General features: G+C 67.3%; 96 protein-coding genes and 1 riboswitch (1 of these 97 running past the window's edge). Of the genes, 56 read left to right on the top strand and 40 right to left on the bottom strand.

Translation table 11 applies throughout. The annotated features are described in order from the left end of the window. On the bottom strand, nt 1-1,360 hold the 5' portion of the coding sequence (locus C7I84_RS06635) for a heavy metal translocating P-type ATPase (RefSeq protein WP_106771372.1). Its footprint begins 902 nt before the window's first position; the window shows 1,360 of its 2,262 coding nt (coding positions 1-1,360); the start codon lies at nt 1,358-1,360; its stop codon lies beyond the left edge, outside the window. A 143-nt stretch (nt 1,361-1,503) separates the two neighbouring features. On the opposite strand from C7I84_RS06635, the gene C7I84_RS06630 reads away from it, so the two are divergent. The 5 genes from C7I84_RS06630 to C7I84_RS06610 all read left to right on the top strand — a co-directional run bounded on the left by C7I84_RS06630 (nt 1,504) and on the right by C7I84_RS06610 (nt 17,693). Further along, nucleotides 1,504-2,307: a carbon-nitrogen hydrolase family protein gene (locus C7I84_RS06630; protein WP_207770974.1), complete on the top strand. Its 804-nt coding sequence runs from the start codon at nt 1,504-1,506 to the stop codon at nt 2,305-2,307. Nucleotides 2,308-2,511: 204 nt separating this feature from the next. After that, entirely contained in the window at nt 2,512-4,929 is a 2,418-nt protein-coding gene (locus C7I84_RS06625; protein ID WP_106771370.1) for an OmpA family protein, read from the top strand. Beyond that, a complete protein-coding gene (locus tag C7I84_RS06620; protein WP_106771369.1) occupies nt 4,923-14,801 on the top strand; it encodes a hypothetical protein in 9,879 nt (3,292 codons plus the stop codon). The genes C7I84_RS06625 and C7I84_RS06620 overlap by 7 nt, the downstream gene beginning before the upstream one ends. Nucleotides 14,802-14,813: 12 nt before the next feature. Next, complete coding sequence (locus tag C7I84_RS06615) at nt 14,814-16,934, top strand: S8 family serine peptidase (RefSeq protein WP_106771368.1); 2,121 nt, start codon at nt 14,814-14,816, stop codon at nt 16,932-16,934. Between the two features lie 48 nt (nt 16,935-16,982). After that, on the top strand, nt 16,983-17,693 hold the full coding sequence (locus C7I84_RS06610; protein WP_106771367.1) for a hypothetical protein: 711 nt from the start codon (nt 16,983-16,985) through the stop codon (nt 17,691-17,693). 51 nt (nt 17,694-17,744) lie between these two features. Here C7I84_RS06610 and C7I84_RS06605 read toward each other — a convergent pair whose 3' ends face one another. Further along, nucleotides 17,745-18,416, bottom strand: coding sequence for a FadR/GntR family transcriptional regulator (locus C7I84_RS06605; protein WP_106771530.1), 672 nt, complete (start codon nt 18,414-18,416; stop codon nt 17,745-17,747). A gap of 228 nt (nt 18,417-18,644) precedes the next feature. Between C7I84_RS06605 and C7I84_RS06600 the strand changes: the two genes are divergently transcribed. From C7I84_RS06600 to C7I84_RS06560, 9 genes are all read left to right on the top strand, one after another. Continuing rightward, a complete protein-coding gene (locus C7I84_RS06600) occupies nt 18,645-20,258 on the top strand; it encodes a GMC family oxidoreductase (protein WP_106771366.1) in 1,614 nt (537 codons plus the stop codon). 264 nt (nt 20,259-20,522) lie between these two features. Continuing rightward, nucleotides 20,523-21,674, top strand: a complete 1,152-nt coding sequence (locus C7I84_RS06595) for a cupin domain-containing protein (RefSeq protein WP_106771365.1) — start codon at nt 20,523-20,525, stop codon at nt 21,672-21,674. Nucleotides 21,675-21,749: 75 nt separating this feature from the next. After that, nucleotides 21,750-22,877: an LVIVD repeat-containing protein gene (locus tag C7I84_RS06590; protein WP_106771364.1), complete on the top strand. Its 1,128-nt coding sequence runs from the start codon at nt 21,750-21,752 to the stop codon at nt 22,875-22,877. Nucleotides 22,878-22,888: 11 nt separating this feature from the next. Then, nucleotides 22,889-23,299 (top strand): RidA family protein, encoded by a 411-nt coding sequence (locus C7I84_RS06585; RefSeq protein ID WP_106771363.1) that lies wholly within the window; start codon nt 22,889-22,891, stop codon nt 23,297-23,299. A 33-nt stretch (nt 23,300-23,332) separates the two neighbouring features. Then, nucleotides 23,333-23,959, top strand: coding sequence for a glutathione S-transferase family protein (locus C7I84_RS06580; protein WP_106771362.1), 627 nt, complete (start codon nt 23,333-23,335; stop codon nt 23,957-23,959). 2 nt (nt 23,960-23,961) lie between these two features. Then, the gene (gene fhmpcd1, locus C7I84_RS06575; RefSeq protein ID WP_106771361.1) at nt 23,962-24,891 is read left to right on the top strand and encodes a 5-formyl-3-hydroxy-2-methylpyridine 4-carboxylate 5-dehydrogenase; all 930 of its coding nucleotides are present in this window, start codon (nt 23,962-23,964) and stop codon (nt 24,889-24,891) included. 3 nt (nt 24,892-24,894) lie between these two features. After that, nucleotides 24,895-25,443 carry a TRAP transporter small permease gene (locus C7I84_RS06570; RefSeq protein ID WP_106771360.1) on the top strand — a complete coding sequence of 183 codons (549 nt, stop codon included), beginning with the start codon at nt 24,895-24,897 and terminating at the stop codon, nt 25,441-25,443. Continuing rightward, nucleotides 25,440-26,711, top strand: coding sequence for a TRAP transporter large permease (locus C7I84_RS06565; RefSeq protein ID WP_106771359.1), 1,272 nt, complete (start codon nt 25,440-25,442; stop codon nt 26,709-26,711). The genes C7I84_RS06570 and C7I84_RS06565 overlap by 4 nt, the downstream gene beginning before the upstream one ends. A gap of 20 nt (nt 26,712-26,731) precedes the next feature. After that, entirely contained in the window at nt 26,732-27,745 is a 1,014-nt protein-coding gene (locus C7I84_RS06560; RefSeq protein ID WP_106771529.1) for a TRAP transporter substrate-binding protein, read from the top strand. A gap of 13 nt (nt 27,746-27,758) precedes the next feature. Here C7I84_RS06560 and C7I84_RS06555 read toward each other — a convergent pair whose 3' ends face one another. Further along, nucleotides 27,759-28,172, bottom strand: a complete 414-nt coding sequence (locus C7I84_RS06555) for a hypothetical protein (protein ID WP_106771358.1) — start codon at nt 28,170-28,172, stop codon at nt 27,759-27,761. A gap of 99 nt (nt 28,173-28,271) precedes the next feature. Between C7I84_RS06555 and C7I84_RS06550 the strand changes: the two genes are divergently transcribed. From C7I84_RS06550 to C7I84_RS06500, 11 genes are all read left to right on the top strand, one after another. Next, the gene (locus C7I84_RS06550; protein ID WP_106771357.1) at nt 28,272-29,297 is read left to right on the top strand and encodes a putative B6 ABC transporter substrate-binding protein; all 1,026 of its coding nucleotides are present in this window, start codon (nt 28,272-28,274) and stop codon (nt 29,295-29,297) included. A gap of 70 nt (nt 29,298-29,367) precedes the next feature. After that, entirely contained in the window at nt 29,368-30,942 is a 1,575-nt protein-coding gene (locus C7I84_RS06545) for a putative B6 ABC transporter ATP-binding protein (protein ID WP_106771356.1), read from the top strand. After that, nucleotides 30,939-32,036, top strand: a complete 1,098-nt coding sequence (locus C7I84_RS06540) for a putative B6 ABC transporter permease subunit 2 (RefSeq protein WP_106771355.1) — start codon at nt 30,939-30,941, stop codon at nt 32,034-32,036. Before C7I84_RS06545 ends, C7I84_RS06540 begins: the two co-directional genes overlap by 4 nt. A gap of 4 nt (nt 32,037-32,040) precedes the next feature. Beyond that, nucleotides 32,041-32,976, top strand: coding sequence for a putative B6 ABC transporter permease subunit 1 (locus tag C7I84_RS06535; RefSeq protein ID WP_106771354.1), 936 nt, complete (start codon nt 32,041-32,043; stop codon nt 32,974-32,976). A 54-nt stretch (nt 32,977-33,030) separates the two neighbouring features. Next, the gene (gene pldA / locus C7I84_RS06530; RefSeq protein ID WP_106771353.1) at nt 33,031-33,837 is read left to right on the top strand and encodes a 4-pyridoxolactonase; all 807 of its coding nucleotides are present in this window, start codon (nt 33,031-33,033) and stop codon (nt 33,835-33,837) included. A gap of 24 nt (nt 33,838-33,861) precedes the next feature. Beyond that, a complete protein-coding gene (gene ppaT, locus C7I84_RS06525; RefSeq protein WP_106771352.1) occupies nt 33,862-35,046 on the top strand; it encodes a pyridoxamine--pyruvate transaminase in 1,185 nt (394 codons plus the stop codon). A gap of 22 nt (nt 35,047-35,068) precedes the next feature. Next, on the top strand, nt 35,069-35,812 hold the full coding sequence (gene pldH / locus C7I84_RS06520; RefSeq protein ID WP_106771351.1) for a pyridoxal 4-dehydrogenase, SDR-type: 744 nt from the start codon (nt 35,069-35,071) through the stop codon (nt 35,810-35,812). A 299-nt stretch (nt 35,813-36,111) separates the two neighbouring features. Then, a complete protein-coding gene (locus tag C7I84_RS06515) occupies nt 36,112-36,948 on the top strand; it encodes a sulfite exporter TauE/SafE family protein (RefSeq protein WP_106771350.1) in 837 nt (278 codons plus the stop codon). 230 nt (nt 36,949-37,178) lie between these two features. Continuing rightward, on the top strand, nt 37,179-37,544 hold the full coding sequence (locus C7I84_RS06510; RefSeq protein ID WP_106771349.1) for a hypothetical protein: 366 nt from the start codon (nt 37,179-37,181) through the stop codon (nt 37,542-37,544). Nucleotides 37,545-37,945: 401 nt separating this feature from the next. Then, a complete protein-coding gene (locus C7I84_RS06505) occupies nt 37,946-39,697 on the top strand; it encodes a peroxidase family protein (RefSeq protein ID WP_120785112.1) in 1,752 nt (583 codons plus the stop codon). Nucleotides 39,698-39,714: 17 nt separating this feature from the next. Further along, nucleotides 39,715-40,119, top strand: a complete 405-nt coding sequence (locus C7I84_RS06500; RefSeq protein ID WP_106771347.1) for a hypothetical protein — start codon at nt 39,715-39,717, stop codon at nt 40,117-40,119. Nucleotides 40,120-40,200: 81 nt separating this feature from the next. Here C7I84_RS06500 and C7I84_RS06495 read toward each other — a convergent pair whose 3' ends face one another. Beyond that, complete coding sequence (locus tag C7I84_RS06495) at nt 40,201-42,237, bottom strand: AfsR/SARP family transcriptional regulator (RefSeq protein ID WP_106771346.1); 2,037 nt, start codon at nt 42,235-42,237, stop codon at nt 40,201-40,203. Between the two features lie 268 nt (nt 42,238-42,505). Here C7I84_RS06495 and C7I84_RS06490 point away from each other — a divergent pair, with 268 nt between their 5' ends. Both C7I84_RS06490 and C7I84_RS06485 read left to right on the top strand, forming a co-directional pair. Beyond that, nucleotides 42,506-43,699, top strand: coding sequence for a YcaO-like family protein (locus C7I84_RS06490; RefSeq protein ID WP_106771345.1), 1,194 nt, complete (start codon nt 42,506-42,508; stop codon nt 43,697-43,699). 542 nt (nt 43,700-44,241) lie between these two features. Further along, nucleotides 44,242-47,025 (top strand): S8 family serine peptidase, encoded by a 2,784-nt coding sequence (locus C7I84_RS06485; RefSeq protein ID WP_165816007.1) that lies wholly within the window; start codon nt 44,242-44,244, stop codon nt 47,023-47,025. A gap of 224 nt (nt 47,026-47,249) precedes the next feature. Here C7I84_RS06485 and C7I84_RS06480 read toward each other — a convergent pair whose 3' ends face one another. Further along, nucleotides 47,250-47,468 carry a hypothetical protein gene (locus C7I84_RS06480; protein ID WP_106771343.1) on the bottom strand — a complete coding sequence of 73 codons (219 nt, stop codon included), beginning with the start codon at nt 47,466-47,468 and terminating at the stop codon, nt 47,250-47,252. Between the two features lie 123 nt (nt 47,469-47,591). On the opposite strand from C7I84_RS06480, the gene C7I84_RS06475 reads away from it, so the two are divergent. The 7 genes from C7I84_RS06475 (at nt 47,592) to C7I84_RS06445 (ending at nt 54,069) form a co-directional block, all read left to right on the top strand. Continuing rightward, a complete protein-coding gene (locus C7I84_RS06475) occupies nt 47,592-47,924 on the top strand; it encodes a hypothetical protein (protein WP_245428334.1) in 333 nt (110 codons plus the stop codon). A gap of 101 nt (nt 47,925-48,025) precedes the next feature. Next, a complete protein-coding gene (locus tag C7I84_RS06470; protein WP_106771342.1) occupies nt 48,026-48,661 on the top strand; it encodes a DUF6766 family protein in 636 nt (211 codons plus the stop codon). 366 nt (nt 48,662-49,027) lie between these two features. After that, a complete protein-coding gene (locus tag C7I84_RS06465) occupies nt 49,028-49,465 on the top strand; it encodes a CBS domain-containing protein (protein ID WP_106771341.1) in 438 nt (145 codons plus the stop codon). Nucleotides 49,466-49,636: 171 nt separating this feature from the next. Next, entirely contained in the window at nt 49,637-50,707 is a 1,071-nt protein-coding gene (locus tag C7I84_RS06460) for an ABC transporter ATP-binding protein (protein WP_106771340.1), read from the top strand. 30 nt (nt 50,708-50,737) lie between these two features. Continuing rightward, a complete protein-coding gene (locus C7I84_RS06455) occupies nt 50,738-52,063 on the top strand; it encodes an ABC transporter substrate-binding protein (RefSeq protein WP_106771339.1) in 1,326 nt (441 codons plus the stop codon). 258 nt (nt 52,064-52,321) lie between these two features. Beyond that, nucleotides 52,322-53,173: a carbohydrate ABC transporter permease gene (locus C7I84_RS06450; RefSeq protein WP_425351307.1), complete on the top strand. Its 852-nt coding sequence runs from the start codon at nt 52,322-52,324 to the stop codon at nt 53,171-53,173. 2 nt (nt 53,174-53,175) lie between these two features. After that, nucleotides 53,176-54,069, top strand: a complete 894-nt coding sequence (locus C7I84_RS06445; protein WP_106771337.1) for a carbohydrate ABC transporter permease — start codon at nt 53,176-53,178, stop codon at nt 54,067-54,069. A gap of 74 nt (nt 54,070-54,143) precedes the next feature. Here C7I84_RS06445 and C7I84_RS06440 read toward each other — a convergent pair whose 3' ends face one another. The 8 genes from C7I84_RS06440 to C7I84_RS06405 form a co-directional block, all read right to left on the bottom strand. Further along, nucleotides 54,144-54,914, bottom strand: a complete 771-nt coding sequence (locus tag C7I84_RS06440) for a hydroxymethylpyrimidine/phosphomethylpyrimidine kinase (protein WP_106771336.1) — start codon at nt 54,912-54,914, stop codon at nt 54,144-54,146. Beyond that, nucleotides 54,884-55,489: a thiamine phosphate synthase gene (locus tag C7I84_RS06435; protein ID WP_106771335.1), complete on the bottom strand. Its 606-nt coding sequence runs from the start codon at nt 55,487-55,489 to the stop codon at nt 54,884-54,886. The genes C7I84_RS06440 and C7I84_RS06435 overlap by 31 nt, the downstream gene beginning before the upstream one ends. Further along, on the bottom strand, nt 55,486-56,259 hold the full coding sequence (locus C7I84_RS06430; RefSeq protein ID WP_106771334.1) for a thiazole synthase: 774 nt from the start codon (nt 56,257-56,259) through the stop codon (nt 55,486-55,488). Before C7I84_RS06430 ends, C7I84_RS06435 begins: the two co-directional genes overlap by 4 nt. Nucleotides 56,260-56,262: 3 nt before the next feature. Further along, entirely contained in the window at nt 56,263-56,460 is a 198-nt protein-coding gene (thiS, locus tag C7I84_RS06425; RefSeq protein ID WP_106771333.1) for a sulfur carrier protein ThiS, read from the bottom strand. After that, complete coding sequence (thiO, locus tag C7I84_RS06420; protein WP_106771332.1) at nt 56,457-57,440, bottom strand: glycine oxidase ThiO; 984 nt, start codon at nt 57,438-57,440, stop codon at nt 56,457-56,459. The genes thiS and thiO overlap by 4 nt, the downstream gene beginning before the upstream one ends. Further along, nucleotides 57,437-59,263 carry a phosphomethylpyrimidine synthase ThiC gene (gene thiC, locus C7I84_RS06415; RefSeq protein ID WP_106771331.1) on the bottom strand — a complete coding sequence of 609 codons (1,827 nt, stop codon included), beginning with the start codon at nt 59,261-59,263 and terminating at the stop codon, nt 57,437-57,439. Before thiC ends, thiO begins: the two co-directional genes overlap by 4 nt. A 117-nt stretch (nt 59,264-59,380) precedes the next feature. Continuing rightward, a riboswitch (TPP riboswitch) is annotated at nt 59,381-59,497 on the bottom strand. A gap of 290 nt (nt 59,498-59,787) precedes the next feature. Beyond that, a complete protein-coding gene (locus C7I84_RS06410) occupies nt 59,788-60,756 on the bottom strand; it encodes a pyridoxal-phosphate dependent enzyme (protein WP_106771330.1) in 969 nt (322 codons plus the stop codon). Continuing rightward, nucleotides 60,753-61,529 carry a GntR family transcriptional regulator gene (locus C7I84_RS06405; RefSeq protein ID WP_106771329.1) on the bottom strand — a complete coding sequence of 259 codons (777 nt, stop codon included), beginning with the start codon at nt 61,527-61,529 and terminating at the stop codon, nt 60,753-60,755. Before C7I84_RS06405 ends, C7I84_RS06410 begins: the two co-directional genes overlap by 4 nt. A 153-nt stretch (nt 61,530-61,682) precedes the next feature. On the opposite strand from C7I84_RS06405, the gene C7I84_RS06400 reads away from it, so the two are divergent. The 5 genes from C7I84_RS06400 (at nt 61,683) to C7I84_RS06375 (ending at nt 68,123) form a co-directional block, all read left to right on the top strand. Further along, the gene (locus tag C7I84_RS06400; RefSeq protein WP_106771328.1) at nt 61,683-62,669 is read left to right on the top strand and encodes an ABC transporter substrate-binding protein; all 987 of its coding nucleotides are present in this window, start codon (nt 61,683-61,685) and stop codon (nt 62,667-62,669) included. Nucleotides 62,670-62,735: 66 nt separating this feature from the next. Then, on the top strand, nt 62,736-63,515 hold the full coding sequence (locus C7I84_RS06395; RefSeq protein WP_106771327.1) for an ABC transporter ATP-binding protein: 780 nt from the start codon (nt 62,736-62,738) through the stop codon (nt 63,513-63,515). A 5-nt stretch (nt 63,516-63,520) separates the two neighbouring features. Beyond that, nucleotides 63,521-64,441: an ABC transporter permease gene (locus C7I84_RS06390; RefSeq protein ID WP_106771326.1), complete on the top strand. Its 921-nt coding sequence runs from the start codon at nt 63,521-63,523 to the stop codon at nt 64,439-64,441. 14 nt (nt 64,442-64,455) lie between these two features. Then, nucleotides 64,456-65,703 carry a kynureninase gene (gene kynU, locus C7I84_RS06385; RefSeq protein ID WP_106771527.1) on the top strand — a complete coding sequence of 416 codons (1,248 nt, stop codon included), beginning with the start codon at nt 64,456-64,458 and terminating at the stop codon, nt 65,701-65,703. A gap of 242 nt (nt 65,704-65,945) precedes the next feature. Then, the gene (locus tag C7I84_RS06375; protein ID WP_207770973.1) at nt 65,946-68,123 is read left to right on the top strand and encodes an ATP-binding protein; all 2,178 of its coding nucleotides are present in this window, start codon (nt 65,946-65,948) and stop codon (nt 68,121-68,123) included. Between the two features lie 210 nt (nt 68,124-68,333). Here C7I84_RS06375 and C7I84_RS06370 read toward each other — a convergent pair whose 3' ends face one another. The 7 genes from C7I84_RS06370 to C7I84_RS06340 all read right to left on the bottom strand — a co-directional run bounded on the left by C7I84_RS06370 (nt 68,334) and on the right by C7I84_RS06340 (nt 75,530). Continuing rightward, the gene (locus C7I84_RS06370; RefSeq protein WP_106771323.1) at nt 68,334-69,020 is read right to left on the bottom strand and encodes an ABC transporter ATP-binding protein; all 687 of its coding nucleotides are present in this window, start codon (nt 69,018-69,020) and stop codon (nt 68,334-68,336) included. Continuing rightward, nucleotides 69,017-69,766, bottom strand: a complete 750-nt coding sequence (locus C7I84_RS06365; RefSeq protein ID WP_106771322.1) for an ABC transporter ATP-binding protein — start codon at nt 69,764-69,766, stop codon at nt 69,017-69,019. Before C7I84_RS06365 ends, C7I84_RS06370 begins: the two co-directional genes overlap by 4 nt. Continuing rightward, nucleotides 69,759-70,742 carry a branched-chain amino acid ABC transporter permease gene (locus C7I84_RS06360; RefSeq protein ID WP_245428333.1) on the bottom strand — a complete coding sequence of 328 codons (984 nt, stop codon included), beginning with the start codon at nt 70,740-70,742 and terminating at the stop codon, nt 69,759-69,761. The genes C7I84_RS06365 and C7I84_RS06360 overlap by 8 nt, the downstream gene beginning before the upstream one ends. Then, nucleotides 70,739-71,659: a branched-chain amino acid ABC transporter permease gene (locus C7I84_RS06355; RefSeq protein WP_106771321.1), complete on the bottom strand. Its 921-nt coding sequence runs from the start codon at nt 71,657-71,659 to the stop codon at nt 70,739-70,741. The genes C7I84_RS06360 and C7I84_RS06355 overlap by 4 nt, the downstream gene beginning before the upstream one ends. Before the next feature lie 238 nt (nt 71,660-71,897). Next, nucleotides 71,898-73,034, bottom strand: coding sequence for an ABC transporter substrate-binding protein (locus C7I84_RS06350; RefSeq protein ID WP_106771320.1), 1,137 nt, complete (start codon nt 73,032-73,034; stop codon nt 71,898-71,900). Nucleotides 73,035-73,071: 37 nt separating this feature from the next. Further along, nucleotides 73,072-73,908: a tryptophan 2,3-dioxygenase gene (gene kynA, locus C7I84_RS06345; protein ID WP_106771319.1), complete on the bottom strand. Its 837-nt coding sequence runs from the start codon at nt 73,906-73,908 to the stop codon at nt 73,072-73,074. Further along, nucleotides 73,905-75,530, bottom strand: coding sequence for a benzoate-CoA ligase family protein (locus C7I84_RS06340; RefSeq protein WP_106771318.1), 1,626 nt, complete (start codon nt 75,528-75,530; stop codon nt 73,905-73,907). Before C7I84_RS06340 ends, kynA begins: the two co-directional genes overlap by 4 nt. A gap of 399 nt (nt 75,531-75,929) precedes the next feature. On the opposite strand from C7I84_RS06340, the gene C7I84_RS06335 reads away from it, so the two are divergent. The 3 genes from C7I84_RS06335 (at nt 75,930) to C7I84_RS06325 (ending at nt 78,685) form a co-directional block, all read left to right on the top strand. Next, nucleotides 75,930-76,766: an alpha/beta hydrolase gene (locus C7I84_RS06335; protein WP_106771317.1), complete on the top strand. Its 837-nt coding sequence runs from the start codon at nt 75,930-75,932 to the stop codon at nt 76,764-76,766. An 87-nt stretch (nt 76,767-76,853) separates the two neighbouring features. Next, the gene (locus C7I84_RS06330; protein WP_106771316.1) at nt 76,854-77,453 is read left to right on the top strand and encodes an ANTAR domain-containing response regulator; all 600 of its coding nucleotides are present in this window, start codon (nt 76,854-76,856) and stop codon (nt 77,451-77,453) included. 2 nt (nt 77,454-77,455) lie between these two features. Next, nucleotides 77,456-78,685, top strand: coding sequence for a CmpA/NrtA family ABC transporter substrate-binding protein (locus C7I84_RS06325; RefSeq protein WP_165816006.1), 1,230 nt, complete (start codon nt 77,456-77,458; stop codon nt 78,683-78,685). Between the two features lie 11 nt (nt 78,686-78,696). On the opposite strand, the gene C7I84_RS06320 is transcribed toward C7I84_RS06325, so the two are convergent. Both C7I84_RS06320 and C7I84_RS06315 read right to left on the bottom strand, forming a co-directional pair. Further along, nucleotides 78,697-79,176: an RES family NAD+ phosphorylase gene (locus C7I84_RS06320; RefSeq protein WP_106771314.1), complete on the bottom strand. Its 480-nt coding sequence runs from the start codon at nt 79,174-79,176 to the stop codon at nt 78,697-78,699. Beyond that, nucleotides 79,173-79,604 carry an antitoxin Xre-like helix-turn-helix domain-containing protein gene (locus C7I84_RS06315; RefSeq protein ID WP_106771313.1) on the bottom strand — a complete coding sequence of 144 codons (432 nt, stop codon included), beginning with the start codon at nt 79,602-79,604 and terminating at the stop codon, nt 79,173-79,175. Before C7I84_RS06315 ends, C7I84_RS06320 begins: the two co-directional genes overlap by 4 nt. A 471-nt stretch (nt 79,605-80,075) precedes the next feature. On the opposite strand from C7I84_RS06315, the gene C7I84_RS06310 reads away from it, so the two are divergent. Genes C7I84_RS06310 through nirD form a run of 3 tightly spaced genes read left to right on the top strand, consistent with a single transcriptional unit; the run spans nt 80,076 to nt 84,176 of the window. Next, nucleotides 80,076-81,368, top strand: coding sequence for an MFS transporter (locus tag C7I84_RS06310; RefSeq protein WP_106771312.1), 1,293 nt, complete (start codon nt 80,076-80,078; stop codon nt 81,366-81,368). 19 nt (nt 81,369-81,387) lie between these two features. After that, on the top strand, nt 81,388-83,838 hold the full coding sequence (gene nirB, locus C7I84_RS06305; RefSeq protein WP_106771311.1) for a nitrite reductase large subunit NirB: 2,451 nt from the start codon (nt 81,388-81,390) through the stop codon (nt 83,836-83,838). 8 nt (nt 83,839-83,846) lie between these two features. Continuing rightward, nucleotides 83,847-84,176: a nitrite reductase small subunit NirD gene (gene nirD / locus C7I84_RS06300; protein ID WP_106771525.1), complete on the top strand. Its 330-nt coding sequence runs from the start codon at nt 83,847-83,849 to the stop codon at nt 84,174-84,176. Nucleotides 84,177-84,193: 17 nt separating this feature from the next. Here nirD and C7I84_RS06295 read toward each other — a convergent pair whose 3' ends face one another. Together C7I84_RS06295 and C7I84_RS06290 are read right to left on the bottom strand one after the other, a co-directional pair. Then, complete coding sequence (locus tag C7I84_RS06295) at nt 84,194-84,592, bottom strand: type II toxin-antitoxin system HicB family antitoxin (protein ID WP_106771310.1); 399 nt, start codon at nt 84,590-84,592, stop codon at nt 84,194-84,196. An 8-nt stretch (nt 84,593-84,600) separates the two neighbouring features. Beyond that, on the bottom strand, nt 84,601-84,786 hold the full coding sequence (locus C7I84_RS06290; RefSeq protein ID WP_106771309.1) for a type II toxin-antitoxin system HicA family toxin: 186 nt from the start codon (nt 84,784-84,786) through the stop codon (nt 84,601-84,603). A 63-nt stretch (nt 84,787-84,849) separates the two neighbouring features. Here C7I84_RS06290 and C7I84_RS06285 point away from each other — a divergent pair, with 63 nt between their 5' ends. Then, nucleotides 84,850-87,516 carry a nitrate reductase gene (locus tag C7I84_RS06285; RefSeq protein ID WP_106771308.1) on the top strand — a complete coding sequence of 889 codons (2,667 nt, stop codon included), beginning with the start codon at nt 84,850-84,852 and terminating at the stop codon, nt 87,514-87,516. A gap of 13 nt (nt 87,517-87,529) precedes the next feature. On the opposite strand, the gene C7I84_RS06280 is transcribed toward C7I84_RS06285, so the two are convergent. The 11 genes from C7I84_RS06280 to C7I84_RS06230 all read right to left on the bottom strand — a co-directional run bounded on the left by C7I84_RS06280 (nt 87,530) and on the right by C7I84_RS06230 (nt 102,425). Continuing rightward, nucleotides 87,530-88,483, bottom strand: a complete 954-nt coding sequence (locus C7I84_RS06280; protein ID WP_106771307.1) for an ABC transporter permease — start codon at nt 88,481-88,483, stop codon at nt 87,530-87,532. Further along, a complete protein-coding gene (locus C7I84_RS06275) occupies nt 88,476-90,947 on the bottom strand; it encodes an ATP-binding cassette domain-containing protein (protein ID WP_106771306.1) in 2,472 nt (823 codons plus the stop codon). Before C7I84_RS06275 ends, C7I84_RS06280 begins: the two co-directional genes overlap by 8 nt. A gap of 64 nt (nt 90,948-91,011) precedes the next feature. Next, entirely contained in the window at nt 91,012-92,049 is a 1,038-nt protein-coding gene (locus tag C7I84_RS06270; protein WP_106771305.1) for an ABC transporter substrate-binding protein, read from the bottom strand. A 103-nt stretch (nt 92,050-92,152) separates the two neighbouring features. After that, entirely contained in the window at nt 92,153-93,445 is a 1,293-nt protein-coding gene (locus tag C7I84_RS06265) for a four-carbon acid sugar kinase family protein (protein ID WP_280954214.1), read from the bottom strand. Then, nucleotides 93,442-95,340 (bottom strand): D-apionate lactonase, encoded by a 1,899-nt coding sequence (gene apnL, locus C7I84_RS06260; protein WP_106771523.1) that lies wholly within the window; start codon nt 95,338-95,340, stop codon nt 93,442-93,444. The genes C7I84_RS06265 and apnL overlap by 4 nt, the downstream gene beginning before the upstream one ends. Before the next feature lie 316 nt (nt 95,341-95,656). Then, nucleotides 95,657-96,691 carry a Gfo/Idh/MocA family protein gene (locus C7I84_RS06255; protein WP_106771304.1) on the bottom strand — a complete coding sequence of 345 codons (1,035 nt, stop codon included), beginning with the start codon at nt 96,689-96,691 and terminating at the stop codon, nt 95,657-95,659. A gap of 12 nt (nt 96,692-96,703) precedes the next feature. After that, nucleotides 96,704-97,531, bottom strand: coding sequence for a phosphogluconate dehydrogenase C-terminal domain-containing protein (locus C7I84_RS06250; RefSeq protein WP_106771303.1), 828 nt, complete (start codon nt 97,529-97,531; stop codon nt 96,704-96,706). Between the two features lie 21 nt (nt 97,532-97,552). After that, the gene (locus tag C7I84_RS06245) at nt 97,553-98,533 is read right to left on the bottom strand and encodes an ABC transporter permease (RefSeq protein ID WP_106771302.1); all 981 of its coding nucleotides are present in this window, start codon (nt 98,531-98,533) and stop codon (nt 97,553-97,555) included. Then, a complete protein-coding gene (locus C7I84_RS06240; RefSeq protein WP_245428332.1) occupies nt 98,530-100,065 on the bottom strand; it encodes a sugar ABC transporter ATP-binding protein in 1,536 nt (511 codons plus the stop codon). Before C7I84_RS06240 ends, C7I84_RS06245 begins: the two co-directional genes overlap by 4 nt. 2 nt (nt 100,066-100,067) lie before the next feature. Then, on the bottom strand, nt 100,068-101,051 hold the full coding sequence (locus C7I84_RS06235; protein ID WP_165816005.1) for an ABC transporter permease: 984 nt from the start codon (nt 101,049-101,051) through the stop codon (nt 100,068-100,070). A 366-nt stretch (nt 101,052-101,417) separates the two neighbouring features. Further along, nucleotides 101,418-102,425: a sugar ABC transporter substrate-binding protein gene (locus C7I84_RS06230; protein ID WP_165816004.1), complete on the bottom strand. Its 1,008-nt coding sequence runs from the start codon at nt 102,423-102,425 to the stop codon at nt 101,418-101,420. 200 nt (nt 102,426-102,625) lie between these two features. Here C7I84_RS06230 and nanR point away from each other — a divergent pair, with 200 nt between their 5' ends. The 8 genes from nanR (at nt 102,626) to C7I84_RS06190 (ending at nt 110,624) form a co-directional block, all read left to right on the top strand. Next, complete coding sequence (nanR, locus tag C7I84_RS06225; protein WP_106771299.1) at nt 102,626-103,351, top strand: transcriptional regulator NanR; 726 nt, start codon at nt 102,626-102,628, stop codon at nt 103,349-103,351. 91 nt (nt 103,352-103,442) lie between these two features. Then, nucleotides 103,443-104,708, top strand: coding sequence for a ribulose-bisphosphate carboxylase large subunit family protein (locus C7I84_RS06220; protein ID WP_106771298.1), 1,266 nt, complete (start codon nt 103,443-103,445; stop codon nt 104,706-104,708). A gap of 47 nt (nt 104,709-104,755) precedes the next feature. Continuing rightward, nucleotides 104,756-105,601, top strand: coding sequence for a phosphogluconate dehydrogenase C-terminal domain-containing protein (locus C7I84_RS06215; RefSeq protein WP_106771297.1), 846 nt, complete (start codon nt 104,756-104,758; stop codon nt 105,599-105,601). A gap of 304 nt (nt 105,602-105,905) precedes the next feature. Next, nucleotides 105,906-106,730, top strand: a complete 825-nt coding sequence (locus tag C7I84_RS06210) for a sugar phosphate isomerase/epimerase family protein (protein WP_245428331.1) — start codon at nt 105,906-105,908, stop codon at nt 106,728-106,730. A gap of 96 nt (nt 106,731-106,826) precedes the next feature. Then, a complete protein-coding gene (locus C7I84_RS06205) occupies nt 106,827-107,333 on the top strand; it encodes a hypothetical protein (RefSeq protein WP_106771296.1) in 507 nt (168 codons plus the stop codon). Beyond that, on the top strand, nt 107,330-108,865 hold the full coding sequence (locus tag C7I84_RS06200) for an FAD-dependent oxidoreductase (RefSeq protein WP_106771295.1): 1,536 nt from the start codon (nt 107,330-107,332) through the stop codon (nt 108,863-108,865). The genes C7I84_RS06205 and C7I84_RS06200 overlap by 4 nt, the downstream gene beginning before the upstream one ends. Beyond that, the gene (locus C7I84_RS06195; protein WP_106771294.1) at nt 108,862-110,148 is read left to right on the top strand and encodes an SDR family oxidoreductase; all 1,287 of its coding nucleotides are present in this window, start codon (nt 108,862-108,864) and stop codon (nt 110,146-110,148) included. Before C7I84_RS06200 ends, C7I84_RS06195 begins: the two co-directional genes overlap by 4 nt. After that, nucleotides 110,148-110,624 (top strand): DUF2269 family protein, encoded by a 477-nt coding sequence (locus C7I84_RS06190; RefSeq protein ID WP_106771293.1) that lies wholly within the window; start codon nt 110,148-110,150, stop codon nt 110,622-110,624. Before C7I84_RS06195 ends, C7I84_RS06190 begins: the two co-directional genes overlap by 1 nt. 13 nt (nt 110,625-110,637) lie before the next feature. Here C7I84_RS06190 and C7I84_RS06185 read toward each other — a convergent pair whose 3' ends face one another. After that, entirely contained in the window at nt 110,638-111,033 is a 396-nt protein-coding gene (locus tag C7I84_RS06185; RefSeq protein WP_106771292.1) for a GFA family protein, read from the bottom strand. A gap of 5 nt (nt 111,034-111,038) precedes the next feature. Further along, entirely contained in the window at nt 111,039-111,293 is a 255-nt protein-coding gene (locus C7I84_RS29960; protein ID WP_165816003.1) for a hypothetical protein, read from the bottom strand. Between the two features lie 164 nt (nt 111,294-111,457). On the opposite strand from C7I84_RS29960, the gene C7I84_RS29955 reads away from it, so the two are divergent. Beyond that, nucleotides 111,458-112,021 (top strand): ATP-dependent Clp protease proteolytic subunit, encoded by a 564-nt coding sequence (locus tag C7I84_RS29955; protein ID WP_165816002.1) that lies wholly within the window; start codon nt 111,458-111,460, stop codon nt 112,019-112,021. 150 nt (nt 112,022-112,171) lie between these two features. Further along, nucleotides 112,172-112,366: a hypothetical protein gene (locus tag C7I84_RS06175; protein WP_245428330.1), complete on the top strand. Its 195-nt coding sequence runs from the start codon at nt 112,172-112,174 to the stop codon at nt 112,364-112,366. A gap of 22 nt (nt 112,367-112,388) precedes the next feature. Here C7I84_RS06175 and C7I84_RS06170 read toward each other — a convergent pair whose 3' ends face one another. The 3 genes from C7I84_RS06170 to C7I84_RS06160 all read right to left on the bottom strand — a co-directional run. After that, the gene (locus C7I84_RS06170; RefSeq protein ID WP_106771290.1) at nt 112,389-113,276 is read right to left on the bottom strand and encodes an amidohydrolase family protein; all 888 of its coding nucleotides are present in this window, start codon (nt 113,274-113,276) and stop codon (nt 112,389-112,391) included. Nucleotides 113,277-113,403: 127 nt separating this feature from the next. Continuing rightward, nucleotides 113,404-114,543, bottom strand: coding sequence for a VWA domain-containing protein (locus C7I84_RS06165; RefSeq protein ID WP_245428329.1), 1,140 nt, complete (start codon nt 114,541-114,543; stop codon nt 113,404-113,406). 162 nt (nt 114,544-114,705) lie between these two features. Further along, nucleotides 114,706-115,343 (bottom strand): integrase core domain-containing protein (locus C7I84_RS06160; protein WP_133170066.1); only part of this gene is annotated, 638 nt, incomplete at its 5' end.

The raw sequence follows: 115,343 nt of genomic DNA, 5'->3' as shown, positions 1-115,343 counted from the left end.
GGGTACCGGTCTTGTCGAAGGCGACCCTGGTGATCTTTCCCAGCGTCTCCAGCACGGCGCCGCCCTTCATCAGCAGGCCTCGGCGGGCTCCGGCGGACAGGCCCGCGGCGATCGCCGCCGGGGTCGAGATGACCAGCGCGCAGGGGCAGCCGATCAGCAGCACCGCGAGACCCTTGTAGATCCATTCCGCCCAGTCCTGACCGAAGCCCAGCGGCGGCACGATGGCGACAAGTGCTGCGACCACCATGACGCCCGGCGTGTACCAGGCCGAGAACCGGTCGATGAAGCGCTCGGTCGGCGCCTTCGATTCCTGCGCCTCCTCGACCAGGCGGATGATGCGGGCGATGGTGTTGTCGGCGGCGGCCGCTGTCACCTCCACGCGGATCGCCGCATCCAGGTTGATGGTGCCGGCAAAGACCGGGTCGCCCGGCGCCTTGCGCACCGGCACCGACTCGCCGGTGACGGGCGACTCGTCGAGCGCGCCCTGGCCGGTGAGGATCGTGCCGTCGGCCGGCATGCGGTCGCCGGGGCGCACCAGGATGGTGGCGCCGACCTCGAGGGTTTCCGCCGGCACCTCCGCCGTCCGGCCGCCGGTTTCCAGCAGCGCGGTCCTGGGGACCAGCCTTGCGAGCGCCTTGATGCCGGCGCGGGCACGGCTGGCGGCGACGCCTTCCAGCAGCTCGCCGACGAGGAAGAGGAACACGACGGCCGCCGCCTCTTCCGTCGCGCCGATGACGACGGCGCCGGCGGCGGCGATGGTCATCAGCGCCTCGATAGTGAAGGGAGAGCCGTTGACGGCAGCCATGACGGCGCGCCGGGCGATCGGCGCCAATCCCACCGCCATGGCGGCGACGAAGGCCCAGGATGCCGTCTCCGGCACGAGTTTTGCGAGCAGGAAGGCGGCGGCGAGCGCCAGCCCGCACAGGATCGTCAGCCGCGCCTTGGCGCTCCTCCACCACGGGTTTTCCTCGGTGCCGTGCACATGCGGCGCGGCCTTGGCGCCGGGCGCTCGGTCCGCTGCATGATTGTGCTGTGCGTCCTTCCCGTGCTGGGGCTGGTGACCATGATGGCTATGGTCATGGCCGCAGCAGGCGCCATGCGCTTCTTCCGCCTGAGCGGGCGCGGGGAGCGGCGGGAGGGAAAGGGCCGAGACCTTGTAGCCCAGCCCTTCGATGCGTCTGGCCAGCCCCGGCAGGTCGATGTCGGGACGGTGTTCGACCGTCATGGTGCCCGCGGTCACCGAGACCGAGACGTCGGTGACGCCGTCGACGCGCCGGGCCGCCGTGTCGATCTTTTTGGCGCAGCCGGCGCAGTCCATGCCCGCGACCTTGAATCGGCTCCGTTCAACCGCTTCAGTCATTTTGTGCCTTCCAGATTCATCATTCGGAGGCAGGATAATTCCTCTAGCAACTAGAGGAACAAGCGGATTCTTGCCGTGGTTTGCGATTGCCTTTCCGCCGGCCGCGGCCAACAGTGCTACGGCTTTTCATGCGGGACACCACCATGCGCATTGCCTGCTTCCAGGGACCTGCACGAGCCGACACGCCGCAGGGCAACCTCGCGCTGCTGGCACGCACAGCCGGCGAGGCGCGCGCCGGCGGGGCGGAACTGCTGGTCGCGCCGGAACTCTTCCTCACCGGCTACGCCATCGGTGCCGAAGCCGTCGGCCGGCTGGCCGAGCCGGTCGGCGGCGCCTCGATTGGCGAGGCCCGGAGGATTGCAGCGGAGACCGGCATCGCGCTCGTCTTCGGGTTCCCCGAGCGCGATGGGGCCCAGGTCTACAACGCGGCGGTGGCGATCGGGGCCGATGGCGCCGTGCTCGCCAGCTACCGCAAGACGCATCTGTTCGGCGACGTCGACCGCGCCCAGTTTTTCGCCGGGGATGCCGCGCCCGGAGTCTTCGAGATCGGCGGGCTGAAGGCAGGGCTGCTGATCTGCTACGACGTCGAATTCCCGGAAGCGGTGCGGACGCTCGCGCTGCGGGGCGCCGACCTGGCGATCGTGCCGACGGCGCTGATGCAGCCTTTCGACGTGGTGGCGCGTACCATCGTGCCGGCGCGCGCCTATGAGAACCAGATGTTCGTCGCCTATGCGAACCGCTGCGGCCGCGAGGCGCCGTTCGACTATTGCGGGCTGAGCTGCGTCGTCGGACCCGACGGCTCGGAGCTGGCGCGCGCCGGCCGGGGCGAAGAGCTCGTCTTCGCCGATCTCGATCGCGCGGCACTCGAGCGCTCGCGGCAGCTCAACCCCTATCTCCGCGACCGGCGGCCAGACCTCTACGGCACGCTGGCCTCAGTCCAGCCATAGCCGGCCGCAGCCGCGGCTGCATCGTCGTCGACAAAGCGGGCTGGATACTCCTCCCGTGGGTTTGTCCGGCCGGCCGATCTCTTGCGCAAAGTATATCTCTTTAAAGTTGTAGATTTTATTGTTGCAACTTTTGCGAGAGTTCGTTAACGTCTCTGCAAGCAAGCAAAGATGGGTGGGGGTGTTTCCGTGCGCTGCTTGGTGCGAATGCTGTTCGCGCTGGCGTTTTGCTTTGCTGGATCCGAGGCGCCCGCCGCATCCAGCGCGAAAGAGCTTTGTCCCGCCACCGTCCGTCTGGCGGCGGAACTCGGGAACCCGGCACCGGAAGCCGGCAAGGGCGGGGCAGCTCAGAAGGACGAACGGTTCGACTTCAGCTCCGTCGATTCCTTCTTTGTCTCGCTCGCAGAGCTCAACGGCTATTTCTCCGGCGACCCGAAGCTGACCTTTCCGGTCGGGGAAGAACGACTGGCGACGCATGAGACGACCTGCCTGCGGCTGCTTGCCGACCTCTTCGCCGCGGCCGCCAGCACCTCCCGGTCGAGCGGGACGGCCGCCGCGAGCGCCGGATTCCGCTTCATCGGCCATGCCGACGCGACCGGCAATGCGGAGCGCAATTACCGGCTGTCCTACGAGCGCGGCCATGCCGCCGCCCAGGCGTTCTCGCGCCTGGTCAAGGCCAGGCTCGGCTGGGCTCCCGCCATCGCCGTAGAGGGACGCGGCGGCGCCGATCCCTGGTGGTGCGGCGTCGAGGATGTCGCGGGTGCGGCACCTGCCCCGGGCGGAGCTTCGACATGCGGGGCTCTTGCCGCAGGCAAGGGCGAAATCGCCAGGGACAAGGTCGTGCGTGTGCGCAACGACCGGCGGCTGGAGATCCGCTTTTCAGGTACGAGCATGGCCGGCCCGCGTATCGACCTGATCGCGAAAGCGATGGCGCTCGGCCCTGCGGCGGACATGGACTTCGCCCGGCTGCTCAGGTTCGAGCCGCGCATGCGCTACTTCCCCGCCGGCAACGCACCGCTGCAGCCGGTGCGGATCGTGCTCCACGACAGCGGCGAGGCGGCCTGCCTGGCGCTCGCCGGCGCCTTTCCGGAAACGGCGTGGTCGCAATATGCCGGGAAATCGGCATCGGCGCTGGAGCCGAGTGCCGCCTGGCCGCCGAAGCCGGGCTCCGCGTCGAACCCAAAGCGCTTCGACGAAGCCAACCTCGCCATCCGCCTGCGCGTCGTGCCTGCGGTCACCCGCAACCAGGGCAGGCCGAACCGGGCTCGCCTGCTGCTGGAACTGGCGACGGGCACGGTCGGGCCGGTGCTCGTCGTCTCTTCCGCCGGAACACCGCCGCCTGCCGAAACGCTGGCGGTCATCGAGGGCACGGACGGCGAAGGATCGGCGAAGGCCGGTGCCGGAAAGACACCCGCGGAAATCAGGCGGCGGGCGGCGGGCTACGGGGTTCCGGAATACTGGCGCGTCCGCCTCCGCATCGACGAGCTTCTGTCCGGGCTGCTGCTCACCGAAACGGGGACCACCGATTTCTGGTCCGCGCTGGCGAAATGCCTGCCGCAGCAGGCCGGTAAGAACGCGGAGTCCGGTGTCGAGGCCGAGAGGAGCAAGGCGGCGGCTTTCGTTCGAGGCGCCGGCGAAACCGCGCTCGAAAACCTGCCGCGCGATTTCGACGGACTGCTGGCGCATGCGCACGACTTCAACCGGCCGACGCGCATGTTCGGGCTGCGGCCGGGGCTCAAGCTGAGAATCGATGCGGGGCGGTTGGGCCTGCAACGAGAGGCACCTTCCGAACAACTGTACACGATGGCCCTGGCCGGCACCTCGGCGGTATACGACCTCTACGCCGCACCTCTCGCCGTGTGGCGCAACATCGCGGACCAGAGCGGTCCTTCCTGGCCTGCCTCGGGACACCAGGGTTATCTCGCAGTGTCGCTCAACCCGACCGTGCAGGGCATGTCGGTCGGAGGGTCAAAGGTCGAGGACGAGAACGAGCTTCCGGTTCCGCCGGACGAGAAGAACGGCCTCTACAATCTCGCAAGCCCCTATGCGCTGGAGCGGTTTCTTCGTGGCCGCCTCGTAAACGTCTTTTTGCCGGGGGCCCGGCCCGGCCGGAAAACGCTGGATATGAAGGAGATCGACTTCATCGATCGCAAGGACGACGCGGCGAATTCCGAGAAAGACGCGATCTTGCTGGCGGCCGAAAACGCGGGCCTCCTTGTCGATTTTTACAAGAACTATGTGCCCGACGCACAGCTCGCAGGGCCGGTTGATCATCCTCGGCCGGCTTGCGAGGGCGCAAGGTCGCAGGTCGGGGTGCTTTGCGGCTTCATGCGGCAGAACGTTGTCCCCACGCTCCTCCTGCCGGTGCGGAGCAAGCGGCAGGATCGGCACGTGCCGATCGACACGCGTGTCGGTGCACTCATGCTGTCCGGCGATCTGGAACCTTGCTTTGCGAACGATGCGGCCGGTTCGGGTCTTCCTTCCTTTCCTGATACGAGCCGCCTCGCAAATCCCGTTCTCATAAGAGCTTTGGGGGCTTCGCTGCCAGTTCCAGCGCTCGTTGATGGCCGTGACTGCCGGCTTCTCGGATTGCCAGCCCTTGCCGGGAGCGAATTCGAATGGTGACGCTCGCGAAGCATGCCTCCTTTGCCCTCTACCTCCCCGATCCCACAAATCCAGGAGCGGCCGGACTGGCCTTCCTGCCGGAACAAGAGGATGCCGCGCCGCCCCTGGAACTGGATGCGGCGTCGGCCCGTATGGGCTTCTTCGTCGTCTGGACCGGCGGTATCCCAACCGATATCGATCTCGCCCGCTACGAAAGCGCCCTTCAAGCCGCCAGGGAGGAAGCCTCCTCCGACAGGCGTGTCGTCTTTCAGTTCTTTCACTCCGCCCGTTCCGACTTCGTCGCCGAAACGATCGTGGCGGAGGGGGAGATACCAATCCTGCTCGGAAAATATCTGGAGCCATCCAGCCTAGGCGTGACGTTGAAGGCGGCCTTCACGCTGTCGCTGGCCAATTGCGGGCTCGAGGTCGCCGGCGACAATCTCGTTTTCGTGCCTTCGAACCCGGCCGGTGGTCATACGCTCGTCCATGGCAGCGGCGATCTCGTGCTGGACGGCTTGCGCATGCCGATCCTGGGGCCGCTGGCCGGCGCCTTTGTCGGAGGAACCGGCGTCAGCCCGGAAAACCTGGTCGGCAACGACTTCGTCTCGGACTTCACCAAGCGCGGCAAGCTCAAGGCCGACGGGACGGGGAAGAAGTTCTACCAGTTCCGCAGCGAGCGCAGGCCGCTCATCCTCGGCGCGGGGCCTGGCGGCGCGGCTGCGGTGGCGCTGGACGTGGCCTTCGATCCGCTGGACGCGCTCAACCCCGAGCGCACTTTCTTCCGTCCGGCAGCGGGCCAGACGCTGGTGTCGGGATTCCGGACCACGCACGGCCACAAGGTGCTGCTGACGTCCAGTACGGCCGAAGCCGCCATGCCGCCGCGGTTCGCCTATGTCCGGCGCCGCGCACGCGAAACGGAAGCGGGCGCCGTCCAGTTCTCCAGGATCAACCTGCTGCTGGAAGGCGACTTCGACGTCGCGCTGGCGGACGACGACGACCAGGCCGCGGCGTTTCCGGACGACGGCTTCGGCATCGTCGTCGCCGACACGCAGCACGAATATCTCGAAGCGCCGCGCTCGGAAGCCGCCGGCGATGCGCCGCTGATGATGTCGTTCCGCCGCGGCGCCGCACATTTCAAGGAGATCGCGGGCGATGCGGCGGCGACCACCGACGAGGACATCCTGATTGCCGAAAATGGCACGTCGGACCAGACCTCGTGGGCGAAGCTGTCGCGACGGAACACGGCGGGGGCCGTAGTCTCCGAGGCGCGCGACCTCCGCCGCCTCGTCGCCGGCGAGGCAGCCGACGCCAGCGCCGCTGAGCTCAGACACGATCCCTTCCGCCTGGAGCGGAGGCAGGCAGGTCTTTCGAACAAGCCCGACGGTTATGTACCGGTACTGCCGAGACCTACGAGCGACGACACGCTGTCGGACAAGACGGACGCACCGGCCGAAGCCTCGCTGTCTGCGCTGCTGTCGGGCCAGCGCCGCAGGCTGCTGGACCTCGCTTCGCGGTCCGACGCCGCGGCCGCTCCTGCACCGAGCACGACCCCGCTCGGCTTCGAAGTGGTCGAAGACGCGGATGGTATAACCAAGATCGTCCTGGCGCGAACGACGGGAGGGGTCGAGGCGGCGGAACTGACGATCACCGATCGGGAAGGTGGCCCGATCGCCGGCCCGATCGTCAACGCGCTGATCCGCAACCAGCTTTTTCTCGTCGTCAACTGCCCGGGCGGGGGAGCGGAGCCGTCGCCGGAACGGGATTTTCTGATCAAGGGCACGCTGCGGCTGTCCGACTGGGGATTCCGCTTCGATTTTCGCGATCTCTGGAAGTCCGCTCAGGAAGCAAAGGACGGCACGCCCGTGCTGCCCCTGCTGATTGTCAAGGGGTTCGAGGGGCTTTCGATCAAGGACCTGATCGGCAAGCCGCAGCTCTGGTCGGGCACGGCCTATCTGCGCTCTCTGACTGGTGACAGCCCGGCAGAATATGCCGAAAAGGAGTTCATCGCCGCGCTGGAGTCTGCGGAAAAGAGCGGCGACCCGATCTACCGACCGTTCCTGGCGGCGATCGCCGACCCGTCATGGACCGGCGTGCTGGTGCTGGACGTGCCGCTGTCGCTGGGCGTGCTGCCGACGCAGGTCAAGGGGCTGCTCGGCGGCATCGACACGGCACGGCTGAAGGCCCATCACTTCGCCGTGCCGGTGCGCCGGCTTGAGGGCGCCGGCAATCTGAGCAAGCCCTTCGCGGCGATCGACTACAGCGCGGGCGAGAAGGCGGTCGACTACGACACGACGTTGAAGCCCGACGACTTCGACGGCCCCAAACAGGCGCCGAACGGATCGGACGACGGCTCGTTCGGCATGAAGGTAGACCAGCTTCGCGTCGGCTTCGACAACGGCGCGCTGCAGAGCTTCTTCTGCCAGCTGAAACTGACGGTCGGCGCCTTTTTCCACGACACCGGGATCACGCTGCGCGATCCCGCGACCAACGAGGAAAAGGCCGACAAGACGATCCTGCTCAAGGGCCGCTGGCAGCGGCGCATGGTCGACGGCAACACTTTCGAGACCTACGATTTCTTCACCGACACGATCTTCGCGATCGAGATGCCGCAGCGTTTTCCGCTGATCGACAAGGCGACGATCACGCGGGTCTCCTATGTCAGCGAGGTCGCCAAGCTAGGCACCGAGGATCTGGTCACCTCGAAATTCCTGATCGACGGGTCGATGGAATTCAAGAAACTCGCCGGCGGGACCGGTGCCTTCGATTTCCTCGACATCAAGCGCAGCACGTTCTCCGGCCTGTCGCTCGACCTGCGCTTCCTGGTTCCGGAGTCCGGCAGGGTCGGCCTGCCGAAATTCCGCTTCTCGCCCGGCGCGCTGATCTTCGACTTCGACATGTCGGAGCTGAAGGACGGCGTGCGCGGCTTCTTCGGGTCGCTGCCGATCAAGTTCAGCGGCTTCGGCTGGCTGGGAGACGCCGTGTCGCTGCCCAAGCTCGGCTATTTCGGGCTGGGCAAGGGCACCGGCGGCGCCTCGCCCTTCTTCCTCAAGTTCGATCTCGATCTCGGCTCGCTGGGCTCCTTCGCCTCGGCGCTGTCCAAGTTCAAGATGGAGCTCGCCTTCGCTTTCGGCCTGGACGGTGCCAACAACGTCAACTGGGATCTCGGCTTCCGCTTCGCCGGCGGCAACGGCAAGGATCTCGACATCGGCCTGGAGGGCTTTCTCCAGTTCACCTGCGAACGCTACGAGGTGGTGACGCTCAAGTCGGAGAAGACCGGCGGGACCTATTACGGCTTCCGCGGCGTCAACGCCCGCCTGGTGGTGCTCGGCCACCCGCTGCCGCCGGAGGAGGACAACGCCAACATCTTCCTGTTCGTCGATCCGGAGAAGCTGGGCGGCTCGGACGGCGTCGGCTGGTTCCTCGCCTATCAGCGGGAACCGGGCGACGCGATAATCGACCTCAGGGTGCTGACGCTCGGGCAGCGGGTCGATCCGCTGCGAAAGCTGCCCGGGACGATGCTGAAGACGCGCGACGTGGTCGCGGAGCTCGCCCGGCTGGCCGGCGGGGTGACGGAGGAGGAGGGCAAACCCTTCAAGATCCCCGAGGTCACGTTCGATCCCGATCGCGGCTGGACCATCGGCTTCCATGCCATGATCTACCGCTTCATCGAGCTCGGCTTCGCGCTGCGCGATCCCGACCTCGCCGGCGTCCTGCTCGACGTGAAGCTGAGCGAAGGCTCGGAGCAGAGCCTGTTCTCGGTCGACATCCTCTACCGCAAGCTCACCGAAAACCTCGGCGTCTATTCAGCCGAGATCGTGCTGCCGCCGGAGCTGCGGAACTGGCAGTTCGGCGCGGCCGGCATCACGCTGCCCTATATCGGCGTCGAGATCTTCACCGACGGCAATTGGGGAATCGACCTCGGCTATCCCGCCAACAAGGATTTTTCGCGGTCGTTCGCGCTGTCGATCTTTCCCTTTGTCGGGGCGGGCGGCATCTACTACCGCCGTGTCTCGGGCGCGGCCGCCAGGCTGCTGCCGTCCCGGCCCACCTATCTCCGGGATGATGGGAACCTTGAAGGCAACCCCGATTCCGAGATCTTCCGCTACGATCCGGTCACCGAGATCGGCATGGGCATGCGGGTCGGCCTCGGCGTCACCCTGGCGCAGGGCATCCTCAACGCCGGGCTGTCGCTCACCGTCTACGGCTATCTCGAGGGCGGCTTCGGGCGGCTCTACAATCCCGACAACAAGCCGACGAAGGCGAAGGGCACCTATATCGTCGTCCACGGCGCGGTCGGCGTCATGGGCGAGCTCTACGGCTATGTCGATTTCGGCATCGTCAAGGCGGGCGTTTTCGTCCAGCTCTATGTCGAGGTCGGCTTCGAGCTGGAGACCGACAAGGCGACCGAACTCTATTACGAGGTCGGCGTGCGCGTGTCGGTGCGGGTGGTCGTCGGCCGGATCAAGATATTCGGCTCGAGCATCGAGATCGCCATCTCCTTCAGCTTCGACACCACGGTGCGCTTCTCGCAGCGGCTCGGACGGACGGAGAACCAGGAATATTACCGGGTCGCCGAGGGCCTTGCGATTGCCGGGGAGCCGGGTGCGCTGCGCGAGGTTTTGGACTGGAGCCTCATCCCCTCGCCGCAACAGTGGGCGGAGCTGCCCGGCAGGATCGCACTGGAAGTGGCCATCCAGCCGGACGTGACGGTCGCGCCCGGCGCGGCGGGGCATGAGGCGCATGCGGTATTCCTGATGGCGGCGGAACTCGGCGAGGGCGCGGCGCCGTCGCCGGTCGAGCGGCTGGTCGAGGGGCTGACGGCCTGGGCGCTGTGCGCCGGCATCGACGACCTGCGGCCGGCGACGCTGCGGACGGGCACGGTGACGGCGGAGCAGCTGCGCGGCCTCGCCCGCCGGCTGGCCGATCCGCGAGCCGGCAAGCCTGGCTATGCCGAGATCGCCGCCTTCCTGCGGGCCGGCTTCGCCGGTGCGGTTCTAGCCTTGAAGCCGGGCGACGAGCCGCAGGAAGGCGCACCGGTCAAGGGCGTCGTCCTGCCGATGCCGGACGCGATGCTGATCCGCCGCATCCGGCCGGGTGAGGGCGGCGACGAGGAGCAGATCGAGGACATCCGGCTCGCCGACTACCGTTTCGTCGACGACCGCTATCGCCAGGAGCTCGCGGCGGCGTTCGAGCGCTTCATGCTCAGCCGGTCGCAGGCGACGGCCGGCAAGGACATGCTTGCGGCAGAGGGCCAGTCGCTGGTGTCGGCGCTGTTCGAGGAATGGGCGGCGATGATCATGCGCGCCGCCGTGCAGCGGCTGGCGGCGCTGGCCGAGGCCAAGGGCGCGCAAACGCAGCCGGTGGCCGATCTGCTTGCCGCGCTGGTGGCGCGCAAGGATGCGGCGAGCGACCGCGACCTGCCGAGCGTCGCGGCGGAGGTGGCCGTCTCCACCGGCCGCTTCTTTACCTACGGCCAGCGGCTGCCGCATCCCGCCCATGCGGACGCCGCCACATTGCCTGCCTGGCTCGAGCCGCTCGGCCGCGACAGCGGACCGGCGGTCGATCCCGACAAGCGCTTCTTCCATGCGATGCTGCGGCTCGCCGGCCAGCAGGTGCCGGTCGGCGACGCCTTGCGCTTCGAGGTGCCGGCCGGAACCTATGACGGCTGGCTGGAAGCGCCGGAGGACATCGCCGTCGAGGTCCTGGACGGCACCGCCGAAACCGTCCTCGCCACCGCCGCGTCCCTCGCGCTGCCCGGCAGCGTCGAGCTTGGCGCGCTGTCGAAAAGGCGCCGCCGCTACGTCGCGCTCGGCAGCCATGCGGCGGCGAGCAGGCTGAACCATGAGGCGGACGAACTCCGGCTCTGGGCGTTCGGAAACGAAGCCCGCACCGTGGTTTCGACAGCGGCCGCGCCGCTGCTGTTCGGGGCCGATCCGGCGGACCCGCAAAAGCGCGACTTCGCCGCGCTGACGCAGGAAGAGCGCGATCGCCTGCGCCCGGCGATCGTCATCGATGTCGGCCTGCGCCGGCCCCCGGAGCGGACCGACGTCGCGGCAGCGCCCGAGGCCGTCGCCGATGCCTTCGAGATCAGGGCGATACCCGAGCCGCTGCGCAATCTCATCGACCCCTTCGCTCCGGCCATCGACGGCGGCATGAGCGCACCGCCCGGCATCGAATGGATCGGCCTCTACCGGCACGACCCGGAAACCGGAGAACTCGTCGCGGTAGGGGTGCAGGACGGCGCGATCCCGACCGTCGTGCAGTCCAACCTCTCGGTCGAGCCAAAGCCGGACAGCGAGGCGGCCGCGGCGGAGGAGCGCATCGAGCCGGTCGCGGACACCAGCGATCCGCTTGCGTTCGTGCAGTTGCTGCGGCAGGCGGCGATCGTCAACACCGGCGGCTATCATCTGACCTACAAGGGGGCTGCCGCGGAGCTGCGTCCGTTGTTCGAGCCGGCGGCGGGCGGGCAGAAGCCGCTGTCCGGCGGTGGCTGGCTGCGCGTGGTGATCGCGCTTGCCGATCTCGACAGCGGTCTGCCTTTCGCCAATGCCCTGCTGTCGCCGGCCGATTTCCGCCCCGGATCGGTGCTCGCGACCGGAGCCGGCGATACGGCCGACCCGCTGCACGAGCCCGGCGTGGTGCCGCTGGTGATCCGCCGTACCGACAAGGCGGCATCGGACAGCGTCGAGGACGAGCTCGGCCAGCGCTTCTCCAACCTGGCGCTGGAGATCGAGGTCCGCGACGCCGCGGGAAAACCCTTTGGAACGCCGCAATATCTCGACCAGTCCGTCCCGACCGGTCCGGACTTTCCCGAGCTGGACGACGCGGGAAAGCCGATCGCCGTCGCCGAGGGCGACTACGTCTATCGCGTCTCGGTGCCGGTTCGGAAGATCGCCGGGCTGGAAGCGACCGAGGTCTACGACCTGGTCGGCGGCAGCATGCGGGTCAAGGCCGCCTGGCGCGACATCTACGGCAATGGCTGGCGCGAGCCGTTCGCCGATACCGGCATCGACCTGGTCTACAACGACCGGCTGCTCGGCCTGACCGGCTTGCCTTATGTGAAGATGGCCTACTGGCCGGATACCAAGCCGCGCGGCCTGAAGCTCGGCCTGCGCAGCGACTACGAACCGCTTCTCCGCCTCGACGGCCTCGATCTTCCCGACGGGGAGCCGGTGCCGGCGCAATGGGCGACGGCGATGCGCGACGAACTCGGCCGCTGCGTCGCGATGCTGCGGCGCGCGGCGGCGCAGCTCGGCGATGCGCGGGTTGCCGTCAGCCTGAACTCGACGCTGGGCAATGCCGTGCCGTTGGACAAAACACCTGTCCGGCGCCATCTCGACGGGACCGCGGACAACCTCGACAAGCTCGCAGCGGATATCGGCGCCGCCAGCGGCGAAAAAACACGACGCGAGCTGCGCGAGAGCCTGAAGGCCTGGATCGACGGCCAGGACCATGGCCTCGTGATCCCGGTTGTCTTCGATGGCGCGTCGTCCGGTCTGGACTTCGCAGAGTTCCAGGTGAGCGTGGCGATCGAGCGGCCGGTGCCCGCCGACAATCCCGGGCTCTATCCGAAGGAACTCACCGATGACGGGGCCGAAGCCGCGGCGAATGCCGGGCTCTCGGACATCTGCAAGGTGGTCGAGGCCGTCTCGCCGAACCTGCGCGGGAAGGCCCTCAAGGCCGAAGAGCTGAAGCCGACGGAGCGGGATCTCGGCCATGGCGATGCGGAGGATCTGATCAAGGCGCTGGCGGCCATCGCGACCGACCATCGTATTGCGAGCGGTTACGGCGAAACGGCGGGCGTGACGGAAAAGGCCTTGTGGCTGATCCGGAGCGGCTATTTCGACGGGCTTGCCGACGGATCGCTCTATGGCGAGGAACCGCCGGTCGCGCTCGCTTTGCCGCCGCTCAAGACCGAGGCCTACAGCCGTTCGTTCACCGATCTGAAGGCACCCGACGGCAGCGAGCGCCGGCGCGAGATCCGTGATGCCGATGCCGACGCCTATGGCCGCGAGGCGCTTGCGCTGCTCGAACGGCTGCTCTCGCCGGCCATCACCGTGCCGCTGCTCAACGCCGCCGACGCAGGCAAACGGACGCAGACGCGCGAGGCCATCAAGCAGCTTCTGGATGCCAAGGAGGGGCTGGCCGGGAGTCTTGCCGAAAGGCTCGCGGTCGCGTTCGACCGGGATGTCGCGCGCTACGAGGGGATGGCCAAGGAACGGCGCGATCGGATCGTCGAAGCCGTTGCCGATGCGCTGAAGCGCGACCTGCGCAGCCACTACAAGATCACCAGCCTGCTCGCCTATTTCGACCGGCGGGCCCATGAGGTTCCGCTGGCCAACCGGGTGGGGCACGGCGTCGCCGTCCATTCGGAGAAAGGCATCCGGATCGCCGTCTATAATCTTCCGCTTCCCCCGGACGGCGGGCAGGTGTCCCGCGATCTCGTCCTGCTGTGCGAAGCCATGCCGGAGCCGGGACAAGGCAATCCGCGGGACCACTATGCCCCGCCCGAACGTCTCGACCTGACGCATGTGCAGCGGCTGCCGAATCCCGAGGCCTCGAAGGGCATCGTCCACTATCGCAAGACCGCATGGCTGCGGCTGCATGACCCGGATGCCGTGGCGGGAGCGCCGTCTTGGGCGTCGATCCCCCTGCCGCGCGACGGCGCGACCATCCCCAGTCCGCTGCGCAGCCTTCCGCGCCTGCCGATCCTGGAGAACGAGGGTTTCGGTCGGGACGCGTATGCCGACACCGATGATCCCGCGACGAACCTCGCGGCGGCGCGCAAGTGGACGTCGCGGCGCGACTTTGCCTGGGAGGGCAAGGCGACCGACCGCCTGACCGTCGAGGTGCACTACGCGACACGCGGCGAAAGCCAGGCGCTCGACGCGGAGACGGAAGATCTGGCGACGCGGCTTGTCCGTTTCGTGCTCGAGAGCGAGAACGAGATCGCAAAAATCGCGGCCGGCGACCACGACGCCTATGCCTGGGTCGCCCGCCGCGCCTGGGACAGGCTGTTGCAGCCGCTTGCCGGGCCGGAGAAACTGGACGCCCCTGCGGGCGGCCCGCACGACCGGATCACGCTGCGCGAGATCGAGCATGACGGTGCGGTCAAGGTCGAAGGCAGCGACATCAAACTGGTCAGCGGCGCCGTCGCCTATGGGGTGCGCGACGACGATGCCGCTCCCCTGGTTTTCATCAAGGACTCGAGCGCCGCCCCCAGGCCCTTGGTTGGCGCCGAGATCGGCAAGGAGCCGAAGTTCAGGCGGCTGGAGACACGCGGGCTCGACATCATCGACCTTGCCTCGGCGAGGACGGAGCTCAGCCTGACCCGCAACGCGCGGATCGATTTCAAGGACGGTGACGGAACCGGACATTCGGAGCCGCTGCAGAAGCGCTTCGTCTACCGGCTGCCGACCATCGGCTCGGGCGAGCCGACGGTGCCGGCGTTGGACGTCGCGACCACCGTGACGGGAGGGAAATTCGACCCGATCGGTGGCATCGAGAGCATTCAGAAAGCGCTGGAAACTTTCTTCGACGGCCTGCTGAAGCCGAGCGGCGGTTCCGCGCCGGCGTGCAGCGCCGATGTGCTGTTCGAATACGAGACCGGGCTTTTCACGGCAGGCGGCGCGCCGGATGCCTCGGGCGAGGAGGGCGGTCCGGTGATCGCGGTGCGCAGCGGGATCACGCACGCCGATACCGTCAGCGTGGCCAAAGACCTCGCAGGGGCGATCCACGACTGGTTCCTGAAGCAGCATCCCGCCAAGCGCGGCGGTCGGCCGATCGGCTGCGTCATCGCCGACGCGCGCGTCTTCGCGACCGGCGACGGGGAGGGCGGACACAAGGATCGCCGCATCCTGAGGTTGCGGCGCTGCCGGTTCGATTTCCAGTAGGGGAGAAGGCAGATGAAGAACAGGACCGCCGACGAGAAGGAATTCTTCTACACCGACAAGACCTCCGGCAAGCAGGTCAGCTTCGAGCCTGTGCCCAACCGGTATGTCTACAGCTTTACCGAGAAGGACACCGCATCCATCCTGAAGGAGAAGGCGCATAGCCCGCGGGTCGACGCATCCCGCGGCTACCGCGTGGTCGAGGTTGCCGATCCCAAGGATACGTTGGAAGTCGCCACGGCGGCGGGCGGCGCGGCGCCTCTCAACACGCTTCCCGCGCTGAAGGACGGCGACGGCAACGAACGGCTCGTCGTGCCCGACGAATTCGCGGTGCAGTTCGCGCCCGGCGTCGCGCCGGCCAAGGCGGAAGCCGTGCTGGCCAAGATGGACCTTGCGATCAACCAGCGGTTTCGGACGCCCGGCTTCTATATGGTCGCGGTGCCGGAGGGTTATGCCCTGTTCCAGACCATGCGCATGGTGTCCGGTCGCGACGACGTGGAGTTTGTCGAACCCAGCGAGTTCTCGACCGACGACCGTCTCCAGAGCGGCGGCGGCGCCGATCTGGTCGAACTGCAATATCTTTGGGGTCTGCACAACACAGGCCAGACGGTCGATGGCGTCGCCGGGACAAAGGAGATCGACGTCAAGGCGTTGGCCGCCTGGAAGATCACCAGGGGAAGCCCGGACGTCGTCATCTGCGTCCTCGACACCGGCTGCGACATGACCCATGCCGACATCGCGCCCAGCCTGCTCGCCCGGCCCGCCGGGGAAAGCTGGAATTTCGTCTATCCGGCGGCAGGCGATACAACCGATCCCGACGGGCACGGCACGCATGTCTGCGGCACCGCGGCGGCGGCGGAAAACGGCGGCGGCATGATCGGTCTCGCCCCCGGCTGCCGGCTGATGCCGCTGCAGGTGGAGCTGATGGGCAGCACCGCCGACTACCAGCGGCGCGCCGACGCCATCAATTTCGTCGCGCAGGCGGCGCGGACCAATCCGGGCAAGCGCTACGTGCTCAATATGAGCTGGAAAACCGCCGGCGACGTGACCAGCATCCGGAAGGCGATCGCCGACGCCATCAAGGCCGGCGTGGTGGTTGTCGCTGCCGCGGGCAACGACGACAGCGACATGGACAAGAACAGCCACTATCCGGCGAGCTATCCCGGTCTCATCGCCGTCGCCGCGCTCGATTCCAGTGGCCGGCGGGCCAGCTTTTCCAACTACGGCTCGCGCGTCGACATCGCGGCGCCGGGCGTCGGCATCTATTCGACCGTGCCCGGCCAATCCTATGCCTATCTGCAGGGGACCTCGATGGCGGCCCCGCATGTGACGGCTGCCGCCGCGCTGATCTGCTCGGCCCGCCCCAAGACGACGGTGGCGGAAGTGGTCCGGCTGTTGCGCGACAATGCGACCCCGGTCGAAAAGCTCAACCCGGTCTATGCAGGCAAGCTTGGTGGTGGCCTGCTCAACATCGCAGCAGCGCTCTCCAAGGCGGAGACGGCGGCCTATGCGGCAAAGCCGACGGGCAATACGCTTCCGGCGGGCCACAGCGAAGCGGCGAGTAGCGGCAGGGCAGCGAAGAACCGCAAATCGTCGAAACCGCTGCAAGCGCCTCCACGGCTGTCCGGCAGCGACGTGGTGATCGCCGATCCGGTCGACCGCGACGGCAACGGCTCGCAGGTGCTCGGCGGCGACCGGCTCACCTTCGACGGCTATAAGCTGACCTGGCACGGCGCCAAGAGCAAGAGCTACACATGCTTCTCCGGGCCGGCCGACGAGAGTGCCAGGGAGTCGGAGAAGGATCTCGGACCGACGCCGCAGGGCAAATACGCCATCGATCCCGCCAACATCGAAAAGCTCGCGTCATCGGATGCCTGGGGCTCCTTCCGCGTGCGCATCGAACCGTACCAGGCGACGGTGGACCGGATGAAGACCTGCTTCAAGGTCATCCGCAGCGGCATGTATGTGCATGGCGGCAGCGCTACCGGTTCGGCCGGCTGCATCGAGATCAACGACGATGCGGAAGAAACGGACTTCTTCGAGCGCCTGGCGAAATACGGACAGAAGCTGGAGCTCGAGGTCCGCTACGCCGGGGCGCGGGAGACGAAATACGAGGACAAGTCCTGCCCGTATTGAAGGCGGGTTCGGAGCCGTCCCGTTCAGTCACAAAAAAGGGGGAGCACCATGAAAGACCTGGTTTGGTACTGGCTGGTCATTCTCGCCATATACCTCTTCTTCATTGCCATGCTCGGATACAAGACGAGCTCCAGGCGGTGGTGGGGCATTCTCATCGACAGCCGCAACAAGGCCAGCCTGTCGCAATTCCAGCTGGTTCTGTGGACGACGCTGATCGTGCCGCTGTTCGCCGCCGTCGGTATCAAGAACGGCACCATGAACATCGTGCTGACGAACGAGATCCTTGCCCTGCTCGGCATCAGCCTGGCTTCAGCCGGCGGAGCCCTGATTATCAAGAGCAACAAGGCCGCAACCGAGCCGGATCCGGCGAAGTCCAAGGAGACTCTGACGGGGATACCCCGCCGCGGACTGCTGCAGGTCAATCCGGTTGCCGCCCAGGACAAGGCGGCCGGACAGGCCGGCACGCCGCAAGGGCCGAAATTCTCCGACATCTTCCTCGGCGAGGAGGTTGTCGACTACACCTATGTCGACATCTCCAAGGTACAGATGTTCGTCTTCACCCTGGCGGCGGCGGTCGGCTATGGCTTCGTCCTGTGGGCTTGGAACTTCGCGCCACAGCCGCCGCCGGCCGGGGCCGCGCCGGGAACGGAGGCGCTCATTTCCTTTCCGCTGCTGTCGACGTCGCTGGTTACCCTCATCGGCATCAGCCATGCCGGCTATCTCGCGATGAAGGCGCCCAACAAGACGCCGGCGAAATAGCTGCGCAATGACGTCATCGGCAGCCGAGCGTTCCGCTGCCGGGCCACGGCCTCACGCCGCGAAGGCGCCGGCGTTCCAGCGTTCGTTGATGCGCTCCTGCACGGCCAGCAGATGCGCGCGCATGGCCGCCTCCGCCGCCTCCGGATCGCGCCGGGCGATCGCCTCGGCGATCAGCCGGTGCTCGGTGTCGCGCTTGGCGATGCGCTTCGGGCAGGTCGGCGCCGAGACCTGGACGATGCTGACGCGGGCGTCGACGCCGACCTGGCGCAGCATCCGGTAGAACTCCACCGCGAGGTGGTTGCGCGCCGCGCCGGCGACGGCGAGGTGGAACGACAGGTCGACCTCGCCGGACGATGCGTCGGCGGGCGTCGTCGCCGTCTCGGTGATGCGGGCGATCTCCAGCGGCGAGGCGCGCAGCGACGCCAGCCGGGCGAGCCCCGGCTCCATCACCAGCCGCATCTCCAGCACTTCCAGCGGGTTGGTCAGCCGCACCAGCTCCTCGCTGTAGCGCGGCGACGCCGTCGGCGCGCGGCGCACGCGCGTCTGCTGCAGGTCGCCGGAGCGGCGCAGGATGTCCAGTGCCTTGCGCAGCTGGTGGCGCTTGACGTTGAGGATCTCGGCGAGGTCCCGCTCGGAAGGCAGCTTCTCGCCGTCCTTGCGGTACTCCCGGACGGCGTCGACGATCTCCTCGACACTGCCGAGCGCCGTGCGTGTGGCCAACATGGTCAATCGAAAACCCTCGGTTGATTTGCGCCGGATTGCCGACCCGAAACTCTACCCGGCCGAACCATACAACCATCGCCTGCGATCGTGAATGATCAACCAGTTCAACCAAAATACAAGATTCCCTGCCGGTTGACAACTTCGGTTGGGCAGTGGTTGAGTGTCGTGGTTGGCCTGCTTCGCGCCGTCATGTCGGTTGCCGCGACGGCTTTTCAAGGATGGGGCGGTATGAGCGAAGCCTACGACTACGTCATCGTCGGCGCCGGCTCGGCGGGCTGCGTGCTGGCCGCCCGGCTGAGCGAGGATCCCGGCGTCAGCGTGCTGCTGCTCGAGGCCGGCGACTGGGACCGCGACCCGATGATCCACGTTCCGCTCGGCTGGGGCAAGATCCTGACCGAGCGCCGCCACGACTGGATGTATTTCTGCGAGCCGGAGGCCAATGTCGGCGGCCGCAAGGTCGAATGCGCGCGCGGAAAGGTGATCGGCGGCTCCTCCTCGACCAACGCCATGGCCTATGTGCGCGGCAACCGCGGCGACTACGACCGCTGGGCGGCCGGCGGGCTCGCCGACTGGTCGTTCGACAAGGTGCTGCCCTATTTCCGCAAGCAGGAAAGCTGGGAGAGGGGCGGCGGCGCGTTGCGGGGCGGCGACGGGCCGCTGACGACGCAGTTCTGCAAATACAGGGACGAGCTCATCGAGGCCTTCGCCGGGGCCAGCCGCGAGGCGGGCTATCCGCAGACGGAGGATTACAACGGCGAGGTCCAGGAGGGCTTTGGCCGGCTGCAGATGACGATCCGGCAGGGCCGCCGCTGCTCGGCCGCCACGGCCTATCTGCGGCCGGCGCTCAGCCGCAAGAACCTCACCGTGCTGACCGGGGCGATGGCGTCGAAAGTCCTGCTTGGCGAGGGGCGCGCGACCGGCGTCCGCTACAGCCGGGGCGGTACGACGCACGAGGTTCTGGCGCGGCGCGAGGTGCTGCTCGCGGGCGGGGTGATCAACTCGCCGCAGCTGCTGATGCTGTCGGGCATCGGCGACGGCGGTGAGCTTGCGGCGCACGGGATCGAGCAGAAAATCGACGCGCCGGAGGTCGGCAAGAACCTGCAGGACCACGTCTCGGTCATCCTGATGTACCGCCGCCGCGTGCCCGGGCCGTTCTTCCGCATGATGCGGGCCGACAGGATCGGGCTGGATTTTGCCAGGACCTATCTCACCGGAAAGGGTTTTGCCGCCGACGTGCCGGGCGGCGTCGTGGCGTTCCTCAGGAGCGGGCCCGACCGGCCGCTGCCGGACGTGCAGCTGCTGTTCACCGCCGCGCCGCTGGCCGCCTGGCCGTATTTCCCGCCGTTCAAAAAACCCTTCGCCGACGGCTTCGCCACACGCATCGTCGCCGTCCAGCCGGAAAGCCGCGGGCATGTGGCGCTCGCGTCCGCCGATCCGGAGGCCGCGCCGCTCATCCACCAGAACTTCCTGTCGTCGCCGCGCGATTGGGAATCGCTGCGCGCCGGTTTCCGCATCGCCAGGAACCTCGCCGCGCAGCCGGCCATGCAGCCCTTCGTGGCTGCGGAATTCTTCCCGGGCAACGCGTGCGAGAGCGATGAGGAGATCGACGAGCACATCCGCCGCACCTCCATCACCGTGCATCACCCGGCCGGCACCTGCCGGATGGGAGCGGACGCCGGCTCGGTGGTCGATCCGCAGCTGCGGCTACGCGGCGTCGCGGGCCTGCGCGTGGTCGACGCCTCGGTCATGCCGGACCTCCCCGGCGGCAACATCAATGCCGCGGTGATCATGATCGCCGAGAAGGCGTCCGACCTGATCCGCCAGGGCGCGGGACGCGGCTGACGGGGCGCGACGGCCGGCGTCTCAACCAAATACCACTGGTTTCATGGGCTTGGTCGGGCCGGAAAGCCGGGCGCGCTCCATGTCGCTTTTTGCAACAAACAAAAATCCATTGATAATCAGATGCATAGCAATTGTGCATGGAGGATCGGCGCGGGCCGATCACAATTTTCCGATTGCCAACCGAAAGGCCGATTCAGCGCTTGACGGTTGCAACCATGGTGTTACGGTTGAGTTGGTTGAACGATAAAAATGGGAGACCTCGACATGAGCGCCATGCCTCCGGCTAGCCAGATCGTCAGCAACAAGCAGGCGGCGCTGAAGTCGCTCTACGACGACCTCTATTCCAGGAACATGTTCCCGTTCTGGGCGCAGTCCGACAACATCGACCACGACGAGATCAAGCAGCTGATGGGGTCGGCGAAGGCCGTCCCGTTCGTGTGGGCCTACAAGGACATAGAGCCGCTGCTGCAGCGCGCCGCCGAGCTCGTCACCATGGACGACAGCGAGCGCCGCTCGCTCATCCTGGTCAATCCGGGGCTGGCGCCGAAGCGCGCCTCTGTCAGCACCATGTACACGGCCTACCGTCTGAACGATCCCGACGAGATCATGCCGCCGCACAAGCATTCGCCGAGCGCCATCCGCTTCGGCCTGACCGGGCAGGGCAACTTCACCGGCGTCGAGGGCGAGGACGTGGTGTTCGGCCCCGGCGACATGGTGCTTACCCCGAACGACGCCTGGCACAACCACGGTACCGTCGGCGGCGAGCAGGCGGTCAACCTGTCGGTGCTCGACCTGCCGCTGGTCGAGACGCTGCATGCCGTGCATTTCGACCACAAATACACCGAGATCGAGAACGGCAAGGAAGTCGCCAAGAAAGTCCAGACGGCGCGCTATCCCGGCGACTATTCGCAGCGCATCTACGGCGAGGGCGGGCTGATGCCGCGCTTCGTCGACCACAAGCGCGGCGGCGGGCTGTCGTCTCCCATGTATGTCTATCGCTGGGAGAAGATGCAGGAGGTGCTCGACCGCCACAAGGACTGGGACGGCGACCCGCATGAGGGCATCGTCGTCGACTATGTCGACCCGACCACCGGCGGCCCGGTGTTCCGCACCATCAATTTCTACGTGCAGATGCTGCGCCCGGGCGAGAAGACCCTGCCGCAGCGCGAGACGGCCAGCCTGCTGCTGGCGCCGTTCCGCGGCAGCGGCCATTCGATCATCGACGGCAAGCGCTACGACTGGAACCAGTTCGACACGCTCGCCGTGCCCGGCGGCTGCTGGGTCGAGCACGTCAACGGCTCCTCGACCGAGCCGGTGATCTTCTTCGGCGCCACCGACGCGCCCACCCAAAAGGCGCTGCTTCTCTACAAGCGCTGGGGCCGCAACGCCGCCGGCGACCTGCTGCGCTTCGCCTGACCGCCAAAAACCTGCGCGCGCCGCCCGCCCGGCGCGCAGGCTTTTCGTTCGAGTCCGGGCAGCAGGGGTGTCGTTTTGGTTTCCGCAGTCAACACCAAGCATATCGGCCATATCGACTGCCCCGGCGGCGGGCAGGTCTGGGTGGACGGCAACATCCTCTATATCGGCCACATGCGTCCGCCTAGCGGCACGACGCTGGTCGACATTTCCGATCCGCGCAATCCGCGGAAGATCACGACGATCGACGTCCCACCGGGCTGGCACTCGCACAAGGTGCGCGCCAAGGACGGGCTGATGATCATCAACCACGAGCGCTTCGGCAGCGAAGGCCCCGCCGATTTCGGCGGCGGCCTCGCCATCTACGACACGTCGCGGCCGGAAGAGCCGAGGCTGATCTCGAAATGGCTGACCGGCGGCAAGGGCGTGCACCGCTACGACTATGACGGCCGCTACGCCTACATCTCGCCGACGGCGGACGGCTATGTCGGCAATATCGTCATGATCCTCGACCTCGTCGATCCAGCGAACCCGGTCGAAGTGGGGCGCTGGTGGATCCCCGGCCAGTGGACCGGCGGCGGCGAGGAATATCCCTGGCACGACTACGTCACGCCGCGCTGCCACCATCCGCTGCGCATGGGCGACCGGCTCTATGTCAGCTACTGGCACCACGGCCTGTTCATCCTCGACATCTCGGACATGAGCCGGCCGAAGCTGGTCGGTCATCTGAATTCCAGCCCGGCCTTCCCGCACCCGACGCACACCTGCCTGCCGATCCCGCAGCCGCTGAAGGGCCGCAACATCATGGTGGTGGCCGACGAGGACGTGGCCAAGCTGCGCCCGCACGCGCCGGCCTTCACCTGGATCTACGACATCACCGACGAAACCAACCCGCTGCCGATCTCGACCTTCCAGGTTCCGGGCATCGACCCGGACGGCGCGCCGCAGCCGCCGATGACCGGCTGCCACCAGCCGTCGGAGCGCTTCAGCGGTACGATCATCCCGTTCGCCTGGTTCGCGCAGGGGCTGCGCCTGGTCGACATCGCCGACCCGTTCGCGCCGAAGGAGGTGGGCCACTTCCTTCCCGACGCGCCGGCCGGCGCCGAGCGCGCCTCGTCCAACGACGTCACCATCGACGAGCGCGGCATCCTCTATCTGATCGACCGCATCCGCGGCGTCGACATCATCGAAACCAGCGTGTTCTGAGGGAGGGCCGCGTGTCGGACAGCGCCAGGAAATCGGCAACGCATTACGCGATCGGCAACAAGAACCCGAACCTGCCCTTCCACCCAGCGGTGCGCGCTGGCGACTACATCTTCGTCTCCGGCCAGGTGCCGAAGGACGAGAACAACGACATGATCGACGGCACCATCGAGGAAGAGACGGTGGCGACGCTGAAGACCATCGAGCGTATCATCGCGCATGAGGGCGCGACGCTCTCCGATGTCGTGCGCATCACCACCTACCTCCAGGATGTGCGCGACTTCGGCCGCTACAACAAGGCCTTCACCGCGGCGATCGGCGATGCGGTGCTCGCCCGCACCACCGTCGAGGCGCGCGCCGTCATCAACACCAAGATCGAGATGGACGCGATCGTCTACAAGCCGCTGCCGGCGGCGAAATCCTGATCGAACCGCAACGCATTCGAGGAGACGCAAGGCATGTACAAGCTTCTGGGGCGCCAGACCTCCGGCAACGTCCAAAAGGTCATCTTCATGCTGGAAGAGCTGGGTGCCGGCTACGACCGGCAGGACTACGGCCGCCAGTTCGAGAACACGCAGACGGCCGAATACAAGGCGCTCAACCCGACCTCCAAGGTGCCGACGCTGGTCGACGGCGACACGGTGATCTGGGAATCCAACACCATCCTGCGCTACCTGGCGAACACCGAGGGCGCGCATCTGACGGGCGCGACCGCGGCGGAAAAGACCGAGGTCGAGCGCTGGATGGATTTCCTGCTCGCCGCCGTGAACCCGGGCTATCTCGCCGCCTTCAAGGGCGCGAAGCTCACCCCGGAGGAGCAGACCGCCGACTACAAGGAGCAGGTCAAGGACCTCGTCGCCCAACTCAAGATCGTCGACGGGCACCTTGCCGGCAAGGATTTCCTGGCGCTCGGCAAGCTCACCATCGCCGACATCGCCTGCGCCCCGATCCTGAAGCGTTGCATCGACTTCAAGATCGAGCGGCCCGCTTTGCCGAATCTTGAGCGCTGGGTAGCGGCGATCGCCGGGCGGCCGGCCTTCAAGGTCGCCACCGGCGCCGCGCCGGCAGCGCCCAAGGCGGCCTGACGATGATTCGGCGCGTCGCTCTGATCGGCCTGGGGACGATGGGACCGGGCATCGCCGCGCGGCTGTCGCGCGGCGGGCTGTCGGTCTGCGCCTATGACGTCTCCGAGGCGGCGGTCGAGCGCGCCAGGGGAATGCTGCCGGTCGCGGGCGACGTGCTCGACCGGCTGGGCATCGCTGTCCCTTCCTCGGGCGAGGGCGGCGTGCGTTTCGCCGCCTCGATCGCCGAGGCGGTGAAGGGCGCCGATCTGGTGATCGAGAACGTGCCGGAAAACATCGACGTCAAGGCCGAGACCTACCGCGCCATCGATCCGCTGGTGGGGCCGGAGGTGATCGTGGCCTCCGACACGTCGGGAATCCCGATCACGAAGTTGCAGGCGCATATCTCCCACCCCGAGCGCATGGTCGGCATGCACTGGTCCAACCCGCCGCACATCATCCCGATGATCGAGGTGATCGGCGGCGAACGGACCGCGCCGGAGACGGTCGCCGCCATACGCGACCTGATCCGCTCGATCGGCCTGCTGCCGGTGGTGGTGAAGAAGGACGTGCCGGGCTTCGTCGAGAACCGCGTGCTCTATGCGCTACTGCGCGAGGCGGTCGATCTCGTCGAGCGCGGCGTCATCGACGCCGAGGACCTCGACACCTGCGTCTCCTGGGGCATCGGATACAAGATCGCCGCCATCGGGCCGATGGCGCTGCTCGATATGGCCGGCCTCGACATCTACAAGTCCGTCTCCTCCTTCCTCAACGCGGATCTCTCCAACCGCGCCGACATCTCGCCGCTGGTGCTGGAGAAGGCGGCGGCGGGCAAGCTCGGCATCAAGTCGGGCGAGGGAATGTTCAGCTACACGCCCGAAAGGATAGCCGCGCTGCAGAAGGAGCGCGCCGGCAAGCTCGTCGCCATCCGCCGAATTCTAGAAGGCCGGGAGTGAGCGATGCGACCGGCTGTGAGGGAGGCACGTCGGACTGATCATCGGGAGGCTTGGCAGGTTGCACGCGCCGCCGGCGGTGCCCTGCACACCGTCCTCGGCATCGCGCTGCTGTTCGTCGTCGCCGTCAATGTCTTCAACGCGACCGGCCGCTACCTCTTCGGCATGTCGATGACCGGAGCCGACGAGCTCATGGTCTATACCGTCGTGTGGATGGTGATGGCCGGCGCGGTGCTGGCGCTGGCCAGGCGCGAGCACATCAGCGTCAACCTGCTGCCGTCCTATGCCACCGGCCGCTGGCGGCACCTGCTCAACGCCATCCACGACGCAGCCGCGCTGTTCGCCTGCGCCTACGCGACCTATGCGTCCTACCTGTTCCTTGTCAGGATCGCGAGGCTCGGCACGACAAGCATGGGCCTGGGCATCCCTATGACCGTGCCGCATGCGGCGCTGGTCGCGGGTTTTGCCGGGCTCGCTATCGTCGCTGGGGTCCTGCTCGTCCGCGACCTCGATGCGCTCGCCCGCAACGGACCTGAAGGGGAGCGTGCATCATGATCGCCTCCCTCGCGGCTCTGCCCATCGTCCTGCTGGCGCTCGGCACGCCGGTCTTCCTGGTGTTCCTCGCCGCCGTCGCGGTGACCTTCCTGTTCGTGCTGCCGACGCCGCCGCTGGCGCTGCACCAGGTGATGTTCGGCGGGCTCGACAATTATGCGCTGCTCGCCATCCCGTTCTTCATCTTCGCCGGCGAGCTGATGGGCACCAGCGGCATCGCCGCGCGGCTGATCACCTGGGTGCTGACGCTGGTCGGCCGGCTGCCGGGCAGTCTCGGCGTCTCGACGGTCGGCGCCTCGGCCGTCATAGGCGCCATCTCCGGCTCCAGCGTTGCGGCGGTGGCCGCGCTCGGCAAGACGCTCTATCCGAAGCTCGAAAGCGCCGGCTACGGCAAGGAGCGCTCGGCCGGGCTGCTCGCCTCCAGCGGCGCCATCGACATCGTCATCCCGCCCTCGATCGCCATGATCCTGTACGGGCTGGCGGCCGAGCAGTCGATCCCGCGGCTGTTCATCGCGGGCATCCTGCCCGGCCTGCTGATCGCCGCGCTGATGTCGATCTTCATCGTCATCGTGGCGATCGTGCTGAAGATCCCGGTGGTCGGCCGCTTCGATCCGGCGGTCGCCTGGCGGGCGACCAATGACGCCTTCGCGGCGCTGCTGATGCCCGTCTTCGTGCTCGGCGGCATCTATAATGGCTGGTTCTCGCCGACCGAGGCCGGCGGCTTCGCCTGCCTGTACGCCATCCTGGTGGCGCGCTTCGTCTACCGGACGATGGGCTGGGCCGACATCGTGCGCGCCGCCGGCAATTCGGCGCTGCTGTCGGCGCAGATCCTGGTGATCGTGGCGACCGCCGGCGTCGTCACCTGGGTGCTCACCACGCAGGGCGTGCCGCAGGCGATCGTCGCCTGGATCGAGGCGCTGGAGATGTCGACCTTCAGCTTCCTGCTCGCCGTCAACCTGGTGCTGCTGGTCATAGGCTGCTTCCTCGACCCGACCTCGGCGATCCTGGTGTTCGCGCCGCTGCTGGCGCCGATCGCCATTTCGCTCGGCATCGACCCGATCCATTTCGGCATCGTCATGACGGTCAATCTGGCGATCGGCATGTTCACGCCGCCCTTCGGGCTCAACATCTTCGTGGCGCAGTCGGTCACCGGCCTGCCCGCCCATTCGCTCTATCGCGGCGTGCTGCCCTTCGTGGCGGTGCAAATCGCCGCGCTCGTCATCATCACCTATGTGCCGGCGATCTCGCTGGCGCTCGGGCGATCGCTGTGAACAAGAACAAGGGGAACCCGATGCTGCGCACACTCCTGAAAGCCGCCGCCCTCGGCACCGCGATCGGCCTGGCCTGCATGGCATCGCTGCCGGCGGCGGCGCAGAGCACGATGAAGCTCGCCTCCGCCACCATCAACGACGTCCAGCACGAATGGCAGAAGGTTTTCGCCGAGGAGCTGAAGAGCCGGGTCGGCGATGCGGTGAAGACCGAGATCTATCCGGCGAGCCAGCTCGGCTCGATCCCGCGCATGGCGGAAGGCGTGCTGCTCGGCACGATCGAGGCCTTCACCACGCCGACCTCCTTCATGACCAACGTCGATCCGCGCTTCCAGGCCTTCGACGTGCCGGGCCTGTTCAAGACGCCGCAGGACGTCGACAACGCCGTCCACGACCCCGAGTACCGCGCGCATCTGGAGGAGATGTTCCTGGACAAGGGGCTGCGTGTCGTCGGCGCGATCTACAACAGCCCGACGGTGGTCTTCACCATGAAGCCGGTGACGACGCTGGACGGGCTGAAGGGCCTGAAGATCCGCACCTTCGCCTCGCCGATGCAGATCAAGCCGATGGAGCTGGTGGGGGCGACGCCGCTGCCGCTGGCGCTGACCGAGGTCATCCCTCAGCTCGAATCCGGCGGGCTAGACGGCATGCTGGTCGGCATGCCGATCCTCACCGCGTTCAAGTATTACGACGTCGGCAAGAACATCACCGACCTGCGCTTCGCCGAGATCGTCTCCGTCACCGTCGTCAACGAGGACTGGTTCCAGGCGCAGAGCGAGGAGGTCCGGAAGGCGATCGTCGAGGCCGGCCGGGCCGCCGAGACGTCGGTCTTCCAATGGGGCGTCGACAACGTCCAGAGGACCTACAAGGTCTGGGCCGACAATGGCGGCGTGGTCAACGAGCTGTCGGCCGAGGACCAGGCCAGGATGGAGAGCGAGTTCCAGGGGCTGGCCGCGACGCTGGTCGAGGCCGATCCGAGCGTGAAGGCCGAGTACGAGCGGCTGAAGGCGCTCGTCGACGCGAAGGCGGCACAGTGAGCGCCGCCCGACCTCAGTCGCAGACGATGCGCTCGCTGCCGGCGCGGCAGGCGACGTGCGGCTCGGCGGCGGCCGTGTCCAGCACGATCTGCGCCCGCGTCATATATGCGCGCCCGACCTCGCCGCACCACAGCCGCTCGACCGGCAGGTTCTCGCGCTTGTCGTTGAGGGCCGCGAGCGTTCCGGTGGCCGGATCGCGCCACAGCTCGATCTCGGCCGACGCGCCGGGCGCCACCGTGGCGAGCTCCAGCGAATACCAGTGGGCGACCTCGGCGTGGCAGGCGATCGCCTCCCGGTCGGCATTGGTCACCGTCAGCGGCAGCCGCGTCAGGCCCTCCGTGCCGGTCCTGACCGCGATCGGCCGCAGTTCGACGGCGGAGGCGGACGAGGCGAGGGCGACGGAAACTGCGAGGGCGAGGCGGAACATGGATTTCCTGAACTTGGAGTAGAAAGTCGGACAACTCTAAATCGCTTCGGCGCAAAAACAATAACAAAGTGGGATCATCAAACAATAGGAGGACTACAAATGAAATCGTTGAAGGCAAGTGTAAGTGCAATACTGTTGAGCGGCCTGCTGATGGGCGGGGCGTTCGCCGGCGAGGTGAAATCCATCGCCATCCTCACGCCCGAGGAGGGCACCGACTACGGCTGGAACCAGCAGGGCGTGGCGGCGGCGAAGGCTGCGGCGGAAGCCGCCGGCATCGAGGTCATCGTCGCGCAGGGCCTCGGCTACGGCGACGTGCGCCCGACGCTGCGCGAACTGGCCGAGGAGGGCGCCAGCCTGCTGATCGCCCATGCCAGCGGCTACAATACCTCGGCGCCGGAGATCGCCAACGAGCTCAAGGTGCCGGTGGCGATCGTCGATACGCCGGATGCGCTGAAGAAGGGCCTCGTCGCCGACTACACGCTGAGCGGCCACGAGGGCGCCTACCTCGCCGGCCGGCTCGCCGCCAAGATGAGCCGTTCCAAGACGGTCGGCATCGTCGTCTCCGGCGAGCCGCCGTCCTGGAACTCGCAGTCGGCGGCGTTCGCCCAGGGCGTCAAGGCCGAGAACCCGGAGGTGAAGGTCACCTATGCGGTGATCGGCCCGGCCGCCTACAGCGACGCGGCCGGCGGCAAGCGCGTCACCGAAAGCGTGATCGCGGCCGGCGCCGACATCATCTTCGGCCAGGGCAACGGCTCCAGCTTCGGCATGCTGCAGGCGGTCGAGACCACCAAGGCGGCCGACGGCGGCAAGGTCCATTTCATCGACGTGATCGGCGACAAGACGGCGATCGACAAGGGTTTCCTGCTCACCTCGGTGATCTGGGACATCACGCCGGTCTATGCCGCGATGATCGCCGACCTGAAGGCCGATACATTCGGCACCAAGCGCTATGCGATCGGCCTGAAGGACGACTCTGTCAAGCTGCTGAAGACGGGAGAAATCCCGGACGACGTGTGGTCGCAGGTCCAGGCGCTGCGCGAGGATGTCCTCTCCGGCAAGATCAAGGTCGAGCCGGTCTTCGAGGCCAGTGCCGTGCGCGCCTTGATGACCAACGTCACCGAGTGACCGCAAGAACTGCCGGAGGGGCGTCTCGCGCGCCCCTCCGGCACCGGTTGCGGCGAACTCCGCGGATTCCATGACCAGCGCATCTCCACCCCGGCCGGCCGGCAAGCCGGATCTCGTCACGCTCGAGCGGGTGACCAAAAGGTTCCCCGGCATCGTCGCCAACAACGCCGTCGACCTGTCGATTCGCGCCGGCGAGGTGCATGTGCTGCTCGGCGAAAACGGCGCCGGCAAGTCGACGCTGATCGGCATGCTGTCGGGGCTGCAGCAGCCGACGGAAGGCCGCATCCTGGTGGGCGGGACCCCGACGCCGATCACCTCGCCGCGCCATGCGCTGGCGCTGGGCATAGGCACGGTGTTCCAGCACATGATGCTGGTGCCGACGCTGACGGTGGCGGAGAACCTGCTGCTCGGCGGCTCGTGGTGGCGCCGGCCGAAGGCCGGGGAGCTGCAGGCGCGCGCCGCCGAGATCGGCCGCACCCTCGGCATTTCCGTCGACCTGGGCGCACGGGTCGAGGACCTGTCGCTGGGCGAGCAGCAGCAGGTCGAGATCCTGCGGGCGCTCTTGCGCGACAGCCGGCTGCTCATCCTCGACGAATCCACCTCCATGCTGACGCCGAAGGGCATCGACGACCTCGGTGCGCTGATGCGGCGCCTGGCGGAAAACGGGTTGGCGATCGTCTTCATCACCCACAAGCTCAAGGAGGCGGCCGCCTTCGGCGACCGCATCTCGGTGCTGAAACTCGGCCGCAAGGTCGGCGAGATCACCCCCGAGCGGCTGCGCAGCCTGGGCGAGGACGAGATCGTCGCCGAGATCGTCGAGATGATGTTCGGCGCGAGGGCCGGCGGCGACCCCGAAGAGGCGCAGCGGACCGCACGCGCCTTCCCGGAGGCCGTCGCGCCGCTGCTGGAGGTGCGCGACCTCGCGGTGCCGGCCGGTTCGGGCACGCCGGGTCTCTCCGGCGTCTCCTTCGCCGTCCGGCCGGGCGAGATTCTTGGCATCGCCGGCATCGACGGCAACGGCCAGAAGCAGCTCGCCGAAGCATTGGCCGGGCAGCTTGCAGCGAGCGGCGGCACGATCCGGCTGGCTGGCGAGGCCATGGACGGGCTCGGCGTCGGCGAGCGCCACCGCAAGGGACTGCGCTATCTCACCGACGACCGGCTGGGCGAGGGCACCGTCGGCAGCTTCCCGGTGTCGATCAACTTCTTCCTCAAGCAGATCGGCACGCCGCCATTCTGGCGCAACGGCATCGAGCAGACTGCGGCGATCGACAAGCGCGCCGGCGAGCTGGTGCGCGCCTATGATGTCAGGACGCCAAGCCTGGAGACGCCGATCGGCAGGCTGTCCGGCGGCAACATCCAGAAAATCCTGATCGCGCGCGAGTTCGCCGACGGCGCCCGGGCCGTCATCTTCAACAAGCCGACCTACGGGCTCGACCTGGCGAATACGCTGGCGACCCGCCAGCGCATCCGCGACATCGCGACGGGTGGCGCAGCCGTGCTGCTGATCTCCACCGATCTCGAGGAACTGCTCGGCATGTGCGACCGCATTTCGGTGATGGCGTCCGGCGCGCTGGTCGGTACGGTCGACAATGCCGCCGACGCCCGTACCCGTGTGGGACGGCTGATGATCGGGCTGGCCGCATGAGCATCGACACGACACGAGCCTCCGACATGGCGACGATCGAGCAGTCCGCCGCCGCGGCAGGTCGCGGCCACCTGCAGCGGCGCGTGCTGATGACGCTGGGTCCGATCCTGGCGGCGCTGGTGCTCGCCGGCTGCATCCTGCTTGCCGTCGGCGTCAATCCGCTCGCCTATTACGGCTTCGTCGTCGAGCGCGGCCTTCTGTCTCCGACCGGGATCCAGCAGACGCTGACCCGCATGGCGCCGCTGCTGTTCATCGCCGCCGGGCTGATCGTCGCCTTCCGGGCCGGCATGTGGAATCTCGGCGGCGACGGGCAGTTCCTGCTTGGCGCCGTCATCGCGGCGGCGTCGGCGCCGGTGCTGGTGCAGGTGCTGCCGGCCTGGCTGGCGCTCGCCTGCGCCTTTCTCATGGCGACGGCCGTGGCCGTGTCGTGGTCGCTGGTGCCGGCGCTGCTGCGCGCCTATCAGGGCGTCAACGAGATCATCACCACGCTGATGATGACCTTCCTCGGCACCTCCTTCGCCAACGTGCTGGTCAAGCTCGCCTTCCTCGATCCGGCTACGACCGTGCCGCAGACGCGCACGCTGCCGGTCGAGGACCGGCTGCCGCGGCTGTTCGACACCACCATCACCAGCGGGCTGCTGTTCGGGCTCGTCGCCATCGTGGCGGTCCATCTGGTCATGACGCGGACCGCCTTCGGGCTGAAGCTGCGGGTGGTCGGCGCCAATCCGAAGGCGGCCATCCATGTCGGGCTCGGCGTGCCGGGGCTGACCGTCGCCGTCTTCGCCATCTCGGCTGGCCTGGCCGGGCTCGGCGGCGCCATCGACGTGATCGGCGTGCAGGGCAATGTGCGGGCCGACTGGAACCCGGGCTACGCCATGGCGGTGATCCCGGCGGTGTTCCTCGCCCGCATGAACGGTTTTGCCGCCATCGGCTTCGTGTTTCTGCTGTCTGTCCTGTCGATCGGCGGCGAGAGCGCGGCGCGCCGGCTCGGCGTGCCGCACCATTTCACGCTGGTGCTGGTGGCGATCGTGCTGATCATGCTGGCGCTCGCCGAATATATCGACCACCGCTTCACCAGGGCGCGGAGGGCCTGACGCGATGACCGGGCTGTTCAGCGAAGTTTTTCTCGGCGCGCTGCTGTTCGGCGCCATCACCGCGGCCATTCCGCTGCTGCTGGCGGGACTCGGCGAGCAGATGTCGGAAAAGGCCGGCGTGCTCAACATCGGCATCGAGGGCATGATGATCGGCGGCGCCTATCTCGGCTTCGTCGCCGCATTCTATTCCGGGTCGCTGTGGCTGGGTTTCCTCTTCGGCGCCTGCGCCGGCATCGCCGTGGCGGCTCTCATGGCGCTGCTGTGCGTGAGGCTGGGCCTCAACCAGATCGTCATCGGCATCGGGCTGACGCTCGGGCTGGAGGGGCTGACCGCGCTGCTCCACCACTTCCAGTTCTCGCGCAGCTATCCGCGCCTGCCGGCGGCGGAGCGCACCGAGATCCCGCTGCTCGCCGACATCCCGGTGCTCGGGCCGGCGCTGTTCCGCCACCACCTCATCGTCTATCTGGCGATCGCGCTGGTCTTCGTGATGATCTACGTCTACCGCCGCACCCAGCTCGGGCTCAATTTGCAGGCGGCCGGCGACAAGCCGGCGGCGCTCGACGTCGCCGGCGTCGACGTCATCCGGACGCGCACCGTCGCCGTGCTGTTCACGGGCGCGATGGCCGGGTTGGGTGGTGCCTATCTCGCCAATGTCGGCGCCGGCATCTTCATTCCCTTCATCACCAACGGCGCCGGCTTCCTCGGCATCGTGCTGGCGATGCTGGCGCGCGGGCGGCCGGTGTGGGTGCTGCTCGGCGCGCTCTTGTTCGGGCTCTGCCTGTCGCTGACCACGGCCATGCAGGTCGCCGGCATCAACATTCCGACCGACGTCATCCAGATGCTGCCGTTCCTGGCTGTCATGGTGATGCTGGTGGCGTTCGGCCGCCGCGGCAGCCTGCCGGCGGCGCTGGGCATACCCTATGAGCGCGGGGCGCGCTGAGGACGATCAACCGACCCGGCGCGCAGGGAACCGCGCCGCAACAAGGAGGCGACGATGTCAGACACGAAGGTCTATCTGCTGGACGGCGGTTCGCTGGTTCTCGACGGCTACCATGTCTACTGGAACCGCGGGCCGGGGGGCGAGGTGCGCTTTCCCGTCTATTCGATCCTCATCGAGCACGCCGAGGGGCGGTTCCTCATCGACACCGGCTACGACTACGACCATGTCATGAAGGTGCTGCCCTTCGAGAAGCCGATCCAGAGCAGGGACCAGACGATTCCGGGCGCGCTGGCCCTGCTCGGGCTGGAGCCGAAAGACATCGACGTGGTCGTCAATTCGCACTTTCATTTCGACCATTGCGGCGGCAACAAGTATTTTCCGCATGCCAAGAAGATCTGCCACAAAAGCGAGGTGCCGCAGGCCTGCAACCCGCTGCCTTTCGAGCATCTCGGCTATTCCGACCTGAGCTTTTCCGCCGAGGCTGCGGAGGCGCGCGGCGCCACCCAGCAGCTCCTGGAAGGTACGACCCGCGCCAACTCGACCTTCGAGGGCATCGAGGGCGACGTCGACCTCGCCAAGGGTGTCAAGCTGATCGCCACGCCCGGCCATTCGATCGGCCACTACAGCCTGATGGTGCATTTCCCCAAGCGTAAGCCCATCCTGTTCACCATCGACGCCGCCTATACGCAGAAGAGCCTGGAGACGCTGTGCCAGGCGTCCTTCCACATCGATCCGGTCGCCGGCGTGGACTCGATGCGCCGCGTGCGCAAGCTTGCCGAGGACAATGAGGCCGAGCTGCTCTATTCGCACGATATGGAGAACTTCAAGACCTACCGCACCGGCACCCAGTTCTACGGCTGAGGCCGGTCAATCCGGAGAGCGACAATGCGATATCCCGACCACGCCGAGCCGGTCGTCACCCTCACGTCAGGGCCGGTCAATGCCTATGCCGCCGTGCTGCAGGGGTTGGGGCGGACCGTGCTCTACGACTACGACCCGGCGTTCCAGCGCTTCTATGAAAGCGTGGTCGGCAAGGCGCAGGAGGCGATGCGGCTGTCGAACCGGCCGGTGATCCTGCATGGCGAGCCGGTGCTGGGGCTGGAGGCCGCGGCCGCGTCGCTGATCGCGGCGGACGACGTGGTGCTCAACCTCGCCTCCGGCGTCTACGGCAAGGGTTTTGGCTACTGGGCCAAGCGTTATTCGCCCCATCTGCTGGAGATCGAGACGCCGTACAACGAGGCGATCGATCCGCAGTCGGTCGCCGACATGCTGAAAAGGCATCCGGAGATCACCATCGTCTCGGTCTGCCATCACGACACGCCGTCCGGCACGATCAATCCGATCGACGAGATCGGCGCGCTTGTTGCGGCGCACGGCGCCTACCTGATCGTCGACGCCGTCTCGTCCTTCGGCGGCATGAAGACCCACCCGGAGGACTGCAAGGCCGACATCTACGTCACCGGGCCGAACAAGTGCCTCGGCGCGCCTCCCGGCCTGACGCTGATGGGTGTCAGCGACCGCGCCTGGGCCAAGATGAAGGCCAATCCCGCTGCGCCGCGCGCCTCCATGCTCAGCATCGTCGACTGGGAGAACGCCTGGTCGAGGGAGAAGCCGTTCCCGTTCACGCCCTCGGTCGCCGAGGTCAACGGGCTTGACGTGGCGCTCGACCTCTATCTCAACGAGGGGCCGGAAGCGGTGTGGGCGCGCCATGCGCTGACGGCCAAGGCGACGCGCGCCGGCGCCTTGGCCATGGGCCTGTCGCTGTGGGCCGCGAACGAAAAGATTGCCTCGCCGACGACGACGGCGATCCGCACCCCCGAGGGGATCGACGAGAAGGCGCTGCGCCAGGCTGCGCGCGAGCGCTACGGCGTCGTCTTCTCCTCAGGGCGCGGCGAGACGCTGGGGAAACTCACGCGCATCGGCCACATGGGCCCGACGGCGCAGCCGATCTACGCCGTGGTGGCGCTGACGGCGCTGGGCGGCGCGCTCAGCGCGGCCGGAATGAAGCTTCCCGTCGGCAGGGGGATCGACGCCGCGCTGGCGGTGATCGACGCCGACGGCACGAACTGAACGGGACAAGGAGACGGGTCACATGAGCGACAGGCTTGCAGGAAAGATTGCCCTGGTCACCGGGGCAGCGCAGGGCATCGGCAAGGCCATCGCGGCAAAGCTTGCCGCCGAAGGCGCCACCGTGGTGATCAGCGACGTCAATGCCGAGGGCGGCAAGGCTGCAGCCGCCGCGATCGGCGGCCGGACACAGGCGATCGCCGCCGATGTCTCCGACGCCTCGTCGGTGAAGGCGCTGTTTTCGGAGATCCAGACGCTCGGCGGCATCGACATCGTCGTCAACAATGCCAGCATCGTGCCCTTCGTCGCCTGGGACGAGGTCGACCTCGCCCATTGGCAGAAGATCATCGACGTCAACCTGACCGGCACTTTCATCGTCACCCGCGCCGCGACCGACCAGATGCGCGCCGGCGGCAAGGCCGGGCGGGTCATCAACATCTCGTCCAACACCTTCTTCGCCGGCACGCCCAACATGGCGGCCTATGTGGCGGCCAAGGGCGGCGTCATCGGCTTCACCCGGGCGTTGGCGACCGAACTCGGCAAATACAACATCACCGCCAATGCGGTGACGCCGGGCCTGATCGAGAGCGAGGGCGTCAAGGCGAGCCCGCACAACGAGGCCTTCGGCTTCGTCGAGATGCTGCAGGCGATGAAGGGCAAGGGCCAGCCGGAGCACATCGCCGACGTGGTCGCCTTCCTCGCCTCCGACGACGCGCGCTGGATCACCGGCCAGACCATCAATGTCGATGCCGGCATGGTGCGCCACTAGGGCGGTTCGGTTTCGTCGGTCGGCGGGACGAATTCATGTCCTGTATTTTTTCGCAAGATCCCGGCGAAAAGCTGCACGGTTTCACTGGAATTTCGCTAAGGTCCGTCGGAATTTCAGGCCAGGACGGCCTGAAAAACAGTGCTTTCGGAGCCCTTCCGACGGCCTTGATCGATGCCTGCGCATGGCGGGCGAGGCAAGTGGGGCGGCTCTCCGCCCGACCTGTACCAGCCTCGCTTGCCACTCGCCGCCGCGCCCTTTACGCGAGGCGCGCGGTGAATCACGTTTGAGGGGATACCGAGTTGGAAGCAGGATTTGACGCGTCGATGCTCGACCGGGAGACCGTTGCCGCCCTGATCGCCGGTCTGCTGTTCACGGGCGTCGTCTCCGGAACGCTGGCCGGCCTGCTCGGGGTCGGCGGCGGCATCGTCATCGTTCCGGTGCTGTTCTGGGTGCTGACGCTGCTCGACTTTCCGGACGAGGTGATCAGCCACCTGGCCGTGGCGACGTCGCTTGCCGTCATCATCCCGACCTCGATCTCGTCGATGCGGGCGCACAACAAGCGCGGCAATGTCGACCGGTCGCTGCTCAAGCTGTGGGGGCCGGCGATGTTCGTCGGCGCGCTGATCGGCGGCATCCTGTCGAAATACATCCCCGGCGGCGGGCTGCGCCTGGTCTTCGGCGTGGTCGGCGTTCTGGTCGCCGTCAACATGGCGCTGCCCAAGGCGCTGGTCCTGGCCGAGCACCTGCCGAAGAGCGGGCTCGTCAACCGGGTGATCGCCACCGTCATCGGCTTCATCTCGTCGCTGATGGGCATCGGCGGCGGCACGCTTTCGGTGCCGACGCTCGCCGCCTTCTCCTTTCCCGTCCACCGCGCCGTCGGCTCCTCGGCCGCGCTCGGCCTGCTGATCGCCGTACCGGCGGTCGCCGGCTTCATCTGGGCAGGGCTCGACGTCGCCGACCGGCCGCCATTCAGTCTCGGCTATGTCAGCCTGCCGGCGGCGGTGATCATCGCGCCGACCAGCTTCCTGCTGGCGCCGCTCGGCGCGCGCATCGCCCATGCGCTCAACGCCCGCTATCTGAAGCTCGCCTTCGCCGTCTTCCTGGCGCTGACGTCGGCCCGCATGCTGCTGTCCTGAGAAAGACGCGCGATCCGCGCTCGGCGTCAGGCTGAAATCGCAGGGGTGGGCGGCGAGCGGCCGGATCGGTCCGCCGGTCCGACGAATGTCGCCGCCCGGCCATCCGTCATGCCGTTCGGCCGACGGAAACGGAAAATCGTCGGGTTTTTTCCGCCCGCCCCGCCCAATTCACGCTGATTTCACGCTGGCCCTGCGAAACATGCTCCATCAACACCGCGCAGGAGGGGAGCATGCCAGATCATCTCACGCATCGGTTCGATTTATCGATCCCGGACGAGCTGGACCCGACGGCCAAAGTGCGTATTCCCGGCATTCAGGCGCCGGCCCGCCAGCGACCTTCGGTCCGCATCTGGACGGAAGGAAAATGGGCGCCCGCCGAATATCCGGTGCCGCGGGGACCGGGGCGGCCCGAACGGCCTTCGGCCCGCTGGGCCAGGCTGGCGATCCGTCGGAACATGCGTCGCTCGGACACTCCGGAGCAGTCGCCGCGCATGATCCTGCAGGTCGCCAACCAGAAGGATAGAAATGTCGAAGTTGTCATCACCCGGGAGCGCGGCGGGCTTGCGCGCATCTCGGCGCGTCATGCCCGCGATTGACGAGGCTGGCTGGAAATCGGCGGGTCTCTGGCGCCACGGCGCATTGCGCTGTGGCGAGGACGGGTATGCCGCCGGGCTCGCATTGCCAAGGTGCTCCTTGCAACACAGCACCGGTCGGCGGGGGCCGGCTGCAGGGACGGATCGTGGCCTCCCACACGATCCGTCCCGTCTTCCGGCAGGCGGACCCGGCCGGATATACCGTCGTTTTTCCTTGCTTTGATCCGTGGCCGCGACCACGGTCCCGCCGTATGCCGGCGACAGCGATTGCTGCGAAGCAGGGGTGGAGGGCTGCCCGCCGCCGGTCGTACTGACAGGCCGGCGTCGGGTCGAATTTCAGGCGGAGCAGGCGCGCAGCACCCGCTCCCTGGTCGGACTGGCATGACAGAAGAGGGCGATTGACCATGCGACACGGGGAAGACACCAACTACGAAGCGTTGGTCAATCACCGGCGGAACTACGGGGCGCAGCGGCAGACCGAGGGCTGTCCCGTTATGGAGAAGAAAAGCGCCATCGAGAAGAAGAGCGCCTCCGGGGCTGCGTTGCGCGAGCGTCTTCTCTTTCCCGACCTCGCCGACAGGCCGATAAGCCTGATGGAGGCGGAGAACGGCAGCGCGGCGGTCGAGCGCACCCAGGAAGCATTGTCGGCCATTACGAGCCGCATGCTCGGCCCGATCGATCCCACCGATCTCAGCGACAATCCGGCGGCGTTCACCTATTTCGGCCAGTTCGTCTTCCACGACATCGTCTTCAGCCGCATCTTCGGCGCTCCCGTCAGCGACGTCAGCGAGCGGGCGCTGCGCAATGCCTCCTCGGGCAGCATCGATCTTTCGGGCCTCTACGGGCGCGGTCCCGTCGTCGACCCGCATCTCTACGACTGGGCATCGGCCAATGACACGGCGCTCTGCCGTTTTCCGCTCGGCCTGCCCGGCGTCAGCGACCGCAACGTCAAGCTGCCGGTGGACGGCTCCGTGGAGCGGGCGCGCGACCTGCCGCGCGTCGACGGGTCAAGCGGCTTCATGAGCCTGCAGGGGCGCAAGGGGCCATATCGCCCGCTCGTCGCCGATCCGCGCAACGACGACAACCTGGTCCTGTCGCAACTCCATTGTGCGCTGATGCAGGTGCACAACCGTCTCGTCGACGTGCAGATCGCACACCGCGGCGCCACCGCCCAGATCGCCTTCGAGCAGGCGCGCGCCTATCTGACCAGCGTCTATCGGCGCGTCGTGGTCGACGACTACATGCGCCGGATGCTGTCGCGCGAGGTATGGGACCATTTCTTCGGCGGCGAAGGCTTCCGCGGGCCGGGCGCGGACACGCTGGCGCCGCTCGCCGATCTGCCGATGGAGTTTTCCTTCGGCGCCTCGCGTTTCGCCCACGGCATGGTTCGCGAGCGCTATTCCGTCAACCAGGCCTTCGACGACATCCCCGGCACGCTGCGGGAGATGCTGTCCTTCTCCAGCCAGCGCCCGCACGGCGACGTGCCGGTGCGCGTCAACTGGGCGATCGACTGGAGCCGCTTCGCCGAACTGGGCGATCCGGCCAGGATGATGCGGGCGCGCCGGATCAGCCCGTTCCTTGCCTTCGAGCTGGCCTCGGTGAAGCACGCGGCCGATCTCGACGGAACGCCTCGCTCCATCGCCTTCATGGACTGCTGGCGCTGCTACCACCTGGGGCTGCCTTCGGGGCAGGCGGTCGCGGAAGCCGTCGGGGCGGCGCTTGCCGACGGCCCGGCCCATGTGCGGGTGCTGTCCGGCGCCGACATGCTCCCGACGGAGTGGTGCAAGGAGCGCTACCCCTTCCATGCGGCGGAACTGGAGCGGACACTGAATGCCTACCCGCAGTTCCTGACGGAGACGCCGCTTTCCTATTACGTGCTGCAGGAAGCCTCGGTGCTCGGCGACGACGGGAACCGGCTCGGCCCGGTCGGCTCGTATATCGTCGGCGCGACGGTCGCCGCCGCACTCTTCAATACCAGCGACAGCGAAATCCACGTACCGCTGCCCTGGACGGTCCATCCGCATACACTGGCCGGCCTGCTGAGGCTTGCCGACGACAGGCTGGTGTCGGATGACGAACTCGTCGGATTGCTGGAAAGGACGGTCCGTCCCGACCTTTCCGCAAGGGGTCATCGAAGGACGGGCAACGCAGTGTGAAAGAAAAGGAGGGCATTATGGCCAAATTCGAGAACGTGCAGTTCGAGGCGCTCGGGGAGTTCATCCAGCGGATGATCAAGGATCCCGCGGCGATCGAGACCTTCAAGACGGGATCCCAGGATGAGATCAAGAATCTCCTGAGGGGATTCATGTCGCCGCGCGGCAAGACCTGGGACGAGATCACCATCGTCCCGCATTTCGACGAGGAGAATGTCGTCAACATCTCCTTCCCGTTCACGGGCGACGTCGAGGAAACCGTGCGTGAAATCGCGCCGGAGGTGGGCGAGGGCGTGGATTACCCGTTCCCCGACCACTACAAATTCGACCCGAACACCGGCGCCACGCCGGAGGAGAAGAAGGCCAACCGGCTGCGCGGCTATCGCAGCCGCATCGGCGACTATGTGATGTCGCGCTGCAAATAGGCGCGACATGCAGCATGAACCCGAGAAGTTGCAGACTTTTCGGACAAGATCATGCGGCAAAACAGAGAGAGCTCGACCGCGTCACGCCAGCCGCGCGGCGCGGTCGATGCCTTGCGCAAGCCGTTCCCGATCGGCCTCGATCCGGATCGGAAACACATTCTTGAACCAGTCGATCGCAGCGCGGCGCGACGGGCGCTCGTTGTTGTACCAGGCCGCGGAGATGCTGCGCAGGAAGACGCGGAAATCGGCGCCCGCTGCCGCGTCGTTGCCGGAAAGCGCATGGGCCGCCGCCGACCAGCCGCGGATGTCGGGAAAAAGGCCGTCGCTCTTTTCCACCGCCTGGATGCAGCCGGGAAGGTCGCCCGCAAGAAACGAGATCGTCGCCAGGTAACCGTAATAGTGCGGGTCGTGCAGCGGATTGAGCTCGAAGGAACGCCGCGCCAGGTCGACGGCGCGCTCCGGGCTGCCGACGAAGGCGCTCGCCAGCGCATAGGCGATGAGCGTCGCCGGATTGGCGGCATTGAGGTCGTGGGCGAGGCCGAAATGGAAGTCCGCCAGCTCCCAGCGGCGGGCGAGCAGATGGCTCCACGCCAGGTTGACCTGATTGCGGTGGTCGAGCGGGTCGAGCATCACCGCCTGCTTGGCGAGATCGAAAGCGCGCTCCAGGTCGGCGCTGTCCAGCGGATAGCCCGGCAGCACGATCCAGCGCGAGTTCAGGATCGCGGCCAGGCTCGAATAGGCGCAGGCCAGCTTGGGATCGAGGCGGATCGCGTCCTCGTAGCGGGCAATCGCGGCGGCCTCGGTGTCGTTGCGCCACAAGATGGACAGTCGCTGCCCGTCGAGCCAGTGATCGTAGGCCGAGATGTAGTTCGGCGACAGCGTGTCTATGCGGTGCAGCCGCGTGCTCGATATGGCAAGCTGCAGCCGCGAGGCCACCTGCGCGCAGATTTCGTTGAACACGGTTCGCCAGCCGGACGGCGCGTGCGGCGCGGTGGTGGTGAAATGCAGCTCGCCATGGGTGAGCGAAACGCACGAGATCTCGAAGAGACGCTCGGTTCCCCGTTCTGCCGTGTTGATCACCACCGCCACGTCGGCAATGTCCTTCAGGGCGCTGAGCAGGCCGTCGATCGAGCGCGAGCGGATGATCTCCGGATCGAGCTCGGCCTGGATCGCGGTCCAGTGCCGGAAGCGCGACAGCGAGGCGGACAGCTCGCTCACCAGGGCGAACTGGATGTGGGCATCGCTCGCCCGATATTTTTCCGTGACCAGAACGATCGTCGGCTTCTCGACGACGTTGGGCAGCATGTCGGGTTCGATGCGGCCTTGCGGCGCCGCGCCCGCGACATCGCTGCGTTCGCCGGTCTTGAACTCCTCGAGCTGCCGGACCATGTCGCGCGGCGGCGCGATGTCGAGCTCGGCGCGAAGGTCGTTGGAGTAACGCTCGAAAAAGCCGTGCGCGCTGGCGAAGCCGCCTTCGCGGTAGAGCGCGCGCAGCATTTCCATCGCCGCCGCTTCGTGCAAGGGGTCGACATGCAATATGCAGCTCGCGATCGCCTTGCGCTCGGCGACCGTCGAGTTCGGCGCATCGAGGGCCTTCGACAGCTGCTGGACCAGGCTGTCCGACCAATGCGTGGCGGTCATCCTCAGCCAGTTGTCGAAAACCGGGTCGCAGTCCTGGAGGCCGGCGCACAGCGAATCGCTCCGCTGCGCCAGTATGCCGTCGGCGATCGCGAAATCCCGCTGCTTGAGGGCGAGATGGACGGTTGCAATATCGGTCTTGAACAGGGTGCGGTCGATGCCGACGGAGAGCTTGTCCACGGCCAGAAAGTTGACGCCGGTCTGGACCTCGATCTGCCGGAGATCGCGGATCGATTGCCGCAGCGAGGCGCGCGCATGTTCCTCGTCGCGGTCGCTCCACAAGAGCGCCGAAAGGCGGCCGCGCGTCTCCCGGTACTGTCCGCTCAGCAGCAGATAGGCGAGGATCGCGCACGCCTTGCGCTTGTCGAAGACATGCACCTGGCCGGCGCTGTGAATCTCGAAGCCGCCCAGAAGCTTGACTTCCAGCCGTGCCTCGACGACGCCGTCCTCGGTATGCCTTGCAACTGTCGCTACCGACATGAGAATCCTGCACCTTTGGTAAGCATCGTAATACCGTACAGGACCCTGCGTTAAGTGGTGAAAGAACGTGCGGCTTGAAAAGCGCCATTGGGAACTTCTTTGCGCCAGTTCGGTAGCGCAATGCAACCCGCTTGAAACTGCTGCAACCGCGTCGTCGGCCCGCGATAGCGCGGATCTGTCGGCCGCCGGGCTATGGCCCGCCTTACGCGACGGAACGGCTCACGCCGAGGACCGGTCGAACCTGTGCCGCTTTGCCGCCCGCCACGGCATGGTCGTCGACCTGTTCGAGGTGCCGGGCGGAGTGCTTGCCGCGAGCAATCTCCATATCGGCGGGCCGTCCGGCTCAGGTCCGACCACAGTCAACGGCAAGGGTTTTTCCGCGCCGCAGGCCGTGCTCAGCTGCCTCGGCGAGGCGGTGGAATTCGCAAGCTGGTTGTACCGGCCGCAGGATCGTCGGCGCCTGGCAGGGCTCGATGCTGCCGGAGAACAGCCTGGGCGGATTTCAGCACGGCATGTGCTCGGCTTTTCCGAACGTCAGGTCGGCGACCGCGAAAAGCTCAATCGGACGTGGGGGGGATGGGATGTCGTCCCGACGGCGGGGGACATGGAAGAGCCGGAGCACTGGGCGACCGTGCACGATCTCTCCGGCGCGCGATCGGCCCTTTGCCCGGCCTTTCTCTGCTACGGCCGCTTCGGCGACAGGGAGCGCGGCGATCCCGGCCTCAATGCCGATTCGAACGGCTCAGCCGCCGGGCGGACGCCGGAGGAGGCGCGGCGACGCGCGGTGCTCGAACTGGTCGAGCGCGACGCGACCGGCATCTGGTGGTGGCGGGGCTGCCGGCGCGCCCGCATCGCGGCCGAAACTCTGGAAGATGCCGAACTGGCGGCGGCGCTGGCGCGGCATCGCGACGACACCGGGCGAAAACTCTGGTTTCTCGATATTTCGACCTTCCGCAGTGCGTCCGTCGTGGCGGCGGTTTCCTGCGCGCCGAGCGGCCGGCAATTGGCAGCGGGCTTCGCCGCCGCGCTGTCGCGGCGTGACGCCGTGCGCTCGGCATTCCTCGAAATGCTGCAGACAGAGCTGTCCATGGACGCCCACGAGATCCGCATGGAGGATGGCGTGCCGGGGTCGGCTAGCGACGGTAGGATATCGCGCTGGCTGGACGAGGCGGATCTTGCCGCGCTGGATTTCCTGACGGGCTCGGATCCGTCGGGGACGCTGCCCGAGCGGGCCGCGGCGCTGCCGGAACTGGTGGACGAGATGGCGGCGGCCGGCCACGAGGTCTGGTTCAGCGACCTGTCGCGGCCCGACATCGGTGTGCCCGTGGTCAAGGCGATCGCCGCCGGACTTGCCCACTACAAGCCGCGCTTCGGCTGCCCCCGGCTCGGCCATCTGCCCGGGCAGCGGGGCTGGGAAACGGCGTATTCCGATCGCCTGAATCCGATCGCGCTGGTGATCTGACAAAAAGTTTTCCGCGGCGTCAGCCGCTTCACGCTGACTTCACGCTGCCCCGGGCTATCTGCCGATGTGAGGTCTGGCAGCTGAGGGCAGCCATGAGGAACGTCGAACATAGGTCGGCCGGCCATCGGTCGGATGCAGGGAGGTTCGAGGCGACGGGGGTCCGCTTTGCGGGCAAGGGGCGCTTCGATGGCGGTATGGGCGATGTGCTGCCGTTTGCCGTGCGCCGCCCCGGGGCGGCGACGCTTTCCGCTCCGGTCCATCCGGGATCCGGGCACTCACATCGGCTGGAGGCATTTGCCTCTCCAGTCCCGCATGACCAACCGACATATCCGCTCGCCGATGGCCTGGCCATAGCGGGCGCTTCCCGCGCCATCCTCCCATCGGCGCGGGTCGCCATTCCCGAGCAAGCAGACAATCGCGATCCCGATATCGAGCGGGACGGGCCGCAACCGGTCCGTCTTCCTCGCTGGCCGATGCACGGCCGGTCTTGGGATCGGGCCCGGCCGGCCGAAGCGCCCGGCCGCCGCAGAGGAAGAGACACAATGTATCGCCCATTCCTGAAGGCCGCTGCGGAAGCCTGCAGCGATCCGGAGTCGCAGACGCTGACGCCGGGCATCGTCCGATTCACCCTGGAATACCGCGAGGCGCCCGATCCGAAGACCGAGCGCGACAAGCTGAGCAGGATCATAGGCGGCGACCGGTTCGCCTTCTTCCCGCTTCCACCCGGCGAGGACCCGCTCATCCATGTCCTGCAATTTCCGGGGGTCATCCGCCAGCAGTCCGCCGGCTTCCTGTTCGACGTGGCGCAGGGCCTGGTCGGCGATTGCGGCCTGGTCTCGTGCGTGCCCGACGTCGATCCGGGATGGATAACCGATGACGAACTCGGCCATCAGGCGCCCGAATCGGTCGGCGGCATCGTCTGGACGCTGTGCCGGTCGCATGCGCCGGCACCGCAGGCGCCGCGCTGGGCGGTCTCGGCGGTGCGGGCCGACCGCGCCTGGGAGGCCTTCGGCACGACCGGGCAGGGCATCGTCATCGGCCAGCCGGACACCGGCGTCGCCGACCATCGCGAGCTCGACGGCGCCATCGACATCCGCAGGGGCACCGACACACTGGCGGGCGGCGGCCTTCCCATCGATCCGCTGTCGCCGACCATGGCCTCGCCGGGCCACGGCACCGCCACATCGAGCGCGGCCGTCAGCCGCCCGTCCATGGCGATCGTCGGAGCGGCGCCGGGAGCGACACTGGTGCCGATCCGCTGCACCAATTCCGTCATCATCGGCAGCGGCGCCGCCGTCGCCGCGGCGATCGACCATGCCCGGCTGGCCGGCTGCCATATCGTCACGATGAGCCTGGGCGGCCCGATCGAAGGCGCGGATCTGCGGCGCGCCATCGATCGCGCCGTCAAGGCCGGCATGATCGTGCTAGCGGCGGCCGGCAACTGCGTGCATGCCGTGCTCTATCCCGCCTGGGACGCCAACGTGATCGCCGTGGCCGCCGTCGATGCCGACGACCGGGCGTGGCGGGGAACCTCGCACGGCCCCAAGGTGGACATCTCGGCGCCGGGCGAGAACGTCTATGTCGCGCGCCGGCATTGGCCGGCGGATGCCGACAAGTCGCTGGTCGAGCCGGGCCAGGGCACGTCCTTTGCGGTGGCGATCGCCGCGGGCTGCGCGGCGCTGTGGCTGTCCAGGCACTCGCCGGACGCCGTGCAGGCGGAAGCGGAGAAGCGCGGCGTCAGCGTCCAGGAACTGTTCCGCGCCGCGATCAAGGCGACTGCCCGCCGGCCGGAGAATTGGCCGTCGCAGTCCCTCGGCGCCGGCGTCGTCGATGCCGAGCAACTGCTCGGCCTGCCACTCGCGCGGGTTTCACGGCCCGTGCCTTCCACGGACGCAAATCCCGGGCGGTCGATGCTGGAAGGCGTGGCCGATGCCGAACGCTTCCTGGCGGAGGCGGGATTCCTGGCACTGGACCGGCGGCAGCGGACGGACCCGACACGCGTCGGAGCGCTGGAAAGCGCCGCCGCGCCGCGGCCCAGCCAGGCGCTGGAAGCCGCCATCCGCCGGTCGGGTGGCGGCGAGTTGCCGGCGGAGCGCAGCGCGCGCTCGGCGGCGGTCGCACCGCTCACGCCCTATATCGGACCGCGCAAGCCGTCGGCGAAGATCCTGGCGCAAGGCGCGGTGGCAACCGGGGCGTCTTCCGCCAGCCGTGCCGCATCGGTCCGGGAAGGCAAAAAGGCGCTGCTGGACCGGATCGAAAGCGTGCTGAAGAGCCAGGTCGCGCAAAAGCGCCGGCGTGCCGACGCGGACAGGATCCGTCACGAAATCATGTCGCAGGCGGAACGCGTCATCGATTCCTGGGCGCACGGCACGGCGATTCCGGCGGATGTGCTCGGCGCGGCCCGGTCCACGGCCGAGATGATCGTGCGCATCACCGACCGTCCGGCCGTGCCGGTCGTCGAAGGTTCCATCGATCTCGATCGACCCGAGCTGGCGCTGTGGGCGGGAGAGCTCGAGCCGGCACACAAGCTCCTGAAGCCGCTGATCGACGCCGTCGGCCGCATCGACATCGGCAGGCCGGACGGCCATGTCCATGTCGGAACGGGCACGGTGATCGGCGACGGCCTGATCATGACCAACCGTCATGTCATCGAAGCCTTCTGCGAGCCGATTCCGTCGTCGGACGGAACGCAGAAGTTCCTGCTCAACGCTCCGGTCTCCATCTGCTTCGACGAAGCGGCGCTGGACGAGAGCCGGCGCTTCGTGGTCAAGGACGTGTTGACGGCGGGCCCCTGGAGGATCGGCGAGGTCGCGGACGTCGGCAAGCTCGACATCGCGGTTCTCGAGGTCGAGACGACCAATGCTGCCGGCGCCCGTCTGCCTGCGCCGGCGCCCTCGGGCCGGTTGCCCGTGGAAGCCGGCAACCGGTCCGGACTGGTCGTCGTCGGCTATCCGGCCAGGCCGGTCCTGTCGGCCGACACGGCCACCGGCGAGACCGCGGACCCGTGGGCGCAGGTCCAGGATGTGTTCGACGACGCCTACGGGACGAAACATCTCAGCGTCGGGCGCATCGTCAACAAGCCGGGCGAGATCGTCGGCGACGAGCGCGGCTGGGCGTTCACCCACGACGCAACGACGCTTGCCGGCAATTCCGGCGCCGCGGTCATCAGCCTGCGGCGGCCCTATCGGATAGGCGGGCTGCATTTCGGAGGGCAGGCGCTGCGGCAGAATTTCGCGCATGACCTGTCGGCCATCCGGACGGTGGTGCGGGACGAGCGGCAGATGCTGGACCTCGCGGCCTTTGGCGGGTTCCTGGATATTCCGTGAGGCGGACCGACCGCGACTCCCGGCGACAATCGTCGGGGAGGGGCCCGCCGCGTGAGGGATCGCGGCGGGCCGTCGTGTCGGCGGGGGTGACCTCACGACGTCGCAGGGATGCGTTGTCTGCGACCCGGCCGCCGAACGGAGATGATGGGAAAAAGTTCCCCGACAGGGTCTCGTCGGGTGCGACGCCGTCGCACCTGATTGTCCCCGACGGACGGAGATGCCGGTCAATCCCGCGGGAGCCGGTTGCCGGCGTGGTCCTGATACTGCTCGTTGCGGATTTCCTTGCCGTCCAGGCCGCGTTCCTTTGTATGTTGCGCCTTGTCGCGGTTGGACAAGACGGCATTCTCCTCGATCTTGTCCTTCGGCATGTCGGTCATGCCGCCCTGGCCGCTGCCTTTCCCCTGGGTCCCGCGGCCCATATGCTTCTTGCCGCCATTCGCCATGGTCTGCTCCTTCCGATCGCATGTCCTTGCTGGCCGAACAGTCGGTGCCGGCGAAGGTTCCGCCGGCTCCGGAACGAATTCCGACGGCGCCGGTTCGGTCTTGTCAAAGAAGGAGACGAGGCTGTGATCAGCAAAGCGACCAACCACGGAAAACCCAACCGGCGGACGCACGGACATGAGGAGGGCGGCAGCCCGGTCCACGAAGCGCAGCAGGACAACGGCGGCTCCGAAGGGGCGAACCCCCAGGCCGCCGATGCCGACCGGGTGGCGCCGGAGCCCGGGCTGCCGGATACGGAAAGCCCATTGCGGCGCCAGCCTGAACCTGCCGGGGCCTTGCCCGAGGAGGACGACGACAATCCTTATCAAGGGAGCGACGAGGCGCTGCCGGACGACACCGAGGAACGGGTCATCTCGCGCAACCCAGGCAAGGAGGGAGGCCGTTTCGACGAGGTCTGAGCACCCAGCAGGCCCGATGGCCGGGCCTGCCGTCCGGGAACAAAGATGCACATGCGCGGATTGAACCGGTGAACGGCCTGCTTACCGAGGAGTGCTGCCGGATGCGGATACTGCGCAACAATGGCCTCACCATCGCACTGATGGTGGCCTTCCTGTTCAGCATAGGCGGCATGGGCCTGTCCGGCTGGAACGCCCACAACGAGAACCTGGTCGACCACGGGCAAGCCGCCATCGGCTTCCTGGCGTATCTCGCCAGCGGCGACTTCATCTCCGCGGTTTTCGAGAACTGGGAAAGCGAGTTCCTGCAGATGGCCGCCTATGTGATGCTGACGGCCTTCCTGTTCCAGCGCGGCTCAGCCGAGTCGCGCGATCCGGACGAGCCCGAAGGCAAACTGCCGTCGATCCCGCCGAAGCTTCGGTCCTGGCATCCGTTCAAGCGCTTCCTCTATTCCTATTCCCTGGGGATAGCGATGGCGCTGCTGTTCGCGCTGTCCTTCGTCGCTCATGTCAGCGGCAGCCTCGCCGCCGCCAACGAGGAGGCCCTGCTGCACGGGGGAGAACTCGATACGCTGGGCTCGCATCTCGTCAGCGCGCGGTTCTGGTTCGAATCCTTCCAGAACTGGCAGTCGGAGTTCCTGTCGACAGCGGTCCTGGTCGTCCTGTCGATCTTCCTGCGCTTCCACGGTTCGCCGGAATCCAAGCCCGTCGACGCGCCCGACGAGAGCACGGGCGCGTAGCCGACGATCTCGTTGCGGGGACGGGAACCCCTCGCACGCCTGCGTGTTGGGCCGGACCACAAGGAGAGAACGATGATACGCTTGCTGTTCGTCGTCGCGGCCGGCTACGCGGCATACAGGCTTCTCGGCCATCGGCCGCCTCGTCAGCCCATGGCGCTGCTGCCTCCGCCGGATGGCCGCCGCACGGCGGAAAAGGAGAGGGCATCGGCGGACGTTCCAAGCGAAGCGGGCTGAGACCGCTTCGGGCCAACGACAAGTCCGCGATGCAATGCTTGCGGTGAGCCGCATGGGCGGAACGATCGGGCCGGCGATCCATTCTGCAAGCAGCACCGACGGGCGGCGGGCGCCAGAAAAGGGAGCTGGAAAATGCGAGTAAGCCATTGCATGACCAACGACGTCGAAATCGCCAATCCGGAACAATCGATCCGCGAGGCCGCCGAAATCATGGCCCGCCTCGACGCCGGCGTCATGCCGGTCGGCGAGAACGATCGCCTGGTCGGCATCATCACGGATCGCGACATCGCGGTGCGCGGCGTGGCAAAGGGCAGGGGCCCCGACGCGAAAATCCGCGACGTCATGAGCACGGACGTCAAATACTGCTACGAGGACGAGGAGATCGAGGACGTGCTGCGCAACATGGGAGACCTTCAGGTCAGGCGCCTTCCGGTGCTGAGCCGCGACAAGCGGCTGATCGGCATCGTCTCCCTCGGCGACCTCGCGACCAACGGCCAGGCGGCCGACGCCGGCGAAGCGCTGAGCGGAATCTCCAAGCCCGGCGGAGAGCATTCGCAAAGCATGCACTGACCCCCGGCGAGCCAGGGGCAGCGGACGAAGGACCGGATGCTGCTACCCGGGTTTACATGCGCGTCTGGTAGCGCTACCAATTCATCGCGTGGCGGCGGGAGGAGACTGCCGTCACGCGATGCGGTCGTCCTTCCTTCGGAGGGCGCGCGAACTACACGCTCGGGAGGGTAGATGGCGTCCGTCGGGATTCGGAATGTACACAAATCCTTCGGAGCCGTGGAAATCCTGCACGGCGTCAGCATAGACATCGACGACGGCGAGTTCGTTACCCTGGTCGGGCCGTCCGGCTGCGGGAAATCGACCCTGCTGCGCATGATCGCCGGCCTGGAAGGCATCTCGCGCGGCGAGATCGCGATCGGCGAGCGGGTCGTCAACACGGTCGCGCCGAAAGAGCGCGACATCGCCATGGTCTTCCAGAACTATGCGCTCTACCCGCATATGACGGTCGCCGAGAACATGGCGTTCTCGCTGATGCTGAAGAACGCGCCGAAGACCGAACGCGACCAGCGGGTCCAGCGCGCGGCGGAGATCCTAGGGCTGGTGCCGCTGCTGTCGCGCTATCCGCGCCAGCTCTCCGGCGGCCAGCGCCAGCGTGTCGCCATGGGCCGCGCCATCGTACGCGACCCGCAGGTCTTCCTGTTCGACGAGCCGCTCAGCAACCTCGACGCCAAGCTGCGCGTCGCCATGCGCGCCGAGATCAAGGAGCTGCACCAGCGGCTGAAGACGACCACGGTCTACGTCACCCACGACCAGATCGAGGCCATGACCATGGCCGACAAGATCGTGGTCATGCATGACGGCAATGTCGAGCAGATCGGCCGGCCGCTCGACCTCTACGACCGGCCGGGCAACCTTTTCGTCGCCTCCTTCATCGGCTCGCCCGCCATGAACCTGCTGCGCGGCGAGGTCGCGGTGCAGAGCGCGCCGACCTTCGTCGGCGCCGGCGGTGTCGCGATACCGCTGCCGGCCGGATCCGGCGTGCAGCACGGCCAGCCGGTGGTGCTCGGCATCCGGCCCGAGCATCTGAAGCTGTCCGACCAGGGCTTTCCGGTGACGGTGGTCGTCGTCGAGCCGACCGGGTCGGAGATCCAGATCATCGGCAAGACGGAAGGCGGCGAGGAGATCGTCGCCAACTTCCGCGAGCGGCACGCCTTCGAGCCGGGCGAGACCGTCCGCATGTCGGTCGAGCCGAACCTCATCCACCTCTTTCACGGCGAAACGGGACAGCGACTGAGCAGTTAGACGAATACCAACCATCGGGAGGAGAAGACGATGCAATTCACCAGACGCGACGTGATCCGCACGGGCGCGGGCGCCGCCGCCGGCATTCTGGGCGGCGGGCTGCTCGGCCGGCCTGCCTTTGCCCAGGAGGCACCGACATACACGCCCGAGCCGGGCGCGACGCTGCGCCTGCTGCGCTGGTCGCCTTTCGTGCAGGGCGACGAGGATTCCTGGCTGGCCAACACCAAGAAGTTCACCGACGCCACCGGCGTGCAGGTGCGCGTCGACAAGGAAAGCTGGGAGGACATCCGCCCGAAGGCCGCGGTGGCCGCGAATGTCGGCTCCGGCCCGGACCTGATGCTGGTCTGGTTCGACGATGCGCATCAGTATCCCGACAAGCTGCTCGACGTCACCGATCTCGGCGATTATCTCGGCAACAAATATGGCGGCTGGTACGACGGCCCGAAGGGCTACGCGACGCGCGAGGGTAAGTTCATCGGGCTGCCGGTGGCCTGCATCGGCAACGCCATCGTCTACCGTGACTCGTGGGTCAAGGAAGCTGGCTTCTCCGAGTTCCCGAAGGACACGGCGGGCTTCCTGGAGCTCTGCAAGGCCTTGCAGAAGATCGGCCATCCGGCCGGCTTCACCCACGGCCATGGCGTCGGCGACGGCAACAACTATGCCCACTGGCTGCTCTGGAGCCATGGCGGCAGGATGGTCGACGAAGGCGGCAAGGTCGTCATCAACAGCCCGGAGACGGCGAAGTCGATCGAATATGCGATGGAGCTCTACAAGACCTTCATCCCCGGCACCGAGAGCTGGCTCGACGTCAACAACAACCGCGCCTTCCTGGCCGGCGAGCTCGGCGTCATCGCCAACGGCATCTCGGCCTACCGGACCGCGCAGATCAACAAGGACAACGATCCGAAGCTTGCCGAGATCGCCAAGGATATCCGCACCACCAACCTGCCGATCGGTCCGGTCGGCCAGTCGGTGGAGCTGCACCAGACCACGGTGGCGGTGGTCTTCAATTACACGCCCTATCCGAATGCGGCGAAAGCCTATCTGCAGTTCATGTTCGAGCAGGAGCAGATGGCCAACTGGATCGAGAAGTCGCTCGGCTATTGCTGCCAAACGCTCAAGGGCTTTGCCGACAATCCGGTGTGGACGTCCGACCCGAACGCCGCCGCCTATTCCAGGGCGTCGGAGACGCTGCGCCCGAACGGCTTTGCCGGCCCTCTCGGCTATGCGTCCGCCGCCACCATGGCCGACTACGTGCTGGTCGACATGTACGCCAAGGCGGTGACCGGGCAGGCGACGCCGCAGGAGGCCATGGAAGAGGCCGAGAAGCGGGCGAACCGGTACTACCGCGTGTAGGACGACGATCTCACGCCCCCTCCACCGCCTTCGGCGGTCCCCCTCCCCCGCTTCGCAGGGGAGGATCTACGCAGCGGCCGGCCGCGACCTTTGATCCTCCCCCGTTTACGGGGGAGGGGGACCACGCGAAGCGTGGTGGAGGGGGCGATGCGAACACCAAGGAAAAGCTGAATGGCCTCCGTCACCACCGCCGCGCCGCCACAATCCGCGACCCGCTCCCGCCTGACCGAGAGCAAGGGCTTTCTCAGCGCATGGTTCATGCTGCCGGCGGCGGTGCTGCTGCTGGTGTTCCTGACCTATCCGCTGGGGCTGGGCGTCTGGCTCGGCTTCACCGACACGCGCGTCGGCCGGCCCGGCATCTTCATCGGGCTGGAGAATTACGAATATCTCTGGGACGACGCCATCTTCTGGCTCTCGGTGTTCAACACGCTGCTCTACACGGTATCGGCCTCGATCCTGAAATTCGTGCTCGGCCTGTGGCTGGCGCTGCTGCTCAACGAGAACCTGCCGCTCAAATCCTTCTTCCGCGCGATCGTGCTCTTACCCTGGGTGGTGCCGACGGTGCTGTCGGCCATCGCCTTCTGGTGGATCTACGATTCGCAGTTCTCGATCATCTCCTGGGCGCTGATGGAGCTCGGCCTGATCGACCACCGCATCAACTTCCTCGGCGATCCGACCAATGCGCGCGCCTCCGTCATCGCCGCCAATGTCTGGCGCGGCATCCCGTTCGTGGCGATCACGCTGCTCGCCGGGCTGCAGACCATCCCGCAGTCGCTCTACGAGGCGGCGACGCTGGACGGCGCGTCGCGCTGGCAGCTGTTCCGCTACGTGACGCTGCCGCTGCTCACGCCGATCATCGCCATCACCATGACCTTCTCGGTGCTGTTCACCTTCACCGATTTCCAGCTGATCTACGTGCTGACGCGCGGCGGGCCGGTGAACGCCACGCATCTGATGGCGACGCTGTCGTTCCAGCGCGGCATTTCCGGCGGGCAGCTCGGCGAGGGCGCGGCGATCGCCGTCGCGATGATCCCGTTCCTGCTGGCGGCGATCCTGTTCAGCTATTTCGGCCTGCAACGGCGCAAATGGCAGCAGGGCGGAGGAGATTGACGATGGCGGTCACCGAAACCCGGAACACCGCCGCCGGCGACGAAGGCGGCATGGGTTACCTGCAGAGCGTGCCGCGGCGCGTGGTCACGATCTATCTGCCGCTGCTCGTCTTCGTCGTCGTGCTTCTGTTCCCGTTCTACTGGATGGCGATCACGGCGGTGAAGCCCAACAACGAGATGACCAACTTCAACGACTTCAGCCCATTCTGGGTGGTGCAGCCGACGCTCGAGCACATCGACTACCTGCTGTTCCAGACCTCCTATCCGGGCTGGCTGCTCAACACGGTGATCATCTCGGTCGCCGCGACCTTCCTGTCGCTGCTCGCCGCCGTGTTCGCCGCCTATGCGATCGAGCGGCTGCGCTTTTCCGGCTCGCGGCAGGTCGGGCTCGCCATCTTCCTCGCCTATCTGGTGCCGCCGTCGATCCTGTTCATCCCGCTGTCGGTGATGGTGTTCAACCTCGGCCTCTACGACACGCCGTTCGCGCTGATCCTCACCTATCCGACCTTCCTTGTGCCGTTCTGCACCTGGCTGCTGATGGGCTATTTCCGCTCCATCCCGTTCGAGCTGGAGGAATGCGCGCTGATCGACGGCGCCAGCCGCTGGCAGATTCTCACCAAGATCGTGCTGCCGCTGTCGGTGCCGGGCCTGATCTCGGCCGGCATCTTCGCCTTCACGCTGTCGTGGAACGAGTTCATCTACGCGCTGACCTTCATCCAGTCGTCGGAGAACAAGACCGTGCCGGTCGGTGTGCTGACCGAACTGGTGCGCTCCGACGTCTATGAATGGGGGGCGCTGATGGCCGGCGCGCTGATCGGCTCGCTGCCGGTGGTGATCCTGTACTCGTTCTTCGTCGAGCACTATGTGTCGTCGATGACCGGGGCGGTGAAGGAGTAGGGCGCTCGGTGCCCTTCTCCGGAGTGGTGGCGAGCACGCCTCGAAGGACGTCTTAACCGTTTGGCTCAGGCACGTCAGCCGGCGCTGCCAAGCTTGTCGAATACGAAGGACTTCGCGCGCCACACACTCTCCTCCAAATCTTCCCCCAAAGCCAGATGCGCCGCGATGGCGCTGGAGAGCATGCAGCCGGTGCCGCGCATCGTGGCGTGCAGGCGCGGGGCGTCGAAGCGCAGCGGCGGCAGGTCGAGGCGGAGCAGCAGGTCGGTCGCGCGGTTCTCCGCCGCGTGTCCGCCCTTGACCAGCAGCGCCGGCATGCCGGCGGCGAGCAGCATCCCGCCCTGGCAGATGAGATCGGCCTCGTCCTTGGCCGGCGCGGAGCCAGTGAGGGCGGCCAGCTCGGGAATGTTGGGCGTGACCAGCAGGCAGAGCGGCATCAGGCTCTCCCTCAGGGCGGCCAGTGCATCGTCCGCCAGCAGCGATCCTCCCGATGTAGCGGCCAGCACCGGATCGAGCACGGCCGGCAATGCCGGATGGTCGGCGAGCACGCCGGCGACCGCCTCGACGGTCGCCGCTACGCCGAGCATGCCGATCTTCACCGCCGCGACGGGATTGGCGGACAGCGCCGCCCGCATCTGCCGGGCGACCAGCGCCGCCGGCATGGGCTCGACCTGCTTCACCGCCTCATGCGTCTGGACGGTGACGGCGGTCACCGCCAGGCAGGTTCTGGCGCCGATTTCAGCTATCGTCTCGACGTCGCGGACGATGCCGGCGCCGCCGGAGGAATCCGAGCCGGCGACGATCAGCACATGTGCTGTCATCGCCAGCGTGCCGTCGCCGCGATCCATTCGCGGGTGCGGGCGTCCGGATCGGCGTTACGAGTGATGTCGGTGACGACGGCGGCGCCGTCGGCGCCGTGCTCGAACACCCCGGCAAGTCGCTCCGGCGTCAGCCCGCCTATGGCGACGAGCGGCAGGGGGTCGACGAGACGCTTCCATTCGGCAATGCGGTCAAGACCTTGCGGCGCCCATTTCATCTTCTTGAGGATGGTCGGATAGACGGGGCCGAGCGCCACATAGTCGGGCTGCGCGGCAAGCGCGGTCCTGAGTTCGGCGTGGTCGTGGGTGCTGAGGCCGAGCTTCAGCCCGGCGCGGCGGATCGCGCCGACATCGGCGGCGGCAAGGTCCTCCTGGCCGAGATGGACGAAGTCGCAGCCCTCCTCGATGGCGATCCGCCAATAATCGTTGACGACGAGCTGGCAGCCGTGGCGGGCGCAGGTGGCCTTCGCGGCGCGGATTTCGGCGCGCAGCGCAGCCTCGTCCATGTCCTTGATGCGCAATTGCACCAGCCTGACGCCGAGCGGCACCAGCCGCTCGATCCAGGCGGCGGAATCGACGATCAGATAGAACGGGTCGAGCCTCACGAGAACACCGCCTGGCCGATCACCGGCGTCGAGGGGACGGCCATGTCGCGCGGCTCCAACATGCCGGCGAGCCAGGCGGCGCGACCGGCGTCGATCGCCCCGGCGAAGGCGGCGGCCATGGCGGCGGGATCGCCGGCCTTCGCCACCGCCGTGTTGAGCAGCACGGCGTCGTAGCCCAGCTCCATCACCGCCGCCGCGTGGGAGGGACGGCCGATGCCGGCGTCGACGATGAGCGGCAGGTCGGGGAAATGGGCACGCAGGCTGCGCAGCGCGTCGATGTTCTGCGGGCCGCGTGCCGAGCCGATCGGTGCGCACCAGGGCATCAGCAGCCTGCAGCCGGCGTCAACCAGGCGCTCGGCGACGACGAGGTCGTCGGTCGTGTAGGGAAACACCTGGAATCCCTCGGCGGCGAGGATGCGGGCCGCCTCGACCAGGCCGAACACGTCGGGCTGCAGCGTGTCGTGGTTGCCGATGACCTCCAGCTTGATCCAGTCGGTGGCGAACACCTCGCGCGCCATGCGGGCCGTGGTCACCGCCTCCTTGACCGAATGGCAGCCGGCCGTGTTGGGCAGCACGCGCACGCCGAGCGAGCGGATCAGCGACCAGAACTCGCCGCCGCTCCGGCCGCCCGCCGTCTCGCGGCGCAGCGACACGGTAACGATCTCCGTCCCGGATCGCCTCACAGCCTCCGCCATGACCGCCGGCGATGGGTAGAGCGCGGTGCCGAGCAGCAGCCGCGAGGAAACCTCCGTTCCGTAGAGCGTGAGCATGGTTCAGCCTCCTTTCATGGGGGAGAGGATTTCGATGCGGTCGCCGTCGGACAGGCGGCAGGCGGGGCGGGCGGCTCTTGGCACGACCTCGCCGTTGACGGCGGTTGCCAGCCAGTTGCCGTCGTAATCGAGCTCGGCGAGCAGCGCGGCGAGCGTCTCGGCCTGCGCCTCGCGGCTCTCGCCGTTGACGATGAGTTTCATGAAAGCGCTCCTTCGACTGGCTTCGGGCAGTGCGCGAAGATGAGGTCGGCGGCCTGCCGCACCATCGCCGGCGCCAGCAGAAAACCGTGGCGGTAGAGTCCGTTGACGGAAAATCTTCGTCCTTCATGCTCAACGCGAGGAAGGTTGTCGGGGTAGGCCGGGCGCAGGCCGACGCCTGCTTCGACGATCTCGGCCTCGCCGAAGGCGGGGTGCAGTGCATAGGCGGCGTTGAGCAGCTCCATGACCGAGCGTGCGGTGACCGGCCCCGTCGCCGCGCTCTCGACCATGGTGGCGCCGACCATGAACAGGTTGTCGGCGCGCGGCACGACATAGACCGGGAAACGCGGGTGCAGCAGCCGCACTGGCCGCGCCAGCGAGACGTCGCGGCAGCGCAGCAAAAGCATCTCGCCGCGCACGGCGCGCAGGCCAGGCCGGCGCGCGGCGGTGCCGGTGCAGTCGGCCTCGGCATCGGCGTCCTGCGGCCCGTATACCGCGCCGTAGCCGAAGGCGAAGCGCACGCCCAGGACCGCGAGCTTGGCCTGCAGCGCCCTGAGGGCAAGGCGCGGATCGAGATGCGCCTCGCCGGCGAAGAACAGGGCGCGGCCGAAGCGGCCGGCAAGGTCCGGCTCGAGCGCCTCGATGGCGGCGGCGTCGACGATCCGATGACCGCCGGTGCGGCGGGCGAAGCGGTCGAGCTCGCCCCGGTCGCGCGGCGGCGCCAGCACCAGCGTGCCGTTGCGGATGACATGGCCGGGAAGGGCGGCGTCCCACCAGCCGGCGGCGGTGCGTCCCATCGTGAGCACGGCCTCCTCGGCGCTCTCGCGCTCGCACCAGGGGGCGAGCATGCCGCCGGCGGCCCAGGAGGCGCTGCCGGCGAGACCTTGCCGCCGCTCGACCACGGTGACGCCGGCGCCGCGCGCCGCCAACTCGTGGGCAAGCGTCAGCCCGGCGACGCCCGCCCCGCGGATCAGCACCTTCATGGCCGGTCGGCTGCCTGCTCCTCGGCTGGCCCGGCGACTTCCATGTAGAGGTCGCCGCCCTGCCGGTATTTCTCCGCCATCGCCGCCATGCCCTCCTTCTGTGCCTCGGCGCGGATGTCGTGGGAGATGCGCATGGAGCAGAATTTCGGACCGCACATGGAGCAGAAATGCGCCAGCTTGTGCGCCTCCTTGGGCAGCGTCTCGTCGTGGAAGGCGCGCGCCGTCTCCGGGTCGAGCGACAGGTTGAACTGGTCCTCCCAGCGGAACTCGAAGCGGGCGCGGCTGAGCGCGTCGTCCCTGATCTTCGCCGCCGGATGGCCCTTGGCGAGGTCGGCGGCGTGGGCGGCGATCTTGTAGGTGATGACGCCGGTCTTGACGTCGTCGCGGTCGGGCAGGCCGAGATGCTCCTTGGGCGTCACGTAGCAGAGCATGGCGGTGCCGAACCAGCCGATCATCGCGGCGCCGATGCCCGAGGTGATGTGGTCGTAGCCCGGCGCGATGTCGGTGGTGAGCGGCCCGAGCGTGTAGAACGGCGCCTCGCCGCAGACGGCGAGCTGCTTGTCCATGTTCTGCTTGATCTTGTGCATCGGCACATGGCCGGGGCCCTCGATCATCACCTGGCAATCCTTCGCCCAGGCGATCTTCGTCAGCTCGCCCAAGGTTTCCAGCTCGGCGAACTGGGCGGCGTCGTTGGCATCGGCGATCGAGCCGGGGCGCAGGCCGTCGCCCAGCGAGAACGACACGTCGTAGGCGCGGCAGATGTCGCAGATTTCCTCGAAACGCTCGTAGAGAAAGCTTTCCTTGTGGTGATGAAGGCACCATTTGGCCATGATCGAGCCGCCGCGCGAGACGATGCCGGTGACGCGGTCGACGGTGAGCGGGATGTAGGGAAGCCGCACGCCGGCATGGATGGTGAAATAGTCGACGCCCTGCTCGGCCTGCTCGATGAGCGTGTCGCGAAAAACCTCCCAGGTGAGCGCCTCGGCGACGCCGCCGACCTTTTCCAGCGCCTGGTAGATCGGCACCGTGCCGATCGGGACGGGCGAATTGCGGAGAATCCAGTCGCGGATGTTGTGGATGTTGCGGCCGGTGGAGAGGTCCATCACCGTGTCGGCGCCCCAGCGGATCGCCCACACCATCTTCTCCACTTCCTCGGCCATGGACGAGGTGACGGCGGAGTTGCCGATATTGGCGTTGATCTTCACCAGGAAGTTGCGGCCGATGATCATCGGCTCGGCTTCCGGGTGGTTGATGTTGGCGGGGATGATGGCGCGGCCGCGCGCCACCTCGTCGCGCACGAATTCCGGCGTGACGAAGTCGGGGATGGCCGCGCCGAAACTCTCGCCGTCGCGGGCAAGCGCTTCCCTCGCAGCCTGGCGCCCGAGATTCTCGCGGATGGCGACGAACTCCATCTCCGGCGTGACGATGCCGGCGCGGGCATAGGCGAGCTGGGTGACGGCGCGGCCGCCGGTGGCGCGCAGCGGCTGATTGCGGATCGGGAATGCGGGGGTCAGCCGCTCGGCCGAGACAAAACCGTTGTCCTCCGGCCGGACGGTGCGGCCGTCATAGTGCTCGACGCCGCCGCGCGTGACGATCCAGTCTTCGCGCAGGCGCGGCAAGCCCTTGTCGATGTCGGTGCGCGCATCCGGATCGGTGTAGGGGCCGGAGGAATCGTAGACGGTGACCGGCGGCTCGCCGGCGGTGGGGTGCACGGCGATCTCGCGCATCGGCACGCGCAGGCCGGTATGGATCGAGCCCGGTTTGTAGACTTTTCGCGAGGCGGGGAGGGGACCGGTGGAGACGGTCGGGGTGAGGGCATTCATCGTGAGGCTCCTTTGCTCGTTGCAATGGAGACCCAGTTCGGTGAGAGGAGGAGAAAGGACGCTCCGCTGCTGAAGGACAGGCTGACCGCCTGAAATTTCCGCGCCGGCAGGCCGGCATGCAAAGCGCTTGCACCATCCCTACGCCAGTATGAACTGGATCAGGTTCAACGGGTCACTGCGCTGCGAATGCCAGCAGTATCTCAGCCCCTTGTCGGGACCCCCCAGGTAACGCGCCTAGGTTGGATGATGTCATGCCGGGATGTCAACCGCGTTTCTCGGGGAAGCTGGGTGCCGCCGGGTAATCGCATATGACAGCCGGCAAGGATTGGTGGCTTCGCACCCCCACCCCTAACCCCTCCCCACAAGGGGGAGGGGGACTGGACGGCATCCTCGCAAGATGTCAATCGCCGCTGGTTTCGCACGGCATGGCGGCCACAAAGTCCCCCTCCCCCTTGTGGGGAGGGGTTAGGGGTGGGGGTTGTTTCATATGCGACTGCCCCCCGTGTGCCGGGTGGCGGGGACGTTCAGCCTCTCGGGATTCCGCCCGCCAGCACCTGTGCATAGGTTTCGGCGTCGATATTGCCGCCCGATACGATGCAGACGACGTTGCCGGTCGCCCGAGGGCTGGAGAGTGCCGCTGCCAGCGACGCCGCGCCGGCGCCTTCGGCGACGACCTTGGCCTTCGAGAAGAGCAGCCGCATGGCCGCGGTCACCTCGACAAGGCTGACGGTCAGCGCTCCGTCGATGAGGTCGCGCGCGACCGGCCAGAGCTGCGGCACCAGCGACGGACCGCCAATGCTCTTGATGAAGGACGGGCGCGTCTCGATCTCGACGATATGGCCGGCAGCGAGGGCGGCGGAAACCGGCGCCGCATTCTCGTCCTCGACCGCAAAGACCTTTGCCCGGGGCCGCAACGCCTTGACGGCACTTGCCATGCCCGTCGTCATGCCGCCGCCGCCATAAGGCGACAGAACGCAATCGACGTCCGGCAGGTCCTCGACGATCTCCACGCCGATCGAGCCGTTGCCGGCAAGCACCGCCTGGTCGGTCACCGGGTTGATCAGAAGCTCGGCGATGTCGGGCCGTTCGGCGCCGACGATGTATCGCCACCAGGTTTCCAGCGAGATGAACCGCACGTCGCCGCCAAGATTGCGCACGCCGTCGATCTTGGTCCGCGGCGCACCGGAATACATGTAGGCGGCCATGGGAACCCCGAGCGCCTTGGCCGCCCAAGCCATGCCATACGCCATGTTGCCGGAACTGACGGTCGCGACGCCGTTGCGCAACGCGTCGGGGTCGCGCGACAGCAGGGCGTTGAGCGCGGGTCTCAGCTTGAAGGCGCCGATGGGCGAAAAGGTCTCGAGCTTGAGGAAGATCTGCCGGTCGGGCAGGCCGAGGTCGAGACGCAGCAGCGGCGTGCGCGGCACGTAGGGCGCAAGCCGGGTACGGGCGGCAGCGATCTCGTCCAGTGTCGGGCGGCGCGGGGCGCTCATTCCGCAGCCGACCTCATGCGCGGGCTGCCGGTGCGCGCAGCATGCTTGCCGCCGTGGTCCTCGCTGTGGATGTAGACGTGCAGCGTATAGCCGATGTGGTCGATCATCAGCGCCCTGGCGCGCTCGGCGTCGCGGTCGAGCGCGGCTTCCATGATGGCCGTGTGGTGCTCGATCGCCATCGCCTCGCGCAGCGCCGCGACCGCCGCCTCGTAGCCGTGCTTCATGCCGGCGGCGGCGCGCAATGTCGGCGACAGGCCGAGGAAGCGATGATGCCGGCGCAACTGGTCGGTGATCGTGGATCGGAAGCGCAGCAGCCAGGCGGACGTCGATGCGCCGAGCAGCGCCGCGTGAAATGCCTCGTGCTTCTCGTCCCACTCGTCGACCGCCGCGTCGGACGGGTCGTCGGGGGCGATCTTGCAGCGCGACAGGCGGTAATGCGCGGTGACGACGGCGGCCTCCCAGTCGCTGCCGCCCTTGTCCATGGATTCCAGCAGCAGCGGCACCTCGACCACCATGCGGGCGCGGGCAAGGTCCTCCAGCTCGGCGCGCGAGACGGGGGCGACGGCGAAGCCGCGGTTGCTGATGGCCGTGACCAGCCGCTCCGCTTCAAGCCGCGACAGCGCCTCGCGCAGCGGCGTCCAGCCGACCCCGTAGGTGTCGCGCAGCTTGCCGAGCTTCAGCGGAGCGCCGGGCAGCAGGCGGGTCGTCAGGATATCGCGGCGCAGCAGCCGGTAGGCCGCCTCGGTCTTGGTGGAGTGCTGCTCCTCACGCATCTCCGTCCTCCGCACAATGCGTGGGTAAATTATATATGATGAAGGCTGCTCGCAAGAATTATATATAATGTTGACAGTCGTCCCGGGAGTGGGCAATGATCCCGGCAGGCCGCCGCCAGAACGCGGCGCGCAAGCAAATTCCGGGAGGAACAGATGAGAAAACTGAAATCCGGCCTGCTGTCGGGCCTCGTCGTGGCGGGTGCGCTAATCGCCGGCCTGGGCGGGGCGGCCGCCGAGCAGATCCGCATCGGCATCGCCAATTTCGGCGAGCATCCGCAGCTCGCCGCCTCGATCGCCGGCTTCAAGAAGGCGCTGGCCGAGAACGGCTTCGTCGAGGGCACCGACGTCGTCTACACCGAGAGCCACACCAATTTCGACGCCTCGCTGGTGCCGCAGATGATCGCCAAGCTGCAGGCCGAGCAGCCGAAGCTGATCTATACCGTGACCACCCCGGTCTCGCAGATCGCCAAGAAGGCGCTGGCCGGCTCGGGCATTCCGGTCGTGTTCACCGCGGTCACCGACCCGGTCGCGGCAAAGCTCGTGCCGTCCTGGGAGTCCGGGGACGAGGGCATGACCGGTGCCACCGACCTGCAGGACGTGGCGGCCGTCATGGAGTTCACCAAGAAGCTGCTGCCCAACGCCAAGCGTTTCGGCGTGCCCTACAATCCGGGCGAGGCGAATGACGTGGCGCTGCTCGAGAAGATCAAGGAGGCCGCCCCGGCCGCCGGCTTCGAGGTGGTCGCTGTCGGCGTCGACAACGTCAACGAGATCCAGCAGCGCATCGCCTCCTTCGCCGGCAAGGCGGACGTGATCTACACGCCTGCCTCGAACCTGCTGCAGCCGGCGGTCGCAGCCGTCTCTGCCGCCGCGCGCCAGGCCGGCATCCCGATCGTCAATTCCGACGACGGCGCGGTGCGCAACGGCGTCGTGCCGGCGAGCTTCGCGGTGAATTACGACCAGGTCGGCATGAACGCCGGCAAGATCGCCGCCGAGGTTCTCAAGGGCAAGGATCCCAAGACGATCCCGCCGTCGCGCCCGGCCTATGCCGACCACGCCCCGCTGATCTCCAAGAAGGCGATGGCGGCGTTCGGGGTCGAGATCCCGGAATCGATGGCCGATTGCGGCTGCATCGTCGACTAACCGTCACCTACTAAGTCGAAACGGCTGGCGGCGCCCCGCGTGCCGCCATCCTGCCGGGAGAGACGGATGCTCGAGATCCGATCCGCGCGTAAGGTTTTCTACAAGGGACGCCCCGACGAGAAGAAGGCGCTCGACGGCCTCGACCTGTCGCTCGCCACCGGCGAGTTCGGTGTCGTCATCGGCTCCAACGGCGCCGGCAAGTCGAGCATGCTCAACGCCATATCCGGCGCCATGGTGCTGGATTCCGGGCAGGTCCTGATCAATGGCGACGACGTGACCGGCATGCCGGTGCACAGGCGCGCGGCGCGGCTGGCCCGGGTGTTCCAGGATCCGATGAAGGGCACCGCCGCGTCGATGACGGTGGCCGAGAACATGCTGCTCGCCGATTTGCGCAGCAGGAAGCGCACCTTGCGCCTGGGCCTCAACGCCAAACGTCTGGCCGACTACAGGGAGCGGCTGGCGCTGCTCGGCCTCGGCCTGGAGAACCGGCTGGACACGCGCGTCGAGCTCTTGTCGGGCGGCCAGCGCCAGTCGCTGTCGCTGATCATGGCGGTCGGCGGCTCGCCGGAGCTGCTGCTGCTCGACGAGCACACGGCGGCGCTCGATCCGCGCACCGCCGACATCGTCATGCAGGCGACCGTGCGCGCCGTCGAGGCGCTGAAGCTGACCACGCTGATGGTGACCCACAACATGCAGCACGCCGTCGACTACGGGCACAGCGTCATCATGCTCGACGCCGGAAAAGTCCGGCTGGAGATTTCCGGCGAGGAGAAGAAGCGGATCACGGTCGCCGACCTGATCGGCCACTTCTCCGTCAAGACCGACCGCATGCTGCTGGCGAGCTGATCATCATGGACATCCAGACCATCTTCACCAGCTTCGTCGCGCTGGTCCCGGTCACGCTGGCGCAGAGCCTGATCCTCGCCTTCGTCGTGCTCGGCATCATGATCCCGTTCCGGACGCTCAATTTCCCGGACCTCACCAGCGAGGGCGCCTTCCCTCTGGGCGGCTGCGTCTGCGGCGTGCTGCTGGCGGCCGGCGCCTCGCCGCTGACGGCGATCGCGGTGGCGCTGGTCGCCGGCTTCCTCGCCGGCTGCTGCACGGCCTTCATCCATCTGCGCTTCCGCATCCACACGCTGCTCGCCGGCATTTTGATGATGACGATGCTCTACAGCATCAATTTGCGCATCATGGGCCGGTCGAACCTGTCGGTGTTCGGCTCGCCCACCGTGTTCGACTGGGCGCCGTTCACGCAACCCGGCTTCCCGGCCTCGAAGATCGTCGTCGCCGGCATCATCGGCATCGTCGTCTTCATCCTGCTCGACCTGTTCTTCAAGACCGAGAAGGGCACCGCCATCCGTGCCGTCGGCGCCAATCCCGACATGGCCGAGGCGCAGGGCATCAATGTCTGGGTCGCAACCATCGGCGGAGTCGGGCTGGCCAGCGCCTTCTCGGCGACCGGCGGCGCGCTGATGGTGCAGTCGCAGGGTTTCGCCGACGTCAATATGGGTCTCGGCATCCTCATCAACGGCCTGGCGGCGCTGATGATCGGCGAGGCGATCGTCGGCAAGCAGACCGTGGCGCGCCAGCTCGCCGCGCCCTTCGTCGGGGCGATCGTCTATTACCAGCTCGTCTCGTTCTGCCTGGCCGCCGGCATGCCGCCGCCCGACCTGAAACTCGCCACCGGCCTGTTCGTGCTCGCCATGCTGGCGCTGCCCAGCCTGCGGCGCGGCCGCGGGCCCGCTCCGGCGCGCGAAGCCGTCCGCGAATAAGGATGTCCGAAACCATGGATGGAATTCCCGATCTCGCGGCCGTCGAGGCGATGGACGCGGCCGATTTGCTTCGTCCGTTCCGCGACCGCTTCGTCATGCCCGACGGCGTGATCTATCTCGACGGCAACTCGCTCGGGCCGGCCTCGCCCACGGTGCTGGCCGAGCTGGAGAAGGCGGCCCGCCAGGAATGGGGCGAGGGGCTGATCCGCAGCTGGAACACCGCCGGCTGGTTCGACATGCCGGTCGTGCTTGGCGACCGCATCGGCCGCCTGGTCGGCGCGGCCGCCGGCCAGACGGTGGTCGCCGACACCACTTCGATCAACATCTACAAGGCGCTGCATGCGGCGATGGGGCTGCGTCCCGGCCGCTCGGTCATCGTCGCCGAAGGCGGCAGCTTTCCGACCGACCTCTACATGGCCGAGGGCGTCGCCTCGACGCGGCCGGGTGCCGTACTGCGGCTGGAAGGCGTCGACGCCCCGGCGATCGAGGAACTCATCGACGGTAGCGTCGCCGTGGTGCTGATCAACCACGTCAACTACAAGACCGGCGAGCTGCGCGACATGGCGGCGCTGACCCGCAGGGCACACGACGCCGGCGCGCTGGTGGTCTGGGACCTCTGTCACAGCGCCGGCGCGCTGCCGGTCGATCTCGACGGCGCGCATGCCGATTTCGCCGTCGGCTGCACCTACAAATACCTCAATGGCGGCCCGGGCTCGCCGGCCTTCATCTATGTCGCGCATCGCCACCAGGCCGAGGCGCGGCAGCCGCTCAGCGGCTGGTGGGGCCACGCGCGTCCCTTCGCCTTCGAGCAGGGTTTTGCCGCCGACGCCGGCATCCGCCGCTTCCAGTGCGGCACCCAGCCGATGCTGTCGCTGCGCGCGCTGAAGGGCGCGCTCGACATCTGGGACGAGGTCGACATGGCCGCGATGAGGCTGAAGAGCATCGCGCTCGCCGACCTGTTCATAAAGCTGGTCGAGGCGAAATGCGACGGCTTCGGCCTGACGCTGGAGACCCCGCGCGAGGGTGCGCGGCGCGGCAGCCAGGTGTCGTTCGGCCACGAGCATGCCTATGAGATCATGCAGGCGCTGATCGCCCGCGGCGTCATCGGCGACTTCCGCGCGCCCTCCACCCTGCGCTTCGGCTTCACGCCGCTCTACCTGAGCTACGGCGATGTCTGGAGCGCGGTCGAGATTTTGCAGGACATTCTTCGTACCGGCGCATGGAAGGATGCGCGGTTTGCTGTGAGGGCGGCGGTGACTTGAAATACGGCTGAACGAGCCAGTTCGTCTCGGGGTCCAAGTCCGCTTACGCCACTCTTCGGGCATCAAGCGCTGTTGGCGAACGCTGCTGGTCATGAAATTCCAAGGGTTGGTCCACGAAGTGAGCGACGAGCCGTTCAGGGCCCTTATCTCGGGGCATACAGAATTTATTGCGATTTCCGGAAAGCTTCCGTTCGTGAAGCTACTGACCTCCGGCACTAGGGGACGGAAAGCGGAAGAGCGGCTTGGCTTCTCTGGTCGAAAGGCTGCGGCTGACCTGCCCTGCGCTCTGCCTGCAATTGCCCGCATCACGGAGAGCGACTACGCTCACCTCGTATGAATGGCTGAGTGGTGGGGGCAAGATGGCGATCAAGAAGGATGCACTGCACGCGTTTTTTCAGGCTCGACCCGAACAGGAGGCACTCGCGGCTGCGCTCGACGAAGTGTTCGACGTAACATACGGCTCCTACCAGTTCGGGCAGGCGTTCTGGCTTTGCCAGCCGAAGCCGTTGGCGGTCGAAAGGTTTGGTCTTCAGCGCGAAGTTATTGCGTTGTATTCGCCCCATGGACGGGCTGACGTACGGCTGCTGACGGCACTTGAAAACATCTCCCGGGCACCGGAGTTTCGGCACCGGGTCGAAAACGTCGTGGCGTTTGTCATCTACGAGGGCGACAAGGCGTCGATAGAGAGCTTGGCGGGCCAGAGCAAGGACTGGGTGATCGTTGCCCTTTCGGCAAACGAACTGAAGGACAAAGGTGGGCAAATTTTCCTTATACGATCGAGGATGGCCGCAACAATTGGCCGCTTCGATCTTTTTGGGATGTCTTCGCCGATCAAACACGATAAATATTTCTATGGGCGTGACATGATCGTCCAGGAATTGGTTCAGAGGGCACTAATCCGGAAAGAACAGTCTGGGCTGTTTGGGCTACGCAAGACTGGAAAGACGTCCGTGTTGTTTGCGATCCAGCGACGGCTTTCCGAAAAGGGGGCCATCGCTGAATACGTGGACTGCCAAAGTCCTGGTATCTATGGCAGTCGTTGGTGGGCAGTGCTTGAGGAACTCTCGCGCCGAATGCTGGAGTTCGCAGCCAAGGCCGGGTGTCCTGCTCCAGCGGAATTCTCGTTCGACATGGCTGGCGCAGCCAACTCATTCATTCGGACGGTCAAGTGGATCCACGATAAATCTGAAGTGGGGCAGATCGTGCTCCTCTTAGACGAGGTCGAGTTCATCACGCCAGGCATCACCAACCATCTCGGTCAGCATTGGGACGACGACCACCTGCCGTTGTGGCAGACGATTAGGTCTGCGTCGCAAGAGACAAAGGGGTTTCTTACTTTCTGCGTGGCTGGGGTAAACCCATCTAGCGTGGAGCAGTCGCACTTCAACCAGGTCCCCAATCCGATTTTCCAGTTGGCGGTACCGTTCTATCTGGACCAACTCACGCGTCCCAACGTGCGGGAGATGGTTCGGGCAATCGCCAAATATGCCGGTGCAGCGCTCGATGAGGACTGTTTCGATCTACTAAGCGAAGAATATGGTGGACATCCCTATTTGATCCGGCTCGCGTGCAGCGAAGTACTGAGGTCGCTTGGCGAGCTTCCGGTCGACAAAAAGGCAAAGATTTCAAAGGCAAACTTCGAGTCGGTCAAGGACAAGATTGCTACCCGCCTAGCTCAGCCGATCAAGGACATCATGCTGTCCCTAGTGTGGTGGTATCCAGACGAGTATGACCTTCTGTGCCTTTTGGCGGACGGAGATACTGCGTTCGTCAAAGAGTTTCTAGCTTCGGAGCCCGAGAAGGCATCTCGGTTTGCGCGCTACGGCTTGCTGAAAGCCGACAACGGTTCTTTTGCGATCAAGGAGCTGCGAACCTTTCTTGCCAGGTCTGGACTGGAATACAAGAAGGCGATTTCGCCATTCACCCGGGGCGATCTTCCCTTAGAATACCTGCCGATAGAGCCGAACATTGCCGATCTGGCCGCGCTGTTCGAACGCAGGACAGAGGTCGAGTATGCGCTACGGAAGCTACTGATAACTGTGTTGGAGTATCGTTTCGCATTCGATGGAGCAAAGGTCGCAAACGCGATCAGCGAGGCGTTGCCGAAGAAAAACGGCGACAGGGCGCAGCTTTTCATCGGAAGATTGCCAAAAGATGCTGTCAACGAATTGTATTTGAGCGACCTGAAGCCTGTATTCGTCAAGAATTGGGACAACTTCTCTGCCTATTTTGGATCGAAATCCGACAGGTTCGAGATGAATCTTGATACAATTAACATCGCCCGGAGGTATGAAGCGCACACCAAGCCCGTCAGCGCAAAAGATCTCGACGATTTTCAGAACAGCTATTCCTGGCTGACAACACGGCTATCTAAGGTTCCAGGGCTTATCTCGGGGTCGATGTCGGCCAAACCATCGTGATTGACGCGACACTCAGGTCCCAAGCAGCATGGGAATCGGGTGGCGTTGCTATCGTCCGCAATCCCGTTCAGGCGGGGGGTACCTTAACGTAGCTATCGGCCTGCGTCTGCTTTCGGGAGGCGTCGTAATCGTTTAACGGCAGACTTGCGGCGCAAGGCTGATGCTTGGAATGAATATCTGCTTCCCTCACACAGGCGGCTCAGGCGCCATTCACACCCCAAGATAACGATCCTGCAGCTCCGGCGTCAGCATCGCCGGCGTTCCCGCGAACACCGTGGCGCCCTTCTCCAGCACGAAGCAGCGGTCGGCGACCGGCAGCAGTTCGGCGAGCGTCTTGTCGACCACCAGGATCGACTGGCCCTCTGCCTTCAGCCGGCGGATCGCCGTCCAGATGTCGGCGCGGATCACCGGCGCGAGACCCTCGGTCGCCTCGTCGAGGATGAGCAGGGCGGGATTGGTCATCAGCGCGCGGCCGATCGCCAGCATCTGCTGCTCGCCGCCCGACAGGGTGCGGGCATACTGGGCGCGGCGCTCGCCGAGGCGCGGGAACAATTCGACCACCTTGTCCAGCGTCCATGCGCCGCGGCGGGCGGCGGCGAGGAGATTCTCCAGCACCGTCAGGTTGGGGAAGCAGCGGCGGCCCTCCGGCACCAGCCCGACGCCCAGCCGGGCGATGCGATGCGGCCGCATGCCGGCGATCTCACGCCCGGCGAAACGAACCGTGCCGGCGCGCGGCCGGTTGAGCCCGAGGATGGAGCGGATCGTCGTCGTCTTGCCCATGCCGTTGCGGCCCATCAGCGCCACGACTTCGCCCTGGCGCACGTCGAGCGACACCCCGAACAGCGCCTGCGAGGCGCCGTAGAAGGTCTGCACGCCTTTGACCTCGAGCAGGCTCACGCGGCTTCTCCCAGATAGGCGCGCCGCACTTCGGGATCGTTGCGGATCTCGTCGACCGTGCCGGTGGCGACGATGCGGCCGTAGACCAGAACCGAGATGCGGTCGGCGAGCGCGAAGACCGCGTCCATATCGTGCTCGACCAGCAGGATCGGCGCCTGGCGGCGCAGGCCGTCGAGGAATTTGGTCAGGCTCTTCGAGCCCTCCGGTCCCATGCCGGCCATAGGCTCGTCGAGCAGGAAGGCCTTCGGGCCTAGCGCCAGCGCGATGGCGATCTCGAGCTGGCGGCGCTCGCCATGCGACAGCTCGGCGGCGGGTGTGTTCGCCCGGGCCGCCAAGCCGACGCGCTCCAGCATGGCGAGAGCCGGCCCGGCCAGGCTGCGGTCGCCCTTCACCGGCCGGAAGAAACGGAAGCTGGAACCCTGCCTGGCCTGCACCGCCAGCATGACGTTGCGCAATGCGGAAAACTCCGGCGCCAGCGACGAGATCTGGAAGCTGCGGCCGAGCCCCAGTTTTGCGCGCGCCGCCATGTCGAGCCCGGCCATGTCGCGGCCGAGGAAGCGGATGGTGCCGCTGTCGGGCGGGATCGAACCGGAGATCTGGTGGATCAGCGTCGACTTGCCGGCGCCGTTGGGGCCGATCAGCGCATGAATCTCGCCCGGCATCAAGTCGAGGCTGACACCGTCGGTCGCTTTCAGCGCGCCAAAGCTCTTGCGCAGGTCGCGGATCTCCAGCACCGGCTCAGCCATGGCGCGCCTTTCCGGCCAGCAGGCCGAGCAGCCCGCCGCGCGCGAACAGCACCACGCCGAGCAGGATCAGGCCGAGGAAGAACTGCCAGCGCTCGGTAATGCCGCCCAGCGCATATTCGAACAGCACGTAGAGCATGGCGCCGGCGAGCGGCCCGAACAGCCGGCCCTTGCCGCCCAGGATGATCAGCACGATCAGCTCGCCCGACATGTGCCAGGACAGCATGGACGGGCTGACGAAGCGGTTGAGGTCGGCGAACAGCGCGCCCGCCAGGCCGGTGACCATGGCCGAGAGGACGAAGGCGACGAGGCGGATGCGGAACGGCGCGATGCCGACGGCGGCCAGCCGGACCGGATTCTGCCGGGCCGCCTGCAGGGCGGTGCCGAAACGCGAGCCGCCGATGAGCCAGAACAGCAACAGGACCAGCATCAGCACGCCATAGCAGAGCAGGAAATAGGGCAGGGGCTGCGCGGTGTTGACGCCGGGAAAGGCGTTGCGGACATAGATCGACAGCCCGTCCTCGCCGCCATAGGCCGGCCAGGAGACGGCGAAATAATAGATCATCTGCGCGAAGGCGAGCGTGATCATGATGAAATAGACGCCGGTGGTGCGCAGGCTGATCGCGCCGATCGGCAGCGCCACCAGCCCGCAGACCAGGATCGCGACCAGCCAGATGACCGGCATCGAGGTCGTGCCCGGCAGGCCGAAAAACAGCGGCTCGGCGTTGAAGGCATGGGTGGCGAGGATGCCGGCCGCATAGCCGCCGAGGCCGAAGAAGGCGGCGTGGCCGAACGACACCAGCCCGCCGAGCCCCAGCGCGATGTTGAGCCCCACCGCGGCCAGCGCCAGCACGGCGATGCGGGTGGCAAGCGTGACGTAGAACGGCTCGCCGGCGGCCGAGGCGGCGATCGGTACGGCGAGCAGCAGCAGCGCCAGCAGCGTGTTGACGACGGCTTCCCGGCTCACGACGGCGCTCATGACTGCGCCGCGAACAGGCCGCTCGGCCTGACTGCGAGGATGACCGCCATGACCAGGTAGATCAGCATCGAGGCGAGCGCCCCGCCGATCAGGCCGGCCTGTGCCGCCGGCATCGCCAGGGCGAGCGCCTTGGGCAGCAGGAAGCGGCCCATCGTGTCGACGACGCCGACCAGTATGGCGCCGAGCAGCGCGCCCTTGATCGAGCCGATGCCGCCGATGACGATGACGACGAAGGCGAGGATCAGCACCGGCTCGCCCATGCCGACCTGCACCGACTGCAATGCGCCCACCAGCGCGCCTGCCAGGCCGGCAAGGGCGGCGCCCAAGGCGAAGACGACGGTGTAGAGCGTGCGGATGTCGACCCCGAGGGCGGCGATCATCTCGCGGTCGGATTCGCCGGCGCGGATGCGCATGCCCAAGCGGGTGCGCGAAATGAGCAGATAGAGGCCGATGGCGACCACGATGCCGACACCGATGATGGCGAGCCGGTAGAGCTGGTACCGGCCGCCGCCCGGCAGCGGCACCGCGCCCTGCAGCAGTGGCGGTATGTCGAGATAGAGCGGGAAGGAGCCGAACAGCCAGCGCGTGCCTTCCGAGAAGATCAGGATCAGCGCGAAGGTCGCCAGCACCTGGTCGAGATGGTCGCGCTCGTAGAGCTTTCGGATGACCGCGACCTCGACGATGGCGCCGGCCGCGGCCGCGGCGACAAGGCTGGCGACCAGCCCGATCCAGAACGAGCCGGTGGCGGCCGCCACCGCCGCGCAGGCGAAGGCGCCGACCATGTAGAGCGAGCCGTGGGCGAGGTTGATCAACCCCATCACGCCGAAGATCAACGTCAGCCCGGCCGCCATGAGGAACAGCATGACGCCGAGCTGCAGGCCGTTGAGGAGTTGTTCGATGAGGAGGGCGATGGACAAGAGGACTTGGGGCTCTGATGTCTGGGTGTTGGTGGCGACTAGGGCGGTCAGCGTTCGGAGGAACTACCCCCACCCCTAACCCCTCCCCACAAGGGGGAGGGGGATTCTGGCGCGGCGCTTCATCGTCCCCCCTCCCCCTTGTGGGGAGGGGTTAGGGGTGGGGGTAGTTCCAGCAAGCGTCGGCGCCGCCCCTCATCCGCCTGCCGGCACATTCTCCCCGCACGCGGGGAGAATGGAGCTACATCTTGCACTGCTCGGCGTAGGCGTCGCCGTGCTTCTCAAAGGCCGTGGCGATGATCTTGTTGGTCAGCACGTCGCCTTCCCTGACCACCTCGCGCACATAGACGTTCTGGATCGGGTGGTTGTTGGTGTTGAAGGTGAAGTCGCCGCGCACCGACTTGAAGTCGGCGGCCTTGAGCGCGGCGCGGAAGGCGTCCTTGTCCTTGACGCTGGCCTTGGACAGCGCCGACAGGATGAGGTTCGCCGTATCCCAGCTCTGCGCGGCATAGACCGAGGGCAGGCGGTTGTATTCGGCCTTGAAGGCTTCGACGAATGCCTTGCTGGCCTCGTTGTCGAGATCCTTCGACCAGCTGGCGGAATTCTTGACGCCGAGGGCCGCGTCGCCGATCGCCGGCAGCATGTCCTGGTCGAAGGAGAAGGCCGGTCCCATGACCGGAATGGTCACGCCGGACTGGGCATATTGCTTCATGAAGGCGATGCCCATGCCGCCGGGCAGGAAGAAGAACACCGAATCGGCGCCGGAATCGCGGATCTGGGCGATCTCGGCGGCATAGTCGGTCTGGCCGACCTGGGTGTAGATCTCGCCCGCCAGCTCGCCCTTGTAGTAGCGCTTGAAGCCGGTCAGCGAATCCTTGCCGGCCGGGTAGTTGGGGGCGAGGATGAAGGTCTTCTTGTAATCCTGGTTGGCGTATTGCCCCATCGCCTCATGGAAATTGTCGTTCTGGTAGGCGACGTTGAAATAGTTCTTGTTGCAGTTGGCGCCGGCCAGCGCCGACGGCCCGGCGTTGGGTGACAGGTAGATGATGTCCTGCGCCACGGCGTTGGGCACCACGGCCATCGCCAGGTTCGACCAGATGATGCCGGTCAAGAGGTCGACCTTGTCGCTCTGGATCATTTTTTCGGCGATCTGCACCGCCAGCTCCGGCTTCTGCGCATCGTCCTCGACGACGAGCTCGACCTCCTTATTGCCGGACTGCTTGATCGCCAGCGTGAAGGCGTCGCGCATGTCGATGCCGAGGCCGGCGCCGCCGCCCGACAGCGTGGTGATCACGCCGATCTTGACCGGCTCGGCCTGCGCCATGCCGGTCGCCGCCAGCGAGAGGCCGAGGATGCCGGCCGCAAGACTTTTCTTCATTTTTCTCCTCCGAGGGTTCCCGTCGTTTTTCGGTTGGTCAGAGCCGGGTGCGAACTTTCCAGAGTTCGGGAAACAGTTCAACCTCCAGCATCTTCCTGAGGTAGGAGGCGCCCGACGTGCCGCCGGTGCCGCGCTTCATTCCGATGATGCGCTCGACCGTGGTGACGTGGTTGAAGCGCCAGCGGCGGAAATAGTCTTCGAAGTCGACCAGCTTTTCGGCGAGCTCGTAGAACATCCAGTAGCGCTGCGGGTCCCGATAGACCGTCTGCCAGGCGACCAGCACCTCCTCGTTCTCAACTCGGGTCTCGCGCCAGTCGGCGCGCCTGGCGTCGACGCCGATGTCGAAGCCGTTGCGGCCAAGCAGCAGGATCGCCTCGTCGTAGAGCGACGGCTCGGCCAAGATCGCCTCCAGCCGCGCGCTGAGCTCCGGCCGGTGCGCATGCGGCTTCAGCATGGCGAGGTTGCGGTTGCCGGCCATGAACTCGACGGCGCGGTACTGCCATGACTGGAAGCCGGAGGACTGGCCGAGCGCGTCGCGGAATTCCGTGTATTCGCTGGGCGTCATGGTGCGCAGCACGTCCCAGGCGCTGTTCAGCTGCTCGAAGATGCGCGCCACCCGCGACAGCATCTTGAAGCTCGGCTCCAGTCGGTCGGCGCGGATGGCGCGCATGGCCGAGCCGATCTCGTGCAGCGCGAGCTTCATCCACAGTTCCGACGTCTGGTGCTGGACGATGAACAGCATCTCGTCATGAGCCGCCGACAGCGGCTGCTGCGCGCCGAGGATCTCGTCGAGGCGCAGATAGTCGCTGTAGGACATGCGGTCCTTGAACGACATCTCGGCACCGTCGGCCGAGGGATCGTGGGGCTTGCTCAATTCGCCTTCTCCGCGCGCAGCCGGAAGCGCTGGATCTTGCCGGTCTGGGTTTTCGGCAGGGCGTCGATGAACTTGACCGAGCGCGGGTATTTATAGGGCGCTATCGTCGCCTTGACATGGTCCTGCAGCCGCTTGACCGTCAGCGCGTCGGCGGCGACGCCGGCGGCAAGCACGACATGCGCCTCGACGATCTGGCCGCGCTCGCCGTCGGACACCCCGATCACCGCGCATTCGGCGACGTCGTCATGCGACAGCAGCGCCGCCTCGACCTCTGGGCCGGCGATGTTGTAGCCGGCGCTGACGATCATGTCGTCGGAGCGCGCGGCGAAGTGGAAGAAGCCGTCCTCGTCCTGCACGAAGGCGTCGCCGGTCAAGTTCCAGCCATCGCGGACATAGTCGCGCTGCCGGTCGTCGGCCATGTAGCGGCAGCCGGTCGGGCCGCGCACCGCCAGTTTGCCGACGGTGCCGCGCGGCACCTCGCGCATGGCGTCGTCGACCACGCGCGCCTCGTAGCCACCGACCGGCTTGCCGGTCGATCCGGCCCGCCGGTCCTCGAAGCGGTTGGAGATGAAGATGTGCAGCATCTCGGTGGCGCCGATGCCGTCGAGGATCGGCTTGCCGGTCTTTTCCGTCCATTCCTCGAAGACCGGCGCCGGCAAGGTCTCGCCGGCCGACACCGCGACGCGCAGCGAGGAGAGGTCGGCGCCCTCGTCCATCGCCTTCAGCATGGCCCGGTAGGCGGTCGGCGCGGTGAAGGAGACGGTCGCCCGATATTTCTCGATGATCTCGATCATGTTGGGCGGCGTGGCATGCTCCAGCAGCGTCGCGGCGGCGCCGAAGCGCAGCGGGAAGATCGCCAGCCCGCCGAGGCCGAAGGTGAAGGCGAGCGGCGGCGAGCCGACGAAGACGTCTTCGGGCACCACCTTCAGGACCTCCTTGGCATAGGCGTCGGCGATGATCAGCAGGTCGCGGTGGAAATGCATGGTCGCCTTGGGCACGCCCGTCGTGCCGGAGGTGAAGCCGAGCAGGGCGACGTCGTCGCGGCAGGTCTGCACCGCCTCGAAGCGCACCGGCTTGTCGAGGGCGATGCGGTCGAGCTCGGCGTCGTGGTTGGCGGTGCCGTCGAAGCCCACAACCTGCTCGAGGAAGCGGCTTTCCTTGGCGCAGGCCACGAGCTCGTCCTTGATGCGGGTGTCGCACAGCGCCAGCGCGATCTCGGCCTTGTCGACGATCTTGGCCAGCTCGCCGGCCCGCAGCATCGGCATGGTGTTGACCACCACGGCGCCGGCTTTTGTGGCGGCCAGCCAGCAGGCGACCATCGCCGGGTTGTTGGCCGAGCGGATCAGCACCCGGTTGCCGGGCTTCAGGCCGTAGTTGTCGACCAGCGCATGCGCCAGCCGGTTGGTCCAGTCCGACAGTTCCTTGTAGGTACGGCGGCGGCCGTTGCCGATCAGCGCGGTGTTGTCGCCGAAACCCTTTTCGACCATGCGGTCGGTCAGCTCGACCGCGGCGTTCAGCCGATCGGGATAGTCGAAGCCGTCGAGCCGGAAATCCGGCCACTCATCCTGCGGCGGCAGGTTGTCGCGCGTGAAGGTGTCGACATGCGCGGACGGTCCAAGCATCGTGCAGTTCCCCTTGTATGCTCGTTGGCCGGATGCGCGGACCGCTGGTTCGGCGCGCGCATGGCATCGGTTGGGAAGCGATGTGCCGATGCAAGCCTCCCCGACGGTCCGGCGAAGATGCCGGATGCGGCAGGACCGGAGCGGCTGGCGGGCGGCACGGCAACCTCCCAGTTCCCATTTTATGCGGCGTAGCATCCCACCGCCGGTGATTTATTTCAAGCCTAAAGTTTTTCGCTTGAGGAACGTTGACGCGGCCTTCGATGGCCGCCATTGCTAGAGAAATTCCGGCAGAAGCGTGCAGCAGTTTGCGCTCGGAATTGCGAAAAAATGGAGCAGTTTCGTTGTTCGAAGAAAAGCGCAGCTGCCCTGCGTCGATCGAGCACCGCCGAGGAGGGCCCCATGCTGGAACATCACATCGCCGACTGGGACGGCGCCTATGCCAATGGCCCGAACATTGCCGGCAGCGACCGCTGGCCGGGGGCGTGGGTAGAGCCGGCGCGGGCGTTTCGCGAAACGCTGTCGGCCGCGGGCCGCGCCAAGCTCGACATCACCTATGGCGACAAACCACGCAACCGCCTCGACCTGTTCCTGCCGGAGGCGGCGCCGAAAGGCTTGGTGGCGTTCATCCATGGCGGCTACTGGAAGGCGTTCGACAAGAGCTTCTGGTCGCATCTGGCAGCCGGTCCCGTCGGCCGCGGCTACGCGGTGGCGATGCCCTCCTACACGCTCTGTCCGGAGAACCGCATCGGCGGCATCGTCAGGGAGGTCGGTGCCGCGGTCGAAAAGACTGCCACACTGGTCGAGGGGCCGCTCATGCTGACCGGCCATTCGGCCGGCGGGCACCTCGCCAGCCGCATGGTGTCGCTGACGACGCCGCTGCCGGCCGCCGTGCGGGACCGCATCCGCAATGTCGTCTCCATCTCCGGCGTGCACGATTTGCGGCCGCTGATGCGCACGGCGATGAACGAGACGCTGGCGATCGACGAGGCCGAGGCGATTGCCGAGAGCCCGGCGCTGCTCAGGCCGATGGACGGCGCCCGCATCACCTGCTGGGTCGGCGGCGGCGAGCGTGCCGAGTTTTTGCGCCAGAACGACCTGCTGGCCAATGTCTGGACCGGCCTCGGCGCCACCACCAGCACCGTGGTCGAGCCCGACCGCCACCATTTCAGCGTCATCGACGGCCTCGCCGATCCGTCGCATCCGCTGACCAGGACGCTGCTGGCGGAACGGGATTGACCGGATCGTAGCCGGCAATGCCCGCGCAACGTTGTCCGTAGCGCAAATACCGCATTGCACAAAACCCGCCGGCGCGCAAAATGGGGCATGGCGGCATCCTCCCTCGCAATCCTCGTCATCGACGAGAACCGCATCCGCGCCTCGATCATCGAGGCGGGGCTGCGCGAGGCCGGCCATGACCACGTCACGCTGGTGCATGACGTCGCCGGCATCGCCCGGCGGATCGCCGAGATCAACCCGGACGTCATCGTCATCGACCTCGAGAATCCCAACCGCGACATGCTGGAGAACATGTTCCAGCTGTCGCGCGCGGTGAAGCGCCCGATCGCCATGTTCGTCGACCGTTCCGACCGCGCCTCCATAGAGGCGGCGATCGAGGCCGGCGTCTCGGCCTATGTCGTTGACGGGCTGAAGCAGGAGCGGGTGAAAACCATCCTCGACATGGCGATCAGCCGCTTCAACGCCTATTCGCGCCTCACGCGAGAGCTGGAGGAGGCGCGCAGCGAACTCGCCGGCCGCAAGGTCATCGACCGCGCCAAGGGCATCCTGATGAAGTCGCGCGGACTGTCGGAGGAGGCGGCCTACGGCCTGCTGCGCAAGACGGCGATGAACCAGAACCGCAAGATCGCCGAGATCGCCCAGAGCCTCGTCACCGCCGCCGGCCTGCTCGATCCGGGAGAGGACTGACCATGCCGTCCGCACACCATATCGATGCCGGCTTCATGCCGCTGTTCGACAGCGCGGTGCTGGTGGCGGCGCGGGAGATCGGCTTTGCCCAGCGCGAGGGAATCGAGCTCGTCCTGCACCGCGAGACCTCCTGGGCCAACATCCGCGACCGCATCGCCATCGGTCACTTCCATCTGTCGCACATGCTGGGGCCGATGCCGCTTGCCTGCAATCTCGGCCTGTCGCCGATCCCGTCGGACACGATCGTGCCGTTCTCGCTGGGCCTCGGCGGCAATTGCGTGACGGTGTCGAACGCGATCTGGAAGGGCATGGCGGCGCATGGCGCCGAGGCCGACCTCGACGCCGAGCGCAACGGCGCGGCCCTGCGCGACCTGATCGCGGAACGCAAGCGCAGCGGCCTCGATCCGCTGCGCTTCGCGGTCGTACACCCGCATTCCGGGCATAATTACGAACTGCGCTATTGGCTGGCGGCCTGCGGCGTCGACCCGTCGCGCGACATCGACATCGTCATCGTGCCGCCGCCCTTCATGCCAGACGCGCTCGCCGCCGGCCGAATCGACGGCTATTGCGCCGGCGAGCCGTGGAACAGCGCGGCGGTCGCTGCCGGCAGCGGCCGCATCGCTACGGTGAAGGCCGCCATCTGGCGCACCAGTCCGGAAAAGGTGATCGGCGCGCGCAGAGCGTGGGCGGAAGCCGAGCCGGAGGCGCTGTCCGCCTTGCTGCGGGCGCTGCATCACGCAGCCCGCTGGTGCCAGGACCCGGGCAACCGCTCCGAACTGGCGGCGCTGATGGCGCAGCCGGCCTTTCTCGGCCGGCCGGCCGAGCTGCAGATGCCCATCCTCACCGGCCGGCTCGATCTCGGCGGCGGGACTTCGCGCCTGGTCGAGGATTTTTTCCTGCCCTTCGACAAGGCGGCGAACTTCCCGTGGAAAAGCCACGCGCTGTGGTTCTACACGCAGATGGTGCGCTGGGGTCAGGTCGAACATTCCGCGGCAAACGTCGCGATCGCCCGCGACTGCTACCGGCCCGACCTCTACCGCTCCGCCCTCAAGCCGCTCGGCGTCGCCATGCCAGGCGCCAATGCCAAGGTCGAAGGCGCCTTGAAGATGGCTACCCCGGTCGGCTCGGCCGGCGCCAGCCTCGTGCTCGGCCCGGACGGGTTCTTCGACGGCGGCATCTTCGATCCCGACCAGCTCGACGGCTACATAGCGGCGCAGAGGACGTCGGACTGAGCGGCGGCCGTTCAGCTTCCGAACAGGCGACGATCCCAATAGACCGGCTCGTGCAGGCTGGTCTGGAGGCCGGCGAATTCCGGATGCGCCGGATTGATCAGGATGTTGTTGTCGAGAAGGGCCACCACGCTGGGGACGATCAGCAGAAGGCTCCGCCGCTCCAGGGACCATCCTTCACCGAAATTCTTGCTCGCCACGGCCGGCATCGAGTCCCAGCCAGGGAGGACTGGCGGCGAGAAGACCTCGTAGCTCAGGCCGCGTGGGACGGTTATGCGCACGTAATGCTGGTTTGGGGGCAGCCGACCGCTGCCATGCACCAGTTTTTCGAGCAACGCGGTCGAATAATGTTCGCTGGTGTAGATGACCGGGCTGCCGGCCGTGTTCCATCGGCCTGGCGCTATCGTCGAGCCGGTGGCATCGAAGATCGGATAGGCGCCGTTGGGATCGCCGATGCGGAAACAGGTCAGGGTGCGGTCGAGCCGCTGCGTCACGCGGCGCTGCCGTATTTGAGGCCGCCGAGAATGTCGGCCACAAGTTCGCCGCCGAACTCGCTCCGGACTACCAGATCCATCGGCCGTTCGTCCTCGATCATCGGGTGCGGCCGGAACAGGAACTGACGCGCCTCGTCCTCGTCTTTCCAGACATCCAGCGCCAGACCCCAGATGCGGGCGACGCGTGCCAGGCGCGTCCCTTCCTCGGTCGAGAGGTGGCCGGCAGCCTTGCGCCGTTCGAGCGTGGCCTTGGGGACGAGCCGGTATTTGAATTGAGCGTCTTCGGGCGCGATCAGCCTTGCAACCCGTTCCAGGGCCTTGACCGGAAGGCCATCCTCGATCCGCGAGATCAGCCCGAAAGGCGCCCGCGCCTCGGTCTCACCCGGTGGCAGGCCGAGCACGTCGGCGACATTCGCAAAGGCAAGCATCTCTATACCTCATTTGGTCCTGATAGTAGCCTCAGTTGAGGCGAATGGCAAGGCGCATGCGCAGACCGTCGCTCGGTCAGTTCGAGGCTGGTTGAACAGGGCTTGCACTCGCGAAAGCTGTTGCTCAAACCGCGGGCACATTGTGCGGTGCACAACAAATAGGCGGACTCGGGCTGCCGAATGAGCACGCATCGACTGCGTTTCTCGACCCGCATCGCCACTGGATTTGCCGTAACGCTTTGATTTACCGCGAACCAAAGGGGCGATGCCGGAACTGGCACGGTTCCTGCTTCGTAGTTGGCGAGGCCTTCGGGCCAACGATATCGGCGTCCAACGATGGGCGCTCCAGGCAAAGCTGCCGCTCAGGTTTGACGCGATCCCGGATGCACGGACGCGAAAGGCCTGAACGGCGGCTTTTTTGTTTTGCGATCCACCCGACGGCGCCTCCCACGCCGCGCAACGGAGCCGACAATGACCGCAACCCTCCCAGCCGCCCCGAGCCAGGACAAAGCTCCGGCCAGGGCGCTGCTCATGTCCACCATCGCCTTCACGGTCTGCTTTGCCGTGTGGACGATCTTCTCGATCATCGGCGTGCGCATCAAGCAGGAGCTCGGCCTCACCGAGACAGAGTTCGGCCTGCTGGTCGGCACGCCGATCCTCACCGGCTCGCTGGTGCGCATCCTGCTCGGCGTGTGGACGGACCGCTTCGGCGGGCGGCTGGTCTACACGACCACCATGCTGGCGGCGGCGGTCGCGACCTTCCTGCTTGCCTTCGCGCAGACCTACACGCAGATGCTGGTCGCGGCGCTCGGCGTCGGGCTGGCCGGCGGCTCCTTCGCCGTCGGCGTCGCCTATGTCTCGCGCTTCTACCCGGCGGGAAAGCAGGGTACGGCGCTCGGCATCTTCGGCGTCGGCAATGTCGGCGCCGCCGTCACCAAGTTCGCCGCGCCGTTCGTGCTGCTCGCCGGCGGCTGGCAGGATGTCGCGCTGATCTGGGCCGCGGTCCTCGGCTTCATGGCCTTCATCTTCTGGTTCGGCACGGAGGACGATCCGGTCATCCGCGAGCGCCGCGTCACCGGCGCCAAGCCGCGGAACTTCTGGGCCGAGTTCGCGCCGCTGAAGGACGTGAGGGTCTGGCGCTTCGGCCTCTACTACTTCTTCTCCTTCGGCGCCTTCGTCGCCTTGGCGCTGTGGTTGCCGCGCTACCTGATCGGCGTCTACGGCTTCGACATCGCCATGGCCGGCATGATCGGTGCGGCCTATTCGATCCCGGCCTCGATCTTCCGGGCCTATGGCGGGGTGCTGTCCGACCGGGTCGGCGCGCGCACCGTCATGTACTGGACATTCGCCGTCTCGGCCGTCGCCACGCTGATCCTGTCGTTGCCGCCGGCCGACTATGTCCTGCGCGGCATAAACGGGCCGATCGCCTTCCACTTCGAGGTAGGGCCGGTCGCCTTCATCGTCGTCGCCTTCGTGCTCGGCTTCTTCATGAGCCTCGGCAAGGCCGCGGTCTACAAGCACATCCCCGTCTATTATCCCGACAATGTCGGGGCGGTCGGCGGGCTGGTCGGCATGATCGGCGGGCTGGGCGGCTTCCTGCTGCCGATCGCCTTCGGCGTGCTCAACGATCTCACCGGCCTGTGGACCAGCTGCTTCATGCTGCTGTTCGCCATTGTCGTCGCCTCGCTGCTGTGGATGCACTTCGCCATTCGCGGCATGGCGCGCCAGGCCGCCGGCGAGCCGCTCGGGCTCGCGGCGCAGTAAGGACGACGGAGGCGCACCCATGACCGAGAAACTCGTCATCATCGGCAACGGCATGGCGCCGGGCAGGATGCTTGAGCACCTGCTCGAAGCCGCGCCCGGCCGCTACCAGGTCACCATCTTCAACGCCGAGCCGCGCGTGAACTACGACCGCATCATGCTGTCGCCGGTTCTCTCCGGCGAGAAGAGCTACGAAGAGATCGTCATCCACGGCGACGGCTGGTACATCGACAACGGCATCACCCTATACAAGGGCCACAGGATCGTCACCATCGACCGCGCGGCCAGGACCGTGACCTCCGACCACGGCGTGACCGAGCCCTACGACCGGCTGGTGATCGCCACCGGCTCGGTGCCGTTCATCATCCCCGTGCCGGGCCACGACCTGCCCGGCGTGCTCAGCTATCGCGACCTGGACGACGTGCAGGCGATGCTGCTCGCCGCGCAGTCGCGCGCCAAGGCGGTGGTGATCGGCGGCGGTCTCTTGGGACTAGAGGCGGCGGCGGGCCTGCAGTCGCGCGGCATGGACGTCACCGTGCTGCACATCATGCCTACCCTGATGGAACGGCAGCTCGACCCGGCAGCCGGCTACCTGCTGCAGCGCGCCGTCGAGGCACGCGGCATCAAGGTGATGTGCAAGGCCAACACCAAGCAGATCGTCGGCGAGGGCAAGGTCGAGGGCGTCGAGCTCGCCGACGGCACCGTCATCCCCGCCTCGCTGGTGGTCATGGCCGTCGGTATCCGCCCGAATGCCGGGCTGGCCAAGGAGGCCGGGCTGGAGGTCGGCCGCGGCATCGTCGTCGACCACGGCATGGCCACTTCCGATCCGGCGATCCTGTCGCTCGGCGAATGCGCCGAGGTGGGCGGCCAGGTCTATGGCCTGGTGGCGCCGCTCTACGAGATGGCCCGCGTCGCCGCGGCCCACCTTGCCGGCGACGGCACGGCGCGCTTCGTCCATGCCGACACGCCGACCAAGCTGAAGGTCACCGGCATCGAGCTCTATTCGCTCGGCGACTTCGCCGACGGCGACGACCGCGAGGAGATCGTGCTGCGCGACGCCGCGGCCGGCGTCTACAAGCGCCTGGTGCTCAAGGAGAACCGCATCATCGGCACGGTGCTCTACGGCGAGACCGGCGATGGCGCCTGGTTCAACGACCTGAAGAAGAAGCAGACCGACATCTCCGAGATGCGCGACACGCTGATCTTCGGCCAGGCCTACCAGGGAGGATCCCCGCTGGACCCTTTGGCGGCCGTTGCGGCACTTCCGGATGATGCGGAAATCTGCGGCTGCAACGGCGTCTGCAAGGGCAGGATCACCGGCGCGATCACGGGCAAGGGGCTGACCGGCCTCGACGACGTGCGTGCTCACACCAAGGCCTCGGCCTCCTGCGGTTCCTGCACCGGGCTGGTCGAGCAGCTGCTGAAGCTGACGCTGGGCGACGCCTATAATCCGGCCGCCGTCCAGCCGATGTGCGGCTGCACCGACCTTGGCCACGACGACGTCCGCCGGCTGATCAAGGCGAAGGGACTGAAGACGATCCCCGCGGTCATGCAGGAATTGCAGTGGAAGACCTCCTGCGGCTGCGCGAAGTGCCGGCCGGCGTTGAACTACTATCTCGTCGCCGACTGGCCGGACGAATATGCCGACGACTACCAGTCGCGCTTCATCAACGAGCGCGTCCACGCCAACATCCAGAAGGACGGTACCTATTCGGTCGTGCCGCGCATGTGGGGCGGGGTGACCTCGTCGAAGGAATTGCGCGCCATCGCCGACGTGGTCGACAAGTTCGCGATCCCGACAGTCAAGGTCACCGGCGGCCAGCGCATCGACATGCTGGGCATCCGGAAGGAGGATCTGCCGGCGGTGTGGTCCGACCTCGGCAAGGCGGGGTTCGTCTCCGGCCATGCCTATGCCAAGGGGCTCAGGACGGTGAAGACCTGCGTCGGCTCCGACTGGTGCCGGTTCGGCACGCAGGATTCGACGGGGCTCGGCATCCGCATCGAAAAGTTCATGTGGGGCTCGTGGACGCCGGCCAAGCTCAAGATGGCGGTGTCCGGCTGCCCGCGCAACTGCGCCGAGGCAACCTGCAAGGATATCGGCGTGGTCTGCGTGGATTCCGGCTACGAGATCCATTTCGCCGGGGCCGCCGGCCTCGACATCAAGGGCACCGAGGTGCTCGGCCAGGTGAAGACCGAGGACGAGGCGCTGGAGGTCATCGTCGCGCTCACGCAGATGTACCGCGAGCAGGCACGCTATATCGAGCGCATCTACAAATGGGTGAAGCGCGTCGGCGTGCCCGAGATCAAGCGCCAGATCATGGACGATCCCGACAAGCGCAAGGCCTATTACGAGCGCTTCGTCTTCTCCCAGAAATTTGCGCAGGTCGATCCGTGGTCGGAGCGTGTCTCCGGCAAGGACAAGCACGAGTTCCGGCCGATGGCCGCGGTCGGTTTCGCGGAGGCTGCTGAATGATGAACAAGATGGATTGGATCGCGATCGGCTCGATCGCCGACATCCCGCAGCGCGGCGCCCGCTGCGTGAACACACCGCAAGGCAGGATCGGCGTGTTCCGCACCGCCGACGACCGCGTCTTCGCCATCGAGGACCATTGTCCGCACAAGGGCGGGCCGCTCAGCCAGGGCATCGTGCATGGCGCCTCGGTGACCTGTCCCCTGCACAACTGGGTGTTCTCGCTGGAGACCGGCGCTGCGCTCGGCGCCGACGAGGGTTTTGTGAAGACAATCCCGGTGAAGGTCGAAGATGGATGCGTTTCGATCGCGCCCGGCAAAATGCTGCTGGCGGCGGAATAGTAAGGATGCTCGTAACCCTAGCCCGCAGCCTCGATCTCCTTGCGAGCGCAACTCGCCAGGAAGGCCGAGCGCGTCAGCCCGCGCCGCTGCGCGGTCTCGTCGATGGCCCGCAGCATTCCCGCCTCGAAGGTGACGTTCGCACGAACGACCCGAGTATCCCGTTCGACGAAGGGCACCCGCACCAGAAAGGCGCCGGACGCGAGTTCGTCGTGAACGTCGGGGTGGGACACGATGGTCTCCACGGGCGAGGGCTCCGGCATCTCCCCATCCTCCGCGAAAAGCTCCAACGCCTCCATCGCGTTGGCGACAATGTCGCCCTCCTCGTCGGAGGCGGAAAAAACGCCGGGAATATCCGGGAAGGACACGCCGTAAGCGCTGTCCGGGTCCTTGTGAACGAGTGCGAAGTAAGCGCGCATCGGAACTCCTATCTCAGCCAGCCGGCCGCACGGGCGATGTTGCGGGCCGTTCCCTCCGGCAAGTCCTTTTTGGGGTGCGGCACGATCACCGTTCTGTCACCCTTGCGGAACTTGTGGTGCGATCCGGAGACCGACACCTCCTCGAAACCCTCCGCCTTCAGTCTTTGGATGATTCGCCGGCTATTGCGTTCCATCCTGCGCCCCTTTGATGCGCATATAAATACGCATCGGCTGTATCCGTTTCAAGTAGGTTCGCCATGGCAGCCGAGGTGAGGACCACCTGCCCCTATTGCGGGGTGGGTTGCGGCGTGCTGGCCAAAGTCGCCGCGGACGGCAGCGTGTCCGTCCGCGGCGATCCCGATCATCCCGCCAATGCCGGAAAGCTCTGCTCCAAGGGCTCGGCGCTCGGCGAGACCCTCGGCCTGGACGGCCGCCTGCTCTCCCCCGAGATCGGCGGCCGCGCCGCCGGCTGGGACGAGGCGCTCGACCTCGTTGCCAAGAAATTCTCCGACACCATTGCCGCGCACGGACCGGATTCGGTCGGTTTCTACGTGTCCGGCCAGCTTCTCACCGAGGATTATTACGTCGCCAACAAGCTGATGAAAGGCTTCATCGGCTGCGGCAACATCGACACCAATTCGCGGCTCTGCATGGCCTCCTCGGTCGCCGGCCACCGGCGCGCCTTCGGCGAGGACATCGTGCCCGGCACCTACGAAGACTTCGAGGAGGCCGACCTGGTCGTGCTGGTCGGCTCCAACACCGCCTGGTGCCATCCGGTCCTCTACCAGCGGCTGCTTGCCGCAAGGACGAAGCGCGGCACCCGCATCGCCGTGGTCGATCCGCGCCGCACGGCGACGGGCGAGGACTGCGACCTCTTCCTGCCGATCAGGCCCGGCACCGACGTGCTGCTGTTCAACGGCCTTCTGGCGCATCTGGTGCGCCGCGGCGCGCTCGACGCCGACTACATCGCGGCCCACACCAACGGCTTCGACGCCGCGACCACGCTGGCCGCCGCCGACGCGCCGACGGTGGCGCGAGTGGCCGAAGGCTGCGGCCTGGACCCCGCGGATGTGCGGCGCCTCTACGACTGGTTCGCCGCGACGCCGCGCACCGTCACCGTCTACAGCCAGGGCGTCAACCAGTCGGCGCACGGCACCGACAAGGTCAATGCCATCATCAACTGCCATCTCGCCACCGGCCGCATCGGCAAGCCGGGCATGGGACCGTTCTCGGTCACCGGGCAACCCAACGCGATGGGCGGGCGCGAGGTCGGCGGCCTCGCCAACCAGCTCGCTGCCCATATGGGCTTCGAGGATTCGGCGGCTATCGACCGCGTCGGCCGTTTCTGGAACGCGCCCGCCGTTGCACGCAAGCCGGGGCTGAAGGCCGTCGACCTGTTCGAAGCGGCCGCCGACGGCCGCGTCAGGGCGCTGTGGATCATGGGCACCAATCCGGCCGTCAGCATGCCGGACGCCGCCAGGGTGCGGGCGGCGCTGAAGGCGTGCGATTTTGTTGTCGTGTCGGACGTCGTCCGCACCGACACGACCCGCTTCGCCGACGTGCTGCTGCCGGCCGCCGGCTGGGGCGAGAAGGACGGCACGGTCACCAATTCCGAGCGGCGAATCTCCCGCCAGCGGCCGTTCGCTCCACTGCCCGGCGATGTCCGTCCCGATTGGTGGATCATCACCGAGGTCGCGCGGCGCATGGGTTTTGCCGAGGCGTTCGACTATGCAACGCCGGCCGCGATCTTCCGCGAGCATGCGGCGCTTTCGGCCTTCGAGAACGACGGCGCCCGCCTGTTCGACATCGGCGGACTGGCTGATATCGACGACGACGACTACGCCGGCTTCCAGCCCATGCACTGGCCGCTGCGGGCAGGGCGGGGCGCCCGCGCCGACCGTCTTGCCGGCGACGGAAAATTCCCGACGCCGGACGGCCGCGCCCGCTTCGTCGCCGTGCGCCAGGAAGGACCGGCCCTGCCGGTCGACGGCGCCTTCCCGATCGCGCTCACCACCGGCCGCATCCGCGACCAGTGGCACACCATGACCCGCACCGGGCTGGTGCCGCGGCTGATGGCGCATGCGCCGGAACCGGCGATCGAGATCAATCCCGCCGACGCCGCGGCGATCGGCCTGCGGGAGGGCGACCTGGCGCGGGTCGAGAGCCGCTACGGCAGCGGCCGCGCCAAGGTGCGCCTCACCGACGCCCAACGCATTGGCCAGGCCTTTCTGCCCATGCACTGGAGCGGCCGTTTCGCGGCCAATGCGGCGGCGGGGCCGCTGTCGACGCCGGTCACCGATCCCTTCTCCGGACAGCCCGAGCTGAAGCACGTGCCGGTACGGATCGCCCGCGAGCCGGTCCATTGGGAAGGCGTGCTGATCACGCGCCGCGACATCCGTCCGACCGGCTTCGTCCACTGGAGCCGGGCGGCGGTCGCCGGCGGCTGGGCCTACGAGCTTGCCGGCACCGAGCCGGCGGAGCAGGGCATTTTGCTTGCCCGCCGGCTGGTAGACGTGGTCCCGCGCGACCGGCTGCTGGAATATACGGACCGTCGCCATTCGATCTTCCGCGCGGCCGCCACCGACGACGACGGCCGCCTCGCGGAAGCGCTGCTCGTCGCGCCGCGCGGCGCGCTGCCGGAGCGCGAGTGGCTGCTGTCGCTGCTCGCCTCCGGCGCGCCGCTGTCGTCGCTGGAGCGCCGAGCGCTGCTGTCCGGGCGGGCGCCGGTGGCAATGCCTTCGATCGGCCGTGTCGTCTGCGCCTGCTTCAATGTCGGCGTCAACCAGATCGACCGCGCCATCGCCGGCGGCTGCGCCAGCGTCGAGGAGGTCGGCAGGACGCTGTCGGCGGGCACCAATTGCGGCTCCTGCCGGGTCGAGATCCGCGGGATGATCGAGGCCCGCCGGCTGCAGGCGGCGGAATAGGTTTCGGCGCCGCTCAGCGCCGGCCGATCCTGGTGCCGGCGACCGACAGCACCGCGATGATGACGACGCCTTGCAAAATGTCCTGGGCGCCGGGCGGCAGACCGGCGATCTGCATGGTGGTGACGATCATGACCAGAAGCATGCCCCCGAGCAGCGTGCCCAGCGCGGTGGCGTTGCCGCCGGCGATCAGCGTGCCGCCGAGCACGACGGCGCCGACCGACTGGAGCAGGTAAGGGGTGCCCATCTCCAGGAAGGCGCCGCCTGCATAGCCGGCGAGCAGCAGGCCGCTGAGCCCGGAGAGCATCGCGCTCGCAACAAAGGTCGAGGCGATCACCCGGGCGACGGGAATGCCGGCCAGCCGCGCCGCCTCGGCGCTCTGGCCGACGGCGAACAGCTTTCGGCCATAGGCGGTGCGCGCCAGCAGCAATCCGGCCGCGCCGGTCGCGATGACGGCGATGACGCACATCATCGGCAGGCCGGCAATACGGCCCGTGGACAGAAAGCCGAGTAGCGCCGGCTTGGCGAACATGCCGATCTGCGCGTTCACGATCAGCGTCGCGGTGGCGAGGATGTAGCCCATGGCCAGCGTCGCGATCATGGCGGGGATGCGCAGCACCAGCACGAGCAGAGCATTGAGCATGCCGACCAGCGCTGTCGCCGCCAGCACGATGGCCAGCGTCAGCAGAAAACCCGCCGTCGAACCGGTGGAGGTCATCACGGTGAGATAGGCGCTCAGCGTCACCATGCTCGGGATGGACAGGTCGATATTGCCCTTGCCGGTGGTGACGACCAGCATCTGGCCGAGCGCCGGCAGGAGCAGGAACGAGGCCGAGATGGCGACGCCGCTCAGGCTGTGCAGGCTGAAACGCGCGGTGATGGCGGTCAGGATCGCCCACAAGAGCAATATGCCGAGCGCCGGCCAGATCCAGCGGTTGGTGCGGGCGAAGGCGAGGGCGCGGTCAGCCATGACGCCTGCCCCTGGCGACGAGCGCCGCCTGCAATCCCAAAATGACGATGAGCAGGGCTCCCTGCACCGCCGCGTTGTAGTTGGTGCTGACCCCCAGCGAGGCGAGCAGCGCGCCGATCAGCGACAGCGTCACCGCGCCGGCCACGACGCCGAGCGGCGCGATGAAGCCGCCGAGCAGCTGGCAGCCGCCGATGACGACGGCGGCGATGCCGAGCAGCGTGAAGGAGCCGCCGGCATTGATGTCGCTGGCATTGTTGGCGGCCGTCACATAGAGGCCGGCAGCCATGGCGAACAGGCAGGCGATGGCATAGCGCATGACGCCGTATCTGAGCGGCGACCAGCCGCCCCGCTTGAGCGCCAGCGGGCTCGAGCCGAAGGCGCGCAGCACCGTGCCGGCCGGCGAGCGGTCGATCAGGAAGGCCGCGGCCGCCGCGATCAGGATCAGCGCCAGCGGCGTCGGGATGCCGGGGATGCTCCAGGTGAACAGCGCCGTCAGCCATTGCGGGCTGGAGCCGCCGGGGGAGGGTTGCAGCGTCTGGCCGAAGCCGGCCCAGATGAAGGAGGCGCCGAGCGTCACCACGATCGCCGGGATGGCGCGCGCATGGATCAGCACGGCGATCAGGCAGTAGCCGGCGAGTCCGGCCAGCAGCGCGGCGAAGCCAAGCAGCGGCGAGGTGACCAGCAGCGTGGCGCTGATGACGTTGACCAGGCCGGTGAAGGAGCCGATGCCGAGGTCGATCTCGCTGCCGCCGACCACGAACATCTGGGCGAGTGCGATCAGAACCAGCGTGACCGCCGGCGCCAGCAGCAGCTCGATGCCGAAGCTGGACGCCACCAGCGGGTTCATCCAGCTCATGGCGGCGAACACCAGGATGAGGCTGAGGAAGGGGATGGCGCGCAGCAGAAATGGGCCGATCGCGCCCGCCCGCTTCGCCGCCTGCGCCGTGCGACCGGCGGCGGGCTGCTGGAAGGACGCAGCGACGATGCGGTCCTCGCTGATGGCGTCGCCCCCGAGTTCGGCGACGATCTCGCCCCTGGCGAACACCAGCACGCGGTCGCATTCGAGGAATTCGAGATCCTCGGTGGAATGCCAGATCACCAGCCGCCCGGCGGCGGCGGTCTCGCGCACCAGCCGGTAGAAATCGCGCTTGGCGGCGATGTCGACGCCGCGCGTCGGATCGTCGAGCAGGATGATCTCGGCCTCGTCCGTCAGGGCGCGGGCGACCAGCACCTTCTGCTGATTGCCGCCCGACAGGTCGAGGATGCCGGCGTCGAACCGGCTTTCGTCCAGCGCCAGCCGCTTGGCCAGCGACGCGGCAAGCGGGCGCTGGTCGGCAGCCTTCACCGGCGTCAGCGCCGCAAGCCGGGCGACGCGGCCGATGCCGATGTTCTCCAGCACGCTCCACAGCGGGAACACGCCTTCGCCCTGGCGGTCGCCGGAAACGTAGCGGACCTCGCCGTCGCGCTCGACCTCGCCCGGCCGCGGCTTGGCGAACAGGCGCTGCAGCAGGTTGCGCTGGCCGCTGCCCTCGAGCCCGGCAAGGCCGACGATCTCGCCGGCGCGCAGTTCGATCGGGCCGCCCGTCGAAACGAGGTCGCCGGAGAGCCGCACCCTTACCGGCCGTCCGGCCTTGGCTGCATCGAGGGCCGGGCGGGTCGAGCGGTCGCCGGCTTCGGCGCCGCCCATCGCCTCGACGAGATCGCCGATCGAGGTCTCGCCGGCCGGCTTCTGCCAGACCAGCCGGCCGTTGCGCATGGCGACCACCCGGTCGGAGATGTCGAGCACCTCCGCCAGCTTGTGGCTGATGAAGACGACGGCGACGCCCTTGCCCGCCTGTTCGCGCACGAACTGCCGCAACTGGGCGCTGCGCTCGGCGCCAAGCGAGGAGGTCGGCTCGTCGAGGATGAGCAGTTTTAGCCGCGGATCGCTCGCTGCGCGGGCGATCTCCACCATCTGCCGTTCGGCGAGCGTCAGATCGGCGACGAGGCGGGAGGTCGGGATGCGCGCGCCCGGAAAGATGCGCTCGATGCTGTCGCGGGCCAGCCTGTGATAGTCCGCCAGCCACAGCGGCGACAGCCGCGCGAATTGCGGCTGCTCGACGTAAAAATTCTCGGCGACGCTGAGGTTGGGCGACAGCGACAGCTCCTGCCAGACGATGCGGATGCCGGCGTCGCGCGCCGCCCGCGGCGAGAAGGCGACAAGGTCGACCGGCCGCCCGCCGAACGCCATCGTGCCCGTGTCCGGCTCGGTCACGCCGCAGACGATGCGCATCAGCGTGCTCTTGCCGGCACCGTTGGCACCGACCAGCCCGACCACCTCGCCGGTGGCGACGTCGAGGTCGATCGCCTGCGCGGCGCGGGTGCTGCCATAGGTCTTGGCAACACCCGCCAGCGAAAGCAGGGCATCCGGCGCCGGTCGAGCGGCCGGCGGACGGATGGTGTCGATCTCCATCGAAGCGTTCATCGCACTGTTCTCGATGAAAACGGCCGCTGTCGCCAGCGGCCGTTAGCATTCCGTAGGTGAAGGATCACTGCGTCTTGTCGACCAGGTTCTGCTTGACCCATTCCTGGCTGTAGCTCGGGCTGATGATGAAGCCGGGCTTCAGGTCCTTCGCCATCTCCGTGAGATTGGCGGGCTCGACCACGGCGACCGGCATGTTCATCTCCTTTGCCGGCTTGGCGCCCTTGACGATCTCGTAGGCGAGCCAGAAGGCGGCGCCGCCGATGCCGGGCGTCGTGTTCATCGAGGTGGTCTTGTAGCCCTTGGCCGCCTGGTCGTTCCACCAGATGACGAAGTCGCTGGAGCCGCCGCCCTCGATCACCGGCAGTTTTTCGGCATAGGGGCCGCCGGCCTGCACGAAGGCCTGGGCGATGCCGAAGTCGTCGCTGCCGCCCTGGCCGAGCACGGCGTCGACCTGCGGCAGGCTGGGCAGCACGTTGGCGATGGCCGACTGCGCCACCGATGCCGTCGCCTGGCCGAAGACCTCGGCGACCACCTTGACGTCCGGATTGGCGTCCAGCACCGCCTTCTGGGCGGCATACATCAGATTGTCCGGGCCGGAGCCCTTGACGCCGCGCACGACGATGACGTTGCCCTTGTTGCCGATGAGGTCGAGCGTCGCCTTCGCCTGCTCGGTCTTGTAGCTGGTGAAATCGAAGGACAGCTTGTAGGCGCAGTCGGCGGTCAGCAGCGAGTCGAAGGCGACCACCGTGATCCCGGCCGCGCAGGCTTTTTCCGCCAGCCCGTTGAGGGCCGTTTCGGACGCCGCGTTGATGGCGATGGCGTCGACGCCGCGCAGGATCAGCTCGGCCATCTGGCTGTTCTGCTGGTTGACGCTGCCGTCGCCGTTCAGCACGACGAAGTCGGCGATCTTGCCCTCCGCCTTGGCCTTCTCGGCCTCCGCCGTGAAGGCGTCGACCATTTGGCGGCGCCAGGTGTTGCCGTAGAAGGAATTCGACAGCGCGATCACCGGCTTGTCGGACGAAGCTTCTGCCGTGCCCGCCATGCCCAAACCCGCAAGCGCGGTGAAGACCGCGCAGGAAAATGCCGTGAGTCTGCTCAACATATATGACCTCCCATCAAAACATCAGCCGATTTTCGGCTGAAATCCAAGCTTCTCCCCAAGCTTCTGGCATACTCATTATACCATCGCTTCAGACGCCTCAACGTCAGATGTCGCGGGCCACCACAAAATAATCGTCGTCGCCGACCTGTCCGCCCTTGAAGGCGATCTCGATCGCGCCGCCGTCGCGCCTGTGCGCGGTGCAGAGCGGCGAGCCGGGCGCCAGCGGGATGCGGCATTCCAGCGCCTCGATGCCGAGCTCTGCGATGGCGTGGCTGGATGTGTCGCCGCCGGCGACCACGGCCCGCCCGAGAGCAAAGCGGCGCACCAGCGTGTCGAGGATGCGGCCGAGGCCGATGCCGATCAGGTGATCACGGCCCTTGAGATCGGTGCCGGGCGTCTGGCCGCCGAGCGCGGTGTAGAGGAGGGGGCTTTTGCCGGATTGCAGCACCTGAGTGCCGGCGGTGACGCCGCGGTCGATCTCGCCGGCCGCATTCTCGGCCGCGAGCGCGGTCGCATTCAGCGCGATGCCGACGAAGCCGTGGACCTCGGCGTGGCGTATCTGGCGTTCTGTGGTGGGCGAGCAACTGCCGGAAACGACGGCGATCGGACCGCGGGCGCCCGGCCGCTCGAATATTCGCTGGCGGCCGGCGAGCGGCGTGTCTGCGCCTTCGGCAGTCAACGCATATTCCACGCCCGACGAGCCGACGACGAAAGGCGACAGCTTGCGCCGGCGCCACAGATGGCTGCCGACGATCCGCTGGGTGTCCGTGTCCAGAACGTCGAGCAGGACGATCGGAAAGGCCGCGAAGACGGTGTCCAGCTCCTCGGCGGAAATGCCATGCTTGACGCGGACGAGGTCGACCAGGCCGACCGGCTTGTCCGTCTGCCGGGCCAGATGGAGGCGCAAATCCGCCTCGTGCATCGGCGTCACCGGATGGCGGCTCATCACCGGATGGCGGTCGATGCGGTGGTTGTCGCCGCGGAACGCCGCGAACAGATTGCCGAAGGCGGTGTAGCGCCTGAGCTCGGGCGCGCCGACCACCAGCGGCGTCGAGGCCTGCCCGAAGATGTTCGCCCCGATGTCCAGCGCCCGGCCGATGCTGCCGACCGTCGGGGTGGAATCGAAGGTCGAGCAGACCTTGTAGTGGCAGATCTCCGCGTCCCGCGCCTTGAGCCAGGCGAAGACCGGCGGCAGGTGCGCGTCCATCCATTCCGGCGTCTCGCTGCGGCTGGTGCCGGCGATGCCGACCGCCCTGTGCCCGGCGAAGCGGGCGGCGACCTTAGGCGCCGGAATGCCGGCGAACAGCACCGTCGGGATGCCGCGCAGTTCCAGCGCCTCCATCACGTCGGTGGAGCCGGTGAGATCGTCGCCGTAATAGCTGAGCAGCGGCTTCACGGGAGGGGGCTTTCCGTGGCGACTGCCGCGAAGCCGTAGGCGCCGAGCCGCAAGCGCGTTCCGTCGAGTGTCCGCTCGGGCAACGGCCTGCCGTCGGCCGCCGCGGCAAAGCTCTCCTCGTCCAGGACTTCCGCCCTCGCTGCTCCCGGCACGCCGATCGATATGGCATCGGCAGTCAGGTTGGCGACCAGCACGGTCCGGCCGGCAGCGAGCGCCAGCACTTTTGCCGGGTCGCTGCTTTCCGCCACGCGCATCGTCAGCCCGGATAACCGAGCGAGAGCGCGCGCGGCATGGAAGGCTGGCCTGCGCCCGCCCGCGTCGACCACGCCGAACGGCCCCGTGAGCGCGCCCAGCGTCAGATGCGTCAGGCCGGCGGGGGCGGTCGACGCCGCATAGCCGATCATCCAAGAAGCAGCGAACAGGCCCTTCTGGCGCGGGTCGTCGTCGACCATGGTCATGCGCCTCGCCGCGCCGGGATTGTCGGCGAGCCGCGCGCCATAGGGGTTGTGGCGCATGCCGATGGCCGAAGGGCCGATGCGGTACGGCTTGTCGCCGAAGATGGCGCGCACCGAGCGGGTGACGAAAGGCAGCGCCTCCAGCGTCTCCATGACGCTGCGGTCGTCGGCGGCATGCACCAGCGGCGCCGTCGTGTGGGTGACGAAGTCGAGAAGTTCGGCCGGCGGGCGCTTGCGGTTGAGCTCGGTGAAATAGCTGAACATGCCGCCGCCGAGCGGCACGCCGGGAAAGATTTTACGCGCGGCGCGGTAGATCTCGTCGAGCGGCGGACAGTCAGGCCATGTGCTGCCGGGCGGCGTCGATTTCAGGTCGGGCGCCGGGCTGACCGCCAGTGCCGACAGCGACAGGTCCGCTTCGGCCACCAGCCGCGCGGTCTCGCGCAGCTCCGCCTCCGGCCGGTCGCGGCAGGGCAGCACGCATTCCAGCGTGGCCGGCAGCGGAAGTCGCCGCAGGAGCTTCGCGAAGCCGGCAAGTGCTGCCGCGCTGTGCCCCTCGGCGGGGTTGTAGTGCAGGATCAGATGGCGCGGTGCGATCTGCGCCAACCCCTCGATTGCCGCCAATGTCGCTGCGGTCTCCTCGGGCGTGACCACCAGCCCGAAATCGGGAGCCGCATCGGTCTCGTCGCCAATGGTGACGACTATCGGCCGATCTGCTGCCGAGCGCGGCGCCGCCGGCGTGCCTGAAAGTGTCAGCGTGATCGCCTGGCGTTGTGCCCCGCCGGCGCGCAGTTCGTAGGGCCAGGGCAGGGCAAGCGGCCGCACATAGGTCTTGTAGGAGGCGTCCGTCCAGTTGCGCTGGTCCTCCATTTCGAAGGCGTCGCCTTCCATGCGGCACGTCGCCGTGACGCCCGGCGTTACCGTATGCTTGATCGCGCGCATGTCGAAGAAAGGCTGCGCCGGGTCGACCGTCTCGGGAAAGTGCGCCTCTTCCACCGAGCCGTCGACATGCTCGACCTCGACCGGCTCGCCGGCGACGCCGACGATCGGGTGCAGGATGCAGAAGCCGCAGCGGTTGGTGAGAAAATCGCGGTCGGGCAGGGCGGCGACGTCGAAGACGAGACGCCCGCCGGCATCGCCTTCGATGCGCGCCTCGTAGGTCAGCGTCGCGCCGTCCGCCGCCTTGCACGACGCCCGGTAGCTCACGGCGAAGCGGTCCGGCTGCTCCTCGACTTTGATCTCCGAAAATTCCGGCGCATAGGTGCCCCAGTTCTCGTCGCGCACCAGATAGGAGACGGCGCGCAGCGCCTCATGGCCGTGCCAGGTGATCGCCCGCAGATTGCCGCCGCTGAACTCGGCGCCGAGCGGCCCGGCCGTCAGCCAGCGCGAGGCGGCCGGCGGCTCATTCGTGCCGCAGAGGATTTCGAGGCGTGTCGTGGCCATGCTCATACCGGTGGTCTCATGGCTGTTCGTCCCGTTGTCGAGGGTGAGGGGGGAGCAGCGGGGCGAGCGCTATCGTCTATGGAAGTTCTGGATGCATCGCCGCGCCCGATACCCCCACCCCTAACCCCTCCCCACAAGGGGGAGGGGGACTTTGCGGCCGCCATGCCAGCAGAAATCGCCGATGATTGGCGCCAAGCGGAGATGCCAGCCAGTCCCCCTCCCCCTTGTGGGGAGGGGTTAGGGGTGGGGGTAAGCTCACCTGCGATTGCCCTGCGCTCGGTAGAGGGGGTGGAGCGTGAAACGGTCATGTCGACCATCATAGCGTGCGCGGATCGACGGTTTTGCCGGTGGCGGCGCTGAGGTAGGAGGCTTCAACCAGCGCATAGGTGCCGAGATTGTCGCGTCCCGAGGTCGACGGCGCCTTGCCGCTACGCAGGCAGTCGACCCAGTGCCGCTGGATCAGCAGCACGCTTTCCTGGACGTTATGCCAGGGGCGCTCCGCCCAGGGCAGCAGCGGCGGCGAGACGTCGCGGACCTCCGTGCCGAATTTGCCGGTCACCGCCAGCCGGTAGTTGGCGGAGAGCCGGATCGAGCCGTCCGAGCCGTCGATCTCGACAAGAGCCTGCGGGAACAGCTCCTGCTCGAGCCGGCTCGAATAGCTGCAATCGACGATCGAAGTGGCGCCGTTCTCGTGCGACAGAAGCACGGTCGCCACGTCTTCGCCCCTGACGCGCGGGTTGACCCGGTTGGTCCGCGCGGCGACGCCGGCGACATCGCCGAACAGGAAGCGCGCGGTGTCGAGCACATGCACGCCGAGATCCTCCAGGATGAAACGCTCGCCCTCGGCGAGATAGGGCTGGCCGGCATAGACGTCGTAGCCGGAGCGGAACGACACCCGCCCCCAGAACGGCGTGCCGATGGCGCCGCCGTCGATCGCCTCGCGCACCGCGATCAGCGGCGACTGCCAGCGGAAATTCTCGTGGATCATGAAGGGCACGCCGGCCGCCTCGCAGGCGGCGACCATCGCCTTGGCGTCGTCGAAGGTCGGCGCCACCGGCTTCTGGCAGATGACCGGCAGCCGGTTGGCGGCCGCGAGCTCCACCAGCCCGCGGTGGCTCGGCGCCGTGGTGGCGATGTCGACAAAATCCAGCGTCTCCCGCGCCATCATCTCGGCCGCGTCCGGGTAGGTGCGCTCGATGCCGAAGCGGGTCGCTGCCGCCGCCAGCCGCTCGGGATCGCGGTCGCACAGCGCGACGATGCGCGCACCACCACCCTCGCGCTCGATGTCGCGCCAGGCGTTGAGCTGGTTCATGGCGAAGAAGCCGCAGCCGATCAGCGCGCCGTTGAGCATGGCAACCTCCTCTCAGGTGATGCGGCGGATGGAGTCGGCGAGCTCCCGCGGCTCGAAGATGCGCTTCCAGTCGTCGCGCATCAGCATCGGCTTGCCGAACTCGATCGCCTTGTTGCAGGCGTCGGAGAACACGCCGGGCGTCTCCTCGAAGATCACTGCACCGAGCACGTTCATGTGGCCGAGCAGGAAGTCCCGCGCCGCCTGCTTCGGCACGCCGCGCGCCACCACCTCGTCCATGGCTTCCCGCATCACCACCAGCAGGCTGGCGCACAGCGTCTCCGACAGGCCGGGCTCCAGCATCGCCATCTGCTCCACCGTAATGCGGTGCGAGCGCATCACCGGCGCCCAGATGATCTTGGCGATCTCCTCGCCGAGCCCATAGGCCTCGTCCGGCCCCTGCATCAGCGCGCTGACGATATGCTGCTTGGCGGCGACGCCGCCGAAGAAGTCGCGCTTGGCCGCCGGCTCGGTCTCGTCGTTGAAGATCGGCGGGTGGCAGGGGTGGGTGACGAAATAGGTGAGGTCGGCGCGCCGCGGCATGTGCCCGGCGAAGGGCGCGGCGGCGTCGAGGATCACCAGCATGGTGCCGGGCTTCAAGTCCTTCTCGATCGCGGCGGCGACCTTGCCGATCGCGGTGTCGGGCACCGCGAGGACCACCACTGCCGCGCCGTCGACGGCCGTAGCGGTGTCGACGCTGTCCAGCCCGAGCCCGGTCTTCAGCCGCTCGCGTCCGGCCTCGCTCACCTCGGCGTAGCGCAGATCGAAGCGCGAGTCCTTCAGTTTGCCGGCAAGGCGGTAGCCCATCTTGCCGCCGGCGCCGATCAGCGCGACCGTGGTCATGTCAGTCAATCTCCAGTCCGGTTACTCGGCTGCCAGCGGACGGATGGTCCGCCGCTCCAGCCTCTCGATGATGCGGGTGCGCAGGCCGTCTATGGCGACGGCGAGGAAGATGATCGCCGCCGTCACCAGCGGATAGATATACGGGTCGGCATTGATGATGTTGAGCCCGTTCTGGACCGACTTGATCAGGATCGCCCCGAACACCGTGCCGGACACGCTGCCGCGCCCACCGAACAGCGAGACGCCGCCCAGCACCGCCGCGGCGATCGCCGCGAATTCGATCTGGTCGCCGTATTTCGGGCCGACCGCGCCGATCTGGGTGATCGACACGAAACCGCCTATGCCGGCGCACAGCCCGGCGATGACGAAGCAGGCGAAGACGATGCGGCTCACGGGGAGACCGGCCTTGCGCGCCGCCTCCGGGTCGCCGCCGACCGCATAGACCTGCCGGCCGAACGGCGTCTGGTGCAGCACCACCCAGGCGATGGCGAAGACGACCAGGAAGGCGAAGATCGCCGACGGGATGCCGAGCACGGTGGCGCGGTTGAGGGTGAGGATCTGGTCCTCGAACATCAGCGTGCGCGTGTTCGACAGATACATGGCGATACCGCGCAAGATGAACAGCGTCGCCAGCGTCACGATGAAGGAAGCTATGCCGAAGCGCGTCACCACGAAGCCGTTGACGGCGCCGATGGCGCCGGCCAGCACCAGCACCGCCGCCAAGCCGATCGGCCAGGGAATGCCGGTGAGGTAGAGCGCCAGCACGCTGGCGGTGAGATACATGCTGCCGCCGACCGACAGGTCGATCTGGGCGGTCAGGAGCACGAAGGTCATGCCGATCGCCAGGATGGCGATGGGCGCCGCCTGGATGATGATGTTCCTGAAGTTCGCCAGCGCCAGGAAGCGGTCCGACATCAGGCCGAACACAACTAGCAGCACGATGAACAGCAGGTAGGGGGCGTTCTGCAGGATGAGCAGAAGCGCGCGGCTGCCCAGTTTCATAACGCCGCCTCCAACCTTGCGGTCAGTCCCGCCGCCGCCGTCATGATCGCCTCCCGGTCGAACGGCCGCCGGTCGAAGGAGCCGGTGATCTCGCCGCGCGAGATCGTCAGGATGCGGTCGGACAGGCCGATCAGTTCCTCGATCTCTGACGATATCAGCAGCACGGCGCTGCCGCGCTCGACCAGCCCGTTGATGATGCGGTAGACCTCCTGCTTGGCGCCGACGTCGATGCCGCGCGTCGGCTCGTCGAGGATGAACAGCTTCGGCTGGCGGCGCAGCCATTTGCCGATCACCACCTTCTGCTGGTTGCCGCCGGAAAGGTGCTTCACCTTGACCTCGCCGACCTTGTCGGTCGACAGCCGCATGGCGGAGGCCATCTCCAGCGACACCTTCGCGATCTTGCCGCCGTCGAGGATGCCGAAGGCGCCGGCGACGTCGCGCAGCGAAGCGAGCACGGTGTTCTCGGCGATGGTGAAGTCCATCAGCAGGCCTTCGCCGCGCCGGTCCTCGGTGAGGAAGGCGATGCCCGCCTCCATCGCCTTGACCGGCGTCGGCTCGGAGAGCGGCTTTCCGCCGATCTCGATGCGGCCGCTGCGGAAGGAATCCAGGCCGAAGATCATGCGCGCCAGCTCGGAGCGGCCGGAGCCCATCAGGCCGGCGAGGCCGACGATCTCGCCGGCCTTGATGTCGAAGCCGATGTTCTCGGCGACGCCGGGCTGGGTCAGGCCCGAGACCGAGAAAGCGACCTCCGTGCCGGTCGTCCCGGATCGCTGCGGATAGATGGTGTCGATCGAGCGCCCGACCATCATGGCGATGATCTGCTGCAGCGACAGGTCCTTCGCCGCGCCGGCGCCGGCGAGATGGCCGTCGCGCAGCACGGTGATGGTCTCGCAGGTCGCCATCACGTCCTCCAGCGCGTGGCTGATGTAGATGATGGCGATGCCGCGCTGCTTCAGCCGCTCTATGATGGCGAACAGCCGCTCGACCTCGGGCCGGGTCAGCGAGGTGGTCGGCTCGTCGAAGATGATCAGCCGGGCGTTGCGCGACAACGCCTTGGCGATCTCGACCAGCTGCCGCTCGCCCTGGCTCAGCCGGGCGACCTCGGTCGACGGCTTCATGTGCAGGTCGACCTCCTTCAGCACCGCCTCGGTGCGCGCGCTTATCGCCTTGCGGTCGATCAGCGGCAGCAGCCCGCCGCGGCGGGGAAAGGCGTCGACGAACAGGTTTTCCGCGATGGAGAGGTTCTGGAAGAGGTTGAGCTCCTGGTGGATGAAGGCGACGCCGGCGGCGATCGCGGCCTTCGGGTCGGCGGGCGCGTAGGGCTTGCCGTCGAGGCGCATCTCGCCGGCGTCCGGCTGGTGGACGCCGCCGAGGATGTTCATGCTGGTCGACTTGCCCGAGCCGTTCTCGCCGACCAGGCCGAGCGCCTCGCCGGGTTTCACCGAGAAGCCGACGTCGTGCAGCACAGTGACGCCGAAGAAGCTCTTGCGCAGGCCCTCGACCTCGAGCAGCGGCATGGTTCCGTCGGCCATCCCTAGCGCTCCGTCAGGATGCGGTTGCGCAGCGTGTCCATCATCGCCGCCAGCAGGATGACGCTGCCCTTGATGATGTAGATGGCGAACAGCGAGGCGCCGAGCAGCTTCATCGAGGTGTCGAGGATGAGCAGGAACAGCACGCCGAACACCGTCCAGACGATCTTGCCCTTGCCGCCGAACAGGCTGGTGCCGCCGATGACGACCGCGCCGATGACGTCGAGCAGGATGTTCTCGCCGGCGATCGGGGAGCCCGTCTGCATGCGCGAGGCATACATCATCGCCGCCACCGAGGCGCAGGCGCCGCTGATCAGGAAGGTCATCAGGATGGTGCGCTCCACCGGGATGCCGGAGACGCGCGCCGCCTTGGGATTGGCGCCGACGGCATAGATCCAGCGGCCGTAGCGGGTGCGCGACAGGAGCATGTGCGCAGCGACCGCGATCAGCCCGGCGACGATCACCGTATAGGGCAGGCCGGCGAGCGAGCCCGTGGCGAAGCCGGTGAAGGCGTCCGGCAGGCCGGCAATCGAGGAGGAGGTCGAGTGGAAGGTCACGTACCAGATGGCGGCGCCGGCGACGAACATGCGGGTCGCCAGCGTGACGATGAAGGGCGGCATGTTCAGCTTAACGACGGAAAGGCCGTTGATCGCGCCGATGCCGAGCCCGACGATCAGCATCGCCAGGACCGCAACGGGCACCGCCAGCGCGCTGCCGCCGAGATAGCCGCCATTGCCGGTCATCACCGAAGCGCCGACGACGGCCGCCATCGAGATGATTGCGGTGACGGAGAGATCGATGCCGGCGACGATCAGCACGAAGGTCTGGCCGATCGCCACGACCAGCAGGGGCATCATGTCGCTCAGGATGTTCGACCACACGCCCCACGTGACGATCTCGGGTACGAAGGGATAGATCGCCGCGACGTAGAGCACGCACAGCACCAGCACGAAATATTCCGACAGGATCGGCCTGATGAAGCGCGTCATTCCGGCGCTTGGGCCGGCGGTTCGGGCGAGTTGTGCGGGCGGCACTGCGGTCATGTCCGGGTCGCTCGTGGTGGAACTTTGTTTACGACCGGGCCGCCCGCTCACGCTGTCCGGGGGCGGCCCGGTCGGTCCGGGAGGAATTTTGTCGAAGGCCTTCGATCCTTCGCTGCCTCGTAGCGCCCCCTCTCCGTCTCGCCCTTCGGGCTCGCCACCTCTCCCCCACTTCGTGGGGGCGAGGAACCCAAGCTGGAGAGGCGCCGGCGCAGCCACCGCGATTCCTCTCCCCCGGGCAGGGGGAGAGGTGGCCCGAAGGGCCGGTGAGGGGGTGCTTGATCAGGAAATGCAGTTGATGCGTGCGTTCTCCGCTCAGCCGGCGTTCTTCGCCTTCCACAGCACGTAGCCCCACATCTCCTCCTTCTTCTCCTCCATGTTCTTCTGGGTGATGGCGAAGCCGGGGTCGAGCAGCAACTTGTCGACCTTCTTGCCTGCCTGCAGGTCGAGGATGGCCTGGATGGCGAGCTCGGTCTCGTAGAACAGGTTTTGCACGCCGCAGGCGTCCATGTAGCCGTCCTTCATCAGCGCATAGGCATCGGGAAAGCCGTCGAAGCCGGTGAAGATGACATGCTTCTCGTCGCCGACCGGATACCATTTGTCGGCGGATTTCAGCGCCTGCTGGATCTGCGGGATGAGGAAGTCGGAGGAGGTGAAGATGAAGGAGATGTCGGGATTGGCCTGCAGCGCGTTGGTCAGCCCGGCGAAGGCGGTGTCGGCGTTCCACTCGGTCGGGATCTTGGCCACCACCTCGATCGCATCCGGGAACTTGTCGACCGCCTCCTGAAATCCGTCGCGGCGCTGGATGGCGTTGGGGTCGCCGAGGTCGCCGATCAGGATCGCCGCCTTGTGCTTCTTGCCGGATGCCTTCGCCACCTCGCAGGAATAGGTGACGGCGTCGCGCGATATCTTCTGGTTGTCGGCCTGGATGGCGACCGAGAAGGCGTCGGTCTCGGCCGGCGGCCGGTTGAAATGCACCATCGGGATGTTGGCAGCGTTGGCCGCCTTGATCGCCGGGATGACGGCGTTGGAATCGGTCTGCACGATGATGATGCCGTCGACCTTGCGGGCGATCGCGGCGCGCACCTGCTCGAACTGCTTGTTGTCGTCCTGGTCCGAGATGGCTTCCATGATCTCGAAGCCGCGTTTCTTCAGGTCGTCGCGGATGATCTGGATGCCCGCCACCCAGAACTCCGAATAGAGGCCGTCGAAGAGGACGGCGATGGTCTTGGTGCCCTGTGCGCGCACCGCGACGGTGAGGCCGCTGGCCGCGGCGATGGCCGTCAGCGCGCCCACGGTGAAATCACGTCTGTTGATTGTCATTGGCATTTCCCTCCCAGAAACGCGGGACGCGCCATCGCGGCGCGCCTTCCAACCTGCCGACCTCAAAGGGGGTCGTGACAACACGTTAGGTCATCATATATGTCATGTCAATCATTGCAACGATGCGTGGTTTTGGCGATGATTGTGTCGCCCGGGAACGTCCAGTAGAACGGGCCGACCAGCAGCAGGAAGGCATCGGCATGGAGCCTGTCCACAAGAAGAAGCTCTACCAGGAAGTGCTCGACCGCCTGATCGCGGCGATCTCCACGTCGGAATTCCCGCCGGGCTCGCAATTGCCGTCGGAGCGCGAACTGATGAGCATGATCGGCGTCGGCCGGCCGTCCATCCGCGAGGCGATGCTGTCGTTGCAGCAGATGGGGCTGATCAAGATCTCGCATGGCGAGCGCGCCCGCGTCATCAATCCGACCGCCGAGGTGCTGGTCGACCAGATCTCGGCGGCCATGATCATGCTGCTCGCCACCAGCCCGCGCGGCCTGGAGGAGCTGAAGGAAGCCCGCCTCTGGCTGGAAACCGCGCTGGTGCGCATGGCGACGCGCAACGCCACGGCGCGCGACCTCGACCGGCTCGCCGCCTCGATCCGCGAACTCAAGGAGGCGCGCGGCGACCATGCGCGCTTCGTCGCCGCCGACATGGCCTTTCACGGCCTTATCGCCGACATGAGCGGCAATTCGATGGTGGCGGCCGTCACCAAGGGCATGCTCGACTGGCTGTCGCGCTTCAAGCGCGATCTCGTGTCGGTGCGCGGCGCCGAGCGGCTCACCATCGAGGAGCACGAGAAGATCCACAAGGCGATCGCCGCCGGCGATGCCGCCACCGCCAGCGCCATGATGGCCGACCACATCACGCGGGCGAACGACCTCTACAAGGTACTGGGCGAGCCGATGAAGGTGGAGGCGGACGCCTGATCCGAGGTTCGCTCCCGGCAAACTGATATGATGACATGAACTCTAAAGGGTGCTATCCAGCCCGCATCGCCACGCCGATCCGGGGCCGCCCTTGTCCGACCGCATCCTCGCCACCTACCTGATCGAGACACGCTATCCGCTTGAGCAGGCGGCGGCGGCAATGGCCGGCGAGCAGTCGAGCGGCACCTTCCGCGCCATTCCCGGCGAGACCCCGGAGCTGCTGGCGCGCTACGGCGCCAGGGTCGAGCGGATCGAGGAGATCGGCGAGGCGGAGGGGGAAAGCCTGCCGTTCTCGCGTCCGCCCAAGGCTGAGGCCTCGGCCCGCCCGCGCCGCGCCCATGTCACGATCTCCTGGAATCTGGAAAACACCGGCACGATCCTGTCGTCTGTGTGGTCGACGGTGCTCGGCAATCTGTTCGAGCTGCACCATTTCTCGGCGCTGCGGCTGCTCGAGCTCGATCTGCCCGACGCCTTCACCGAGGCCTATCCCGGCCCCGCCTTCGCCGTCGAGGGCACGCGCCGGCTGACCGGCGTCCACGGCCGGCCGATCGTCGGCACCATCGTCAAGCCGAGCGTCGGGCTGACGCCGGAGGCGACCGCCGAACTGGCCGACCGGATGATCTCCGCCGGCCTCGACTTCCTCAAGGACGACGAGCTCATGGGAGACCCGCCGCATTCGCCCTTCGCCCGGCGCTTCGAGGCGGTGATGCAGGTCATCGACCGCCACGCCGACCGCACCGGCCGCAAGGCGATGTATGCCGTCAACATCTCCGGCGACATGGACGCCATGCGCCGCCAGCTCGACGTGATCGAGAAGCGCGGCGGCACCGCCGCCATGCTGGTGCTGAACTCGGTCGGGCTGAGCGGCGTCATCGAGATCCGCCGGCACGCCTCGGTGGCGCTGCACGGCCACCGCGCCGGCTGGGGCCTCTACGACCGCTCGCCGGCGCTCGGCATGAGCTACCGCGCCTATCAGAAGTTCTGGCGGCTGGCCGGCGTCGACCACCTGCACGTCAACGGGCTTTCCAACAAGTTCTGCGAGCCCGACGACAGCGTCATCGCCTCGGCCAGGGAGTGTCTGACGCCCATGTTCCGGCGCCCCGACCGGCCGGACACGGTGATGCCGGTGTTTTCCTCGGCGCAGTCGGCCGTGCAGGCGGAGGAGACCTATCGGCTGCTCGGCTCCGAGGATCTCATCTACTGCGCTGGCGGCGGCATCGTCGCTCATCCCGACGGGGCCGAGGCCGGGGTGCGCAGCATCCACGAGGCCTGGCAGGCGGCGAAGCAAGGCATTCCGGCAAAGGACTTTGCCCGCAGCCATCCCGCGCTGGCCGCGGCGCTCCAGGCATTCGGCTAGGTCTTCACCAACGCTTTTCGCACTCACAGAATGCAAGGGAGGTTTTCATGAAAACATCGGTCGCCGTGCTCGGTTCGGGCGGCAAGATGGGGTTCCGCGTCACCCGAAAGCTGGTCGACGCCGGCTATGACGTGCGCGCCGTCGAGATCGGCGAGCCGGGTCGCCAGCGCCTGGCCGAGGCCGGCATCGCCGCCGTCGACGTCGATGCGGGCGTCAAGGGCGCGAAGGTGCTCGTGCTGGCGCTGCCGGACAACGTCATCGGCAAGGTCGCTGCGGACCTTTCGCCGAAGCTGGAGACCGGCACCATGCTGCTCATCCTCGACGCGGCGGCACCCTATGCCGACGACCTGCCGAAGGACCGGCCGGACCTCACCTATTTCGTCGGCCATCCCTGCCACCCGCCGCTGTTCAACGACGAGACCGACTGGGCGGCGCGGCGCGACTATCACGGCGGCATCGCCCGGCAGTCGATCGTCTGCGCGCTGATGCAGGGACCGGAGGAGCATTATGCGCTCGGCGAGGAGATCTGCCGGGCGATGTGGTCGCCGATCATCAACTCCTACCGCGTCAGCGTCGAGCAGCTCGCCATCCTGGAGCCGGGCCTGTCGGAGATGGTGGCGATGCCCTTCGTCGACACCATGGTCGAGGCGGTCGAGGAGTGCGAGAAGAAATACGGCATTCCGCGCCAGGCGGCGCTCGACTTCCTCATCGGCCACCTCAATGTCGAGATCGCCATGTGGTTCGGCTTTTCGCCGAAGGTGCCGTCCGACGCGGCGCTGCGGCTGATGCGCTTCGCCAAGGGTGTGGTGGTGCGGGACGAATGGCGCGACGCGCTGTCGCCGGCCAAGGTCAAGGAGGCGGCCGAGCTCATCGTCTACGGCAAGGGCGCCTGATTTTGGCAAGGCAATCGCTTGCTTACCCCCCACCCCTAACCCCTCCCCACAAGGGGGAGGGGACTTTGCGGCCGCTACGCCGCGCGAAACCGTTGACGATTGGCGCCTCGCGGAGAGCCAGCAAGATTCCCCTCCCCCTTGTGGGGAGGGGTTAGGGTGGGGGTTTCGGACCTCGCGGCTTTCCAGAAGGCTCCATGAGGGAGTGCCCTGCCAACGAGGGGAGGGAGAGTGTCACGCTCGCTGACCTCCCCCTCCTGGCGGGGGCCGGCCCGAAGGAGACCTCGCACCCGGTCGGGAGACCCTCATGACACGCACCGTTTCCGTCTCGACCGCGCTGTTCGACGGGTACGGCATGGAGACCGCGATCGAGGAGATCGCGGCCGCCGGCTGCCGCTCGGTCGAGCCCGCCTACATCAAGGGTTATGTCGATTTCGACGAGACCGCCTTCTCCGACGCCGGCGCGGCCCGGCTCGCCGGGCTGATCGCCGGCGCCGGCCTGTCGGTCATGGCGATCTCGGCGCATCTCGATCTCGGCGAGGCCGCAGCGGAGGCGATGCTGGCGGGGCGCATCGACTTCGCCTCGGCACTGGGCGCGCGCTTCGTCATCACCAATGCCGGGCAGGTCGCCGATCGCCGGCGCATCCTGTCGGTCATCGAGGCAGTGCAGCCGCGATGCGAAGCCGCGGATATCGTCCTGGCGCTGGAAAATCCCGGCCACGGTTCTGGCGCGCTGATCGGCAACGGCGGGGAGGGCGCGGCGCTGGTCCGCGAGATCGGTTCACCGCATGTCCGGCTGAACTACGATGTCGGCAACGTGTTCACCTACAGCCACGAACGCACGAAGCCTGAAGACGACATCGCGCCGGCGGTCGAGGCGATCGCCCATCTGCACCTGAAGGACGTCGCGAGCGGCGCGGACGGCTGGCGCTTCACCGCGATCGGCGACGGCGCCATCGACTACCGCGCCGTCTGGAAGGTCTTGCCGCCCGGCCTGCCGGTCGCCGTCGAGCTGCCGCTGCGGCTCGACCGCCGCGGCCGCGCCGACCCGGTGCGCCGGCCCGACCGCGTACCGCTGGCCGATATCCGCGCGGCGATGCAGCGCTCGCTCGCTTTCGTGGCGGCCTTGTAGGCTGCCTGCTCGCGGCGCCGTTCCGCTGCCTTTGCGGGCGCTCGCCGCCATGCCGGGAACAAACCTCCGCCGCCGCTGGTTTGAGAAAAATCAGCGATGGAGAAGCACGTGCGTCAGGTGGTGTTCGGCGCTCTGGCCGGTCTTGCGGCGACGATGGCGATGACCGCCGCAATGCGCCGGCTGCATCCGCTTCTGCACGGCGAGGACCGCTACCCGCTGCCGCCGCGCGAGATCACCGAGCGCGCCGGCCTGCACAGCGGCGACACGCCGGTGCGAACCGTGCTGGCGCATTTCGGTTTCGGAGCGCTCACCGGCGCGCTCTATGCCGGCTCGCCGTTCCGGCGCCTGGGCGGGGTCGGCTATGGCCTTGCCGTCTGGGCCGCAAGCTATCTCGGCTGGATTCCGGCAGCACGCATCCTGGCGCCCGCGACCCGTCATCCGTTGGAACGCAACCTGCTGATGATCGCCGTGCATGTCGTGTGGGGCGCCGCGCTCGCGGCATCGCTCAGGGAATTGAACCGCTCGGCCGAGGAAGTGTTCAGCCGACCCGCAGGGCGCCTCCGGCCGGCCCGTGAAAGGCGCGAGATGGAGCCTGACCGATGAGCACGAAGCAAGGCACCCCGTTATGGCTGGATCGCCCGGCCCCGATCTCGTTCGACGCGCTGGCGGCCGACCTGGCCGTCGACGTCGCCATCGTCGGCGCCGGAATCGTCGGCCTGCACTGCGCCCGTCTTCTGCGGGGGTCCGGACGGAAGGTCGTCATACTCGAGGCGCGCCGCGTCGGCCGCCAGGCGACCGGCCGGTCGACCGCCAAGGTGACCTCGCAGCACGGGCTCAAATATGCGTCGCTGATGCGGGACTTCGGCCGCGACGCGGCCCAGCTCTACGCCCGCTTCAACCAGCGCGCGGTCGGCGAGATCGCCGGCATCTGCGCGGAGCTGCCGGACCGGGCCGGCCTCGAGGAGCGGGATGCCTTCATCTATGCCGAGACGGCGCGCCAGGCCGAGCAGCTGCGCGAGGAAGCCGATGTCGCGGCCGCGCTCGGCCTGCCGGCCGAGTTCCGCTCGTCCGTCGCCGTGCCCATGCGCACCGAAGGTGCCCTGCGCTTTTCCGGCCAGTACCAGTTCGATCCCTATCTCTATCTCACCGGCCTCGCCGGCCTGACGCGCGGCGACGGCGTCTCGATCTTCGAGAACAGCCGCGTCACCGACATCGACGCCAGCACGCCCTGCGTGCTCGAGGTCAACGGCCACAAGGTGACGGCCCAAACGGTGGTGGTGTCGACGCAGATGCCCATCGTCAACGAAGGCCTGTTCTACGCAAAGGCCTATCCCTTCGCCCATCCCGTCGCCGCGGCACCGTTGCCCGCCGGCGTCGAGATCGACGGCATGTTCATCAACACCGGCAGCCCGACCCATTCCTTCCGCACCGCCGGGAAGGACGGACAGCGTTTCGTCGTCGTCGCCGGTGCCGAATACAAGACCGGGGAGCCCAGGCAGGCCGAGACGGCGGTCGCCGACATGCTCGCCTTCATGAAGCGGGTTTTCGGCATCGCCGAGCCGTCGCATCTATGGAGCAACGAGGATTTCCGCTCAATGGATTCCGCCGCCTTCGTCGGTCCCGCGAGCTCCTCGCATCCCAACCTGCTCGTCGCCGTCGGCTTCGACGCCTGGGGCATCACCCAGGGAACGGTAGCCGCCGAGAACCTGGCTCAGCGCATCCGCGGCGAAAAGCATGCCTGCGCCGACCTGTTCGACGCCACCCGCGTCAAGCCGATCGCCGGCGGGCCGACCTTCGTCACCGAGAACATCAAGGTCGCGGCGGATCTGGTCGGCGGCCGCGTGCTCGGCCGCAAGGCCACCGCTTTCGAGGACATCCCGCCGAACGGCGGAGGTGTCGTCAGTCACGGCGGCGAGTATGTTGCGGTACGAAAGACGGAGGACGGCACGGTGACGGCACTGTCGGCGGTCTGTACGCATCTCGGCTGCCTCGTCGGCTGGAACCCGGTCGACCGCACTTGGGACTGCTCCTGCCATGGCTCACGCTTCGACGAACATGGCGAGGTGCTGAGCGGTCCGGCCGTCGCCCCGCTCGCGCCCAAGCCCGCTCCGCCGGCCGGAAAGCGGAGCGGATGAGGGTCCTGGTCACCGGCGCCACCGGACTGATCGGCGCGGCAGTCTGTGCAAGGCTGATCGCGAACGGGCATGACGTGGCGGGCATGGCGCGCCGTGCCGCGCCGGCCGCGCTCGGCCGCCCGCCGGTCGTCGCGCTCGACATGGCGGCGGCGACACGGCCCGAGCACTGGCTTTCCCATCTCGCCGGCATCGATGCCGTGGTCAACTGCGCCGGCATCTTGCAGGAGAGCGGCGCAGAGAACATGGAAGCCGTCCACCGCGATGCCGTGGCGGCGCTGTTCGAGGCCTGCGCGCGGACGGGCGTGCGCAAGGTCGTGCACTTCTCGGCGATCGGCGTCGACCGTGAGCAGCCGTCATCCTTCTCGGCGACAAAGCTCTCCGGAGACCAGGCGCTGATGGCGCTGGACCTGGACTGGGCCATCCTCCGCCCGTCTGTCGTGCTCGGGCGGCCCGCCTTCGGCGCCAGCGCCCTGCTGCGCGGGCTGGCGGCGCTGCCCGTGCTGCCGTCCATGCCCGCAACCGGCCGGCTTCAGGTGGTGCAGCTCGACGACGTCGTCGCGACCGTCCTGTTGCTGCTCGAACGGCCTCAGCCGACGCGCGCCGTGCTGGAGCTGGCCGGCCCCGAAGCTTACAGCATGGACGAGGTGGTCGGGCTCTATCGCCGCTGGTTCGGATGGCGTGAGGCGCGGCGCTTCGTCCTGCCGGAATGGGCGGCCGCCTTGCTCTACCGCCTCGGCGACCTTGCCGCCGCGCTCGGCTGGCGGCCGCCGCTACGCGGCAATGCGGCAAAGGAGATTCGGCGCGGCGCGGTCGGCGATCCCTCCGCCTGGACCGCGCTCACCGGCATTCTGCCGGCGGCGCTGCCAGCCGCCCTGGCGGCCCGCCCGGCTACGGTCCAGGAGAAATGGTTCGCCCGGCTCTATTTCGTCAAGCCGGCGATCTTCGTGGTGCTGCCGTTCTTCTGGATCATGACCGGCATCATCTCGCTCTCCACGGGCTGGCGCAGCGGCCTCGAACTGCTGCAGCCGACCGTCATGGACGCGTTCTCGCCCGCCATGGTGGTCGCCGGCGCCATCGCCGACATTGCCATCGGCGCGCTGATCGCCTGGCGGCGCAGCGCCAGGGCCGGGCTCTACGCCGCGATAGCGCTTTCGGTCTTCTACGCGCTCACCGGCACGATTCTCAGGCCCGATCTCTGGAACGAGCCGCTGGGTCCGCTGATGAAGATCCTGCCGATCGTGGTTCTTCACCTCGTCGCGCTGGCGATCCTGGAGGAGCGTTGATGCTCTATTTCGTGCTGAAATTCCTGCATGTGATCGGCGCGGCCGTGCTTTTAGGCACCGGCGCCGGCATCGCCTTCTTCATGCTGCTCGCCCACCGCACGGGAAATGCCGTAGTGATCGCAGGCGTGGCCCGCATCGTGGTGATCGCCGATTTCCTGTTCACCGCCACCGCCGTCATCGCCCAGCCGGTCACCGGCGTCGCGCTTGCCTGGCATCTCGGCTATTCGCTGGCGGAGGGCTGGATCGTGCTGTCGATCGCGCTTTACATCCTCACCGGCGTGTTCTGGCTGCCGGTGGTGTGGATGCAGATGGAAATGCGCCACCTTGCGGAGGCCGCTGCCGCGCAGGGCTCTCCTCTACCCGAACGCTACCATCAGCTTTTTCGGATGTGGTTCGCCTTCGGCTTTCCGGCGTTCTTCGCCGTCCTCGGCATCTTCTGGCTGATGATCGCGCGCCCGATGCTTTGGTGGGAGTAGCGGGCGGCGCTCCTCAGACGGGCTGCATGTCGTCGCGGTCGTGCTCGAACTGCTCCGCCCAGGGCAGATGCTGCAGCCAGGTCTCGCGCCGGCCGATCCACAGCTCGTATTGCGGCGCCAGATCGGTCGGCGCCTCGTCGAAGCTGCCGATCATGACCTCCGCCTCGTCCGGCCGCAGCGAGGCCACACGCGAGCCGCAGCGCGGGCAGAAGCTGCGCCCTTCATGGGTGCCGAGCTTGCCTGTCGCCTCATAGGCGGAGCGCGGCCAGATCGCAAAGGCGCTGAAGGTCGAGCCGCTGGTCTTGCGGCAGTCGAGGCAATGGCAGAGCCCGGTCCGCAAGGGCTGGCCCGAGACCGTGAAGCGGACCGCGCCGCACAGGCATCCGCCTTGTCGCCGAATGTCGCTCATCGGCGTCAACCGAGCGGCTTGTCGGTCGGGCGCGGGGTGGCGCCGGCCTCCCGCCTGTTTCCCGCATTGCGGTTGGCGACCTTGCTGTCCAGCGGCGAATGCCTGGGCTTCGTCCCGCCGCTGTTGGCGGCCTTGGTCGGCTCACGCTTTTCCCCGGCGTTCTCGTCGGAAAGGTCGCCCGCCTCTGGCTTGCGGACCTGCGGCTTCCAGGTCGGGGCGGGCATCGGGGCATCCTCAGGGATCCGGTCCTTGGCGGTCATGCTGCATCTCCTTGTCCTCACGACAGAACCCGGATGCCGGCTCGAATGTTCCGTGGCCTGCTCGTTCGGCGCACCCTTCGCATCGACAGGAACTTTGCCGCGGCAGCGCAGTTCGAGAGACAAACCTTTCGGATCAGGCAGGCTTTCGGATCAAGGATATTTTCATGCTGGCGCCAAACGAGCTTCTCTTCCGATCCAACGTGCAGCTCTACGGGTTGATCGACGACAATGCCGTCCTCAACGCGATCGACGGGATCAGGGCCGTGTTCGAAAGCGATGCCCATCTCGTGCTTGAGCTGAACACGCTGGGCGGCGACGCCGATGCGGCCAGGCGCATCGCGCACGAGGTCCGGCTGTTCCGTGCCCATAGCGGGCGCGACGCTTACTGCATCGGCAAGACGGTGGTCTATTCGGCCGGCGTCACCATCCTCGCGGCCTTCCCGAAGGCGTGCCGCTTCCTGACCGAGGACGCCGTGCTGCTCGTCCATGAGCGCCGGACCGAAAAGACCCTTCAGCTCAACGGGCCGATGAAGTCCTGCATCCAGATCGTGCGCGAGGAACTGGCTCTGCTCGAGACGGCCAGCAAGCTGGAGCTGGACGGCTTCGCCGAACTGATCGACGGCAGCCGGATCACCGTCGACGAGCTGTTCGAGCGCGCTACCGGCAATGGCTACTTTTTCGCCGACGAGGCGGTGGAACTCGGGCTGGTCGCCGGCATCCTGCGGTGAGACCTGCGCCGCGGAGCGGCCAACCGCGTCGCGATCATCGAATCGGGTAGGGCGGTCGCCGTCTTCGCCGAACTTGTCGCATGCGATTGTGCCGTCCGGAACCGGTCTGCCTTTGCCGGCTTATAGTCCGTCCCTTTGGAGGAACCCACCATGGCACAGATGACAGGCGGTCGCGGCGGCGGCGACAAGACGACGCAAAGAAGCGGCAAGACCGGCGGCCGGCAGGCGACGCCGAGCCCCGCGCCGGAAAAGGTGTCCGGAGCCGGTCCGGCGGCGGCCGAACATTCGAAGGACGCCAAGGCGGCGCGGTCCGGCCGCCAGCCGGGAGCCTACGTCAAGAAGTGACGGCGGTTTCGACTGCGGGCGCTCACACCGGCCGGTAGATCCGCTCCGCCGTGTTCCAGAAAACGTTGCGCTCGGCCTCCACGCCATGCCGGGCCACGGCCTGCCGGTGCGCGGCGACGAGTTCGGCATGGCTGGTCCACAGCTTCTCGATCGGGAAGTTGGAACCGAACATCAGCCGGTCGCTGCCGAGGATGTCGATCGCATTGTCGACGACCGTGCCGATCACTTCGGGGTCGTTGCGGTGGACGAAGGTGCCGAGGCCGGAGAGCTTCGCGTGGAAATTGGGCGCAGTGGCGAGCAGGCGCAGGCCGGTCTTCCATTCGTCCACGACCAGCGCGGCCAGGTCGGTCAGCATGCCGGCATGGGTCAGGATGAAATCCGTCTCCGGGTTCTCGCCGACCAGCTGTAGGCCGTCCTTCATCTGCGCCGGGAAAAGCTGCAGGTCGAAGGACAAGCCATAATCCTTCAGCCGGCCGACATTGCCGCGCACCTTCGGGTCTACCACCTGGTCCGCCGACGGCGCGAAGCGGAATTGCGGGTTTTCGTGCCAGTGCAGCTGCATGCGCACGCCGCGCAGCAGCGGATATTTTTTCAGCCGGTCGAGCTGCGGGCGCGCATCGTCCACCGTCATGTCGCAATAGCCGACGATGGCATGCGGCCAGCCGGTCTCGTCCGCCGTCCGCTGCAGCCAGGCCACCTCCTTCTCGAAATCCTCCCTGGCCCAGTTGGTCTGCACATAGACCGCCTTCTCGACGCCCGATCCGGCCTGGTCCGCCAAAAATTCCCCGATCGGATAGTCGCGGCGGATCGGCTCGTAGGGGCCGAAGATGCGCGGCACCATCGGCCCCATCAGCCAGGGCTGGTCCTTCTGCCGCCAGATGTGGAAGTGAGAATCGATGGTTTTCTGCATGGTGTGTTCCTTGGTGCCTTACCGGCCGCTCCTCGGCCCGCCCCCTCCACCACCCTTCGCGTGGTCCCCATCCCCCGCGCAGGGGAGGATCAGCGGCGCAGCCGGCAGGCCCTGGATCCTCGCCCGTTTACGGGGGAGGGACCACGCGAAGCGTGGTGGAGGGGGCAGATACGAAGGCGGGTGGACCTTTGAGCGACAGCATGAACCGCGTCAGGCTTTCGATCGACGACCCGTCGACCAGATCGTCGAGCAGCGGCAGGATCGTCTTCAGCGCGGCCGTCTCGGGTTTGAAGCGCGGATCGCCGGCGAGCGGCGTCGCCAGTGACAGGCGGAAGGCGCGGGCGGCGAGCCGGCGCACTGCCGTCTCCATCTCGGCGTGGCCGCCGCGCTCCAGCCCGTCCGACAGGATGACGACGGCTGCGCCGCGGGCGAAGGCGGCGAAGCGCGGCACCGACAGGAAGGCGAGCAGCGTCGGCCCGATGCGCGTGCCGCCGTCCCAGTCGTCCACCAGCGAGGCGGCGCGGGCGAGCGCCTGGTCGCGATCGCGCAGCCGCAGCGACGGCGTGATGCGGGTGAGCCGCGTGCCGAAGGTCAGCACCTCGGCGCCATGGGCCGCCTGCACCACGGCATGCGCCAGCTTGAGGTAGTCGGCCGTATGCAGCTTCATCGAGCCCGACACGTCGATCAGCATCAGCAGCCGGCGTGGCACGGACTGCCGGCGGCGCAGCAGCGGACACGGCACGTCGCCGTCGGCGCGCACGATCTCCTTGAGCGAGCGGCGTAGGTCGACGGCGCCGCGCGACGGCGTCCGCACCGTGCGGAACGAGCGGCGCGCCGGCAGCGCGCCGGGCAGGGCATGGCGGAAGGCGACGAGCCGGTCCTCGTCCGAGACGAATTGCCTGGCGCTGAGCTGTTCCCTCGCCGAGGCGAGCTCGCCGCCTTGCTCCTCGCGCCTGGCTTCGACGCTATCCTCACGCGCCGCGCCGTCGTCCTTGACGGCGGTTTCCTCCTCGCCGTCGCCTTCCACCGCGACGGAGCCGTCGCCATGAAAGTGCGCTCGGAACAGCGCCTCGAATTCCTGGCGGCGATCCGGCGGCGGCGCCAGCGTGGCGAGCGCCGCCTGGCGGATATCCTCCATCGACCGCGGGCCGAGCAGCGTCACCGCACGCATGAAGCCCGCCGACTGCTCGGGCGCCACCGCGAAGCCGAAGCTGCGCAGCAGGCGTGCGAAGGCGGGGAAGGGGGCTGCGGCGGGCGGAAGGTTCACAGCGCGCCCCCTCCCTCCCCCTTGAGGGGAGGGTGGCCAGCCGCCATAGGCGGATGGCCGGGTGGGGTACAAGCGGCAGCGCGCGGCGCGAAAAGACCGTAGAGCGCGGCCTCGACCGCCCCCTCCCGGCCGCTTTGTGTGCAACCGATCAGATGCTTGACATTATGGACCGGGCACATGGTTGACACTTTGGCTGCCGGCGTTTGGTGTATGGGTGTTGGTTTGCTTCGGCCTCGGTGGCCCGAAGCGGCGGAATTTTCCGGTTCTGCGGTCGATCAGGCCGAGATCGACGCTCATGAAGCGGACGCGGTGGTCGCCTGTCTCGGTCTCGGACAGCGCCAGCGGCTCGCCGATGAAGGCCTCGCCGATGAAGACGCGACCGCCGCGCCACTTGATCTCGCCGGAGGAGCGCACACGCCTGACCTCGATGCCGTCATCCTCATCGACCGCCGCCTCGACGCGGCGCGGATAGGGCCGCGGCGACGGCTGGTAGTGGCTGGCCGGCGTCTCCTGGCCGAGTGCTTCATGCGGTCGCTGCTCGTTGTAGCTCTGGCGGAAGGCGTCGAAGCGCCGCTGCTGCTCGGCCGGCGTGGCAGCCGGCGGGTTCAGCGTGTCGGCCTTCAGCGTGCCGTGCATGCGTTCGTGGCGGCCGTTCTCCTGCGGACTGGCCGGCGTGATGAACTCCAGGGCGATGCCGAGCTTCAGCCACTTCACCGACAGCCCCGTCAGGCCGCCCGCGCCGGTCGAACCCCAGGGCGAGCCGTTGTCCAGGCGCAAGCGGTCCGGCAGGCCGAACGTCT

It is taken from the genome of Kumtagia ephedrae (assembly GCF_003012745.1).
In the GTDB taxonomy this organism is placed as follows: domain Bacteria; phylum Pseudomonadota; class Alphaproteobacteria; order Rhizobiales; family Rhizobiaceae; genus Kumtagia; species Kumtagia ephedrae.
This window is presented reverse-complemented; position numbering and strand designations above follow the sequence as displayed.

Excerpts from the sequence above, each read along its gene's own strand:
- C7I84_RS06630 (WP_207770974.1), top strand. The coding sequence starts at position 1,504 with ATGCGCATTGCCTGCTTCCAGGGACCTGCACGAGCCGACACGCCGCAG.
- C7I84_RS06625 (WP_106771370.1), top strand. The coding sequence starts at position 2,512 with ATGCTGTTCGCGCTGGCGTTTTGCTTTGCTGGATCCGAGGCGCCCGCC.
- C7I84_RS06620 (WP_106771369.1), top strand. The coding sequence starts at position 4,923 with ATGGTGACGCTCGCGAAGCATGCCTCCTTTGCCCTCTACCTCCCCGAT.
- C7I84_RS06615 (WP_106771368.1), top strand. The coding sequence starts at position 14,814 with ATGAAGAACAGGACCGCCGACGAGAAGGAATTCTTCTACACCGACAAG.
- C7I84_RS06610 (WP_106771367.1), top strand. The coding sequence starts at position 16,983 with ATGAAAGACCTGGTTTGGTACTGGCTGGTCATTCTCGCCATATACCTC.
- C7I84_RS06605 (WP_106771530.1), bottom strand. The coding sequence starts at position 18,416 with ATGTTGGCCACACGCACGGCGCTCGGCAGTGTCGAGGAGATCGTCGAC.
- C7I84_RS06600 (WP_106771366.1), top strand. The coding sequence starts at position 18,645 with ATGAGCGAAGCCTACGACTACGTCATCGTCGGCGCCGGCTCGGCGGGC.
- C7I84_RS06595 (WP_106771365.1), top strand. The coding sequence starts at position 20,523 with ATGAGCGCCATGCCTCCGGCTAGCCAGATCGTCAGCAACAAGCAGGCG.
- C7I84_RS06580 (WP_106771362.1), top strand. The coding sequence starts at position 23,333 with ATGTACAAGCTTCTGGGGCGCCAGACCTCCGGCAACGTCCAAAAGGTC.
- fhmpcd1 (WP_106771361.1), top strand. The coding sequence starts at position 23,962 with ATGATTCGGCGCGTCGCTCTGATCGGCCTGGGGACGATGGGACCGGGC.
- C7I84_RS06570 (WP_106771360.1), top strand. The coding sequence starts at position 24,895 with ATGCGACCGGCTGTGAGGGAGGCACGTCGGACTGATCATCGGGAGGCT.
- C7I84_RS06565 (WP_106771359.1), top strand. The coding sequence starts at position 25,440 with ATGATCGCCTCCCTCGCGGCTCTGCCCATCGTCCTGCTGGCGCTCGGC.
- C7I84_RS06560 (WP_106771529.1), top strand. The coding sequence starts at position 26,732 with ATGCTGCGCACACTCCTGAAAGCCGCCGCCCTCGGCACCGCGATCGGC.
- C7I84_RS06555 (WP_106771358.1), bottom strand. The coding sequence starts at position 28,172 with ATGTTCCGCCTCGCCCTCGCAGTTTCCGTCGCCCTCGCCTCGTCCGCC.
- C7I84_RS06550 (WP_106771357.1), top strand. The coding sequence starts at position 28,272 with ATGAAATCGTTGAAGGCAAGTGTAAGTGCAATACTGTTGAGCGGCCTG.
- C7I84_RS06545 (WP_106771356.1), top strand. The coding sequence starts at position 29,368 with ATGACCAGCGCATCTCCACCCCGGCCGGCCGGCAAGCCGGATCTCGTC.
- C7I84_RS06540 (WP_106771355.1), top strand. The coding sequence starts at position 30,939 with ATGAGCATCGACACGACACGAGCCTCCGACATGGCGACGATCGAGCAG.
- C7I84_RS06535 (WP_106771354.1), top strand. The coding sequence starts at position 32,041 with ATGACCGGGCTGTTCAGCGAAGTTTTTCTCGGCGCGCTGCTGTTCGGC.
- pldA (WP_106771353.1), top strand. The coding sequence starts at position 33,031 with ATGTCAGACACGAAGGTCTATCTGCTGGACGGCGGTTCGCTGGTTCTC.
- ppaT (WP_106771352.1), top strand. The coding sequence starts at position 33,862 with ATGCGATATCCCGACCACGCCGAGCCGGTCGTCACCCTCACGTCAGGG.
- pldH (WP_106771351.1), top strand. The coding sequence starts at position 35,069 with ATGAGCGACAGGCTTGCAGGAAAGATTGCCCTGGTCACCGGGGCAGCG.
- C7I84_RS06510 (WP_106771349.1), top strand. The coding sequence starts at position 37,179 with ATGCCAGATCATCTCACGCATCGGTTCGATTTATCGATCCCGGACGAG.
- C7I84_RS06505 (WP_120785112.1), top strand. The coding sequence starts at position 37,946 with ATGCGACACGGGGAAGACACCAACTACGAAGCGTTGGTCAATCACCGG.
- C7I84_RS06500 (WP_106771347.1), top strand. The coding sequence starts at position 39,715 with ATGGCCAAATTCGAGAACGTGCAGTTCGAGGCGCTCGGGGAGTTCATC.
- C7I84_RS06495 (WP_106771346.1), bottom strand. The coding sequence starts at position 42,237 with ATGTCGGTAGCGACAGTTGCAAGGCATACCGAGGACGGCGTCGTCGAG.
- C7I84_RS06490 (WP_106771345.1), top strand. The coding sequence starts at position 42,506 with ATGGTCGTCGACCTGTTCGAGGTGCCGGGCGGAGTGCTTGCCGCGAGC.
- C7I84_RS06485 (WP_165816007.1), top strand. The coding sequence starts at position 44,242 with ATGTATCGCCCATTCCTGAAGGCCGCTGCGGAAGCCTGCAGCGATCCG.
- C7I84_RS06480 (WP_106771343.1), bottom strand. The coding sequence starts at position 47,468 with ATGGCGAATGGCGGCAAGAAGCATATGGGCCGCGGGACCCAGGGGAAA.
- C7I84_RS06470 (WP_106771342.1), top strand. The coding sequence starts at position 48,026 with ATGCGGATACTGCGCAACAATGGCCTCACCATCGCACTGATGGTGGCC.
- C7I84_RS06465 (WP_106771341.1), top strand. The coding sequence starts at position 49,028 with ATGCGAGTAAGCCATTGCATGACCAACGACGTCGAAATCGCCAATCCG.
- C7I84_RS06460 (WP_106771340.1), top strand. The coding sequence starts at position 49,637 with ATGGCGTCCGTCGGGATTCGGAATGTACACAAATCCTTCGGAGCCGTG.
- C7I84_RS06455 (WP_106771339.1), top strand. The coding sequence starts at position 50,738 with ATGCAATTCACCAGACGCGACGTGATCCGCACGGGCGCGGGCGCCGCC.
- C7I84_RS06450 (WP_425351307.1), top strand. The coding sequence starts at position 52,322 with ATGCTGCCGGCGGCGGTGCTGCTGCTGGTGTTCCTGACCTATCCGCTG.
- C7I84_RS06445 (WP_106771337.1), top strand. The coding sequence starts at position 53,176 with ATGGCGGTCACCGAAACCCGGAACACCGCCGCCGGCGACGAAGGCGGC.
- C7I84_RS06440 (WP_106771336.1), bottom strand. The coding sequence starts at position 54,914 with ATGGATCGCGGCGACGGCACGCTGGCGATGACAGCACATGTGCTGATC.
- C7I84_RS06430 (WP_106771334.1), bottom strand. The coding sequence starts at position 56,259 with ATGCTCACGCTCTACGGAACGGAGGTTTCCTCGCGGCTGCTGCTCGGC.
- thiS (WP_106771333.1), bottom strand. The coding sequence starts at position 56,460 with ATGAAACTCATCGTCAACGGCGAGAGCCGCGAGGCGCAGGCCGAGACG.
- thiO (WP_106771332.1), bottom strand. The coding sequence starts at position 57,440 with ATGAAGGTGCTGATCCGCGGGGCGGGCGTCGCCGGGCTGACGCTTGCC.
- thiC (WP_106771331.1), bottom strand. The coding sequence starts at position 59,263 with ATGAATGCCCTCACCCCGACCGTCTCCACCGGTCCCCTCCCCGCCTCG.
- C7I84_RS06410 (WP_106771330.1), bottom strand. The coding sequence starts at position 60,756 with ATGAGCGCCCCGCGCCGCCCGACACTGGACGAGATCGCTGCCGCCCGT.
- C7I84_RS06405 (WP_106771329.1), bottom strand. The coding sequence starts at position 61,529 with ATGCGTGAGGAGCAGCACTCCACCAAGACCGAGGCGGCCTACCGGCTG.
- C7I84_RS06400 (WP_106771328.1), top strand. The coding sequence starts at position 61,683 with ATGAGAAAACTGAAATCCGGCCTGCTGTCGGGCCTCGTCGTGGCGGGT.
- C7I84_RS06395 (WP_106771327.1), top strand. The coding sequence starts at position 62,736 with ATGCTCGAGATCCGATCCGCGCGTAAGGTTTTCTACAAGGGACGCCCC.
- C7I84_RS06390 (WP_106771326.1), top strand. The coding sequence starts at position 63,521 with ATGGACATCCAGACCATCTTCACCAGCTTCGTCGCGCTGGTCCCGGTC.
- kynU (WP_106771527.1), top strand. The coding sequence starts at position 64,456 with ATGGATGGAATTCCCGATCTCGCGGCCGTCGAGGCGATGGACGCGGCC.
- C7I84_RS06365 (WP_106771322.1), bottom strand. The coding sequence starts at position 69,766 with ATGGCTGAGCCGGTGCTGGAGATCCGCGACCTGCGCAAGAGCTTTGGC.
- C7I84_RS06360 (WP_245428333.1), bottom strand. The coding sequence starts at position 70,742 with ATGAGCGCCGTCGTGAGCCGGGAAGCCGTCGTCAACACGCTGCTGGCG.
- C7I84_RS06350 (WP_106771320.1), bottom strand. The coding sequence starts at position 73,034 with ATGAAGAAAAGTCTTGCGGCCGGCATCCTCGGCCTCTCGCTGGCGGCG.
- C7I84_RS06340 (WP_106771318.1), bottom strand. The coding sequence starts at position 75,530 with ATGCTTGGACCGTCCGCGCATGTCGACACCTTCACGCGCGACAACCTG.
- C7I84_RS06335 (WP_106771317.1), top strand. The coding sequence starts at position 75,930 with ATGCTGGAACATCACATCGCCGACTGGGACGGCGCCTATGCCAATGGC.
- C7I84_RS06330 (WP_106771316.1), top strand. The coding sequence starts at position 76,854 with ATGGCGGCATCCTCCCTCGCAATCCTCGTCATCGACGAGAACCGCATC.
- C7I84_RS06325 (WP_165816006.1), top strand. The coding sequence starts at position 77,456 with ATGCCGTCCGCACACCATATCGATGCCGGCTTCATGCCGCTGTTCGAC.
- C7I84_RS06315 (WP_106771313.1), bottom strand. The coding sequence starts at position 79,604 with ATGCTTGCCTTTGCGAATGTCGCCGACGTGCTCGGCCTGCCACCGGGT.
- C7I84_RS06310 (WP_106771312.1), top strand. The coding sequence starts at position 80,076 with ATGACCGCAACCCTCCCAGCCGCCCCGAGCCAGGACAAAGCTCCGGCC.
- nirB (WP_106771311.1), top strand. The coding sequence starts at position 81,388 with ATGACCGAGAAACTCGTCATCATCGGCAACGGCATGGCGCCGGGCAGG.
- nirD (WP_106771525.1), top strand. The coding sequence starts at position 83,847 with ATGGATTGGATCGCGATCGGCTCGATCGCCGACATCCCGCAGCGCGGC.
- C7I84_RS06295 (WP_106771310.1), bottom strand. The coding sequence starts at position 84,592 with ATGCGCGCTTACTTCGCACTCGTTCACAAGGACCCGGACAGCGCTTAC.
- C7I84_RS06290 (WP_106771309.1), bottom strand. The coding sequence starts at position 84,786 with ATGGAACGCAATAGCCGGCGAATCATCCAAAGACTGAAGGCGGAGGGT.
- C7I84_RS06285 (WP_106771308.1), top strand. The coding sequence starts at position 84,850 with ATGGCAGCCGAGGTGAGGACCACCTGCCCCTATTGCGGGGTGGGTTGC.
- C7I84_RS06280 (WP_106771307.1), bottom strand. The coding sequence starts at position 88,483 with ATGGCTGACCGCGCCCTCGCCTTCGCCCGCACCAACCGCTGGATCTGG.
- C7I84_RS06275 (WP_106771306.1), bottom strand. The coding sequence starts at position 90,947 with ATGAACGCTTCGATGGAGATCGACACCATCCGTCCGCCGGCCGCTCGA.
- C7I84_RS06270 (WP_106771305.1), bottom strand. The coding sequence starts at position 92,049 with ATGTTGAGCAGACTCACGGCATTTTCCTGCGCGGTCTTCACCGCGCTT.
- apnL (WP_106771523.1), bottom strand. The coding sequence starts at position 95,340 with ATGGCCACGACACGCCTCGAAATCCTCTGCGGCACGAATGAGCCGCCG.
- C7I84_RS06255 (WP_106771304.1), bottom strand. The coding sequence starts at position 96,691 with ATGCTCAACGGCGCGCTGATCGGCTGCGGCTTCTTCGCCATGAACCAG.
- C7I84_RS06250 (WP_106771303.1), bottom strand. The coding sequence starts at position 97,531 with ATGACCACGGTCGCGCTGATCGGCGCCGGCGGCAAGATGGGCTACCGC.
- C7I84_RS06245 (WP_106771302.1), bottom strand. The coding sequence starts at position 98,533 with ATGAAACTGGGCAGCCGCGCGCTTCTGCTCATCCTGCAGAACGCCCCC.
- C7I84_RS06240 (WP_245428332.1), bottom strand. The coding sequence starts at position 100,065 with ATGGCCGACGGAACCATGCCGCTGCTCGAGGTCGAGGGCCTGCGCAAG.
- C7I84_RS06235 (WP_165816005.1), bottom strand. The coding sequence starts at position 101,051 with ATGACGCGCTTCATCAGGCCGATCCTGTCGGAATATTTCGTGCTGGTG.
- C7I84_RS06230 (WP_165816004.1), bottom strand. The coding sequence starts at position 102,425 with ATGACAATCAACAGACGTGATTTCACCGTGGGCGCGCTGACGGCCATC.
- nanR (WP_106771299.1), top strand. The coding sequence starts at position 102,626 with ATGGAGCCTGTCCACAAGAAGAAGCTCTACCAGGAAGTGCTCGACCGC.
- C7I84_RS06215 (WP_106771297.1), top strand. The coding sequence starts at position 104,756 with ATGAAAACATCGGTCGCCGTGCTCGGTTCGGGCGGCAAGATGGGGTTC.
- C7I84_RS06210 (WP_245428331.1), top strand. The coding sequence starts at position 105,906 with ATGACACGCACCGTTTCCGTCTCGACCGCGCTGTTCGACGGGTACGGC.
- C7I84_RS06205 (WP_106771296.1), top strand. The coding sequence starts at position 106,827 with ATGGAGAAGCACGTGCGTCAGGTGGTGTTCGGCGCTCTGGCCGGTCTT.
- C7I84_RS06200 (WP_106771295.1), top strand. The coding sequence starts at position 107,330 with ATGAGCACGAAGCAAGGCACCCCGTTATGGCTGGATCGCCCGGCCCCG.
- C7I84_RS06195 (WP_106771294.1), top strand. The coding sequence starts at position 108,862 with ATGAGGGTCCTGGTCACCGGCGCCACCGGACTGATCGGCGCGGCAGTC.
- C7I84_RS06190 (WP_106771293.1), top strand. The coding sequence starts at position 110,148 with ATGCTCTATTTCGTGCTGAAATTCCTGCATGTGATCGGCGCGGCCGTG.
- C7I84_RS06185 (WP_106771292.1), bottom strand. The coding sequence starts at position 111,033 with ATGAGCGACATTCGGCGACAAGGCGGATGCCTGTGCGGCGCGGTCCGC.
- C7I84_RS29960 (WP_165816003.1), bottom strand. The coding sequence starts at position 111,293 with ATGACCGCCAAGGACCGGATCCCTGAGGATGCCCCGATGCCCGCCCCG.
- C7I84_RS29955 (WP_165816002.1), top strand. The coding sequence starts at position 111,458 with ATGCTGGCGCCAAACGAGCTTCTCTTCCGATCCAACGTGCAGCTCTAC.
- C7I84_RS06175 (WP_245428330.1), top strand. The coding sequence starts at position 112,172 with ATGGCACAGATGACAGGCGGTCGCGGCGGCGGCGACAAGACGACGCAA.
- C7I84_RS06170 (WP_106771290.1), bottom strand. The coding sequence starts at position 113,276 with ATGCAGAAAACCATCGATTCTCACTTCCACATCTGGCGGCAGAAGGAC.